Source organism: Leptospira terpstrae serovar Hualin str. LT 11-33 = ATCC 700639, assembly GCF_000332495.1.
In the GTDB taxonomy this organism is placed as follows: domain Bacteria; phylum Spirochaetota; class Leptospiria; order Leptospirales; family Leptospiraceae; genus Leptospira_A; species Leptospira_A terpstrae.
Genome location: NZ_AOGW02000023.1, coordinates 1 through 114,230, shown reverse-complemented (window position 1 = coordinate 114,230; position 114,230 = coordinate 1). Strand labels below are relative to the sequence as shown.

At 39.2% G+C, this 114,230-nt stretch carries 113 protein-coding genes and 2 pseudogenes; 65 read left to right on the top strand and 50 right to left on the bottom strand.

From position 1 onward, the window contains the following. Positions 1-641 precede the first annotated feature (641 nt). From LEP1GSC203_RS19705 to omp85, 7 genes are all read left to right on the top strand, one after another. Positions 642-857, top strand: a complete 216-nt coding sequence (locus tag LEP1GSC203_RS19705; RefSeq protein WP_084765029.1) for a hypothetical protein — start codon at positions 642-644, stop codon at positions 855-857. Between the two features lie 214 nt (positions 858-1,071). Further along, on the top strand, positions 1,072-2,355 hold the full coding sequence (locus LEP1GSC203_RS18795; protein ID WP_002975770.1) for an MBOAT family O-acyltransferase: 1,284 nt from the start codon (positions 1,072-1,074) through the stop codon (positions 2,353-2,355). Positions 2,356-2,363: 8 nt separating this feature from the next. Continuing rightward, positions 2,364-3,884, top strand: coding sequence for a hypothetical protein (locus LEP1GSC203_RS18790; protein WP_002975651.1), 1,521 nt, complete (start codon positions 2,364-2,366; stop codon positions 3,882-3,884). Between the two features lie 36 nt (positions 3,885-3,920). Then, positions 3,921-4,970 carry an aspartate-semialdehyde dehydrogenase gene (gene asd, locus LEP1GSC203_RS18785; protein ID WP_002975677.1) on the top strand — a complete coding sequence of 350 codons (1,050 nt, stop codon included), beginning with the start codon at positions 3,921-3,923 and terminating at the stop codon, positions 4,968-4,970. Between the two features lie 18 nt (positions 4,971-4,988). After that, positions 4,989-6,992: a hypothetical protein gene (locus LEP1GSC203_RS18780; protein ID WP_002975778.1), complete on the top strand. Its 2,004-nt coding sequence runs from the start codon at positions 4,989-4,991 to the stop codon at positions 6,990-6,992. 4 nt (positions 6,993-6,996) lie between these two features. Further along, on the top strand, positions 6,997-8,430 hold the full coding sequence (gene pyk, locus LEP1GSC203_RS18775) for a pyruvate kinase (RefSeq protein ID WP_002975646.1): 1,434 nt from the start codon (positions 6,997-6,999) through the stop codon (positions 8,428-8,430). 5 nt (positions 8,431-8,435) lie between these two features. Then, a complete protein-coding gene (omp85, locus tag LEP1GSC203_RS18770) occupies positions 8,436-9,857 on the top strand; it encodes an Omp85 family outer membrane protein (RefSeq protein WP_002975664.1) in 1,422 nt (473 codons plus the stop codon). A gap of 16 nt (positions 9,858-9,873) precedes the next feature. On the opposite strand, the gene LEP1GSC203_RS18765 is transcribed toward omp85, so the two are convergent. The 4 genes from LEP1GSC203_RS18765 to LEP1GSC203_RS18750 all read right to left on the bottom strand — a co-directional run bounded on the left by LEP1GSC203_RS18765 (position 9,874) and on the right by LEP1GSC203_RS18750 (position 12,787). Continuing rightward, entirely contained in the window at positions 9,874-10,176 is a 303-nt protein-coding gene (locus LEP1GSC203_RS18765; protein WP_002975612.1) for a P-II family nitrogen regulator, read from the bottom strand. Between the two features lies 1 nt (position 10,177). Continuing rightward, positions 10,178-11,155 carry a sodium-dependent bicarbonate transport family permease gene (locus LEP1GSC203_RS18760; RefSeq protein WP_002975637.1) on the bottom strand — a complete coding sequence of 326 codons (978 nt, stop codon included), beginning with the start codon at positions 11,153-11,155 and terminating at the stop codon, positions 10,178-10,180. A gap of 8 nt (positions 11,156-11,163) precedes the next feature. After that, complete coding sequence (locus tag LEP1GSC203_RS18755) at positions 11,164-11,844, bottom strand: carbonic anhydrase (protein ID WP_002975782.1); 681 nt, start codon at positions 11,842-11,844, stop codon at positions 11,164-11,166. Positions 11,845-12,049: 205 nt separating this feature from the next. Then, complete coding sequence (locus tag LEP1GSC203_RS18750) at positions 12,050-12,787, bottom strand: pirin family protein (protein WP_039938479.1); 738 nt, start codon at positions 12,785-12,787, stop codon at positions 12,050-12,052. A gap of 108 nt (positions 12,788-12,895) precedes the next feature. Here LEP1GSC203_RS18750 and LEP1GSC203_RS18745 point away from each other — a divergent pair, with 108 nt between their 5' ends. Genes LEP1GSC203_RS18745 through LEP1GSC203_RS18720 form a run of 6 tightly spaced genes read left to right on the top strand, consistent with a single transcriptional unit; the run spans position 12,896 to position 21,601 of the window. Beyond that, the gene (locus tag LEP1GSC203_RS18745; RefSeq protein ID WP_002975744.1) at positions 12,896-14,479 is read left to right on the top strand and encodes a methyl-accepting chemotaxis protein; all 1,584 of its coding nucleotides are present in this window, start codon (positions 12,896-12,898) and stop codon (positions 14,477-14,479) included. A 5-nt stretch (positions 14,480-14,484) separates the two neighbouring features. Continuing rightward, complete coding sequence (locus LEP1GSC203_RS18740) at positions 14,485-15,786, top strand: caspase family protein (RefSeq protein ID WP_002975808.1); 1,302 nt, start codon at positions 14,485-14,487, stop codon at positions 15,784-15,786. Beyond that, complete coding sequence (locus LEP1GSC203_RS18735) at positions 15,770-17,284, top strand: Kelch repeat-containing protein (RefSeq protein ID WP_002975643.1); 1,515 nt, start codon at positions 15,770-15,772, stop codon at positions 17,282-17,284. Before LEP1GSC203_RS18740 ends, LEP1GSC203_RS18735 begins: the two co-directional genes overlap by 17 nt. Continuing rightward, positions 17,271-19,124: a Kelch repeat-containing protein gene (locus LEP1GSC203_RS18730; RefSeq protein WP_002975699.1), complete on the top strand. Its 1,854-nt coding sequence runs from the start codon at positions 17,271-17,273 to the stop codon at positions 19,122-19,124. Before LEP1GSC203_RS18735 ends, LEP1GSC203_RS18730 begins: the two co-directional genes overlap by 14 nt. A 4-nt stretch (positions 19,125-19,128) precedes the next feature. Then, complete coding sequence (locus tag LEP1GSC203_RS18725) at positions 19,129-20,871, top strand: Kelch repeat-containing protein (RefSeq protein ID WP_002975614.1); 1,743 nt, start codon at positions 19,129-19,131, stop codon at positions 20,869-20,871. A 7-nt stretch (positions 20,872-20,878) separates the two neighbouring features. After that, positions 20,879-21,601: a hypothetical protein gene (locus tag LEP1GSC203_RS18720; protein WP_002975786.1), complete on the top strand. Its 723-nt coding sequence runs from the start codon at positions 20,879-20,881 to the stop codon at positions 21,599-21,601. Here LEP1GSC203_RS18720 and LEP1GSC203_RS18715 read toward each other — a convergent pair. Genes LEP1GSC203_RS18715 through LEP1GSC203_RS18685 form a run of 7 tightly spaced genes read right to left on the bottom strand, consistent with a single transcriptional unit; the run spans position 21,598 to position 28,823 of the window. Further along, positions 21,598-21,936: a nucleotide pyrophosphohydrolase gene (locus LEP1GSC203_RS18715; RefSeq protein WP_002975739.1), complete on the bottom strand. Its 339-nt coding sequence runs from the start codon at positions 21,934-21,936 to the stop codon at positions 21,598-21,600. The genes LEP1GSC203_RS18720 and LEP1GSC203_RS18715 overlap by 4 nt on opposite strands. Next, on the bottom strand, positions 21,923-23,068 hold the full coding sequence (locus LEP1GSC203_RS18710) for a hypothetical protein (protein ID WP_002975798.1): 1,146 nt from the start codon (positions 23,066-23,068) through the stop codon (positions 21,923-21,925). The genes LEP1GSC203_RS18715 and LEP1GSC203_RS18710 overlap by 14 nt, the downstream gene beginning before the upstream one ends. Positions 23,069-23,070: 2 nt before the next feature. After that, entirely contained in the window at positions 23,071-24,567 is a 1,497-nt protein-coding gene (locus tag LEP1GSC203_RS18705) for an MBOAT family O-acyltransferase (RefSeq protein WP_002975740.1), read from the bottom strand. Between the two features lie 11 nt (positions 24,568-24,578). After that, a complete protein-coding gene (locus LEP1GSC203_RS18700) occupies positions 24,579-25,865 on the bottom strand; it encodes a hypothetical protein (protein ID WP_002975603.1) in 1,287 nt (428 codons plus the stop codon). A gap of 15 nt (positions 25,866-25,880) precedes the next feature. Continuing rightward, the gene (locus LEP1GSC203_RS18695; RefSeq protein WP_002975647.1) at positions 25,881-26,468 is read right to left on the bottom strand and encodes an LIMLP_18675 family protein; all 588 of its coding nucleotides are present in this window, start codon (positions 26,466-26,468) and stop codon (positions 25,881-25,883) included. Beyond that, on the bottom strand, positions 26,465-27,508 hold the full coding sequence (locus LEP1GSC203_RS18690; protein WP_051064197.1) for a glycosyltransferase family 4 protein: 1,044 nt from the start codon (positions 27,506-27,508) through the stop codon (positions 26,465-26,467). The genes LEP1GSC203_RS18695 and LEP1GSC203_RS18690 overlap by 4 nt, the downstream gene beginning before the upstream one ends. Positions 27,509-27,530: 22 nt before the next feature. Beyond that, positions 27,531-28,823, bottom strand: coding sequence for a glycosyltransferase family 87 protein (locus LEP1GSC203_RS18685; protein ID WP_002975728.1), 1,293 nt, complete (start codon positions 28,821-28,823; stop codon positions 27,531-27,533). A 63-nt stretch (positions 28,824-28,886) separates the two neighbouring features. Here LEP1GSC203_RS18685 and queA point away from each other — a divergent pair, with 63 nt between their 5' ends. The 7 genes from queA (at position 28,887) to pnuC (ending at position 36,536) form a co-directional block, all read left to right on the top strand. Beyond that, positions 28,887-29,927, top strand: a complete 1,041-nt coding sequence (gene queA / locus LEP1GSC203_RS18680) for a tRNA preQ1(34) S-adenosylmethionine ribosyltransferase-isomerase QueA (RefSeq protein WP_002975672.1) — start codon at positions 28,887-28,889, stop codon at positions 29,925-29,927. Positions 29,928-29,979: 52 nt separating this feature from the next. Then, positions 29,980-30,999 (top strand): hypothetical protein, encoded by a 1,020-nt coding sequence (locus LEP1GSC203_RS18675; protein WP_002975710.1) that lies wholly within the window; start codon positions 29,980-29,982, stop codon positions 30,997-30,999. Continuing rightward, positions 30,959-31,489: a FlgO family outer membrane protein gene (locus LEP1GSC203_RS18670; RefSeq protein WP_039938523.1), complete on the top strand. Its 531-nt coding sequence runs from the start codon at positions 30,959-30,961 to the stop codon at positions 31,487-31,489. Before LEP1GSC203_RS18675 ends, LEP1GSC203_RS18670 begins: the two co-directional genes overlap by 41 nt. Before the next feature lie 109 nt (positions 31,490-31,598). Next, on the top strand, positions 31,599-33,854 hold the full coding sequence (locus LEP1GSC203_RS18665) for an aconitate hydratase (RefSeq protein ID WP_002975738.1): 2,256 nt from the start codon (positions 31,599-31,601) through the stop codon (positions 33,852-33,854). A 70-nt stretch (positions 33,855-33,924) separates the two neighbouring features. Further along, on the top strand, positions 33,925-35,079 hold the full coding sequence (locus LEP1GSC203_RS18660) for a hypothetical protein (RefSeq protein WP_002975583.1): 1,155 nt from the start codon (positions 33,925-33,927) through the stop codon (positions 35,077-35,079). Continuing rightward, entirely contained in the window at positions 35,079-35,756 is a 678-nt protein-coding gene (locus LEP1GSC203_RS18655; RefSeq protein ID WP_002975733.1) for a class I SAM-dependent methyltransferase, read from the top strand. Before LEP1GSC203_RS18660 ends, LEP1GSC203_RS18655 begins: the two co-directional genes overlap by 1 nt. Positions 35,757-35,855: 99 nt before the next feature. Beyond that, positions 35,856-36,536, top strand: a complete 681-nt coding sequence (pnuC, locus tag LEP1GSC203_RS18650; RefSeq protein WP_002975762.1) for a nicotinamide riboside transporter PnuC — start codon at positions 35,856-35,858, stop codon at positions 36,534-36,536. Here pnuC and LEP1GSC203_RS18645 read toward each other — a convergent pair. From LEP1GSC203_RS18645 to LEP1GSC203_RS18610, 8 genes are all read right to left on the bottom strand, one after another. Beyond that, a complete protein-coding gene (locus tag LEP1GSC203_RS18645) occupies positions 36,510-36,881 on the bottom strand; it encodes a DoxX family protein (protein WP_002975775.1) in 372 nt (123 codons plus the stop codon). The genes pnuC and LEP1GSC203_RS18645 overlap by 27 nt on opposite strands. Before the next feature lie 17 nt (positions 36,882-36,898). Then, the gene (locus LEP1GSC203_RS18640) at positions 36,899-37,501 is read right to left on the bottom strand and encodes a YdeI/OmpD-associated family protein (protein WP_002975797.1); all 603 of its coding nucleotides are present in this window, start codon (positions 37,499-37,501) and stop codon (positions 36,899-36,901) included. A gap of 17 nt (positions 37,502-37,518) precedes the next feature. Continuing rightward, entirely contained in the window at positions 37,519-37,995 is a 477-nt protein-coding gene (locus tag LEP1GSC203_RS18635; RefSeq protein WP_002975620.1) for an SRPBCC family protein, read from the bottom strand. 6 nt (positions 37,996-38,001) lie between these two features. After that, the gene (locus tag LEP1GSC203_RS18630; RefSeq protein ID WP_002975638.1) at positions 38,002-38,325 is read right to left on the bottom strand and encodes an ArsR/SmtB family transcription factor; all 324 of its coding nucleotides are present in this window, start codon (positions 38,323-38,325) and stop codon (positions 38,002-38,004) included. A gap of 236 nt (positions 38,326-38,561) precedes the next feature. Continuing rightward, on the bottom strand, positions 38,562-38,807 hold the full coding sequence (locus tag LEP1GSC203_RS18625; protein ID WP_002975725.1) for a hypothetical protein: 246 nt from the start codon (positions 38,805-38,807) through the stop codon (positions 38,562-38,564). A gap of 4 nt (positions 38,808-38,811) precedes the next feature. After that, positions 38,812-39,147, bottom strand: coding sequence for an LBF_4227 family protein (locus tag LEP1GSC203_RS18620; protein WP_002975687.1), 336 nt, complete (start codon positions 39,145-39,147; stop codon positions 38,812-38,814). Continuing rightward, complete coding sequence (locus LEP1GSC203_RS18615; RefSeq protein ID WP_002975607.1) at positions 39,148-39,432, bottom strand: hypothetical protein; 285 nt, start codon at positions 39,430-39,432, stop codon at positions 39,148-39,150. It lies immediately after the preceding gene. A 9-nt stretch (positions 39,433-39,441) separates the two neighbouring features. Further along, positions 39,442-40,167: a response regulator transcription factor gene (locus LEP1GSC203_RS18610; RefSeq protein ID WP_002975764.1), complete on the bottom strand. Its 726-nt coding sequence runs from the start codon at positions 40,165-40,167 to the stop codon at positions 39,442-39,444. A 58-nt stretch (positions 40,168-40,225) separates the two neighbouring features. Between LEP1GSC203_RS18610 and LEP1GSC203_RS18605 the strand changes: the two genes are divergently transcribed. Beyond that, positions 40,226-40,642 carry a DUF4279 domain-containing protein gene (locus LEP1GSC203_RS18605; protein WP_002975700.1) on the top strand — a complete coding sequence of 139 codons (417 nt, stop codon included), beginning with the start codon at positions 40,226-40,228 and terminating at the stop codon, positions 40,640-40,642. On the opposite strand, the gene LEP1GSC203_RS18600 is transcribed toward LEP1GSC203_RS18605, so the two are convergent. Next, positions 40,611-40,970: a hypothetical protein gene (locus LEP1GSC203_RS18600; RefSeq protein ID WP_002975652.1), complete on the bottom strand. Its 360-nt coding sequence runs from the start codon at positions 40,968-40,970 to the stop codon at positions 40,611-40,613. The genes LEP1GSC203_RS18605 and LEP1GSC203_RS18600 overlap by 32 nt on opposite strands. A 12-nt stretch (positions 40,971-40,982) precedes the next feature. Between LEP1GSC203_RS18600 and LEP1GSC203_RS18595 the strand changes: the two genes are divergently transcribed. Beyond that, positions 40,983-41,954 (top strand): amino acid--tRNA ligase-related protein, encoded by a 972-nt coding sequence (locus LEP1GSC203_RS18595; protein WP_002975622.1) that lies wholly within the window; start codon positions 40,983-40,985, stop codon positions 41,952-41,954. Between the two features lie 6 nt (positions 41,955-41,960). On the opposite strand, the gene LEP1GSC203_RS18590 is transcribed toward LEP1GSC203_RS18595, so the two are convergent. Beyond that, complete coding sequence (locus tag LEP1GSC203_RS18590) at positions 41,961-42,350, bottom strand: LA_2478/LA_2722/LA_4182 family protein (protein ID WP_002975790.1); 390 nt, start codon at positions 42,348-42,350, stop codon at positions 41,961-41,963. Here LEP1GSC203_RS18590 and LEP1GSC203_RS18585 point away from each other — a divergent pair. From LEP1GSC203_RS18585 to LEP1GSC203_RS20060, 5 genes are read left to right on the top strand one after another with little or no spacing between them, the layout of a single operon-like run. Continuing rightward, positions 42,331-43,026: a DUF6935 domain-containing protein gene (locus LEP1GSC203_RS18585; protein ID WP_002975719.1), complete on the top strand. Its 696-nt coding sequence runs from the start codon at positions 42,331-42,333 to the stop codon at positions 43,024-43,026. The genes LEP1GSC203_RS18590 and LEP1GSC203_RS18585 overlap by 20 nt on opposite strands. After that, entirely contained in the window at positions 43,027-43,839 is an 813-nt protein-coding gene (locus LEP1GSC203_RS18580) for a ZIP family metal transporter (protein ID WP_002975592.1), read from the top strand. It begins immediately after the preceding gene. Positions 43,840-43,857: 18 nt separating this feature from the next. Further along, complete coding sequence (locus LEP1GSC203_RS18575) at positions 43,858-44,172, top strand: hypothetical protein (protein WP_002975688.1); 315 nt, start codon at positions 43,858-43,860, stop codon at positions 44,170-44,172. Between the two features lie 15 nt (positions 44,173-44,187). Next, on the top strand, positions 44,188-44,322 hold the full coding sequence (locus tag LEP1GSC203_RS20065; RefSeq protein WP_002975781.1) for a BtrH N-terminal domain-containing protein: 135 nt from the start codon (positions 44,188-44,190) through the stop codon (positions 44,320-44,322). 4 nt (positions 44,323-44,326) lie between these two features. Further along, positions 44,327-44,584: a DUF4872 domain-containing protein gene (locus LEP1GSC203_RS20060; protein ID WP_232225953.1), complete on the top strand. Its 258-nt coding sequence runs from the start codon at positions 44,327-44,329 to the stop codon at positions 44,582-44,584. Between the two features lie 107 nt (positions 44,585-44,691). On the opposite strand, the gene LEP1GSC203_RS18565 is transcribed toward LEP1GSC203_RS20060, so the two are convergent. Then, positions 44,692-46,452 carry an alginate export family protein gene (locus LEP1GSC203_RS18565; protein WP_002975610.1) on the bottom strand — a complete coding sequence of 587 codons (1,761 nt, stop codon included), beginning with the start codon at positions 46,450-46,452 and terminating at the stop codon, positions 44,692-44,694. A 434-nt stretch (positions 46,453-46,886) separates the two neighbouring features. Next, positions 46,887-47,909 (bottom strand): zinc-dependent alcohol dehydrogenase family protein, encoded by a 1,023-nt coding sequence (locus tag LEP1GSC203_RS18560; RefSeq protein WP_039938473.1) that lies wholly within the window; start codon positions 47,907-47,909, stop codon positions 46,887-46,889. Between the two features lie 91 nt (positions 47,910-48,000). Here LEP1GSC203_RS18560 and LEP1GSC203_RS18555 point away from each other — a divergent pair, with 91 nt between their 5' ends. The 3 genes from LEP1GSC203_RS18555 to LEP1GSC203_RS18545 are packed head-to-tail and all read left to right on the top strand — an operon-like array spanning position 48,001 to position 50,754. After that, positions 48,001-48,810 (top strand): SDR family NAD(P)-dependent oxidoreductase, encoded by an 810-nt coding sequence (locus tag LEP1GSC203_RS18555; protein ID WP_002975685.1) that lies wholly within the window; start codon positions 48,001-48,003, stop codon positions 48,808-48,810. 39 nt (positions 48,811-48,849) lie between these two features. Beyond that, positions 48,850-49,671 carry a DUF1295 domain-containing protein gene (locus LEP1GSC203_RS18550; protein WP_002975629.1) on the top strand — a complete coding sequence of 274 codons (822 nt, stop codon included), beginning with the start codon at positions 48,850-48,852 and terminating at the stop codon, positions 49,669-49,671. 12 nt (positions 49,672-49,683) lie between these two features. Continuing rightward, positions 49,684-50,754, top strand: coding sequence for an SAM-dependent methyltransferase (locus LEP1GSC203_RS18545; RefSeq protein WP_002975609.1), 1,071 nt, complete (start codon positions 49,684-49,686; stop codon positions 50,752-50,754). Here the strand turns inward: LEP1GSC203_RS18545 and LEP1GSC203_RS18540 are convergent. Further along, positions 50,733-52,313 (bottom strand): DEAD/DEAH box helicase, encoded by a 1,581-nt coding sequence (locus LEP1GSC203_RS18540; protein WP_002975645.1) that lies wholly within the window; start codon positions 52,311-52,313, stop codon positions 50,733-50,735. The genes LEP1GSC203_RS18545 and LEP1GSC203_RS18540 overlap by 22 nt on opposite strands. Positions 52,314-52,372: 59 nt before the next feature. Further along, complete coding sequence (locus LEP1GSC203_RS18535) at positions 52,373-54,034, bottom strand: hybrid sensor histidine kinase/response regulator (RefSeq protein ID WP_002975641.1); 1,662 nt, start codon at positions 54,032-54,034, stop codon at positions 52,373-52,375. Between the two features lie 71 nt (positions 54,035-54,105). On the opposite strand from LEP1GSC203_RS18535, the gene msrB reads away from it, so the two are divergent. Then, a complete protein-coding gene (gene msrB / locus LEP1GSC203_RS18530; protein WP_002975628.1) occupies positions 54,106-54,651 on the top strand; it encodes a peptide-methionine (R)-S-oxide reductase MsrB in 546 nt (181 codons plus the stop codon). 17 nt (positions 54,652-54,668) lie between these two features. Here the strand turns inward: msrB and LEP1GSC203_RS18525 are convergent, their stop codons facing one another. The 4 genes from LEP1GSC203_RS18525 to LEP1GSC203_RS18510 all read right to left on the bottom strand — a co-directional run bounded on the left by LEP1GSC203_RS18525 (position 54,669) and on the right by LEP1GSC203_RS18510 (position 57,353). Continuing rightward, positions 54,669-55,454 (bottom strand): hypothetical protein, encoded by a 786-nt coding sequence (locus LEP1GSC203_RS18525; protein WP_002975684.1) that lies wholly within the window; start codon positions 55,452-55,454, stop codon positions 54,669-54,671. 3 nt (positions 55,455-55,457) lie between these two features. Next, positions 55,458-55,664: a hypothetical protein gene (locus LEP1GSC203_RS18520; RefSeq protein ID WP_002975617.1), complete on the bottom strand. Its 207-nt coding sequence runs from the start codon at positions 55,662-55,664 to the stop codon at positions 55,458-55,460. Positions 55,665-55,750: 86 nt separating this feature from the next. After that, complete coding sequence (locus tag LEP1GSC203_RS18515) at positions 55,751-56,305, bottom strand: hypothetical protein (protein ID WP_002975776.1); 555 nt, start codon at positions 56,303-56,305, stop codon at positions 55,751-55,753. Then, positions 56,289-57,353: a KamA family radical SAM protein gene (locus LEP1GSC203_RS18510; RefSeq protein WP_002975689.1), complete on the bottom strand. Its 1,065-nt coding sequence runs from the start codon at positions 57,351-57,353 to the stop codon at positions 56,289-56,291. The genes LEP1GSC203_RS18515 and LEP1GSC203_RS18510 overlap by 17 nt, the downstream gene beginning before the upstream one ends. A gap of 68 nt (positions 57,354-57,421) precedes the next feature. Here LEP1GSC203_RS18510 and efp point away from each other — a divergent pair, with 68 nt between their 5' ends. Genes efp through LEP1GSC203_RS18485 form a run of 5 tightly spaced genes read left to right on the top strand, consistent with a single transcriptional unit; the run spans position 57,422 to position 61,915 of the window. Continuing rightward, positions 57,422-57,988 (top strand): elongation factor P, encoded by a 567-nt coding sequence (gene efp / locus LEP1GSC203_RS18505; protein ID WP_002975761.1) that lies wholly within the window; start codon positions 57,422-57,424, stop codon positions 57,986-57,988. A 2-nt stretch (positions 57,989-57,990) separates the two neighbouring features. Further along, positions 57,991-58,611, top strand: coding sequence for a methylthioribulose 1-phosphate dehydratase (gene mtnB, locus LEP1GSC203_RS18500; RefSeq protein ID WP_002975723.1), 621 nt, complete (start codon positions 57,991-57,993; stop codon positions 58,609-58,611). Further along, the gene (locus LEP1GSC203_RS18495; protein ID WP_002975615.1) at positions 58,608-59,348 is read left to right on the top strand and encodes an SDR family oxidoreductase; all 741 of its coding nucleotides are present in this window, start codon (positions 58,608-58,610) and stop codon (positions 59,346-59,348) included. Before mtnB ends, LEP1GSC203_RS18495 begins: the two co-directional genes overlap by 4 nt. Before the next feature lie 5 nt (positions 59,349-59,353). Beyond that, positions 59,354-60,091 (top strand): SDR family NAD(P)-dependent oxidoreductase, encoded by a 738-nt coding sequence (locus LEP1GSC203_RS18490; protein WP_002975732.1) that lies wholly within the window; start codon positions 59,354-59,356, stop codon positions 60,089-60,091. A 3-nt stretch (positions 60,092-60,094) separates the two neighbouring features. Continuing rightward, on the top strand, positions 60,095-61,915 hold the full coding sequence (locus LEP1GSC203_RS18485; RefSeq protein WP_039938468.1) for a hypothetical protein: 1,821 nt from the start codon (positions 60,095-60,097) through the stop codon (positions 61,913-61,915). A 2-nt stretch (positions 61,916-61,917) separates the two neighbouring features. On the opposite strand, the gene LEP1GSC203_RS18480 is transcribed toward LEP1GSC203_RS18485, so the two are convergent. The 3 genes from LEP1GSC203_RS18480 to LEP1GSC203_RS18470 all read right to left on the bottom strand — a co-directional run bounded on the left by LEP1GSC203_RS18480 (position 61,918) and on the right by LEP1GSC203_RS18470 (position 65,478). Continuing rightward, positions 61,918-62,877 carry a magnesium transporter CorA family protein gene (locus LEP1GSC203_RS18480; protein ID WP_002975650.1) on the bottom strand — a complete coding sequence of 320 codons (960 nt, stop codon included), beginning with the start codon at positions 62,875-62,877 and terminating at the stop codon, positions 61,918-61,920. Further along, positions 62,878-64,656: a M61 family metallopeptidase gene (locus LEP1GSC203_RS18475; RefSeq protein ID WP_002975713.1), complete on the bottom strand. Its 1,779-nt coding sequence runs from the start codon at positions 64,654-64,656 to the stop codon at positions 62,878-62,880. Positions 64,657-65,121: 465 nt separating this feature from the next. Then, positions 65,122-65,478 carry a VOC family protein gene (locus LEP1GSC203_RS18470; RefSeq protein ID WP_002975613.1) on the bottom strand — a complete coding sequence of 119 codons (357 nt, stop codon included), beginning with the start codon at positions 65,476-65,478 and terminating at the stop codon, positions 65,122-65,124. A gap of 65 nt (positions 65,479-65,543) precedes the next feature. Between LEP1GSC203_RS18470 and LEP1GSC203_RS18465 the strand changes: the two genes are divergently transcribed. Further along, on the top strand, positions 65,544-65,822 hold the full coding sequence (locus tag LEP1GSC203_RS18465; RefSeq protein ID WP_002975661.1) for a TIGR04454 family lipoprotein: 279 nt from the start codon (positions 65,544-65,546) through the stop codon (positions 65,820-65,822). An 11-nt stretch (positions 65,823-65,833) separates the two neighbouring features. Here LEP1GSC203_RS18465 and LEP1GSC203_RS18460 read toward each other — a convergent pair whose 3' ends face one another. Further along, on the bottom strand, positions 65,834-66,136 hold the full coding sequence (locus LEP1GSC203_RS18460; RefSeq protein ID WP_002975590.1) for a hypothetical protein: 303 nt from the start codon (positions 66,134-66,136) through the stop codon (positions 65,834-65,836). A gap of 44 nt (positions 66,137-66,180) precedes the next feature. Here LEP1GSC203_RS18460 and LEP1GSC203_RS18455 point away from each other — a divergent pair, with 44 nt between their 5' ends. From LEP1GSC203_RS18455 to LEP1GSC203_RS18420, 8 genes are all read left to right on the top strand, one after another. After that, entirely contained in the window at positions 66,181-67,101 is a 921-nt protein-coding gene (locus tag LEP1GSC203_RS18455) for a DMT family transporter (protein ID WP_002975702.1), read from the top strand. A gap of 52 nt (positions 67,102-67,153) precedes the next feature. After that, positions 67,154-68,281: an Lsa36 family surface (lipo)protein gene (locus LEP1GSC203_RS18450; protein WP_039938465.1), complete on the top strand. Its 1,128-nt coding sequence runs from the start codon at positions 67,154-67,156 to the stop codon at positions 68,279-68,281. Between the two features lie 76 nt (positions 68,282-68,357). Continuing rightward, positions 68,358-70,898: a methyl-accepting chemotaxis protein gene (locus LEP1GSC203_RS18445; RefSeq protein WP_002975743.1), complete on the top strand. Its 2,541-nt coding sequence runs from the start codon at positions 68,358-68,360 to the stop codon at positions 70,896-70,898. Between the two features lie 67 nt (positions 70,899-70,965). Further along, on the top strand, positions 70,966-71,955 hold the full coding sequence (locus tag LEP1GSC203_RS18440) for an ArsR/SmtB family transcription factor (protein ID WP_002975807.1): 990 nt from the start codon (positions 70,966-70,968) through the stop codon (positions 71,953-71,955). Further along, the gene (ahcY, locus tag LEP1GSC203_RS18435; RefSeq protein WP_002975666.1) at positions 71,939-73,258 is read left to right on the top strand and encodes an adenosylhomocysteinase; all 1,320 of its coding nucleotides are present in this window, start codon (positions 71,939-71,941) and stop codon (positions 73,256-73,258) included. The genes LEP1GSC203_RS18440 and ahcY overlap by 17 nt, the downstream gene beginning before the upstream one ends. Before the next feature lie 48 nt (positions 73,259-73,306). Beyond that, entirely contained in the window at positions 73,307-73,606 is a 300-nt protein-coding gene (locus LEP1GSC203_RS18430) for a ferredoxin family protein (protein WP_002975800.1), read from the top strand. A 61-nt stretch (positions 73,607-73,667) separates the two neighbouring features. Then, complete coding sequence (gene metH / locus LEP1GSC203_RS18425; protein ID WP_002975705.1) at positions 73,668-77,384, top strand: methionine synthase; 3,717 nt, start codon at positions 73,668-73,670, stop codon at positions 77,382-77,384. A gap of 20 nt (positions 77,385-77,404) precedes the next feature. Then, on the top strand, positions 77,405-77,701 hold the full coding sequence (locus LEP1GSC203_RS18420; RefSeq protein WP_002975707.1) for a hypothetical protein: 297 nt from the start codon (positions 77,405-77,407) through the stop codon (positions 77,699-77,701). A gap of 50 nt (positions 77,702-77,751) precedes the next feature. Here the strand turns inward: LEP1GSC203_RS18420 and LEP1GSC203_RS18415 are convergent, their stop codons facing one another. After that, positions 77,752-78,573, bottom strand: coding sequence for a hypothetical protein (locus LEP1GSC203_RS18415; protein ID WP_002975718.1), 822 nt, complete (start codon positions 78,571-78,573; stop codon positions 77,752-77,754). Positions 78,574-78,656: 83 nt separating this feature from the next. Between LEP1GSC203_RS18415 and LEP1GSC203_RS18410 the strand changes: the two genes are divergently transcribed. Continuing rightward, positions 78,657-79,964, top strand: coding sequence for an ATP-dependent 6-phosphofructokinase (locus tag LEP1GSC203_RS18410; protein WP_002975623.1), 1,308 nt, complete (start codon positions 78,657-78,659; stop codon positions 79,962-79,964). 10 nt (positions 79,965-79,974) lie between these two features. On the opposite strand, the gene LEP1GSC203_RS18405 is transcribed toward LEP1GSC203_RS18410, so the two are convergent. From LEP1GSC203_RS18405 to argB, 3 genes are read right to left on the bottom strand one after another with little or no spacing between them, the layout of a single operon-like run. After that, positions 79,975-80,565: a hypothetical protein gene (locus LEP1GSC203_RS18405; protein ID WP_002975693.1), complete on the bottom strand. Its 591-nt coding sequence runs from the start codon at positions 80,563-80,565 to the stop codon at positions 79,975-79,977. Between the two features lie 15 nt (positions 80,566-80,580). Beyond that, the gene (locus tag LEP1GSC203_RS18400) at positions 80,581-82,326 is read right to left on the bottom strand and encodes a SpoIIE family protein phosphatase (RefSeq protein WP_002975757.1); all 1,746 of its coding nucleotides are present in this window, start codon (positions 82,324-82,326) and stop codon (positions 80,581-80,583) included. Between the two features lie 6 nt (positions 82,327-82,332). Further along, positions 82,333-83,211 carry an acetylglutamate kinase gene (gene argB / locus LEP1GSC203_RS18395; protein ID WP_002975633.1) on the bottom strand — a complete coding sequence of 293 codons (879 nt, stop codon included), beginning with the start codon at positions 83,209-83,211 and terminating at the stop codon, positions 82,333-82,335. Positions 83,212-83,231: 20 nt separating this feature from the next. Between argB and LEP1GSC203_RS18390 the strand changes: the two genes are divergently transcribed. Further along, entirely contained in the window at positions 83,232-84,041 is an 810-nt protein-coding gene (locus tag LEP1GSC203_RS18390) for a carbon-nitrogen hydrolase family protein (protein ID WP_039938463.1), read from the top strand. Between the two features lie 47 nt (positions 84,042-84,088). Here LEP1GSC203_RS18390 and LEP1GSC203_RS18385 read toward each other — a convergent pair whose 3' ends face one another. Then, positions 84,089-84,982 (bottom strand): alpha/beta fold hydrolase, encoded by an 894-nt coding sequence (locus tag LEP1GSC203_RS18385; RefSeq protein WP_002975611.1) that lies wholly within the window; start codon positions 84,980-84,982, stop codon positions 84,089-84,091. Positions 84,983-84,990: 8 nt separating this feature from the next. Then, positions 84,991-86,121: an alanine racemase gene (gene alr / locus LEP1GSC203_RS18380; RefSeq protein WP_002975679.1), complete on the bottom strand. Its 1,131-nt coding sequence runs from the start codon at positions 86,119-86,121 to the stop codon at positions 84,991-84,993. Between the two features lie 55 nt (positions 86,122-86,176). Here alr and LEP1GSC203_RS18375 point away from each other — a divergent pair, with 55 nt between their 5' ends. The 5 genes from LEP1GSC203_RS18375 to LEP1GSC203_RS18360 all read left to right on the top strand — a co-directional run bounded on the left by LEP1GSC203_RS18375 (position 86,177) and on the right by LEP1GSC203_RS18360 (position 91,189). After that, positions 86,177-87,379: an aminotransferase class V-fold PLP-dependent enzyme gene (locus LEP1GSC203_RS18375; RefSeq protein ID WP_002975587.1), complete on the top strand. Its 1,203-nt coding sequence runs from the start codon at positions 86,177-86,179 to the stop codon at positions 87,377-87,379. Between the two features lie 22 nt (positions 87,380-87,401). After that, positions 87,402-88,346: a bile acid:sodium symporter family protein gene (locus LEP1GSC203_RS18370; protein ID WP_002975621.1), complete on the top strand. Its 945-nt coding sequence runs from the start codon at positions 87,402-87,404 to the stop codon at positions 88,344-88,346. Between the two features lie 34 nt (positions 88,347-88,380). Beyond that, a complete protein-coding gene (gene rpmG, locus LEP1GSC203_RS19695; protein ID WP_081431684.1) occupies positions 88,381-88,542 on the top strand; it encodes a 50S ribosomal protein L33 in 162 nt (53 codons plus the stop codon). A gap of 8 nt (positions 88,543-88,550) precedes the next feature. Continuing rightward, positions 88,551-89,009 (top strand): TraR/DksA family transcriptional regulator, encoded by a 459-nt coding sequence (locus LEP1GSC203_RS18365; protein WP_002975753.1) that lies wholly within the window; start codon positions 88,551-88,553, stop codon positions 89,007-89,009. 101 nt (positions 89,010-89,110) lie between these two features. Then, the gene (locus LEP1GSC203_RS18360; RefSeq protein ID WP_002975802.1) at positions 89,111-91,189 is read left to right on the top strand and encodes a hypothetical protein; all 2,079 of its coding nucleotides are present in this window, start codon (positions 89,111-89,113) and stop codon (positions 91,187-91,189) included. A 4-nt stretch (positions 91,190-91,193) separates the two neighbouring features. Here LEP1GSC203_RS18360 and LEP1GSC203_RS18355 read toward each other — a convergent pair whose 3' ends face one another. Together LEP1GSC203_RS18355 and LEP1GSC203_RS18350 are read right to left on the bottom strand one after the other, a co-directional pair. Continuing rightward, complete coding sequence (locus LEP1GSC203_RS18355) at positions 91,194-91,688, bottom strand: DUF4442 domain-containing protein (RefSeq protein WP_002975584.1); 495 nt, start codon at positions 91,686-91,688, stop codon at positions 91,194-91,196. 81 nt (positions 91,689-91,769) lie between these two features. Then, entirely contained in the window at positions 91,770-93,011 is a 1,242-nt protein-coding gene (locus LEP1GSC203_RS18350) for a methyl-accepting chemotaxis protein (RefSeq protein WP_002975777.1), read from the bottom strand. Between the two features lie 71 nt (positions 93,012-93,082). Here LEP1GSC203_RS18350 and LEP1GSC203_RS18345 point away from each other — a divergent pair, with 71 nt between their 5' ends. Together LEP1GSC203_RS18345 and LEP1GSC203_RS18340 are read left to right on the top strand one after the other, a co-directional pair. Beyond that, complete coding sequence (locus LEP1GSC203_RS18345) at positions 93,083-93,487, top strand: hypothetical protein (RefSeq protein ID WP_002975691.1); 405 nt, start codon at positions 93,083-93,085, stop codon at positions 93,485-93,487. Positions 93,488-93,517: 30 nt separating this feature from the next. Then, positions 93,518-93,889 carry a PAS domain-containing protein gene (locus LEP1GSC203_RS18340; RefSeq protein WP_002975717.1) on the top strand — a complete coding sequence of 124 codons (372 nt, stop codon included), beginning with the start codon at positions 93,518-93,520 and terminating at the stop codon, positions 93,887-93,889. A gap of 6 nt (positions 93,890-93,895) precedes the next feature. Here the strand turns inward: LEP1GSC203_RS18340 and LEP1GSC203_RS18335 are convergent, their stop codons facing one another. The 3 genes from LEP1GSC203_RS18335 to LEP1GSC203_RS18325 all read right to left on the bottom strand — a co-directional run bounded on the left by LEP1GSC203_RS18335 (position 93,896) and on the right by LEP1GSC203_RS18325 (position 98,066). Continuing rightward, the gene (locus tag LEP1GSC203_RS18335) at positions 93,896-95,305 is read right to left on the bottom strand and encodes a non-ribosomal peptide synthetase (protein WP_002975803.1); all 1,410 of its coding nucleotides are present in this window, start codon (positions 95,303-95,305) and stop codon (positions 93,896-93,898) included. A 63-nt stretch (positions 95,306-95,368) separates the two neighbouring features. Beyond that, positions 95,369-97,162 carry an LruC domain-containing protein gene (locus LEP1GSC203_RS18330; protein WP_002975662.1) on the bottom strand — a complete coding sequence of 598 codons (1,794 nt, stop codon included), beginning with the start codon at positions 97,160-97,162 and terminating at the stop codon, positions 95,369-95,371. Between the two features lie 178 nt (positions 97,163-97,340). Then, entirely contained in the window at positions 97,341-98,066 is a 726-nt protein-coding gene (locus LEP1GSC203_RS18325) for a ubiquinone/menaquinone biosynthesis methyltransferase (RefSeq protein WP_002975766.1), read from the bottom strand. Between the two features lie 16 nt (positions 98,067-98,082). On the opposite strand from LEP1GSC203_RS18325, the gene LEP1GSC203_RS18320 reads away from it, so the two are divergent. Together LEP1GSC203_RS18320 and LEP1GSC203_RS18315 are read left to right on the top strand one after the other, a co-directional pair. Further along, complete coding sequence (locus LEP1GSC203_RS18320; RefSeq protein ID WP_002975639.1) at positions 98,083-98,547, top strand: MotA/TolQ/ExbB proton channel family protein; 465 nt, start codon at positions 98,083-98,085, stop codon at positions 98,545-98,547. Further along, positions 98,544-98,939 (top strand): ExbD/TolR family protein, encoded by a 396-nt coding sequence (locus tag LEP1GSC203_RS18315; protein WP_002975669.1) that lies wholly within the window; start codon positions 98,544-98,546, stop codon positions 98,937-98,939. Before LEP1GSC203_RS18320 ends, LEP1GSC203_RS18315 begins: the two co-directional genes overlap by 4 nt. Here LEP1GSC203_RS18315 and LEP1GSC203_RS18310 read toward each other — a convergent pair. After that, positions 98,923-100,923, bottom strand: coding sequence for a PAS domain-containing sensor histidine kinase (locus LEP1GSC203_RS18310; protein ID WP_002975789.1), 2,001 nt, complete (start codon positions 100,921-100,923; stop codon positions 98,923-98,925). The two genes, LEP1GSC203_RS18315 and LEP1GSC203_RS18310, sit on opposite strands and share 17 nt — an antisense overlap. Next, positions 100,920-102,053 carry a PP2C family protein-serine/threonine phosphatase gene (locus LEP1GSC203_RS18305; RefSeq protein WP_002975597.1) on the bottom strand — a complete coding sequence of 378 codons (1,134 nt, stop codon included), beginning with the start codon at positions 102,051-102,053 and terminating at the stop codon, positions 100,920-100,922. The genes LEP1GSC203_RS18310 and LEP1GSC203_RS18305 overlap by 4 nt, the downstream gene beginning before the upstream one ends. Positions 102,054-102,128: 75 nt before the next feature. Between LEP1GSC203_RS18305 and dinB the strand changes: the two genes are divergently transcribed. From dinB to LEP1GSC203_RS18290, 3 genes are read left to right on the top strand one after another with little or no spacing between them, the layout of a single operon-like run. Further along, positions 102,129-103,205: a DNA polymerase IV gene (gene dinB, locus LEP1GSC203_RS18300; protein ID WP_002975805.1), complete on the top strand. Its 1,077-nt coding sequence runs from the start codon at positions 102,129-102,131 to the stop codon at positions 103,203-103,205. 3 nt (positions 103,206-103,208) lie between these two features. Beyond that, positions 103,209-103,910, top strand: a complete 702-nt coding sequence (locus tag LEP1GSC203_RS18295; protein ID WP_002975711.1) for an alpha/beta hydrolase — start codon at positions 103,209-103,211, stop codon at positions 103,908-103,910. A 52-nt stretch (positions 103,911-103,962) separates the two neighbouring features. Further along, positions 103,963-104,721: a DUF547 domain-containing protein gene (locus LEP1GSC203_RS18290; RefSeq protein ID WP_002975780.1), complete on the top strand. Its 759-nt coding sequence runs from the start codon at positions 103,963-103,965 to the stop codon at positions 104,719-104,721. A 45-nt stretch (positions 104,722-104,766) separates the two neighbouring features. Here LEP1GSC203_RS18290 and LEP1GSC203_RS18285 read toward each other — a convergent pair whose 3' ends face one another. The 3 genes from LEP1GSC203_RS18285 to LEP1GSC203_RS18275 form a co-directional block, all read right to left on the bottom strand. Next, on the bottom strand, positions 104,767-105,186 hold the full coding sequence (locus tag LEP1GSC203_RS18285) for an OsmC family protein (RefSeq protein WP_002975742.1): 420 nt from the start codon (positions 105,184-105,186) through the stop codon (positions 104,767-104,769). A gap of 49 nt (positions 105,187-105,235) precedes the next feature. Then, the gene (locus tag LEP1GSC203_RS18280) at positions 105,236-105,871 is read right to left on the bottom strand and encodes a peroxiredoxin (RefSeq protein ID WP_002975579.1); all 636 of its coding nucleotides are present in this window, start codon (positions 105,869-105,871) and stop codon (positions 105,236-105,238) included. 117 nt (positions 105,872-105,988) lie between these two features. After that, positions 105,989-108,760 (bottom strand): adenylate/guanylate cyclase domain-containing protein, encoded by a 2,772-nt coding sequence (locus tag LEP1GSC203_RS18275; protein WP_002975760.1) that lies wholly within the window; start codon positions 108,758-108,760, stop codon positions 105,989-105,991. Between the two features lie 173 nt (positions 108,761-108,933). Here LEP1GSC203_RS18275 and LEP1GSC203_RS20055 point away from each other — a divergent pair, with 173 nt between their 5' ends. The 6 genes and pseudogenes from LEP1GSC203_RS20055 (at position 108,934) to LEP1GSC203_RS18245 (ending at position 113,333) form a co-directional block, all read left to right on the top strand. After that, positions 108,934-109,317 (top strand): FAD-dependent oxidoreductase, encoded by a 384-nt coding sequence (locus tag LEP1GSC203_RS20055; protein WP_002975649.1) that lies wholly within the window; start codon positions 108,934-108,936, stop codon positions 109,315-109,317. 21 nt (positions 109,318-109,338) lie between these two features. Further along, positions 109,339-110,346 (top strand): annotated as a pseudogene (locus LEP1GSC203_RS18265) (FAD-dependent oxidoreductase); the annotation flags it as partial. Between the two features lie 114 nt (positions 110,347-110,460). Next, entirely contained in the window at positions 110,461-110,958 is a 498-nt protein-coding gene (locus tag LEP1GSC203_RS18260; RefSeq protein ID WP_084765034.1) for an RNA polymerase sigma factor, read from the top strand. A 6-nt stretch (positions 110,959-110,964) separates the two neighbouring features. Further along, positions 110,965-112,005 carry a FecR family protein gene (locus LEP1GSC203_RS18255; RefSeq protein ID WP_002975692.1) on the top strand — a complete coding sequence of 347 codons (1,041 nt, stop codon included), beginning with the start codon at positions 110,965-110,967 and terminating at the stop codon, positions 112,003-112,005. Between the two features lie 80 nt (positions 112,006-112,085). Beyond that, positions 112,086-112,631 carry a hypothetical protein gene (locus tag LEP1GSC203_RS18250; protein ID WP_002975676.1) on the top strand — a complete coding sequence of 182 codons (546 nt, stop codon included), beginning with the start codon at positions 112,086-112,088 and terminating at the stop codon, positions 112,629-112,631. A 309-nt stretch (positions 112,632-112,940) separates the two neighbouring features. Next, the gene (locus LEP1GSC203_RS18245) at positions 112,941-113,333 is read left to right on the top strand and encodes a TIGR04452 family lipoprotein (protein ID WP_039938457.1); all 393 of its coding nucleotides are present in this window, start codon (positions 112,941-112,943) and stop codon (positions 113,331-113,333) included. 289 nt (positions 113,334-113,622) lie between these two features. Here the strand turns inward: LEP1GSC203_RS18245 and LEP1GSC203_RS18240 are convergent. Beyond that, a pseudogene (locus tag LEP1GSC203_RS18240) lies at positions 113,623-114,210 on the bottom strand (integrase core domain-containing protein); the annotation flags it as partial. Positions 114,211-114,230: the final 20 nt, after the last annotated feature.

Below are 114,230 nucleotides of genomic sequence, written 5' to 3'. Positions count from 1 at the left end.
AATTGCCGAAAACAAGTCACCTAACCAAAGTTCACTCTTCTATGGCTGTTCTCGTCAGGGCAGCTAGTGTTCGCTCCAGGGCGACCGGAGGAGGGCATGCCCTGCTTCGGGCTGGCAGCGGGGAGTCATTTGTGAGATATGCCCAATTACGGCCACCGTATCTTCGGGAATCTTTAAGAAAAATGTTGTTACAAGTATCCTTGGAAAAACTGGGAAAGGGGACCAAGGCATTGCCACCCTTTCGGTTCTGTGGCGAAATTTGGTCAGGTCCCTGTGAGAAGTGCGAAACCTAATTTCGCATCGTGTTTCTAGAAATTTCCTTTTTGTAGCCTATTTGATCGAAATTCTCAATGATCCTAAGGAAGCCTCTGTTCGACAGACTGGAAGTTTCCTTAGGGCGGGAAGAAGAAGGAATTTGGCAGGAAGTGCCCAGTTCCCGACATTTAGCCCCTATCAGAAGAAAAAAGCATCGAAAATTTGCCTCCATTGGCAGCTGTAAATCCGCAAAGCAAAAGCCCCGGCAAAAAGGGGATTTACTGCCAAGTTGTCATGTGTAGCGAAATTGCATACCCATGTAAAATTGGCAGTAAATCGAATAGTGGTTGCCACTTGGGGGCACACGACTGAACGTTCTTTCTATTATGGCGGAAACGATACGGCTTAGGGTGAAATGCCATGCCTGCTCCAATTTGATCGAAGGAACGGCAAAATATGGCTCGGGACACTTTGTTCCAGAAGGGATTGTATTTGAATTTGTGGCAGTTGGGAAAGTAGAGGGAGCTCAGGGGCGTAGAGTCAAAGCAGAAGTGACTTGTACCTGCCCCAACTGTGGAGTAAAATGCAAATACAGTGTATAATTGATTAAATATAGTCAAAAATATGCTTTTTAATTCAGCAGTTTTTGCCCTCTTCCTTACCGCTACACTTTCGATATGGCTAGTTTTACGCTTTTTATTGATTAAATATACTCAAAAATTGGTCTTTAATAGATGGCTGATTGGCTTAATTTTAGTCATTTATTTGCTTGTTATAAGCGCGATTTTCTATGGCTTCTGGAATCCAGTTTATTTTTTGCTACTCTTTTGGGTGGCTTTAGTAGATTATTCCTTAGCGAGACTGCTCGGCGCTGTCATTTCTGTCCCATGGCGTAGGTTTATTTTGGCGATTTCCCTTGGGAATAGCTTGGGAATTTTGGCATTTTATAAGTATGGACATTTTATTGCTGAAAATTGGGCAATAATATTGAATTTCCCTCCTCCTTCTCCTGATTTTTGGGCTCATTGGCTTCTCCCTGTAGGCATATCCTTTTATACCTTCCAGTCGATCTCTTATTTAGTGGATGTATATAGAAGGGAATTGCAACCGGAACGGAAGTTTTTCTCCTATCTACTTTTTTTGTCCTTTTTTCCACAGTTGGTGGCGGGTCCCATTGTGTCGGCCAAATCCTTTTTGCCTCAAATTCGTAGACCTTTGTCATTTTTGAGAACCCCTGTTCTCTTTGCGGTTTTTCTCATCCTACTCGGTTTATTTAAAAAAATGGTTTTGGCCGACCATTTATCGGAAACTTCAGACTTTAGTTTTTTGAGGCCAGCAGAGGTAACTACTAAGGCTTTATGGATCGGGATGTTTTCTTATTCACTACAGATCTATTGTGATTTTTCAGGTTATACTGACATTGCCCAGGGGACGGCACTTCTTTTTGGCTTTCGTTTGCCGGAAAATTTTAAAATGCCCTATCTTGCCGATGGATTTTCTGAATTTTGGAATCGTTGGCATATTTCACTCTCCCAGTGGCTAAAAAAATACATCTACATTTCTCTTGGTGGCAATCGCGTCGGCAAACTCCTCACCTATCGAAATCTATTTCTGGTGATGGCCATTGGTGGGCTTTGGCATGGGGCTTCTTGGAATTTTGTCATTTGGGGAAGTTGTCATGGGATTTTACTAATTTTAGAAAGAGGAACAAAAGGGAACCGGTTTGGGAGTTTTTCCTTTCTTAGACCGTTACGAATTCTTGGGACTTTTTTGGTAGTGAGTTTTCTTTGGGTTTTCTTTCGAAGTGTTGATTTTACTAATTCTCTGTGCTACCTACAGGGGCTTTTTGTTAAAAAAGAAGGTATTTCTCTGCCTTACTCAATGGAAATGAACTTTCTTTATTGTTTGCTGGTGATCGTAATTGGCCATATACTAGGTATTCTTTATTTTAAAGACAATAAGCAGTTGTTAGTTGCATTTGAAAAATGGCAGAATTCCTTAGGAAAAACTGCATTTTTTGGGATCTTTGCCTCAATTGTAATGATTTTGATTGTTTTGTTTTCGGCCGATAGTAAACCTTTTGTGTATTTTGTATTTTAGGTGGGTATATGAAACAAAGAATCATTTTTATATGCCTCTTTTTGGTTTCGCTGTTTGGCATCGATTTTTTAGTTTTTAAGAAACTCCAATTTATTTTGCCAAATGAATCTCCTTGGAATACGAACCATTTTTTCAATTTTTTATATGAATATGAAAGGATTCGAAATCTTCCCAAAACCAAAAAAAGAATCATTATCGTCGGAAGTTCTGTCGCCTACTATTCCATTGATGCGGGCAAACTAAAAGAAAGTTTACAGAAAGATTTTTCTCTCGATGTGGATGTGTTTTATTTAGCGTATGCGGGGAATAGCCCCCTTTATGTTTATCTTTTGTTAAATTGGCTGGATCCATTGGAACCAGACCTTGTAGTGTATCCGGTCAATTTTATTGACTACAGGCTTCACCGAACCTACGTTATGTTTCCGGAAGGTAGAAATGATTCTGTTGAGGAATCATTAGTTGTAAAAGATGCACTTACTTTTACAGAGGCTCCGCAATCTTTGTGGGTGTTTCCTTGGGAGACTTTGCGCGAAGTGGGATCTTCCATGGATTGGGATACTTGGTCTCGTTATGTACTTTCGTCTGGATTTTCTTTTTATCGATACAAAGACATTTATCTACAAAACTTGCAGAATTTAATGCAACATCGTTTTGGTCGTAATACTAGTTATCATGCATACGCCGGAGTTCTCATTCCAGAGGGGATCAATGGTCTAGGATGGACCGGCCAACAGTTTAGTTTTTTCCCCACAAACAAAATGAAAAACAAAGGATTTTGGGTGGAAGTCACTTCTTTCCTTTTGGCGGGGAAACCATGCAGGATGGAAATTTCGAACGGGACTAGCAAACAAGAAATTTTACTCAAACAAGAAGGTTGGATTCGCCTACATTTGGATTCAAAATTCTTCGAAGATAAAAAGTTAATCACTGTAAAACTGGAGCGGGTGTGGTTTGCCAACCAGGCTACGGGTGCTTATTTGGATTACCACTTTGATCCCATGGGAGTGCGATTAGAACAGACTTTTGGTTTGGATGAGGCTAGGTCAGGAATCCAATACGAAAGGGATCCAAGAACAGAAGACTTTCGGTATTTAGGAATGAAAGACGAAGATTATCGGAAATACTTCCAATACCGATTGCTTGAGGGATTAGAAAAACGACCAGGGATTGGTTACCTTGTCGCCTTAAAACTGGCAAAAGAAAGGATCCGCGAAGAGTCCTTTCGGCCGTATTTCCACTTCCGGTATTTGAAAAAAATTGCAGATCATTTCAGAGAACGTAAGGTCCCTTTTTTACTCATTAACAATCCTGAAAATCCAATTTCACTAGATTGGTACGAAGATTCCCGCTGGTATCGGGATCACTTGGCCTATTTACAGTCTTTGGCGGGTGGGTCTGTAACTTATTGGGACATCCACCGAAGTTTGCCCATGCAAGGATTTTCCGACTTCCATCACTTTACCTATGTTGGAATGGAACAAATGAATCCGATTTATGCTAAAAGAATTGGAAATCTCTTTCCGAAATAGGATGTTTTTCAATCCTTACAATAGATAAGGAATTTTATGGAAAAAATCAAAGTTGGAGTCCTGGGAGCAACAGGTTCCGTCGGTCAAAGATTCATTCAACTTTTGGAGAATCACCCTTATTTCACGGTGACTCATTTGGCAGCTTCAGAAAAAAGTGCCGGCCAAACTTATGGTGAGGTAATGAAATCTCGTTGGAAGATCTCATCCGATATCCCTGCATACGCGAAAGACATTATCATCTCTTTACCAAATCCTGAAGTGACGAAGGGCGTACAACTCGTGTTTAGCGGTCTGGATGCATCGATCGCTGGAGAAGCGGAAACTGCTTATGCGGAAGCCGGGGTGATGGTTCTTTCCAATTCTAAAAATCATAGGATGGATGCTAATGTTCCCATTCTTTCTGCGGAAGTGAATGCACACCATTTGGATGTTTTACAATTCCAGAAGACAAAAGGAAAAATCATTACCAATTCCAATTGTACGATTATGGGAGTTACTATTTCCTTAAAACCTCTGATGGATGCTTTTGGACTTAAGTCAGTCATGTTATTTTCTATGCAGGCCATTTCTGGTGCGGGATATCCGGGAGTTCCCACTATGGACATTCTTGGAAACGTTGTGCCTTATATTGGTGGCGAAGAAGACAAAGCAGAAATTGAACCACAGAAATGTTTGGGCACAGTGAAAGATGGAATCATCAAGTCGGCAGATTTTAAAATTTCTGCTCATTGCAATCGTGTTCCTGTTTTTGACGGACATACGGTTTGTGTCTCCGTTTCCTTTGACAAAAAACCAAAAAAAGAAGAGATTCTTAAGGTTTGGGCCGATTTTCAAGGGGAACCGCAGAAATTGGGATTGCCGTTTGCACCAAATCCGGCTATTCTCTACCGCGAAGAAAATGATAGGCCTCAACCGCGTCTTGATTTGGAGACAGGAAGGGGAATGACGACCGTTGTTGGAAGGCTTCGGGAAGATCCCATTTTAGATTGGAAATGGGTAGTACTTTCGCATAACACCATTCGAGGTGCAGCGGGTGCTGCAATTTTGAATGCTGAGTTATTGTATAAAAAAGGATTTTTTAACTAAGGACACTCGCCGAATACCATGTTGGATCCAAACCTCCCGGAATTAAAAGTAATGGATTACACAGCCTGCCTGCAAAAAGTGCAGGCTATGGATTCACGGGGGGATTTTTCCTACAAAGGGATCTATAAAGTTCTACTAGTGATCTTTGAATGGACGGATAAGTTTTTGCAAAACAAAGTCCTTCCCAATGTAGAACAAATTGAACGCGATAGTTCCATTGACCGAGATCGTACAGAAAACTATGTGATCGATTTAAGTTATAAACAAAATCCTGCCATTATCAGAAAGATGAATGTCCTTGAATTTCATCCGAATGAACCTGGCGATCCAGAGAACCCAAAGACATTTATCAAACACAACACTGTATTTGCACGACCCACTACCTCTGATGGAGGGACTGCATTCCGTTATGCGCTTGGCTTAAACGAACTTTCCACTGCCGCCATAAAGGGTTGGTTTAATGAAAAAAGAAAGTATGTCGGTAAAGAAAAGATGCGCAAAGTCATCAAAGCGGCGGTCGACTCTAACAGGTTGTTTGATACTTATGCATCCACAGAAATTGGAAATTTGTTCCAATGTCCTTACGACAAAACAAAAGTACAAAAGGATGCAACCATCATCATCCATTTGAAGCCCATCTTGAAACAGTTGGTAGATGATAAAATCTTATTTTTCTTCCGAAATGATTCTGCATCTAGGCCAGCCAACAAAAGTGTATTTCTTTATAATCGCCCTTCGGAAATTGCAGATCGTTATGATGGATATATCGATTATACGAAAAATACAATTTACCCGGCTCTAAAAAATTTGGGAGTCATGGGTGAGATCACCGAAGATTCATGGAGTAACCCACGTAATCTATTAACAGAGATTAAAGGGTATATGAATGATTCCTATGGAGACCAAAAAACTCTCATTGAAGAGTGTTTGGTTTTGAATGAAATTATCGAAAAAGATAAAGAACGAGAAGAAAAACAAAAACGTAAACAACAGGTCGATGACTTGATGGCTTTCCTAGCAGAAGCTGGACGTATTGTTGAGGTGAACTTACTTCGAGTGAGTGGAGAGCCACTGACAGATGAATTTCGTGCTAATTTACTTTCACAACCTGAACTTTTATATACAGAATACGCAGACAACAAAGTCTATAATGAATTTATACTTCATAAATCTTGTATTCCACAAGCCATTGAATCGGCTAAAAGAACTTTTCAAATCAAACATTCGGACTTAGAAATCAGAGTTTTAAATCAAATGAATGTCACTCTTCATTTGAATGATGAAAGTCCGAAACGACTATTAGAAGAGATCGAAGCACAAAGTTTGTTTCAATTTCTACCGCTTTTCACAAGGATCTGGCGAATGATTATGGGGAGTATGGTTGTTCATAAATTTGAAATTCCTCCCATCAAAGCAAGATTGCAACAACAGCTAAACAGAGATTTGGCGAGCCAAAAAGCTAAAAAAATATCCCAGGAAAAAGATCGTCTTGTTAAGGCCCGATTGAAAGAACGAGAAGAAGCTGAAAAAGATGCAGAAAAAAAATCCAAACAGTCGCAACAAACTACTGCATCTACTTCGGGTTTCAATGGTGGTGAAGAAGATTCTCCTGAACCGGTCAAACAAGGGAGTCCTGAAGAAGAGAAAAAATGGAAGGAGTCCATTGAGGCCATTATTCGTATTTTAGATGAGGCTTGGGAGTTTGGGGTATATCCAGACCGTGAGTATGTGCTTTCGAAATTAAATGGAAAGTTTACTGAAGAGAATTTGATATTTTTTTTGAAGAAGTTTGGTGGAAAGGAAATCTACAGTTTTCCCATAAGAAACCAAAGAGAAAAGTTCCCTTGGCCGATTCTTATCTCTACTGGATACCTAAAAAGGTATGGCAAAAAACTTTTAGACAAAGTGAGTGCAGAAAGCGACCGCCAACGAAGCGAAAAATTTCCGAACCAAGAGAAATTTGACATTGCGGAATCGCAATTAGACTTTCTGAATAGAATCTTACCTCGGTTAAAACCTTAAAATTATGCCTGCTATTGAACAACTTAGAGCTCGAAAAACAAAAATCGTTTGTACCATTGGTCCTGCGACCGCCACCAAAGAAATGATCCGAAGTTTGGCTTTGGCTGGAATGAATATCGCAAGGCTCAATATGAGCCATGGTGATCATGAGTTTCATAGAAAGATCATTCGTATTATCAAATCATTAAACAAAGATGAATTACACAAACATCCGATTTCTATCCTTCTTGATACCCAGGGACCAGAAATTAGAACTGGAGATGTCCAAAACGACCTCCACTTAAAAGTCGGAGAGACTTTTACTTTTCATATCATTCCAGGAATGGAAGCGGAAGCACAAAGTGTTTTTGTAAATTACAGAGATATAGTAAAAGATTTGAAAGTAGGCGACAAAGTCACTGTGGATAACGGACTCATCAACTTGGCAGTGCAAGAGATCCGCGAAAACGAACTCGTTTGTACAGTATTAGATGGTGGAAAACTTGGATCCAGAAAACATATCAACCTTCCAGGGATCCGCGTAAATTTACCATCAATCACTCCTAAAGATCTCAAAGACATTATTTTTGGGTTAGAAGAGGATATTGATTTTGTGGCATTGTCTTTTGTCCGCTCGCAAGAAGATGTGATCCAACTTCGTGGTATTATTGATGAAAAAAATCACCATGCGCAAATCATCGCAAAGATTGAAGACCAAGAAGGTTTAAAAAACTTAGATGCCATCATTCGCGAGTCCGATGGAATCATGGTGGCTCGAGGAGATTTGGGAGTTGAGATTGAAATCGAAGAACTTCCTATTGTACAAAGACGAATCATAAAACGTTGCCAAGAAGAAGGGAAACGTGTGATTGTTGCCACTCACTTATTAGAATCTATGATTCAGAATCCTTCTCCTACAAGAGCAGAAGTGACAGACGTTGCCAATGCTGTGTATGAAGAGGCCGATGCCATTATGTTGTCTGGGGAAACAGCGATGGGGAAATTCCCCGTGCGTTGTGTAGAGATGTTAGATAAAATTGCACGTCGTATGGAGTTGTCTATCAACCTAGGACTTGCAGCACAAAGAAAACCAAAAGACCAAAAAGAAGAAATGGCTCGTTCTGCGGCCAATTTAGCTGATTCGATGCAAGCCCATGCCATCATTGCCATCACACGTCGTGGGATCACGGCGAATAACTTGGCATCGTTTCATCCGAAATATCCCATTGTTCATGCGTTTACAAATATGACATCTGTTAGGCGGAAACTTTGGCTGACTCGGGGAGTGATTCCTTATCGAGTTGATTTTTCCTCTGATCCAGAAAAAACGATAAAACTTGCGATCCAAACTCTAGTGAATAATGGTTACCTCCAAATGGGAGAAAAGGTAGTAATCCTTTCTGATATTATCGCAGGGGAAGATCGAGTTGAAACCATCCAAGTTCGCGAAGTAAAATAAACAAAATGTTTTTTCGGAATCTGATTTCTGTGTTGGTCATAGTATCAACATGGGTATCGATTCCTCTTCATGCGGAAGAGAGAAAATCCGATGTGCCTGATTGGATTGGCGAATTTAAAAAGTTAGACGAGAAGGAACTTGCCAACAAAAAAGAAGGATGGTATGCTACAGGTCTACCGCTCTTTGGCAATGATGCAGTGAACGGCTCTGGTCTTGGAGTCCTAGCCAATATTTTTTATAACGGAACCAAATCGGATTCTTCGTTTAAATACACACCTTATGAACATATGTTCAATGTGGGAATTTACAGAACCAATCGCGGAACACAAAACAATTATCTTGCTTGGGATGCCCCATACTTTGCCGATACTGCTTACAGGCTAAGGGCCTATGTAGGACATGATGCAAGTTTCTATAATCAATATTTTGGAGTTGGAACGGAGAGTTTACAGCCACTGTATTTCAAAGATCGAAATATGGATGGTAGCCGTATTTCTCGTAATGCCACATACTCCGATTTCGAAAATGCCAATTCCTATTCGAGAAATCGAGGGCCAGGAAAAGAATTCACATCGAACCAACACTACCATGACTATCAATTTGAGACTACTTATGGACAATTTGCTGCCGATAAAACGATATTTCAAGTGTTTCGCGTTTGGGGTGGTGTAGAGTTTTCGAAAAATTCTGTTAGGCGGTATGATGGAACTTCGACGGAAGCCAGAGAACCTTTGACAGGTATTAAAGTACCTGCAACGGAAGATAGTTCCAAAATTACAGAAGATTCCAATTCCGGTAAAATCATTGGGATCAATGGTGGAAATTTGAATTATCTACGCGCGGGGATTGCCTATGATACGAGAGATTACGAACCCGATCCTGATCGCGGTTGGCTCATTGAATACAACATCAATAAAGCTGAAAGAACCATAGGATCGGATTTTAATTACATAAGACATTTTGCTCAGGCGAAGAATTTTTACCAACCTTTCCCGAAGCTTTTTGAAGAGTTTGTTATCGCGCAGCGAGTCGCTCTTACTAAAATTGAAGGGGATGTCCCTTTTTTTGAATACCGCTATCTTTTTTCCATTGATGGTCCGTTTGGTGCTCTTGGGGGACAAAACACTCTACGTGGGTATAGGCAAGAGCGTTTTTTTGGTCCAGTGATTGGGTTTTATAATCTTGAATTACGATACCGTGTGGGAAGTTTTTCCTTTTGGGATCAGTTCTTTCAGTTGAGTGTAGTTCCCTTTTATGATGTGGGTCGAGTCTGGGACAAATTACGTGAAGTGAATACTTTGAATTATAAACATGCCCGAGGGGTGGGATTACGGTTGATTTGGGATCAGGCAACCGTAATCCTACTCGACTATGCTTACTCGAAAGAAGACCAATTGTTTTATTTAGATATTGGTCATACATTCTAAATAATCAGTGTAGAATCTAATTGAATCTATCTTTACGGATTACTTCAACATCATTCATAAAGATTACCATAGGGTATTTATCAATGTATTTTTCAGCAATGATTTCGAAAATTCGGTGTGCTTTTGTTTCTGAAACCAAAGATTCCAATCGTATATTTTTTCCCTCCCAAGAGGTGAGATGTTTTTGATTTATCCCTTCACCAATTGCATCGCTAATGGTATATCCTTTAACAGCAACTGATTTTAATTCTTGAACCAATCTATCTTGAATAGCTTCATCAGCTATAATCGTAATTAATTTTGCTTTTTCCAATTTCATTTTAAACTCCATAAAGATATTGAGAAACTGAAAGATAAAGTGGTAATCCAATCGAAAGATTGAAAGGGAATGTAATCGCGAGTGACGATGTTAAATACAATGCGGGACTAGCTTCTGGAATTGCAATCCGAATGGCAGCAGGCGCAGCAATATAAGATGCACTTGCGCTAAGAGTTGCAAGGATTGTTGCACCACCCATTGACAATCCTGCATATTTTCCAAGAATCAAACCAAACATTGCATTACAAATAGGGAAGAGAATTCCGAAACCTATTAAGAATACACCTGCTTGTTTAAGGTCAGATAAACGACGACCGGTAACAATTCCAACTTCTAGTAAGAATAGAATTAGCATTCCTCTAAAGGGAACTTCGAATAAGGGGGCAAATTGTTCGTGTCCTTTTTTACCAGACAAGATGCCAATGATAAGCCCACCAATTAAGAGTAAGGTTCCTTTCCCGGTAAAAAGTTCGTGTGTGACTTTTTTCCATGATAAGTTTTCTTTTTCTTGAGATGAGTTTGTTTTTAATAAAAAGAGGGCCACTATAATTGCCGGAATTTCCATTATGGCCAACATACTCGGCATATAACCTTCATATGGAATATGAAGAGATTCCAGAAATGCAAGTGCCTCACTGAAGGTTACCGCAGATACAGATCCATAATGTGCTGCTAAAGCGGCAGAATTTGCTTTATCATATTTCCCAATTTTCGTAAGTAAAAAGTATGCGATTATAGGAATTGATATACAAAGAATTAAAGCTACAATCGCAGGTTTGTAAAATTCTTCAATTGAGGTACTGTTGAGTTTGACTCCCCCTTTTAATCCAATGGCAAAGAGTAAGTAAATTGTAAGCCCTGTATACATTCCATCAGGGAATTTTAAATCACTTTTAATCAGAGTGGCAAAAATACCTAATAAGAAGGCTAGGAACATTGGTGTTTGTAGATTGGCTATCAGAGAATTTAGTATTTCCATGTGATTTCCTACTTTGAAATTGACAGAATATATTCTTCATCGAGAAAACTTACTTTTCCTGTTTCTAAATCATAAACGGCTCCGACGATTTGGATTTGCCCATTGTTGTAAAGTTTAGAGAGGATTGGATCTAGTTTTCTAAGGGATGTAACTTGTAATGCAACGTTAGCTTTTACGGCATGTTCTAACCAATCACCTTCGAGGTGTTTTGTTTTCTCAGCAGCAGGTTTAATTGCATTGGTTAGCGTTATGATATGTCCAGGCACATCATTAGCTTTACAAGCTGCATTTACGGCTCCACAATTGGAATGACCGAGAACTACAACTAAGTTCACACCGAGGACTGCTACAGAGAATTCTATGGATCCCCAAGAGGCAAAAGTGGACACTTGCCCTGCTGTTCTTACGATAAACAAATCTCCTAATCCTTGGTCGAATATGATTTCGTTTGGGACTCTAGAATCAGAACATCCGACAATCGTTGCGAACGGAGTTTGTTTCTTTGATACCTCGCGAATCCTTTCTAAAGACTGGTTAGGTCGTTTTGAATTTCCCCTCGTGAATCTAATGTTTCCATCGATTAACTTTTGTAAGGCTTCCTCGGCCGAAACGCTTGTGTTACTTTCCGCAAAGGCATTGGAAGAAAGTGTAAAAAGAACGAAGCCCAAAATCCACTGGTAACTTTTCATTTTTAGTTCTCCTTCGATTTTTCCATTCGGGTGGAAAATCCTACTTTTAATAAGTTTGACTAATGTGAAGAAGGATTCACGAAAAAAAATTCGCATGATTTAGAAAAAAAATAGGCCCCTGGGAGGGGAAAGATAGGTTCTAAAAAAAGGTTTGGACCAAAGGGAAAAGGAGGAATCGGATTTGTTTGATCCCTCCTTTGAATTTCTACTTCATCGGAACTTCAATTACGAGTAGTTCCGATTTCACATCGGCATGGAACTTATATTCTTCTTTTCCCCAAAGTCCTACGGCATCTCTACGTTCCAAAACGGTATCATCTACTGTTAGTTTCCCTTGGATGAGAAAAGTGAAGATTCCTTGGCCCGGTGCATGGACTTGGTAAGAAAGTTCTTTGCCTGGCTCCAAAGTTGCCAATGAGAAGTAAGCGTCTTGGTTGATCCAAACGGCTTCTTCATCGATGGGAGAAACTACCGTTTGGAATCGGTTCACACGGCCTGCTTCCGAAAAAGTTTTTTGAGCATACCTTGGTTCGATGCCTGCCACCTTAGGAAGGATCCAGATTTGCAAAAAATTCACTTTTTTTTCACTGCTGTGGTTGAACTCCGAATGCATAATCCCTGAACCTGCAGACATAATCTGTACGTCTCCTGTGCGGATGATACCATTCGTACCTGTACTATCTTTATGGGCCAACTCACCAAAGAGGGGGATAGAAATAATTTCCATATTCTGGTGTGGATGGGTTCCGAAACCCATGCTTGGTTCCACAATGTCATCGTTTAGTACGCGAAGTGCTCCGAAGTTTGTTTTTTCGGGATGGTACCAGTGGCCAAAACTAAAGGAATGGTGGCTGTCCAACCATCCGAAATTGACATGCCCACGCTCGGAAGCTGGGTGGAGTTTTTTTCCTACGGAATTGCTGTTGGGTTTTAATGTTTCCATATTGAATAGTTTAATATTAAACTATATTTTGTCAACTGAGTTTCTTCTTTCAGAGGGTAAAAAAAGAAAATCACTTCCCTTTCACTTTCCTTTCTCGATCATCATCCTATGTCGACGAGAACTAGTTTAGAATCAAAAAAAACCAAAAAAAACTGGGTAGAATTGGGCCCTGTATACGTGAATCGAGTCAGGTTTCTTTTGGCGGGATTCTATATCATTGCTACCCTAGGTTCCTATAAAACTTCCACCACATTACAAACTACGAGTTATCTCGTCGGGATTACTTGTATGTTTTTGTATGGTGGGGTTCAGGCCTATTTGTTCAAAAAAGAAAAGTTACATGCGTTTTTTCCGAAGGCACTCATCATTTTGGACATAACGGTTTTATTTGCGGTCACAGCTTCCGGATTAATGGGAGGCAGTACAGTGGCGGCAGATTTAATCAAATCTCCCACTCTCTATGTTTTGTATTATTTTTATGTGGTGTATTCTGCATTTTTGTTTTCCAAACGAACTCTCCTTATGAGTACCTACTATTCCGCTTTTTGTTTGATACTAATTTTAGTGATCGGTTATGGACAAGGGGTTGCATTTAAAGAAGCAGAAGGATTACAAAGTGAAAAAGGAACGGTAGGTATTTCTAATGAAGTATTTAAAATTTTATTTTTAATTTGTTTTGGATATTTAACTTCTGCCGTTTTAAATTTATTAAACGAAATCAAAAACGAGTCAGAAGACCGACAAAAAATTGCAGAAACGGAAAGAACTACAGCAGATAATTTAAATCGTAATTTGGTTCAAGTTGGTTCTGATTTATTTAAAACTTTAAAATCAATCCGTGAAATCACAACGGATTTCAATAATCAAATTGAGTCACAAGATAAATCCATTCATGAATTGACTGAGTTTGTTTCCTCTTTTTCAGAAAGTATCCAATCTTCCGTGGATAATATAGGAAAACAACACAACCAAATCACTTTGTTAAACCACAAGTCAGATACGCTCAAACTTAGCATTTCTGAAATTGGAACTGTTGTGGAAGAATTGAATTCCAATATGAGTGATTTTCAAGATAGAAGTAATGTTCTATCACATACGGTAAAAAATTTAGAAGAAAGGCTTCGGTCTGTTAACGAATCTCAGAAAGAAGTGAGTGAAGTAAATGATATCATGGCAGAGATAGCTGACCGAACAAATTTGCTTGCACTTAATGCTTCCATTGAAGCCGCAAGGGCTGGAGAACATGGGCGAGGATTTGCTGTGGTCGCCCAAGAAGTTGCAAAATTGGCTGAAAATTCCAATGAAAACGCCACTAAAATCAAAAAAATCATCACAACTTCAAATCGATTCATCCAAGAAGGGACTGAGTTAGCTTCCGTTTCACTCCAACAGACAGAATCGCTCCAATCCAAATATGAGCTTCTAAGTGGAGTGATAAAAACGGCAACGAACAAAATCAGTTCTCAGAAAAATATAAATAACGAAGTATTAGAGTCTCTGGACTTAATTGAATCAATTTCAAAAGAACTGGATCAAGAATCCAAAATATTAAATCGAGACAAAGATCAAATGATCGCTGTTGTTCAAAAAATGGATGAAATCAACCGAGAAGTTGTTATTAATGCTAGAAAAGTTGGCGAAAATACTTTAAGTTTGGAAAAACAAGCTGCAGATTTAGCTGCTGAACAGTAGTATTAATGAAGTCTAAAATTCTAATATTCTTATTTATTGCTGCTCCTGCCATGGTGTTTGCTGATACCCAGTCTAAACGATTTGGTTTTGTAGTGGGAGTAAGTGAATACAAAAATTTGACTCTTGGTGATTTAAAAACCGCAAAAAACGATGCCTTGGGAATGACCAAAATTCTATTTAGTTACGGTTCTTACAACAGAATCCAAACTTTGGTGCAGGAGGGCTCGGTAAATTCAACTCCAACAAAGTATAATATTCTAAGTAATTTTGAGGCCTTGTTAGAAGAAACAAATCCTGATGATTTGTTTGTATTTTATTTTTCTGGCCATGGTATTGTTGATTATAACGATAAAGTTTATTTACTTCCTGAGGATGCAAGTCCCACAAAACCATTTGAGTCAGGAATTGCTGTGGAACAACTCCTTGAAATGACAAGGAAATACAAACTAAAGCGAGTGGTTTTCTTTATTGATGCCTGTCGAAATCCAGAAGATGGGAAAGGGGAAGAGGGAAGAAAATTTTTAGAAGGAAGTTCCTTTAGAGATTCTGAAATTGTTTCCGTTTTTTATTCCACAAAAGTAGGTTATTCCAGTTTCGAGGACCCAAAGTCCGGTTACGGAATCTTTACTAAGTTTTTGATTTACGGATTGGAAGGAAGAGCTGATTCCAATTTTAACGGTGAGGTTTCTTACTCAGAATTGTCTAATTATGTCATTACCGCTTTGCGAGACTGGTCAAAGACTAACCAAAAATTACAAAAACCATATACTAAGGAATATGCTGAGAAATCGGAAGACACGATTCTTACTTACGCAGTCAATCCTGAGACTTCACTTGCGGATGCTCCTTTATTCAATCCATACAATCCTACTTATGCCTTTCGTTCTTTTTTATTTCCTGGTTGGGGACAGTATGCTCGCGGACAAGAAGAGAAGGGAAAAGTATATATGTCTATTTTTGCCCTTGGGGTCCTTTATGCAGGATATCAGTACAATACCTATAGACAGGATAAGGCAAGTTATGAATCGGCGGTGGGTCTCCCACCAAACCCACGGATCGCAGAAACTGTGGCATTGAACTATTATTTAATTGAACCGCACAGGCAAAGAATGGAATCTTCGCGCACCAATTTATCTCAGGCACTGACTATGCTTCTGATCCTTTGGTCGGCAAATGTGTTTGATTTTTATCTGTTGGGACCCAATCCTAAGGAAAAGTCGGGTGTTTGGCTCGAGTTCCATTGGGAAAACCAAGGGTATATGGGAATAGATAGAGTTGGGAAGTTAGGATATGCGATGCACTTTTAGTTTATTCTTAGCTCTATTGATTTTTCATTGTAAGATAGAAAACCAATCAAAAAATATATTTGATCCAAGTACGCTAACTGGTGGTTCTGTTGCTGTATTGACATCCTTGGCATTCCAAGATGAAGTTCAAATTACTTCTAGATACCAATCGAGTGATTACCCTTCTTTTGTGAATACTGAAATCTTAGATTTAGATTTGAGTAAACCTGTAGCTTCCCATTTTAATAAAAGCCATTTTCATATTTCAAATCATTATGCCAATGATTTGGTATTAAGAGATGTATTCCCACTTTCAGAATCAAAGATCCGTGTTTTATTTTCTGTTTCTTCAAGGTCAGAGTGGAGAGATCCAATTTCCATATTCATTCAAAAGCCAAACTCACTAGTTGAATATGCATTTAATGGAAAACAATTCGATTTTAAATTTCCTTATCCTCGTTATATAGGAAATATTTCCGAAGCCAAAGGTCAGATCACATCTAAACTTTTAAATGATGGTAGGATTCTATTGGTTGGTGGTGTTTCTATTTCAGGTAACACTGTAGCAACTGTTGAGATTTTTAATCCAGAGACAGGAACCACTTCCTTACTTCCTTCGCTAAGTCAAAGTTTGATGGGAATGGCAATCTGTACAGATCCCGAAGGTGTGGTCTATGTTTCAGGTGGTAAAACAATATCTGGTCCGGCCACATTGATTTCTCAATTCAGTAATAAAATTTTCAGAATAAATGGAATTGATCAAACAGTTGTAGAACTCCCTGTAGTAATGCAGAAAGGGCGATATGGACATACAATGGTATGTTTGAGTAATGGAGATTTGTTAATTTCAGGAGGACAATTTCAAATAGGTACAGACCACACGGCTCTTGCGAACGACCACGAAAATATTTCTGTTCGCAACTTATCAGTAACAACCTTACCTTCTAGTGCAAATCTACCAATGAATACTATGTTTCATTTTGCGGAATATGATGCAACGAACCAGAGAGTTTTGTTCTTTGGGGGAAAGGACCGGACAGATCCATATGCCAACTATATAAATACTATCAGAAGTTTGAATTTAACCTCTCAGTCCTTATATACAATCTCAGTCCTTATGCCAACGTCAAGATCGAATGTCACGGCGATCGTTACAACCAGTGGAGATCGGTTAGTTTTAGGTGGAGTGATGGGAGGAGCTGTTGGTTCTCGTAGTATTGAATCATGGAATGAATCAAATGCTACAACACAAACCAATGGATTTACAAGTAGAATCAAAAATGGAAGTTCGATTGTCCCGTTTTCGGGTTCTCAAGTTTTATATACCGGTGGAGTAGATACATATTATAAGTCTGGGATTTTGGAGTTATACGATCATATAGAAAGGAAAAACTTTGTCGTTGATACGATGATGAATGCTCGTTCGGAACATACAGCTATCCAAACTCGTAGGGGAATTGTAATCTTTGGCGATTCTGTTTTGGCAGACACAAGAGTGGAACTATATGGGAAAGATTAAATTCATTCTTCTATATTCTTGTTTACTCGCTTGTCAATTGACATCGGGGAAAAATATTTTTGATCCAAACTCAACCACAAACATGGGTTTGTTTTTACTTGGTGCAGATTCAGTCGTTAATATGGAGTTCTCTACTAATAAAGTTCAACCTGGCGGTGTGATCTATATATCGACTAATCATGATTTTACTGTTAAGGCTGATGGGTTAAAGTTGCCTGTTTCTGGTGTTGGAGTGAGTCCTATTTCACAAGTGATTCCTAGGAGTCGGTATTTATACGAAGTCCGAATGAAACCTTCGGTTACCGCAGGCAAGTTCAGTATCAATTTAAAAGATTATTATTTGAATGAATCTCTTTTAGTAAATCCTGAGAATTTCGAATTCGAAATTGATTCACAACCACCAATTCTTGAACTTCGAACCGGAAATGGAATTGATATTTCAGAATTACAATCTGGGTTTTTGGATATTGTTTCCAATGAAGACATTGTATGGGATGGAAACTTATCGCAAGTTTCGCTTTCTGGAACAGCAAAAAACAGTCTGGTGGTTTCAGATATAATTGTATCTGCGCGTAACATACGTCTGTTGTTTGCAGGGGATCCAAATGCAAATGGAGGTTTGTTGACAATCTCTATCCAAGGTATACACGATAAAGCATCTAACTCAGAAGGCACTGTGATGGTTCCTATAAACGTTTTTGCATTTAAAAGTGGACCAAATTTAAATGTCGCAAGAAGGTCTTGTGTTGGCGTTGAATTAGATGACGGAAGAAGATTAGTCCTTGGTGGTAGGGCAAAAAAAGATGTATTGATTAATGGAAATGGAACATTGAGCCATGCAGAGTTTTATAATTCAGTAACAAAACAATTTGTTCCAGCTTCTGATATGGTTTACCGTCGACAAGAGTTTGATGTGGTCAAACTGAACGATGGAAGACTTTTTGTTTCTGGTGGATTTGGCGGTAAAGTAGGAAATCCTTCTAATGGAAGTTTGACGTCTACTGAAGTGTATGACCCAACGACAAATATTTGGGTAGAAGGTCCAAATCTTTCTACACCTCGTCAGTTACATAAAATGACAGTTCTTCCTAATGGTGATGTTTTGGTTGTGGGTGGATTAAGTCCGTTCAAACCGTTTCAATCTGTTGCTGCTGTTGAATTGATTCATATTACGAATGATCCTGCAACAATGACAGTAGAACTAATTGGCAACTTAGCAGATTCTCGTGGAAAACATGCCCAGGTTCTTTCGACTTCATCGGGTAAGGTGGTAATATTTGGGGGAGAACGCTCCGATGTGATAGGAGCCGGTCCAAATGATTTTAATGCCTATGCATTGGATTCGATTGCAGTGTATGATATCAATACAAAGACTTTGACAAATTCTTCCGCTAAATTATATAAAAGGTTCAATCATTTTGCGCATGCTTTAAGTAACGGTGAGATTTTAATATTTGGCGGAGTCAATTCTCGATTCGACGTAAGCCAACCAGTATTACGAGCTCAAATTTACAATCCAATGATGGACACAATTCGAGATTACAAAAATCTACTATTTGGCAGAGAGTGGGGATCTTCCTTTGCATTCCCTTATGGTAAGGACCAACTTATTGTTGCTGGTGGTTTGGAATATCGAACTGTGAATGGTTCCACTTATGATTCGATTCAGGATACAGAATCATGGTCTGAATCTAGCAATCGTTTTTATATGACAGGTCGTTCTTTAAATGCACGTTGGGAAGGATGTGAGATCCGTTATTCCTCAACAGGCGGTGGGATGATCCTTGGTGGTAGAATTGGTGATATCCTTGGTAATACGGAGGAATATAGTTTTGAATAAATTAATGATTCTTCCGTTTTTCTTTTCCATTGGTTGTATGTTTCCATCAGAGTATGAAAACTTATATGATCAAAAATCATCTGCAGGATTATTCCTGAGCGCATTTTTCTATTCAACTCCTTTTGCTTGTTCAGCAAATTCGAATACTAAGTCTATTGGAAGTGTTGACCAAGTTCTTCTACAATGTAATAGAGAATTAGCAAATTTAGATACAAATTATCTGGCTGAAGCCAATCAAAATGTCTTTTCGAATATAAGTTTTGCTAAGCTCGAATCCGATCGTCTGTTAGTGAAATTTGATCCACTAACAGACGATGGACGATACGAATTAGTTTTGGCGGGAGTTGTTTCAAACTCTGGTGAAACTCTTGCCAATGATAAACTTCCTATTATCATCGATACTAAACTACCAACAGTTTCTCTAGTTGGATATATCCCGATAACAGATTATACTTTTTTTTCTCCAAGGTATTGGGACTTTACCAGTTCAGAACCATTGGCCAATTTTAGCCCTCCTATTTTGAGTGGTTCCCTCGCACAATCTGTTGTCCTTAGATCAGTTCAGAAAATAAATGAAACTACCTACCGAGTGTATTTTGAAACTAATTTCAATACGAATAGCCCAGGTTCATTAACTTTGCAATTTATGAATTCGAAAGACAACGCATCCAATGTAGTTTCGAATTCAATTACTGTTCGGTTCATAGGTCTTGTGCAAGGCCCTAAATTGAATCACGGTAGATCCGAATTTGATGCATTCCAAAATGCCAATGGGGATGTAGTTGCCATTTATGGTTCTACTTCCAGTGCTGAAATTTTACGGAAAGGGTCCTCTAGTTTTACCCTAACAAATCCTAGTTTACCGGAGAGTCTTCGAGGAGAACGTGGGGTGATGTTGGATGGAAAAAACCTACTCATCACTGGTGGGATCCAATCGGCAACAGCTTATGCACGCACCACAAGTTATATTTTTGATACGGATACAACAACATTCACTCCAACTGGGAATATGAATGGTCCGAGGCATTTACATAATATAGTAAAACTCGCAGATGGAAAAGTTATCATTTTAGGTGGGATTCGTGATTTCGCTCCAACAATACCTGCTTATTTCACCTCCCTAAATACTGCGGAGTTGTATGACCCAGCAACAGGTACTTTCACAGAAGTTACAAATCGAATGATGACAGCAAGATCGTTTTCTTGTTCGGTATTATTGGATGATGGTCGAGTTTTCATCATTGGTGGAACAGATGGAATCTATGCACCAAAAGATTCGACAGAATTTTTTGATCCCACCACTCAAACTTTTTCTTGGGGACCAACATTGCCAGTACCAGTGGCGGCTTTAAAATGTATGAAATTAGCAGATGGGAATGTTCTCATTTATGGAGCACAGTTATCCAATTTGAACAACTCGACAATGTTATATGATAGGACTCGAAATCAAATATTTACAATTGCAAATTCGAAATTTCGCAGAGAGTGGAGTACTGCTTCGGAACTGCCAGACGGTGGGATTCTCTTTTATGGTGGAGCCTATCGTTATAATACCAGCGAACCAAGTCGCACGATAGAAAAACTTGATTATGCTAAAAGTAATAATTTTTTCGATATGGGATTAGCGAAATATAGTGTATCTAAACATAGTGGTGTAAAATTTTCTGATGGAACATTGTTTTTCCTTGGTGGAGAACTGGGGGGGATGTTCCATTTAGAAACGGAATACTACGGACTTTCTAATTAGAATTGATATGCCCCACGAAAATGGCCGAATTTATGGCTCCTTCAAAAAGATCTGTATTCCAGAATTTGAGTTAAGAAAAGAAGCTGATGTCATTGCAACTAACTTAAATTTATTGAAATTAGATTGGGAAGTTGGTCGTATATCTTCAAGCCAACTTGCCTTCCAGATTGTATTATTATATTTAGAACGACGCGTAAAAAGGCACCCTTTCTTAAGAATGGGCCGCGCTTTGCCAAACCGAAGTGAATCCAAAGAGTTTTTAGAAGTAGTTAGGTTTTATGGAATGCCAGATACCGTAAGATATGCACTTTGGAAGTGGCATATCGGCGAGTGGGACATTCGGCTTATAAACTACAACCCTAGCTCTTTAGAGATGTTAGAATCACAAAGTCATGGTTACCGTTACTCAACGATCAGTTGGGATGACGCAATCAATGGGAGTTTGGTGGAAGGGAAAAGAGATGCATTTGAACACTTACTTCACGATTTAGCACATGCTTATATGTTCTTTCGTGAGGATTACGACTTCGAAGGTCAAAAACAGTTTTTTCAGAATATGTGGTCGGACTACCCTAAGTATGAATCAGTTTTAGAAACAGACCCAATTTTTCGCACAAAGTTTGATTATTGTATCTCTGATATGAATTCACATCCTGCCCATCTCAGTGCGTATTGGAATGCTATTCGGCGAGAGGCAGGAATTCCTTTTCAATCGCAGTCTCCTGTTTAAAGTTTTGGATTGTTTTTGTGACGATTGATGTCGCGTTTTGTGTTCTTTTGGATTGTGGTTTGGATAACATCTTGTAAAGAGATACCCATTTGGTTGGCTAAACAAGTAAGAACAAATAGAATGTCACCAATCTCATTTGGAATATTTTCTGCTGATTCACCAGTCTTAAATGATTGGTCTCCATATTTCCTTGCCATAAGTCTAGAGAGTTCACCAACTTCTTCCATTAAAATTGCTAAATTGGTTAACTCAGAGAAATAACGAACTCCAATTGTCTGAATCCAATCATTTACATCGGATTGTAATTGGTTTAAAGTAATCTCATCGTTTTCCAATTTTTTTCTCCAGTTCTTTTGCAAGAATTTTGGTGAACTCTTTCATCCCTGCCTCATTCAAGTGGATTAAATCAAAACAATATTTACCGTTAGTATCCCCAAGAGAATCTTGAAGGTCCATTTCATCTAAGGTTTGGTGGGACGACAAAGCTTCTGTTAGTCCATCATGCCAAACTTTCATTCTTTCCTGGTTGTTTACCTTCCGTATTACATCGGAGTACGGTGCAAATACGTTGATGATATGTATATTTTTACTTCCAATGAAGTTATACATTTTCGTCAGTCTACGGAAATATCTTTTTGTATCTTCAGTCGCATTCGAATCTTTAGGGACAACACTTGCTATCCCACAAGTTTCAAATAACATACGTCTATGGTCAGGATTTGAAGCTTTTGGTATTGGAATGGGAAGATGGAGGGCTAATCGATTTAGGCAATCATCTACACTTTTGAGTTGGTATTCGTCAATGGATTCCGGATGGTCGTTTTCATAGTCCCAAGCATTCAAATTCGGATTTTTGTTTTTCCTTGAGATTGCTTTTAGTCTTTCATTAAAGTTAATTACAAGATCAGACAAATCTTTGCGATAGGCAACTGACTTGAAGACAAGATATAAATAATTGGGAAATTCTAGATTGTATTCAAAATCTAAAACAGTCGGAATTGCCTTAAAATTTCCCAATTCCGATAACATTGCTAAGGTGGGATCTACAATATGTTTTCTATCCACCCAAGGCATCCCTGGTTCCATCACATGGAGGATAATTTTTACATTCGGAAACTTATCTAAATATTCTTCTAAAATACGATGTTGGACCACCAATTCTGAACCTCGAACCGCAATGGATTGTGTTTTCCACCCGGATTTTTGAAGTTCTTGGTTGAGTATTCGGATGCTGATACCTTCAAAAGCTACTGAAGTTCCAACAATTAATATATCAGGATCTAATACATCACGTTTAGAGACCACATGTTCAGTGACTCGGTTGATGTTTGAGGCATAAGAATTTTTCTTTAAGTAAGGTTTGTAAAAACCAAGTTGAAGTAATCCTTCCAAGGTGAGTAAAAAAAGGAAGGCTACTACTAATTTTTTGTCGGTAAGAAATGCGATTGTTTCTTTGAGTAAGTTCATAACTAAAATTGAAAGTAGAGGAAGTTCTGACTTTCTGTGACTCCAAAAAGTAATAATAATAACACGTTCACAATAACAAATGCTGTATACTTCATCCAACTTCCTGTAAGAAGAGTAGGGATTTGTCTTTTAGAAAAAACGTAACTAGCGGTAAAACAAATAACGATCAGAATTCCGAATCGGTAGTTTGACCAACGAGTGAGAGGTGCAACGGAATCGTTCAAAAATACCAGTGCCTTCATCATGGGAATTGCTTTTTCCATTGTTTCTGCTCTGAACATGATAAATCCAAAAGACAAACAAAACATCGTGAAGATACGTGCAAAAAGGTCATAGACTTTACCACCTTTGCCATTTAGGAACTTTGCAAGTTTGGTATCTCCATAGAACTTATGTGAGAGTAACATGGTACCTTGCCAAATCCCCCAGCCAACGTAGTGGTAAGCGGCCCCATGCCAAAGACCTGCAAATAACCAAGTGATCATAATGTTTCGAATGTACATGATCACACTCACCCTAGAGCCACCTAACGGAATATAGATGTAGTCTCTGATCCAAGTGGAGAAGGATATATGCCATCTAGACCAGTGGTCAGCAATGTTTCGGCAGGACATGGGGAAGTTAAAGTTTGGATTGAACTGAAATCCGAATAACCTTGCAACTCCAATGGCAATATCAGTATATCCTGCGAAGTCAAAATAAATTTGCCATCCAAAAGCAAGAGCGCCGGTCCAAATTTCAATCGAGTTTAAGTTTTGGTAATTGGCAAATGTGGAATCAACGACCCTCGCTAAATTGTCTGCGAATACAATTTTTCTTGTGAAACCAATTAAGATCAGTGCAAAAGCAGCATCAAAGTGTTCTTTGTATACGCTCAACCTAAAATCTAAATCACGGAAGAATGTTTCAGCACGAACAATTGGACCGGCAACGAGTTGTGGGAAAAAAGCAACATACAATGCAAAATCCAAAAATGATTTTCTGGCTTCAATTTTGCGATTGTATACGTCGATGGTGTAACTCATCGACTGAAAGGTATAAAATGAAATTCCTACTGGTAGAATGATGTTTTGTTTCGGAAATTGGTAAGCACCTAACAGATGAATATCGTTAATGACTCCCAATAAAAAATCAGTGTATTTAAAAAATCCAAGTGTCCCAATATTAACCACTAAGGACAATACAAGTAACCAACCTCTCGTACTATCACCGTCTTTTTTTTGTTCAATGAGTGTTGCTGCGAAATAGTCAATTATGGTCGAAAAAATTAGAATAAAAACATATGGATTGATTTTGAAATCACAATAGAGTCTGTCGGTATAAAATTTGAACCCATCGGAAGCCATCGCCGTACAAGAAATTGAAGATGGTTGCCAAGCCATGTAGAAATAATAACTGGTCAGTAGGAAAAAAAGTTTTTGCCAGCGATTCTTAAGAATGTTCCCAACGATGATTGTTACTAAAAAGAAAACTAAAAATTCAAAAGAGTTAAATAACATTTGTTTAATTCCTAACGGTAAATTGATTCTTCGGCTAACTTTTCAACTGGACCCTGTATCCCTTCGGTATATCCAAATTTTGGACCAATGGACCGGGGAAGAGTGGAAAATGTAAAATTAGTACTGAAGTAAAAGAGAAATAATACCAAGTAGATAGTATGAAGAATGGCATTAGAGAATTTTGGCAACATCGGAATAGATAAAGATTTTAGAGTATAGGAGTTGAGAATCCATAAGGCAATGGTTGTTCCTACCCAAAATTCGAAAAAGTAACCTTCCCACCATGTATAAAATGCAATGGAAGGAATGATCCAAAACGCTATTACTAACAGTTCTTGTTTGTATCGGGCCCACATAGTACGGAAATTCAAAATTCCCAGACTCAAACTAAAAATCCAGAATAAAAGATTGAGATTGTAGGGAAGGTGTTTGGGGTTTTGGAAGTCAAATAAGTTCACACGGAATTTAGGAATCACGTTCTGAAACACAAGAAACGCATCTCCTATCCCTCGATAGAAGTACAATACATAGTTTTTTTCTTCTCCAAGGCTTGTCCCCCAGCGGTTGATGGCCGCATATAAGAACATCCAAAAAGAAAAATGTTTTTCATCCAATGGACCTAGTCCTCGTTTTAGGATAATGAACCCAACAAATAAATAGGAAAGAATGGTTGCGATGCCTAAGCATGTTAAATAAACAAATATGATCCTCAATTTTTTGCCTAAACTTCTGTTAGGAGATAGAAACACTGCCATCGGCACCATTCCAAAATGAATCACATTGGATTGGTGAAAATAAATACTAAAAAGTTGGATGAACCATAGAATAGCCAAATGCCTCGTATATAACCCTTGCCTTAAGTAGTAAATGGTAAGTAAAAAAAGTAAGGCCATTAAACAAGAGTGGATGAGTGGAGTGTCGTTGTGTAAACTATAGAACCAAAAAGCTTGGCTTACTTGGATGACAAGAGCAAGAACAATACCAAGAATTAAATCTTTGTAGAGTTTGTAGTAGAGCCAAATAAAGAGTCCTAAAAAAAATAGAGAGAAACTAAGGATTCGTAACCTCAGAAAAAACATTATATCCGTTGTTGGATAAATGGAGCGAAGCATTTTCCAATAGAGGAGTCCAGATGATTCAAATCCTAGGTGGTGTGGATTAAAGAAGGCCGACTCTACTCGATCCTTTTGAATATTGAGAGCATAAACACATGAATCCCAATCGAAGGCCCGGGATAGGTATCTAAGATGGAATAAAAAAAGAACGAGAAGTAGAAGTAAGATGAATAACTTTTTCAAGTATAGAATCCCACTCTAACGTTTTAAAATTCGATTCACAATGGCTTTGTTATTTTTGTAAGGGAAAAAATAGGGAGTGGCAATTAGAGTTTTCCCATTTTTATCCCAAACCATGCGATTCCATCCAAAAAAATCGCTGAGACCACCATGTTCATATCCAAGTTGCAAACCTTCATCATCCAAGTTAAATTTAATTAGTTTTTTCCCAAAACCAAATCTTTGGATTTGCCAAATTTCGTTTTTCACAAATACAGTTTTTTTGTTCCATCGATTCAATAAGCGACTAATGTCAATTAGTAGGGAAGCTGCAATGTAAAAATAAACAAAAACAGAAAGGTAATGGTAATACCTCATTTCATCCAAAAATGGAATTTTTAAAACTTTGGTTATTTCCAAAACCCCAACAAACCAATAAAAAAACTTACCTAAATAGAATGCATAAGGTAAACTATAAGCAAAAAAAAGGATTGCGAATGTTATGAGTAGAACTGATGGTAATGGGTTCACTGTTAATTCATCATACAGTGAAGTTCCAAAGTAAGCAGTTGCTTTTTTGCTACGGAATTCTTTCCATTGGGAGATCCATTTGTTGAGTAATTTCATATAAAGAGTACCTCTTCTATTTTTTTAGCTGTTTCTTCCCATGTCCATTGTTTGGTGGGGAATTTCGGGGACCTGGATTTTTTTGGTCCCGACATCAATTCAAAACTATGAGTCCAAGTTTTTGTTTCTTTTGGGGGAACAAAAAGATCACATTTGTCGGATAGGATTTCTTTAAACACGGGGATGTCAGAGGCAACACAACGTTTGTCTTCCAACATCGCTTCGAGTAAGGGCAATCCAAAACCTTCGTGTAAGGATGGGAAAAAGAACGCCTTACACTGTTTAAACGCTTCAGCCAGAGTGGCATCATCCGGTTTTTCTATAAACTGAATCCCTTTGGTTTGGATACTAGAATCACAGAGTTTTTGATATAAAAACTCTCCTTCTTCTCCCCATCCTTTTCTTCCCATGATGAGTAAAGAATGTTTATCCTTAGGGTTTTTTCTTTTGAATTCTAAAAATGCATCTACTAAACAATTGATATTTTTTCTAGGTTCCAAGGTACCTACGGTAAGAAAAAAATCTTTGGGGAATTTGGTTTTGATTTTGGAAGTTGTCTGTTTGCTAACACCTGGGTAGACAACGAGACATTTTTTTTCAAATTCGGGACGAAATGCGGAGATCTCTACTTTTGTATTTTTGGATAAACAAAAGATTTTATCTGCATTTTTCATGGTTATGGGAGAGAGGAATTTATGTTGCCAGTAGTTCCATTTCGCCATGGTTTCGGGAGCCGAGATGAAGTTGAGGTCATGATAGTTGACGTAACTTGGGATGGGGAGTTTTAGAAATGGTAACATTTGTATGGTGCCCCAAAAAACTTCCACTCCATCTTGTTTTAAACGTCTGGGTAAAATGAAATTTAGATAAATAGGACCTGGAATGTTTTTTGGTTCTAGGACTACTTTTGTATTGGATCCTAACAAGTTTTGGAACACTGGATGAATTGGTTTATTCGTATACAGAAAAAATTCTTTGTTTTTATGTTTAGGTAAGATGACTTTCAACACCTCTGCTAAATACCTAGAATTACCAGTCATCCCATAGGCGAGTGGCCTAACATCAATTCCGATTTTCTGTTTCATGGAATGCAAACCTTACAATATAGAAATACAAGAGACTGGTCGTATAAAATAAAACAGAAAACATAGAGAGGGCAGCTTCTATTTTTGATCCAACAAAGGTTCTATGAGCGAGTAGAGGCAAACTCAATATAAAAAGAAGAATATAAAGTTCTTTTTGATTATTTTTGATATTTGTAACTCGATCTAAAATAAAATAGATTGGTATAAGGCAAATGATATAACTATGCACCCAACTAATCCCACTAAATAGGGCGGAAATTAAAAACAATAAAGAAATGATTTCCCACTTTTTGTTTTTCTTTCTCCAAAGCAGTAAAAGTGGAATTCCAAACAAAAGCATAAAGAAGAGTTGAATAATTTTCAATGTAGATAAAGAAAGATTCGTAATCGGCATTCCATACGTTGGTTGGTTCATCATATCTGCACCGGACACAAAGTACTTTGCTAATGTGGAACTTAAAGATTGGTTGTTTTTCCAGGAACGAAGTAGTGGGTTGCTAAAGGCATTTCCTAAAATTTTTGTAATCCATTCTGTTGTCATTTGGATGGTATAGTCCCAATGATAAAGGAGAGGAAGTGCATTCCAAACTAGAATTCCAACGAAAAACCAAAAGATTCGAGTGTATTTTTTTTCATAAACAAAGACAAACAAAAAAACTAAGGGTGTAATTTTAATACTCACTGCTAGAGCTAGGAGTAGTCCACTTTGCCAATGAGATTTTACTGTAATTGAAACTAACACAAGTAAGATTAGCATGAGCCCTACTTGGTTGTTTTGAATATGGCTTTCTAAAAATCGAAAATTAAATACTAAGGCTGCAAATAGTAGCAAATAGGGGAACTTCGAGTTTGTATTGGATAGTTCTTTATTTTGAAAAACGAGGTATAGAATTCCCAATAAAGAGAGCCAACTCAAAAGCTCAAATACAAGGGAAGCATTTGGTTCTGAGAGATAAGTAAAAGGAATGAGTAAAAAGGAAAACAGAGGAGGGTAGATATAGGTTGCTGTTTCGTTTTGGAGAGCAGAAAGTAGGTGGAGGTTTTCTGGTCGAAAGAGGTCTTCCATACTTTTGATTTTGGTTTGGAGTTCAAAGGCCACATCAAAGCGATATAGATTTTCACCCGTTCCCCAACGTTCTGCCGCATGGTAATAGTCCAAAAAATCGGACTTTTGGTTGGACCTAGAAACGGAGATTACAAGAAGGATTAGAAGTAAAACAGTCAAAATCCATTTTCCGCGTTTCTCGAGGTTTTCTAAAAAATTCCACATAGTTCTCCTACCATTCCCAATATTTCTGGTTAATTGACAAGGTTTTCCCAAGGCTATACAAAGATGGATTTTTTACAGGAATACGATTTCCACCTACCAGAAGAACAAATTGCCAAATTTCCCTTAGAAACTAGGGATGAGTCGCGTCTTTTGGTCGTTGACAAAACTAAATCAAAATATTGGGAAGCCCCATTATTTCGGGACATTATCACACTGGTGCGATCCGGAGATGTTTTTGTATACAATGAGACGAAAGTATCTTACCGCCGAGTTTTTTTACAGGTAGAATCGGGACGAATCCACGAATCGATCTTTTTGGAACCAGAAGATTCAAACCATCAGGTTTGGTTATGTATTCTAAAAAATAGGGCCAAATTAAAGTTAGGTGATAAACTTTTCCCTGTGGGTTATAAGAATTTCCAGTTTTCCTACTATGGACCTAAAGAAGAACTTTCGAATTTATTTTCCGAAAGATCCATATCTGATGCAGATTTTGAGATCTTTGGAAACATTCCCATTCCTCCTTACCTCAAAAGAGATGTAACGGAGGAAGACAAAGTACGTTACCAAACGATCTTTGCCGAGCGATCTGGATCTGTGGCGGCACCCACTGCTGGTTTGCATTTTACGGAAGAGTTGAAAGAGAACCTTCGTAAAATTGGTGCAGAGTTTTTGCCAGTAGAGTTACAAATTGGTTATGGGACATTTCGTCCTCTTACCGCCGAACAATGGCAGACTAAGACACTCCACAGGGAGAACTACTTAGTTTCTGAATCCACCGCAACAAAGTTAAACGATGCTAGAAGGGAAGGTAGGCGGATCATTGCAGTAGGTACAACCACACTCAGGGTTTTAGAAACTGTATTTGATTCTCAAATACAGAAATATAAGGTAGGAGCAAGTCAAACTGACATCTTTTTGTCGCCCGGAGACAGAATCCAATCTGTACAAGGACTCATTACAAATTTTCACCTTCCAAAGTCTAGCCTTCTCCTCCTTGTCAGTGCCTTCGCTACGACTCAACTTGTGTTGGATTCTTATCGGTATGCATTGAAGAACGGGTTTCGTTTTTATTCTTATGGAGATTCAATGTTCCTATTTTAAAAATAGATTTACATTCGTAGGAATTTAGGAAATATGTTTCTACAGTTTCTTTATGTACTCCCCGAAATCTTCGGTATTTGTTTCCTTATTCTCAGGTTTAGGTCTTTTAGGTGTCGTTTTTATTGCTCCTATAAAAGATCCAACGATTAGAGAAGTAAACCCTCCCGACTCACGAGAGTTTGGTGGGCATGATTTACATACCATACAAAACAATACTAATTCCAAAAAACGAAATGTCGAACCTTCCGGATCCTCAAACCATTTGAAATCTCTTTCATTGATTCTTTTGACTGATTCTAAAAAAGATGGGACAGGTCCGACAAAGTGGAATCCAAATACAAATTCGGGAACAAAGTTAGATTTTGATATTTCACCACAGTCGGTAAATATTTGGGATGCCAAACAAAGCGGCGAACCTTCGTTAGCACAACCAAATTTAACTACACCAGTCCACCCATCTGTAGCCCTTATCTTTCGTCAGATGGATTCCAATAAAAGATTATTGGTCGATCCAAAACAATTGTATGAATACCAAGGAAGTTTTTCACCAGCCCAATTTCTAAAAGTACAAACGTCTGTATACAATGTGAAAACGGAAAACCCGGTGACAGCCTATGGTGCCGATGGTGGGAAGTTTTCTTTTTTTTTTGGTAGCGACAAAGTCCAATTAAATGTTAAATACAACTTTGTCAATACCCGTCCAGGTTCCATTCCAAATGGACAGATGGGTTTTTCTCCTGCGCAAGACATTGCTTCTTTGGGTTTTATCTTTTTTTTGGGATCTTCTAAGAACTATTCTCTTTATGTGGGGAACCAAATTTTCAATGTTTTTAATGATCCGCTACTACAAGTCAAAGACCAAAATGGTAGATCCCCGGAAACCTTCTCTGCCTCCTTTCGTGGCAAACATCCCGGAAAACTAAAAACTACTTTTTTTTTGAATTTCCAGAACCAATTCTATAAAGACGGTATGCTGATAGGGGTTCCCGGTGGTTTTATGTATGGGAATGGCTTTAATGGAAAATCGTTTTATGAATATGTTACTTCACTTGGGATGGAACTTGCGTTTTAAAAAACTAGTTTTATTGTTTTTTCTATTTAGCATTAGCGCTTGTTATTTGGGAGAGGAAAGAGAATCCAAACCAAAAAAAACAACAGTCCCACCGCTAGAACAATTGGCCTCATCTCTTTCTGAAAAAGGATTTTATTTCCAACCGCAACGCCTAGTGGTTTTGACATTTTTAGACAATGAAGGTAAAAAAAGTCCCTATGGCGATATCCTTGCAGAAAAACTAACTACAGAACTCGTTAAAAAAGATCGGTTCCAAATCTTAGACCGATTGGCAAACCAAAAGGTCTTAAAAGAAGCGGGGCTTGGATTGGATGCACCAACAGATACCGCCACCTTGCGGAAAATAGGTGATGTTTTAAAACTAGACGTGATCATTACAGGAATTGTGACTCCATACCAAGATGGTGTTTTTGTCAATACCCGCCTTATCGAAATCAAATCAGGCCTTATCCTCAAAGCCGACGAAGTTTATGTCCGTATTGACGGCTAAAAAGATACTGGTTCTCACTTTGAGCCAATTTTACTGATTTTAGCACTTGTAGTTTAATTTTCGATTGATTCCCTTTTTTCCTGCGGTCTGATAGGTATAAGAGGTTCAGATGGCATTTGATATAGAAATGATTGCGGCACGTTATTCCAAAATGGAAGCGGCCATCACACAAGCCAGGAAGGTAGTGGGTCGGCCCCTCACACTTACAGAGAAGATTTTATACAACCACCTTTGGGATGGAAATCCAACAAAGAGTTTTGGTCGCGGTGTCGACTATGTAGATTTTGCACCAGACCGGGTGGCAATGCAAGACGCAACAGCGCAAATGGCGCTTCTCCAATTTATGCAAGCAGGTCGTAAAAAAGTAGCGGTACCTTCTACCGTTCACTGTGACCACTTAATCACGGCAAAAGACGAATCTGGTGCGGATCTCGGTGTTGCTGTGAAAGAAAACAAAGAAGTATATGATTTTTTATCCTCAGTCTCTAACAAATATGGAATCGGTTTTTGGAAACCAGGTGCTGGTATCATCCACCAAGTGGTTTTAGAAAACTATGCCTTCCCTGGAGGGATGATGATTGGAACTGACTCCCATACAGTGAATGCTGGTGGTCTTGGGATGGTTGCGATTGGTGTGGGTGGAGCTGACGCTTGTGATGTGATGGCGGGCCTTGCTTGGGAGCTCAAGTGGCCAAAGGCCATTGGTGTCAAACTCACAGGAAAACTGAATGGTTGGACTTCCGCAAAAGACGTTATCTTAAAAGTAGCTGGGATCTTAACTGTAAAAGGGGGAACCGGTGCCATCGTAGAATACTTTGGTCCTGGAGCTGAGGCACTTTCTTGTACTGGAAAAGGTACAATCTGTAACATGGGCGCGGAAATTGGGGCAACCACTTCCACTTTCGGTTATGATGAATCAATGGAAAGATACTTAAGGTCTACTAACAGAAGTGATGTGGCTGATCTTGCCAACAAATACAAAACTCACCTTACCGCTGACCCAGAAGTGTATGCAGATCCTTCCAAATACTTTGACCAAGTCATTGAAATTGATCTCAATACTTTAGAGCCATATGTAAACGGACCTTTCACTCCTGACCTTGCCACTCCTATCTCTAAGATGAAAGAAGAAGCCATTAAGAATGGTTGGCCCCTCAAAGTAGAAGTAGGTCTTATTGGTTCTTGTACCAACTCTTCTTATGAAGATATTTCAAGAGCTGCCTCCCTTGCCAAACAAGTCGCAGCGAAAGGTTTAAAAACCAAAGCTGAGTTTACCATCACACCTGGATCGGAACTGGTTCGTTACACCATCCAAAGAGATGGATTCATTGATTCCTTCCATAAAATTGGCGCCAAAGTATTTTCCAATGCTTGTGGTCCTTGTATTGGAATGTGGTCTCGTGTCGGTGCGGATAAAAAAGAAAAGAACACGATTGTTCACTCCTTTAACCGAAACTTCCAAGCACGCCAAGATGGAAATCCAAACACTTATGCCTTTGTGGCTTCCCCGGAAATCACAACCGCTCTTGCCATTGCGGGAGATTTAGGATTCAATCCACTGACAGACACTCTCACCAATGAAAAAGGGGAACAAGTCAAATTGGATCCTCCTACAGGGGAAGAACTGCCTAGCAAAGGTTTTGCGGTAGAGGATGCAGGTTTTATTGCTCCTGCTGCCGACGGTTCAGGAGTGCAAGTGATTGTGGATCCAGCTTCTACTAGACTGCAACTCTTAGCCCCATTTAAAGCATGGGAAGGAACGGATCTCAAAGGTTTAAAACTTCTCATCAAAGCCAAAGGAAAATGTACAACGGACCATATCTCAATGGCAGGTCCATGGCTTAAATTCCGTGGTCACTTGGACAATATCTCCAATAACTTACTCATCGGTGCGACAAACATCTTCAATAGTAAAACCAATGAGGTGAAAAACCAACTCACTGGAAACTATGAACCTGTTCCACAAACCCAAAGAGCTTACAAAGCCCAAGGGATTGGATCGATTGTTGTTGGTGATGAAAACTATGGAGAAGGTTCGTCTCGTGAACATGCTGCTATGGAACCAAGACATTTAGGTGTAAGAGCCGTACTTGTAAAATCGTTTGCTCGTATCCACGAAACAAACTTAAAAAAACAAGGGATGTTGGCACTTACCTTTGCAAACAAAGAAGATTACGATAAAATCCAAGAAGACGATGTGATTGATATTGTAGGACTAACCAGTTTTGCAGAAGGGAAACCTTTAACACTCGTATTCAATCATAAGGATGGAAAAAAGGATGAAATTCCTGTGAACCATACTTACAATGCGCAACAAATCGAATGGTTCAAAGCAGGTGCTGCTTTGAATTTAATGAAAGCATAAGATTTTAGCGAACAACCTCGAACCATCGCCAGATCCACAAGTGATCTGGCGACTTTCCTCTTTTTCTTAAATGCCAAAACAAAAATCCAAACCAAATCCTGTGATCACAGAGGAAACTCTCATTTGGACGGGAGTGTCTTCCAACCAAACCAAAGCACAAAAAGAATTTAACGACGCATTACGAAAACATAAGGAAACCTTAGAACGTAATAAAGAAATTGAACCTTTGTTTCAACTTGTGAATGAAACGTATTTAAATGATGTTTTACCCGAATTGGAAAAACAAAAACAATTAGAACGGACTCGTTTCGAACTGATGTGTGCCATCCTACTCGAAGAAAAACTTTCCTTCGGCAAAATGCAAAGGGAATTTTTACGCAGGTATTTACTTGATATCTGTACAGATTCTATTTTGGAAGATACAACCTTCTACGGAAAGTATCGCGATGTTTTAGAAACGAAGTTTGAAAGAATGGAAAGGCTTCGCTATAAAAACCAAATGGAATCTAGGATCAAAAATACATTTGGAATCGAAATTGATTTAGATGATATGAATCGAACTGGGTTTGATTCTGAAGAAGAGAGGGAATCTCACGAAGAAAAGTATAGAGAATTTCGTGAAAAATATGAAGAATACCGCTCGGAATATTTTAAAGGTAGAGGTTCAACGTCAGGTGAACGCAAAAAAACAAAATCACAATCCGAAAAAGAAAAAAAAATTCTAGAATCGGAACGCCTGTTAAGCACAGATATCAACACATTATTTAAAAATTTAGCCAAACTCATCCACCCTGACAAAGAACAGGATCCTACGTTACGAGAAAAAAAATCCAAACTCATGACCAAACTTTCTGGTGCAAGAGACAATATGAATATTGCAGAAATTTTAGAAATCAAATTGCAAGTGGATGAACTCATTCCTAACCAACAAACAGATGTTTCGTTTCATGATACATCCATTAAACGGTTTGTCGGAATCATCAAATCAAAAATACGCGAATTAGAAGATTCGATTCGCCAGAGATTTTTTTCCCATCCCCTAATGGCAGATTTTTCAGATAAAAAAATCACAAAAGAAACTTTAAATACATATTTAAAGCGAGTAAAAATCGACAACCAAATGGTAACAAAAACCTTTGAAAAGGAAGTTGATGAGCTAACCAAAGATCCAAAATACATCAAAGAAATGATACGTGAATTACAAAGTTTAGGAGTTCAATTTTAGTGAAGAGTTTTTTGAACAAAAAGAACTTTGGTTTGGGTAAAAATGGCAAAGAGTTCGATGGTTCTTATTGGACGGACATTTATGGCAATGGACTGGATGTAGATGGATCTTACAATGCAAAACAACATGCTGAGTATTTAAGAGCACTTTTCCAACTGATGGAAATCCCCGTTTACAAAATGGCGGACTTTGGATTTGGGAAGGCAATTCTCCTTCGGGAGATGGTAAAAACCTTTTCTCCGGTAAAAGTATATGCAGTCGATGCCTCCAAAGAAGCTTTTGAAGATCTAAAGAAAAAAGATTGGGTGAAACGTTCTGACAAATTCCATTTGTATCATGAATCTTTAGAAACTCTGAAACTTCCTAAGCTTGAAAAAGAACCTGTGGAACTTGGGATTTGTAATTCTGTCATTCAATACCTACCTGATGGAATGATTCCCGGTGTTTTAGAAAAAATGGCAAAGTATTGTAATTATTTATATTTTACCGTTCCAACAAACGAAGACTATGCGGTGATGAAAGAAGAAATGTCTTTTACTGATCCATATGCATTCTCGAGGTCCAAAAAAAAATATAGAAAATGGATTTCTCGTGACTTTGAAATTGTTGGATATAATCTTTTGCAAAGTAAATGGCTTGGTGAAAAAGGGTTTAAGGAAGATTTTTTTAGGATTTAGTTGATCTGAAAAAACAAGACAGATTGAGTTTTGGGGTCACAAAAGAAAAACAATTAGATTCAAAGCAGACTTTTTAGTAACAAATTCAACTTGGATATAATGACAGAAATCATTTCCCTAAAACAATTCTTTGCCTTGGACTTTACTTTCTTAGTTTGTTTCGGGTATCCATTGTCCTTACTTGAATTTTTAGGAACTACATCCGGGCTCATCTGCGTATATCTTGCCTCACGAAATCATATTCTCACTTGGCCCATTGGTATTTTTAATTCGATTTGCTTTTTCTTTTTGTTCTTTCAGGTCCAATTGTATTCGGATATGTTACTACAAATTTACTTTTTTGGATCCAGTGTCTATGGATGGTGGGTTTGGCGCAAAAGAACAGGTGCCTTTATAAAAATTCAATCTCTAGGCAAAAGAAAGAATACCTTACTTCTATTTTCTATTTTTCTTGGAACTTTACTTTTAGGGCAAGTAACCAGTCACTTCCCCATTTGGTTCCCAAATATATTTACAAAACCGCCTGCCTTCCTCTATTGGGACGCCTTTACCACGGTAGCAAGTATCTTTGCTAATTTACTACTCGCGCAAAGAAAATTGGAATCTTGGTTTCTCTGGGTGTTTGTGGATATAGTCTGTATTGTTTTATACGCTTTGAAAGCGATTCCCTTTGTCACCGCAGAATACATTGTGTTTTTACTCATAGCATTCTACGGTTGTTACCATTGGTATCAGGAATATAAATCTAATTTGTTAGATTCTTCGATTAGCGGGACGTAAGTACCAAGAAATCACAGTCAGGGCCAATAGAAGTAGGGATGGAAAAATTTCTCCCAATGCATGTCGAGAAACAATATGCGAAAATGCTGCTCCAGACATCGCAAAGAAAAATCCAGCATATGCCCATTCTTTCAGTAATAGATACTTTGGTGAAAGAACGGCTACCACACCCAGTAGTTTCCAAATCCCAAGAAGTGTTAGAAAATAGGTAGGATAACCCAATTGGTTGATCTTTTCTACTTCTTCGGGAAGTTTCATAAGTTGTACTATCGCTGTCGATACCATACCCAAGGACAACCAAAGGGTAAAGAACCAATAAGCTATTTTTTTTGTTTTCTCTGACATAAATCTCTCCTAATTTTTTAATCATCCAAACCTTTGCCGTTTAAAATTCGGCTCTGGTGTTTATCGATTCTTTCTTCTCTTGTTTGTGGTCTTTTCGCGGAAGCAAAATAGAGTAAGTAGGCTCGTTGCCTACCAGGGGTTAAAGACTCAAATGCTGTTTTTAACTTGGGATTGGTCACTAGTCTTTTTTTAAACTCATCTGGAACTTCAAAAGCAGCCGTTGGTTTTTTTTCTACTTTTTTACCAGATAGTTCTAACTCAATGGCTTCTTTGATATAGGCTTTCAAAGTAGATTTTAATTTTATGATTTCAGATGCACTTTGGAATCGGATTTGTCTTGCCGATTGTACGTTTTGTGTTTGTTGGATAAGAATTTTTTTTGGGTCTTTGAGTAAGGCCCCTTTAAAAAATAGTACAGCGCAATATTCTTTGAAACCATGGATTAAAAATACATTCTGTCCATTGTAAGTATAACAAGGTTGTCCCCATTTGATTTCTTCTTCTAGTTTGAGTTCCGATGTAAGAGAACGCAAAATCTCAAATTCTTTTTTCCAGGCTTTTGTTTCTTTAAAAAATGAATCAGCAGATTTTGGTTTCGATTTTTTTTGTTTCCCATCCATTTGAATTCCCTTGAAGTTTATTTGTTTTTAGTCTTTTCTATTGTTACTTGTTCCAGTTTGTTGTGAGCCATATTGATCCCTTGTGCAAATGGCATCTTTAGAATTTTGTCTCTTTGTTCTACAGATTTATAAATAATATGCATAATGAGTTTTGATTTGTTTTCTGAAATTGTTTGAAATTCAAAAAACTCAAGTTGGGTGGCAAATCCTGTGTTTTCCATCTCAAAGGTTCTTGTAAACCGTTCGTTTGGTACGATATCATGGAGAACCCCATTTGCCCGAAAAAGTACAACACCATCTGGATTTTTGGTTTCAAAGATCCAACCTCCATGATTTTTTGCTTCAAACTTTAATACTTTGTTTCCCATCCATTCTTCGATGAGGTCTGGTTCTGTATGGGCTTTATAAACTAAGGAAGCGGGTAAATCAAACTCGCGCTCAATCGTTAACTCTTGTTTGCCGTCCATTGCGATTATTTTTGTTTTTAATTCCATGATTTTTTATCCTTTGGCCTTATAGTTCTTCATTACTGATTCTAATTTGTTAAACCTGTCATCCCAAAGTTTTTGGAAGGGTTCGATGAAATTAGCGATCTCTTTCATTTTGTTTGGATTCAAGTGGTAATAAATCTCCCGACCATTCGGTTCCTTTGCCAGCAATTCACATTCTGTTAAGATTTGTAAATGTTTGGAAACAGTGGGACGTTTGGTGTCAAAGTGGGAAGCGATGGTTCCCGCAGTCATAGATTGGGTGGCCACTAGGAGGAGGATGGCTCTTCTTGTGGGATCGGCAATAGCTTGGAATACGTCTCTTCTTAAATCCATTGTGTAGTCATTTGACTAATCAAAAATATGTAGTCATTTGGCAACACATTTTTGATTGGTGGGGGACGCATCGCCAGGGCACACGGAGGGCATGGTCTGCCATGGGCAGACGGGAGCGAATGCGGACCCCGGAGTACGCCCGGTCGGTTCTTGTAGAGATTATTGATGGGGAAAAGGATTCGAGGCGCTCACGGCAAATGAAAAAAGCGAATGGGTAACTTTCTTTAGATAGGGTCCTATTCTTTTGGAGATTTATTTTGTAAGTAGGTTTGGATTCCTTCTTTCACTTGGTCTACCATTCCCGACTCGCGAACGGATCTTACCACTCGTTGCCAGAATTTGATTTTGCCTTCAAACTCGTTCCAACCAAGTTGGAGGTCCATCCTTTTGATTTTTAATAACATCCGAAGTTCTGTGAGTGACATGTCCTTCGGATCTTTGTCTAAATACCGTTCATGGTCTGTTAGGGGATTGAATCGCATGGGATTATTTTTTACGAAGAACCAATGATAAAAATAAAATGGCAAAAAGTAAAAATCCAAATCCGGTTGCGAAACTAGCAAGAATGGGGTCACCTGCGGCGAGAAATTTTTGCAAACTTAAATACACCCCATAAGAAATGTAGATGAGTCCTAAAAAGATAAGAAATATAGAAGTGAAAACCCAGACGGAAGAGAGAACCAAATTTTTAATGTAAACTTGGAGGTTCTTTTGGATATAAATCGTCATTACTTCTACGTAAGAAGCAACTTTTACGACTAAGTCTTCGAAGGCGGCTTTGATTCCGCCTTTTTTACGTTGTTTTGATTCTTTATGTTCCAATTATTTTTTCTTAAAGAACCAACCAAGAGCAAGACCGAGTCCAAGTCCTACGCTAAATCCAATGACTGCGGCTTTTTGTGGATTGTCTTTTACATAAGTTCCCACAGTATCAATCACTTCTTTAGCTTTGATGGAAGCCTCTTCACTGGCTTTACCTAACTTTTGTTTGATGTCACTTACTTGTTCCATATACTTCTCCTTGGCTCGTTGTTCAATTTCTTTGGCTTTTTTCTCATACAACTTAATTTCGTCGATGAGGGACTTGTCTTTTTTTACTTCTTCCATAAAGGTTTGTTAGTCAGGAACCACTATGTTTTCAAAGTTATCAGTGAAACGGTATCCGATTCCCCAAATGGTTTCGATCCATTCTGGTTGTGCGGAGTTTTTTTCCAGTTTGGAACGAATTCGTTTGATATGACTGTCGATCATCCTTTCAAAACCATCCCATTCCACACCCCAAACCGATTCCAAAATCATTTCGCGAGAAAAAACTTTGCCCGGAGAACCAGCTAGCAGTTGTAAAATGTCAAATTCCTTTCTAGAAATATTGATAATGTTTTCGTTGAGAGTGACTCTGCGTCTAATGGAATCAATTTTCAGAGCACCACGAATGATTTCTCCGGCTTGGCCCACATTGGGTTTGATCCCAATTTTTTTATCCCAACGACGAAAGAAAACATCCACACGGGTTTTTAATTCGCGCACCGAAAAAGGTTTTGTGATGTAATCATCAGCACCTAACTCAAGTCCCATGATGCGGTCGATTTCTTCTGTCCTTGCGGAAAGGATAAAAATCGGCGTACTTTCGTCGGCCTTTCGGATGCTACGGCAAATTTCCATACCATCAATGTCCGGTAGAGAGAGATCCAGAATCACTAAATCAGGATGATTGGACTTGTAAAATTTCAAACCTTCTTCGCCGTTTTCAAAGACGGAGGTTGTGTAGTGAGCAGAATCGAGAGATTTCCGGATTAGGTTGCCGATATCCGGATCGTCCTCAATTACCAAAATATTTTTCATGTTTTTCCCTTGAGTTCTTTCTCAATTTGGTTCTTGTAGTAGAAAAAAAAAGTAAAAAATGGAATCGGGAACACAAAGAGAAGCAAAATCGTGGGCGATGTTCGCCATCACAGGACCTAGGCTCAGGCCTTTGGAAGTGACGGAAAAACTAGGCATCCAACCGGACTATTATCACGGTGCGGATGTAAAAGACATCGAAAATATGACAATTCCGAGTCATTGGCAGCTCAATTCAAAGCTTGGACCGGAATTCCCGTTACTCGATCATATTTGGGATCTGCTTAAAACCTTAGCACCTGTTCGTAAAGACTTAAAAGAATTTACGGAAAGTTATGAATCTACCATTTATGCTTCGGTGGAGTTTGCATCCGAGTTCACAAAAGGGGTGGTCCTCGACAAAAGAACTATGCTTTTGTTAGGTGAGATGGGTGTGAATTTGGAAATTATCCCCTGGAATCTCGATGAGACTCCCTAAGAATTGCTGGACTTGGGAAAACCAGTCGAATGAGTCCAAATCGTTTTAAATACATATAACTAGAGATAGGTAAACCCAATAGGACAAGGACTCGTTTTTTCAATCTTAGGTCACGTGCCATGTTTAAGAGTTTGGTAAGGAGTGTGATTGGTAGGTAAGGAAGGTTAGAAAGATCCATTTGAATATGGGATCTTGTTTGGAAGAACAACATATGCATCACAGAATCCATTTCTTCTTCCAGTTCGTTATGAACAGTTTTGGACGAAATGACAATTTCATACGCATTCTGAACTTCGCGCACAGTCAGGTATTTAGTTTTTTTTGCCATTGGAGGTAATGTATGGTCTCACTCTCAAAAGATACACTCATTTTTCGTTCCAAAGTCATCCGAAAGGTTCGTGAAATTTTATGGCGGGATGGATTTTTGGAAGTAGATACACCAACCTTAAAACCAATTGTGGGGATGGAACCATATTTGGATCCTTTTGAAGTGCGCTCTCCTAATGGGAAGGAAAAAGGATACCTCATCACTTCGCCTGAATACAGTTTGAAACAGATGATGGCAAAAGGAATGACTCGTATCTTTGAATTAGCTCATACTTTCCGCTCGGGAGAGATGGGTAGTGAGTTCCATTCCAAAGAGTTTTTAATGTTAGAACTTTATGCGAAAGGGATGAATGATAATTCGTTACGTCACTATATAGAAACGTTTTTACGAGAATTGATTCATTCTTTTGGAAAAGAGGAAGTACAAAAAAAGGCAGCCACTCCAGATTGGATTCGCCATCTTTCTGTGGAAGAGGCCTTTGTCAAAAATGTTGGGCATGGATTTTCCCGCGACGATTTGTTTGAGACGATAGAAAAACATAAACTATCTACATCTAGTTTAACAGAACTTACGAATTGGCAATATGAAGACCTTTTCTTTTTAGTCTTTTTGAATTTAGTTGAGCCGAAGTTAGGTGAAGGAATTGTTTTTTTATACGACTATCCCCCGGAATGTGCTGCCTTGGCCCGGGTAGTGGATGGAGTGGCCAAACGATTTGAAATATATTGGGACGGTTTGGAACTTGCCAATGCCTTTTATGAACTAACTGATGCAAAAGAACAAAGGAAACGATTTAAAGAAGAACAGGAATTGCGAGCGAAATTAGGAAAGGAAGTTTTTGCGATGGATGAAAACTTTCTTCAGTGTTTGGAAAATGGATTTCCAGAATGTGCCGGGATTTCGATTGGAATGGATCGGTTACTTTTGAAACTATCTGAGAAACACGGGCTAGGTGAAATTAGCCCGTATTGGATGGAAGTTTAGTTCAGTTTAATCTTCTTCTTGGAATTTTTCACAAGACTCAGGAACTTTACCGTCTTCTAAATCAGCACAAGAGAAGGCCGCCATTTCTTTGGCACATTTTTTCATGTCTTCCAAATCTTGTTTGGTGAGTTTTTTTGTAGGTTTGTCATTTGCCGGTTTTTGGCCTTCTACTAAGTAATTTTTGTAACGGGATTCACAGACATTGCCATTGACAAATTGAGACTCTACCATCTTTCTTTGGTCTGCAGGAAGATCTTTGAGTTTTTCTTTCATACACTCAGAAGTTTTTGCACACATTTTTTTAGAAAGAGCTTGGAATTCTTTTGCGTCCTTTAATGTCTGTGAGGTGATAAGTAAAGGAAGAAAAAAGAGTGAAATGAGAAATATTTTTTTCATACAAAAAGTTTACTTACTCTCTTCATTTGGTAAAGAAAAAAATGAAGAAAAAGGATTGAAACGAATCGGAATGATTCTAGAATTCTCGCCCATGAAAGCAATCAGCTCTTTGTTTTTACTCTGTTTCTCCGTATCACTTGTGGCACAAAACTTGACAGGAAGAAATCCTGTTAGCATTCCTTCCGAGCCCACTACGATAGAAGAATTTAAATCACTACAAACGAACCTTGCCACCACACCGGAAGGTGGAGCGGCTCTACTTGTGCTCGCGATTTCCCTCTATGGAAAAAACCAAGACTTGGGAACCAAGGCGGTGATCCTATCCGTAATTTCCAAAAATAGACAAAAGTCTACTAAACCATCTGCTGTGGAAGGAATGGATTTAGGTGGAAGTGATAAATATCTACTTGGCCAACTAGACAAATACAAAATGTTATCCAATGGTTATTGGAAAGGGGCTGAACCAGCGAACGGGTACAAGGCGAGTTTGCCCTTAACGGTTGAAACTTATACGAATCCTTATTCGGGAGATGAGTCCACTGGCAAACTGAAACTTTTTGTGGCGACTCGCGGGGCTTCCAGTTTTCGACCGGTTTCAGTGGAGAAAGACTCAGATGGACTTTGGCGGGCAAAAGAAATGAGTTCTCTTTTTGTTGGAATGATGCCAGCAAAATAAATGTTAGATTTTCTTATGCATTTGCACCCTGTGGTTTTGGCTCTCCTTGCCACAGGTTTTACTTGGTTTTGTACTGCCTTTGGCGCAGGATTTGTATTTTTCTTTCGCACTGTGCCTAGGCCCGTCTTTAACGCCATGCTTGGGTTTGCATCTGGCATTATGATAGCTGCGAGTTTTTGGTCATTGTTATTACCTTCAATCGAACTTTCTGAACAAGCTGGCAATCCTGCATGGCTTCATTCTAGTGTTGGATTTTTGTCTGGTGGCCTCACTCTCTATGTTTTGCATAAACTCCTTCCTCACCTACATGTAGGTTTGGAAGAAAATCATTTAGAAGGAGGGAAATCTTCCTTCCAAAGAAGTTTGTTACTTGTCCTTGCGATCACTCTTCATAACATTCCCGAAGGTTTGGCAGTGGGCGTCGCCTTTGGTGCGCTTGGTGACGGTTTTACTTATGAGTCACTTATGGCAGCAGCAGTGGTGGCTTTTGGAATTGGTATCCAAAATATTCCCGAAGGTGCTGCTGTTTCCATTCCTTTGTTACGGGAAGGTTTTAGCGCACGGAAGAGTTTTTGGTATGGACAACTTTCTGGATTTGTTGAACCAATTGGCGGTCTCCTCGGTGCGGCTCTTGTTTTTTATGTGGAGAGTTTACTTCCCTTTGCTTTATCGTTTGCCGCAGGTGCCATGATCTTTGTCGTAGTAGAAGAGTTGATCCCAGAATCTCATACTGGCAAAGAAACAGAGATGTCAACTCTTGGTGCCATGTTTGGCTTTGTACTAATGATGGCACTTGATGTAGGGCTTGGCTAAAATTATTTAGGAAGGCAAGTGAATCCAAATTCATTTCTTACCAAAAGTCTATTGTATGATTGGATTCCTGATTTCGAATTTATGTCATATGACCTTTCTGACCTTGTGGTTTTGTCTCCAGAATTAGAGCTAGAATGCAAAATAATGGAAGATCGGTTTCCTGCTTTTTTAGCAATTTACAAAAAAGGAACCATAGCAAAACCAAAAGGATTATGTACAACTTTCAAATATGCAAATTTAGACCCTACAGAATTAGATGTTTGTCAAAAGTTTGAGAAAAAATTAGATGGCGATATTCTTGTCGCATATTCCAAACCGTTACAGCGTTGGTAACTTAATGAATAAAATATGATCATACCTAAACTGACTCCTTTTGTGGGAGTACACTGTGTAACAACCACAACAGGAACTCTATTAAAACATATAGGTATGGACTTGTCGGAACCTATGTTATTTGGTTTAGGTAGCCAATGTTTCTTATAAAGGAATCAAAAAACTTGCTTCCTATTTAGAAAAATGGTTTCACTCCTCCACTGATCCCAAAAGAGATTTTATAACTACAGCCATGATGATGGAAAAAGCTGGAACGGGCGGGGCAATTTTTAGAAATTTATTCAGAGATTTTTTGTTAGAAGCCTATACGATCACAAAGGATCCGATCTTTCAAAATGTTCATAAACAATTCAAAGAAATTGCAGGCCATTGGACGGAAATTGCCTCTTTGTTTGCGCAATCGTATGTTTAAAGCGCGGCTGTTTGGCAGAAGGAAACTCCAATCCACCAAACTATTGCAAGGCATCCGACTTTCAGCACCTCTTTCGAATTTGTTAAATTAGAATTTCCCTTTTTTCCTTAGAATTGGGCAGTTACCATCAAATAGGCAAATTGACCGTTTTTAGAAAATTGATTTGTATAGGCTTGGGAGTTGATGGTGCGATCGTTGACACGATTTTGGATGGCGTCACCAGCAAACAACATACTATATCCACATTCTAAAACTAAATTTTTATAGGGGACATTGTATTTAAAATCAATTTCACGAAACAAACTCCTTCCGAGCATGGATACAGGTCTATTGTCACCGGTACCTTTTTCTGTTAGGACTTGGCTTACATCATAACTATTATTTGAAACTGATTCTGTACTGGCCCCGGTTTTTGCAACTCCTGCTATATCGTACCAACTATCTTGGAGTTTGTGTTTTTCTATGGCAAAATAATCCACACGGAAGGAGCCATAAGTTCCTAAATGATAACTAACATTTACTGATTTTGATTTCATATTCACCCAACTGACTTGGTCAGCCATTCCATAAAATAAATGGTTGGTGTGAAAAAGGTTTTGAAAACTAGCAATGGATCCATCGGTTCTGTTTGGATCTCCACTTCCAATATCATAAGCTACACCTAATCTAAGTTTATCGATTGTGTATCCCACATCGGCACCAAAGGCAAATGTTTTATATCTTTCTTTTTCTGCGTAAAGATTGTGATTGTAATTCCCATTAGTTAAAGGATCAGTTAAAGTCACTTCGGTTCGGTTATTATCCCAACTAGGTCGGATGGATTTTCCTGTAGTTCCTGTTTGTACTGCATATTCGAATGAGTAGTCAATGGCTTGGAGAGCCTTTTTGTTTGGTTGGGTTCTGTTGGTAATTCGGATTCCATAGGTGTGTAAAATGTCCCATCGACCAGCCCTTGAGCCTGGGGTGCCTGTTTCTCCCGTAGTGAGGATTAGTGATTGGTTGGTGCGTAAGTATTCCTTTTGTAAACCTAAGTAATACAAATCAATATGAAAGTAGTCAGATGGTTTCAGTGTATTGTAAAAACCAGTAAAATAGGAATCACCTAACTCCTGTCTTTGGCCATCTAATTTGGGTGTGCATGCCTTAGTTCCATTGTAAGGGCAATCCATATAAGTATTGTATTGCGTTTTGACACCAAATGAAGTTGTATTTCCTGCTATGTCGTTGTGGCGTTCACTCACGGATGTTACAAAGATATGAGATGAGAGGTATTTTTGTTCCCATTTCAGTCTGAGGCCATCAAAACTTCGGCCCACATTAGTCCAGTCTAGTGATCCCACCAAACGTTCGTCACCGTATCGCAGAATTTGACGTCCTGCTTGGATATGAAAAGGAAGATCAAAGTTGTTTTTCACTTCGATATATGCTTCACGTACGTCTGTGCTTTGTCTTGTTCCATCATTGGCAGTGGATAATCCAGTAAGTGACCCTTTTTCCGCTCCCCATAACCTGGAATCTTGGAAAGTGATTTTCGCGATGACATCTTTCGTAAATTCTTTTTGAATCCAAAATTGAATCTTCTGTCCTGTAAAATCTACATTGTCGTTAGTCGTTCGATTGAAATCTAAGTTGTATTTCATTTCAGGACGGACTCGAACGAGTGCTCCTGCAGTAAAACCATCAGACCAAGTCGGTGGTGGGGTTGGTTTTGGTGGTTCTTCTTTCGGAGTCGCAGTAGAATTTAAATTTTGCGATTGGTTTTGATTGGTGGGAGTTTCCGGGGTGGGAGCTGTGGTTTGTCCAAATAGCCCATAACCAAGGAACCAATAAACAGAGAGTAGGGTGATTGATAATCTTCGCTTTTGCATTTTCTAAAAGACCGACCTTGCGGTCTTCTCCTATGAAAGGTCGGAATGCAAGAATCGTACGTTTGAAGCAAAATTACCTAAAATATTTGCGATTTGTCTAAAATACGCTACAAACTGTATCTTTTTAGGGAAATCTGAAATGCGACAAGATACTTTGCTTTCGAACAATTAGTACAAGTCGTACATGTTTTGATTGTGACCTAATGGATTTGCGTAAGAAACGTACGGAATGTCTAGAAGAAGAAAGAAAGCTCTTTGATTTGCTTTTAGAACGGGAAAAGACACTAGCGAAAGGCACGGTTGTTTGGCAGATTGAAACTCCAATCCACCAAACCATTGCGAGGTGCCCAATCAACTTCAGAAATAGGCGATTCGTAAAAAAGATGACACAGTTGTATTCTTTGTTCTACTTTTTCCATTATCCCTTTTCTTACTTATTCCCAACTCACCACCACTTTCCCAAAATGTTTTCCTGTTTGTAAATATTGAAGAGCTTCTGGAACTTCGTTCCATCCGTACACTTTGTCCACAACAGGTTTGATTTTGTTGTATTCGATGGCTCTGTTCATTCTTTCAAAGTCAGCACGGCTTCCCACAATCACCCCTTGGACTTTGACTCCTTGCATGAGGATGGGATAAAGAGAAAGACTCGATTCTCCACCGGCAAGAACTCCAATGAGGGCGATGGTTCCGTAAGGTTTTACACTCATCATGGACTTAGGCATAGTTCCCGCACCACCCACTTCGATGATAAGGTCGGCTCCTGCCATTTTGGTTGCTTTTCGAACATCTCGTTCCCAATTGGTTTTTGTGGAATAGTTGATGGTTTCATCAGCACCCAAGGTTTTGGCCCGGGCCAGTTTTTCATCACTGGAAGAGGTGATGATGACTCGTGCTCCCATCATTTTAGCAAATTGTAAAGCGAAGAGAGAAACCCCCCCTGTTCCTAGGCAAAGTACATCGGCCCCAGGTTCAATCCCGCCAAAACTCACAACGGCATTGTAAGCAGTCAGGCCAGCACAACCTAAGGTGGCGGCTTCTGCATCGGTTAGGTGGGAAGGTGTGGCCACAAGTCCTGATTCCGAAAACTTCCCGTACTGCGCCAAACATCCGTCATTTGGCCCTCCGAGGGTAGATCGGAGGTTGTCCATATTGGGAGCACCATCCATCCATTTTTGGGCAAAGATTGGAAGGACTCGGTCTCCTTTTTTCCAAAGCGTCACTTCGGATCCCACAGCTTCCACAACACCGGCTCCGTCGGAACAGGGGATAAGAGGAAGTTTTTGTCTGGGATTGTAAGTCCCAATCACCATTAAATAATCTCTATAATTTAGTGAAGTCGCTGTTAGGCGAACGAGGACTTCTTTGGGGGCCAGTGATTCAGAAAGTTCCCTTGTTGATTGTTTTAGGTTCTCTAGTCCAAATGATCCTTGGATTTCCCATACTTTGTTTAACATAATTCCTCTAAGTTTTAAAATCAAAATTCACTCGTCAGATCCTCGGGTCTCCTTATCCTTTGTCGAGTGGGAATATAGGATAAAGTAAACAATGAACCAAGATTTTTGGAACGATAGGGTGGTAGTGATCACCGGAGCCACAAGTGGGATTGGAAAAGCGTTGTATGAAGAACTCGCACAGTTTCCATGTGAACTTGTACTTTTAGCAAGACGTGCGGCAGAAATTGCAGAACCCAAAAACAAACACGATAGGGCAATCATTCACCGCGTTGCCTGTGACCTTTCCGATCCCACTTCTGTCCTGGATGCCGTCGAATGGATCCAAAAGAAAGTTTCTAAAATTGATGTTTTATTTAATAACGCAGGCATTACCGCCCATGGTCGGTTTGATTCGCTTTCGATGGATGTGTACAGAAAAACCTTTGCTACTAATTTTTTTGGACCCATCCAACTGGTGCGTGGGCTCCTATCGCTTTTACTGGTGGCAAAAGGAAATATTGTCACTACCTCGACTGTCTCCGCTTTGTATGGAGTGCCAGGCCGGGCTGCCTACTCAGCATCTAAGTCTGCATTACATGCGGCCCTGGAATCTCTTCGGATTGAAACTTTGGAATCGGGCCTTGGCGTATCTCTCGTTTGTGTGCCCTATACGGACACAGCCTTACGGTCATCGGGCCTTGATGCAGAAGGGGGAACCTTAAAAGAAGCACCTGCCAAAGGAAAACGAAAGACGGCAAAGGAAGTCGCCCATGTTTTAATTTCAGTCGCCAGAGACAAAGAGGCAAGGCTTGTGACTTTCAATCTCTCCGGTCGGTTTTTGGAATGGATGCGGTTTTTCTCTCCCAAGTTTTTAGAAAAAATTCTCTATAAAAAACTCTACGAAGACTTCAAACCCCACTAAACCCCGTCTAAACCAAAGCATAGGGAGCGAAACTATCCTTTGGACAATTTATTATTTTCGTATTTAACGGCCGTTATATTTACATTTTTGTTTATGAGTCTGATGTGGTTCTGGGGGAAGTCGAGGGACAACTACGCGGTCATCGATGTGGGTTGGAGTCTTGTCATTGCCGGGATCGCTAGCATCCTAGTGTATTGGGGACGGGGAAATGTTTTTGCCAAATGGGCAGTGCTTGTCCCAGTCTGGATTTGGGCTCTACGTCTTTCCGGTTTTCTTTACTTCACTCGCATCCGTACAAACCATCCGGAAGACAAACGTTATGCAGGATTTCGAAAGGACTACGGGGACAAAGTCCACCAAAAGATGTTTACGAATGTCTTTCTCTTACAAGGATTTTTAGCACTTTTGCTTTCTTTCCCATTTTATTTTGCTTCGCAGTGGGATCTTTTCCCCAATTCAGGAGCTTTGGGACCTAACGGTTATTTGATGGTTCTTCTTGGTTGGCTTTTGTTTACTGTGGGAGTGGTCGGAGAAGGGATCGCTGACCGTGACCTCCACAAGTTTGTTGCCGATCCTGCAAACAAAGGTAAAGTCTGTAACGTAGGCCTTTGGAAGTATTCAAGACATCCCAATTATTTTTTTGAATGGATCATTTGGGTGGGAATCGGAATCATTCCTGTCCTTTCTTCTCCGGAAGCTATTTTTTCATTATTCACACCACTCTTTATGTTTGTGTTGTTACGTTTTGTATCGGGAGTTCCCTTTGCTGAAAAATACTCACTGCTTTCTAAAGGGAATGTTTTCCGGGATTACCAACAAACCACCAATGCATTTTTCCCCTGGTTTTCAAAACAAAAATAAAAAGGATAAAACATGAATTTCACTGATTCTTCTAAAAAAGAAGAGGGCTCTTCTTTTAGTATCACTTCCCTTTTGGAGAAAGATATTTTTCCAGATTGGCTCATCCGGTTTCGCATCCGCCAACTTTTGGATGTAAGGATTAAACAAGAACGAAAAGAAAACGCCACAGCCCAGCTCCAACACAAAATGAATTATGTGAACGAGTTAAAAAAATCACCCATTGCCGTTCATACAGAGGCTGCAAACGAACAACACTACGAAGTCCCAAGTGATTTTTTTACTTATGTGATGGGACCTAGGATGAAGTATTCCTCAGGGTATTGGCCTACACTTGATACAAGTTTTGCCGAATCAGAGGAAGAGATGCTTCGCATCACCGTGGAACGTGCAGAAATCAAAAATGGGATGAAGGTGTTGGATTTGGGATGTGGTTGGGGAAGTATTTCTCTCTACATAGCGGAAAAATTTCCCAAATCAAAAGTAACGGGAGTTTCTAATTCCAGAACTCAAAAAGAATTTATCGACAAACGTGCCAAAGAACGTGGTTTAAAAAACCTCACCATCATCACAAAGGACATGAACGATTTTACGACCAAAGACAAGTTTGATCGGATTGTCTCTGTAGAGATGTTAGAACATATGAAAAACTACGAGAAACTCTTTGAAAAACTATCCAAGTTTCTTGTGGCCGACGGAAAGTTTTTTGTGCATATCTTCACTCATAAAGAATTTGCTTATCCTTTTGAAGTGATCGATGAAACTGATTGGATGGCAAAGTATTTTTTTACCGGTGGGCAGATGCCTTCGGACGATTTGTTTTTATACTTTCAAAAGGATTTTTTAATCGAAAATCATTGGGTTGTGAATGGAACCCATTATGCAAGAACGAGTGAAGCTTGGTATGATAACATGATACTAAACAAGGATAAACTAATGCCTATCCTTGCGAGTACTTACGGCGAAAAAGAAAAAACCAAATGGTTTGTTTATTGGAAAGTTTTCTTTCTCGCCTGTGCAGAGTTATGGGGTTTCAGAAACGGTGAGGAGTGGTTTGTGAGCCACTACTTGTTTCGAAAACGCTGAGTTTTTTTCCCTGCCGCTTTTACAAACACTCCACCTTCTTTTTTGGAAGTTGGAGTGGAGCTTCGACGAGATGATTCACCACCACGTTCACTTCTTTCCCCACGTTCGCCTCGATCACTATTAGACCTTCCACCACGGTAACCACCGCGACTTCCGCCCCCTGATCCGCCACCTTCATCACGACGTCGTCTTCCACCAGATCCACCACTAGGAGGAGTTTCACTCCATTCCCCAGGTGTTTTCCCAATTTTTTCCGGGCCACTGATTTTGGTTTGGTCTAACATATTCGAGAGAAGTTTTAAAGATAACGAACGTTTGTCGTCCAACTTCAAAAGTTTTTCTAATACTTCTTCTGCATCTGCGTGGATTTCTGTTTCTACAACTTTGTTTAGAAAGTCTTCTTCTCTTCTTGCCAATACTTCTTTTTTTGTAGGAAGGGCAGCAATGGTAAGTTGAGTTCCAGATGTTCCTTTGAGTCGAAGTAAAGCACGTGATTCTCTTGTGGTTACAAGAGTTACCGCTTTCCCAGATTTTCCTGCGCGTCCAGTACGACCAATTCTATGTGTATAACTTTCGCTATCAAAAGGAAGGTGGTAGTTGATCACTAGAGACAAATCTTTTACGTCAAGACCACGTGCCGCAACGTCTGTTGCTACAAGGATTTTTACGCGCCCATCATGTAGGCTTCTTAAAACTTGTTCTCTTTGTTTTTGATTTAAATCTCCATGAAGAGCTTCTACAGGATAACCTTTGAAACTGAGTGTTGATTTAAGATCATCTGCTTCTTTTTTTGTTTTTGTGAAGATGATTGCCTTAAACGGGTTTTCATAATCCAAAATACGTACGACAGAAATTTCTCGTTCTGCTTCATCAATCACGTAGTACACTTGTTCGATGTTTTTAGACGATTTTTCAGTTGCTGCAATTTTTACAAGTGCAGGGTGCGTTTGGTACTTACTTGCCAACTTCTTAATGGGCTCCGGCATAGTTGCGGAGAAAAGTAAGGTTTGTCTTTTGGTTGGCAGTAGATTAAAAATGGATTCTATATCATCCATAAAGCCCATATCGAGCATTTCATCTGCTTCATCCAATATCACCATCGAAGGTTTGAAATTTTTAAGTTCCTTTCCTTTCAATAGGTCGAGAAGTCTTCCGGGAGTTGCTACAGCAACTTGGGCACCTTTGGCCACTTGTGTAATTTGTTTAGAATAGGAACTGCCGCCATAGATAGTGGTGGTTTTGATTCCTAAATGTTTTCCCAATTTAAACAGTTCATCAGATACTTGCAGAGCAAGTTCACGAGTTGGTGTGAGGACAAGCACTTGCATGCCATCGTTCACATTGATTCGGTTCAAACAGGGGAGTCCGTAAGCGGCAGTTTTTCCGGTACCGGTCTGCGCTTGTGCGATTAAATCTTTTCCTTCCAATACGAGCGGAATCGCTTGTTTTTGGATAGGGCTTGGTGATTCGAAGCCTGCATCAGTGATTCCTTGTAGTATTTCAGGACGTAATCCGAAGGATTGGAAGTCATTTCCAACTTCGGTGTCATTCTTAGTCATGGAAATAGGATACAATAAAAAAACGGCCTAAAAAAGAAAGGTAAAAATACCTAAATGTCTTAGGCTCGGTTCTTTGCGATTTCTTTCAGGTGTTTGTAGAGTTCTTCTTTTAGGTAGGGTTTGGGCAAAAAATACTGAAAACCAGAGGCAAGGATTTGGTCCTTTTCCTCAGGCATACAAAGTCCCGTACAGGCGAATAGAGCTGGTCTGTGAGGTTTTCCAGCCAATCCTTTTGCAATTTCTGTTCCGTGTTTTCCTGGCATTTCGATATCCAAAAAAGCGATATCGTAGGCAGATTCGCTCAATTCTCTCTCCGCATCGATTCCATTATTGGTTTCTTTTATTTCAAATCTTAGAGGTTTTAAATAACTTCTTAAGACTTTACGGTTGAGATCGTTGTCATCGGCAATGAGAACTTTCTGTGGTTTGGAAAAACTAGGTAGATTGGATTTGGACAAAATCTCCGTTTCTTTAGATGATGTTTTTGGTTCCTCCAATTTCCAAAGGATAGGGATTTTTACTTTGAAGGTAGAACCTTCACCTAACTTTGATTCCACTTCCACATTTCCACCTAATTCTTCCAAGGAGAGTTTGACAATCGACAGTCCAAGGCCAGAACCTGAGATTCCACATCCTTCGGGAACAAATTGGTTGTATTTTTGAAAAAGTTTGTCTTTCACTTCAGGGGAGATCCCGGGTCCAGTGTCTTTTACTTCAATCAACAATGTCCCTTCCTGATTTGGTTTTGTTTCTAAAAACACAGAAAAAGTAACAACACCTGAGTTTGTGAATTTTACTGCATTTGTCGTAAGGTTCCAAAAAACCTTTTCGATTTTTCTTTTATCAGAATGCAGGTGAATATTTTGATTCAGATCATTACTTAGTTTGAAATCTATATGTTTGCGTTTGGTTTCTGTTTTGAAAAAAGAATTTAAAGTATTTAAACATTGGTTAAGATCAAACCATTCATTATGAATGATACTTGCGTTCTCTTCTAATCTAGAAAGTTCAATGGTGTCATTGACTAAATGTAGGATCACTTCTCCGGCGTTTTTGATATGATCCACATAACCGAGAACAGTTGGATTCAAATCAGTTTCTCGAATCATTTCTGACATGCCGAGGAGAGAGTTTAAAGGATTCCGAATGTCGTGACTAATGGCGGCAATAAAATCTCTTTTGGCTGCTGTGGCTCTTTGTGCAGCCAATTTTTCAATTTCCAAACGTTCCGTGGCTTTTCTCATTTGTAACAAACGAATGGTCTGTTTGCCAAGCAATCGAAGCATAAGGATTTGATTTTCATCCAGTTCTCTTGGTTTGTTATCAATCACACAAAGAGTCCCCAGTTTGATTTGGTCATCCAAGGCAAGAGGGATCCCTGCGTAAAAAATCACATTGGGTGCTTCGTTGACCAAGGGATTGTTTTTAAAGCGGCTATCTTCTTTCGCATTGGGAACTACAAAGAGATCGTCCCCTAAAATGGCATGAGAACAAAAGGCAAGCGACCTTGGTGTTTCGCGGGTATTTAGACCATGGTGCGATTTGAACCATTGTCTTGTTTCGTCGATAAGACTCACAAGGGAGATTGGAACATTACAAATCATCGAAGCAAGTTTTGTGACCTCATCGAACATTTCCTCTTCGGGAGTGTCGAGGATCTCTAGCCCTTTTAAGGCCGAAAGACGTGCCGACTCATTTTTCGGTAAAGGAGCTATGATCATACTTGGTTTAGACGAAATCAAATTCGTATAAAGGAAAGCTAAATTTTGATTTTCCCCCTAGTCTAAACTCTATGAAACGAATCACTTTCTTAACTCAGTTTTCCGTTGTTTTTATATTTTGTTTGTTATTGATTGTTTCCTGTTCGGAATCTTCGTCTCACTCTCCGAATAAAACGGAGAATTTGGAATTACGAAAAAAACTCACTGATCTGCAATACCGCGTCACCCAAGAAGACGAAACCGAACCACCATTTCAAAATGAATATTGGGACAACCATGAAGAGGGGATTTATGTGGATATAGTTTCCAAAGAACCACTGTTTAGTTCGAAAGACAAATTTGAATCAGGAACCGGATGGCCTAGTTTTACAAAACCACTTGTGAAAGCCAATGTGATAGAAATTGTAGATCGTACTTATGGAATGATTCGGACAGAAGTTCGTTCCAAAGTTGGTAATTCTCATCTGGGCCATGTTTTTGATGATGGACCAGCTCCAACAAACAAGCGTTACTGTATGAATTCAGCTTCTATGGAATTTATACCCAAATCCAAACTAGTAGAAAGAGGGTATGGAAATTTCCTTTCAGATTTTTCCCTATCAGATAAAAACAAATAACCTTTGTTTAGTTTTGATTAAGCCCAAAGATTCATCATAAACTCTTCGTCATTGCGAAGTGAAATGAGTTTGTATTTGGTTTCGTGAATGTCTTCCCGAGAGACTTCTCGTTTCCAACGAATGTCTACTTTGAGTTTACGCACACGGGTTTGGAGTTCAATCAATTCCCAAACCGAATCTTCCATTTCTTTTCTATAAAGATTTGTGAAAAGAGGAGCCACTTGGTCTGGAGTATCCATTTTCAAAAGTTCTACATGGGTTAAGTCATGGATGTTTTGCAGTGCCCAAATATGCAAAGTGAGAGTGGTGATTCTTTCTAGTTGGGAAATTTCATCTTTCGTATTTCTTGTGACTTGTTGTTTGAAAAAACGAATTCGTTTTTCTAAATATTGGATGAGATCCGACTTGGGAATTTCTTTTTGTTTCCATTTGTCCCAATCAGTTTTTAGATCCTCAAATAGTCCTTCCCCATAAAACACAGAAGAAGCTTCCATCAGTTGGAGGCTCCCTGGTTCTGAAATTTTTAATCTATGGCGAAGAGAATCGGCATCCCCAGCAATCATATTCACAGGTGCCACATCTTCCAACTTTTGTAAGGCGCGAGAAATTGAATCAATGAATTGGGATTTCATTTGGTCCGTGGAATGGGCCACCAAATAAAAGTTAAGATCCGATTCTGGATGGAAATCACCACGTTCCCTTGATCCATAAAAAAGGATTTGGTAGGGTTTGGAGGATGGGATGAGTTCTAATTCATCCAATACTTGTGCATAAAGATTAGGGTTCAGTGCTTCAAATTCCATAATTTATTCAAAGTATAATTTCATTCGGGAAAGGTTCTCTAAAATGGCTTTGAAGGCACGATCACGTTCTTCTTGGCCAGGGAAAGGAAGGGATTTTACATTATTGAGATCTTGGTAAATGATTTCAATGGAAGGTTGGTTAGGATTTTTTTTGATGGAGGCAACGTAATCCAAATTAATAACTTCCGATTCACCGAGTTTTAACCACATAGAATTTCTCCTCAAACCCTAAGGGTTGCATTCTATTTGCCTAATCTTTTTTTCTAAAAAAATCATGCTTTGTAGACATCCAATCCCTAGTACAATTCCAAAGATTGTAAGACCATCTCGTGGAGGTCTTTTGCCAGCTCCTTGGGTCCTGTCGAATGCGAGGTAATGGTCTCAAAAACCAGTAAAAATCCATTATGAATCCCTTCCCAACGAGCATAGAGTTGGGAATCGGACTGTGAAAAAACAAGGACACTGCATTTTTTCGTTCCCCATACAAAATAGGATACATCCGGGTTTTGGACTTCATCTTTATAAAAATAGGGAAATTGGGATTGGTTCTCTCTGTCAGTGGAAGATAACCTAAGCCATTGGATTTTTCCTTCCGCATCCAAACGGATTTCATAACTATTCCCAGTTCCAAAAATAGAACCAGATTTTAGAAGTTCAAAATTTTCTTTAGCCACCCAAACTGCATGGTAGGTGAGTCGTAGTTCCTTGGTTAGGTGGACCTTCTTTGGTTCCAGATTTTGATTTGGTTTTGGGAGCTCTGGTTTTATTGTCGCTTTCTGTTCTTTGGTCGATTGACAATCCAAAATCAAAAATAAAACCAATCCCAGGAGAATTTTAATGACCCACTTCATATTCATCTCCTAAATAGTTTTGGAATAGATAACCGTCTTTTGTTTTCTTTTGTAGATAGTCAGGAGAGAGGAGAACCTTGCCCCCTCCACCTGTTAAGTCTTTTACATAACTAGGGATCGTGATTCCGGAATGAAAACCCCGAAGTTTACGATAAATCTCTATTCCTCTTTCGATGGGTACTACAAAATCAGAGCTTCCAAACACTTCATCACATTGGTGGAGGTAGTAAGGTTTGATTCCAATAGATATCAATTTATAATTCAGTTCTGATAAAACTGTTTCGTCATCATTGATTCCAGAAAGTAAAACCGATTGGTTAAAAATAGAGACATGACCTTGTTTGATGAGTCGCATAACATACATTTTAGTTTCATCAGTGATTTCATTCGGATGGTTAAAGTGAGTGACCATATACAAAGGAAAGTATTTTGCAAAAACAGAGGCAAGGTCCTCGGTAAGTCGCATAGGCATGGTGACTGGGTGGCGGGAGTGAATCCTCACTTGGTTGATGTGAGGAATGGATTTTAATTCCCCTAAAAGATAATCTAAAGAAGAATCGGAAAGAGTGAGTGGGTCTCCCCCAGACAATATGATTTCTCGCAGTTCGGTGTGGTTCCGAAAGTAATCTAAAGCTTTTTCCCATTCGTTACGATTGGGTGTTTCTTCCGGAAAAGAAACTTTTCGTTTCCTTGTGCAAAACCGGCAATACACAGCACAGACATGAGAAATATACCAAATGGCACGATCTGGATAACGATGAGTCACACCTTTCACTGGCATGTATCTTTCTTCAGCCAGAGGATCTTCTACTTCATTGGGTTTTTTCGTCAGTTCTCCGGCTCGTGGAAGGATTTGTTTTCGGATAGGACAGTTTGGATTTTCTTTGTCGATTCGTTCCAAATAGTAAGGAGTGACGGCAAAACTAAATTCTTCGAGTGCCGGTGCAAAACTCTCCCTCTCTTCAGGAGTAAGAATCAGTTTTTCTTCCAATTCCGAAAGAGTAGTGATTCGGTTTTGTAATTGCCATTTCCAATCCGACCAAGTCATCGCTTATGACCATACTTCGGTTGACACAGGGCCAAGTCCCTCGGATTTTGTTTACGAGTAACGAAATTATGAACTTAGGCATTACAGAAGTAAAAAAAGGAATGATTCTCAAGATTGACAATGAGCTTTATTCCGTCGTCAAAACCGAGTTTGTGAACCCAGGAAAGGGTTCTGCATTCATCCGTACCAAACTTAAAAATATTGTTCGCGATTCTTCCATTGAAAGGACATTCAAAGCTGCAGAAAAACTGGAAAGTGTGGATTTAGAACGCCGCAAAATGCAGTACTGTTATGCTGACGGTGACCAGATCATCTTTATGGACGTCAACGATTACGAGCAGATCCCCGTTTCAAAAGATTATGTGGAAGACATCCTTCCTTTTATGAAAGAAGAAACACCAGTGGAAGTTGCATTTTACAATGAGAAACCAATTGGGGTCACACCTCCTAACTTTGCTGTGTTGGAAGTTACCTACGCAGAAGATGGATTGAAAGGGGACACAACTGGTCTTGCACTAAAACGTGTGACTGTTGAAACAGGTGGAGAAATCCAAGTACCCATCTTTATCAAACAAGGGGACACTGTCAAAATTGACCTCCGTGATTTGAGTTACGTGGAGCGAGTGAACAAATAGATTTGGATCCTAACTCCTCACTTCAGGAACTAACCAAACTCTCTCATACCTATTATGAAAGGCAGTGGATGTATGCCACTGCGGGAAATCTTTCTAGTCGCGCGGGAGATGTGTTTTGGATTACGGCTTCTGGAAAACACAAAGGGGAACTCACAGATAAAGACTTTGTTTGTGTTTCTGTTGAGGATGGTTCTTTGGTTTCTGCAGGTGTTGGTTTAAAACCCTCTGCAGAAACTAGCATCCATCAGGTGGTCTATTCCTCTCTACCTGATGCAGGTGCAGCTCTCCATGTACATACTTTGGATTCCAACTTACTTGAGTTTGGAATTGGGAAGGAAGAGGGTTTTCGGGACCTTCCTTTACCTCCGATCGAAATCATCAAAGCCTTTGGAATTTGGGATGAAAAACCTAATCTAAGTTTCCCCGTCTTTTACAACCATACTCATGTTCCCACCATTGCCCAAGAGATCAAACGTTACATAGAAACCAAAGGGAAACCGCAAGTTCCTTTTTTACTCATCGAAGGTCATGGACCAACGGTTTGGGGAAAATCGGTGGCAGAGGCCAATAAACATTTGGAAGCGGTCCACTTTCTTTTACAGGTGATGGCAAGACGAATATGAAAGATGGGACCCATGTGTATATTTTTGGAATTGGTTCCGGAATTGGACAAGGGCTCCACAAACGATTTTTAAGTGATCCTACCGTTTCTCTCTTTGGATTTTCTAGAAAGGGAAAAGAAACTCTCGCTTCATTCCCTGGAAAAGAAAACGGAACTTTTAGCTTCGATGCCAAAAATGAAAAAGACCTGGAAACGTTTTCCACTTCGCTTGATTCTCACTTTGGATTCCAACAAGATTTGCCATCTTCCCTTTCTTCTCTGCAACAAGTAGACCTTCTTGTTTACTTCGCCTTAGGGGATGGGGTGTTTGGCCCCATTGCCGAACTAAAGGAGAAGGAATTAAAATCCCATTTTGATCTAAATGTGCATTCCCTCATTTTACTTTCTAAGGCTTTTGCCCCTCTATTGTCTTCATTTCGCAGTTCCACTTTTGTTTTTTTAGGATCGACTGCGGGAAAACAAGGCTTTCCAGAATCTGTGGCCTATTGTGCCTCCAAACATGCGGTTTTGGGTGTGGCTCGGTCGCTCCGGGAGGAGTGGAAACCCTTCGGAACCAAGGTAATTCATGTAAGCCTCGGGGCCGTCGCCACTGAAATTTGGGACACGAGACCCCAGTTTGACAAGAATGATATGGTTTCTTCCTCGGACATTTCCGAGTATTTGTGGAGTATTTCCCACTTGCCTAAATCTATCTTTATCGATGACTTATCCATTACCCCAAAAAAAGGAATCTTATAGTTCCCATGGAATTCAAGGAATCGATTGTACTCGTGACCGGTGGCAGTGGCGGAATTGGAAGGGAAATTGTTCGTACCCTTGTCCTTTCAGGGTTTTCTGTCTGGAACCTGGACAAAGTGAGGCCCACATCCCCCATCCTCCAAGAAACCTATAGGGAAGTTGATTTGGCAGAAACCCCTTTTGTGGTAGAGAGGTCACTTTCCAAAATCATCCAAGAGAGTTCTGAGGCAGGAGATCTTTATGGGTTTGTCCACAACGCGGGGTTTGGTGGACCTTACCATCCGATTACAGAGGTTTCTGTGGAAGAATGGGAATCTATTTTTCGTATCAATTTAAATACTTTGTTCCTTCTATCCAAATTAGTATTACCTATTTTTAAAACTCAGAGTTTTGGACGCATTGTCGCCATTGCCTCGTCTTTATCCATTGTGGGTTCTGCAAATTCTGTTGCTTATTCTTCCTCCAAACATGGGTTAGTTGGATTTATCAGGTCAATTGCTGATGAATGGGGTAAGTATGGAATCACAGCAAATGCCGTAAGTCCAGGTTTTGTAGACACCAATATGGGAATCCAAGAAGACCAAATTTCTGATCATAAATTAAAAATCATAGAGAGAACACCTGTTAGGCGAATCGCAGAACCTTCCGAAATTGCTCGTGTGGTCAATTTCCTTCTTCAAAAGGAATCTGGATATATTTCCGGATCGAATTGGACTGTTGATGGCGGACTCACTGCCATTTAAACTATGAGAATATCACCTCCGCACGATCATTTTTTGCAACTGACAACCAAAGAAACCTTAGGAAGGTCTTCAGGGATCATTCTACAAAAAGAAGCTTTGTCCATCATGAAGACAGTAGAGGTACAAAGTTCACGCGAAAATATAGAAGCTGGGCATTTGTTTCGTCCAACAGACTCCAATTTTGAAAAACTAAAATTGGATCGTGAAACTGCATTAGATGCTTTGTGGCAGCTCATTGATTATGGTCTTACTACTCAACTTTTTGAAATCAAATTTGATGCTGATGTGGGTGAGTTACGTTTAGTCACGTTTCTTGTGGGGCTTCCTGGGGGAATGCCTTTAGAAGAACCCTATAAATTACTGATCACAAGATCTACGGAACATTTATTTCAATACATTCAAGCCAAACGCATCCTAACAGAAGAAACTTGGCGAACTGTACTGAACAAACTTGCGGACATTGATTATAAAGAAGAAAAAGGAAGTGGTGATGAATTGGACCGGTTGTTAGAACCAAAACAATTCCCCTTACAACCGTCAGCTGATATGTTGAAGAGGTCACGTGGACTAATCATTGATGAATTGGAATCGGACCCAAGGATTGTTGTCCTTCCCCATGTTGGGTTTTATTCAGTACCGGAAAGTGAAGCGGCCAACTTTTTACATATCGCCAATGAGTATTTGGTGACTAAAGTAGAACCTTTGGCAAAGGCTTTTGATACCGAAATTCGACTGGCCTTCGATCGTATCCATTCCACAACACCTGTGAGCGGGAATTCTGAACCTAGCGAAATTGATCTGATTCGTTCGAAAATTGATACCTTGTATGGTTTTAAAGAAATTTTAAAAGAAAATGGATTTTATCCTTTAGTTCATAATTTGCGAAAAGTGGCGGAAATGGCTGTAAAATATGCAGAACTGGAAAAAAAACGAGAAGTAGACCGACTCCTGAAAGTATATATGAAGATGTTGGATAGTCAATTTGACTTCGATTCCAGACTTCTTCGAATCAATTTGGAAAAAGACAACGAACATGATACGATCATCGTTGATCTTTTAAGAAAGAATCCAAAAGTCCTTTCTGCAGAATGGCATGACCAAGATGCAAAGATTGCTGTTTTCGTGAATAATAACCAAAACAATATCAAAGACATCAACCATTTGATCTTTCAAAATTATAGATTTACCACAGAACATATTTTATATTTAAAAGCCATCATTGAACTCAATGAAAAAGAATTAAAACCTATCTTCAAAGATGATGAGTTTGTGAAAACTTACGGCAAAAATCTCCAATCCGTTTATTTCAAATACATTCCTTGGTTTTATAAACTTTTCTACTTTTTGGGTGTGACTCCTATCGTGAACTCTGGTTATGCGAAGGCAAAATCAATACTAACCTATGCACAGATGGACCGCCAATTTTTGTACCAAAAACGTAGAGAAAATTTCTTTAAAAAGAAACTAAGAGAAAGAGAAGAGCGGCTTGAAAAAGAAAGGAAACAACAACTGAAACGAGCTCTTGTCTCAGCTTTAAGTGATGCTTATTTTCAAAAGAATTGTTTGCCTTCTGTGGATTGGCTTGGCTCTAACTATCCCGCATTTTCTGCTGAAACCTTAGAGAAAATGATTCCGGATTTTGCTTTTGTATCCACAACAGGAAAAACAGTGAAACCAAATTCTGTCATTTTATTTCCCAACTCCCCTGAGTTTGATTCACTAAACAAACGTTTGAAGGAACTATTTAATCAGTGGACCAGGGGAGAAGTAGAACCTCCAGAAGAAGATCCGGAATTATTGGTTCAAATTCGAAGTTTGATTTAGAATCAATACCAACGTTTGATTCTAAAATACAGTAACATTAGTATTCCTAAAAATCCCATCGCACCCAATGCAGAGATAAATCCATATTCCCATTCCAGAGTTGGCATATGTCGAAAGTTCATTCCGTAAATTCCTGCCACTAAAGACATGGGTAACATGATGGCAGTCATGATGGTGAGGATCTTCATTATCTCATTGGTTTTACGCGTGGAAATGGCGATATGTGCTTCTAGAGCAGAGGAAATAGATTCAATATTACTATCGACTAGTTCCAAAATTCGAAGGGAATGGTCTCTTACGTCGCGAAAGAAAGCATCTGCCTCATCACTAAAAAAACTATTTTTAATTTTTTCTAAATCTTCCAAAACTTCTTTGTTTTGTAACATCCCTTTTTTGATCGAAAGAAGGCTTGATCGCAAACTATAAACGTTACTGATGTCTAGAGACTTTGCATTCCCAAAAATTTGTTCTTCAAAATGTTCTATCCGTTCCTCTATTTTTTGGGTGATAGCAAGTGTATGGTCTGTTTCAATATCCAAAATTTTATGAACAATGAATTCATACCCGCGTGCCAAAATTTTGTTATTCACCTTCCACTGGTCTATGATGTCGCCAATAGTATCGCGGTAGTCCAAGGTTAGAGAGATAATTTGGTTTGGAGTAAGAATGAAGTTAAAGTTTTTTTGTGTGAGTTGGTTTCTTTCAAAATGGAAACCTCGGAAAATAAAGAAAATATAATTGTGAAAGATTTCCAGTTTTATCCTACTATTGGGATTTAAAATATCTTCAATTGTAAGTTGGTGGATATCATGTTTCTGAAAGAGAAACATCAGTTTTTCCTCATTCTCAGCTGTAATATGGATCCAATGTTTTGGATGCCTGTGTGAAAGGGGAAGAGGTCTATCAAGAAGTACTTCATCTTTACTAGAGGGTGTTAAAATATAATTAAAGAGAGCTGGCATTTATACAATATTCCTTAGGAAAAATTCTCGTAGTTCTTTTCTGTCATCAGAGCAGTCTTCTGCTATCACAAATTTTCTAGTTTTGTAATATCCGGAAGCAGTAATCATAGATTCTTTGATTTTCCCAGCACGGGAAAGGATGAGGTGGAATTTTTCACCCGGCCCTAAATTTTTTTCTAACTTTTGCAATGAGTTTGCAGTGGCCCGTTTCCCATTAATGGCAAGGATTTCATCGTCTAACATCAAATCAAACGAAGCCATATCTGCTTTGTGCAAGAGTTTCTGAATGTATAAATTCCCATTTTTTTCTTTTGTTTTGAACCCAGTGTCACCAACTCTATCGGTTTGGATTCTTTGGATTCCAATGATATCTAAATAGTGGTCCACAGGAATTGGTTTTGGATATTCTAAGTATTGGTTGAATTCAGTTTTAAGATCTACTCCTGTCACTTCTTTCACAGTGTCAAAAAACTCTTGTTTGGTGAATCCTCGGTTTTTTGTTTTAACAAAAATTTCATTTAATTTTTGGAACACATGGCGAATGGTTTTTTTCTCTTTTGATTCTTTGAGTAAAAATAAATTCATACAAAGGGCGATCACCCCACCTTTCGTATAATAAGAGACAGTGATATTGTGGCTATTTCCATTTCGTTTGTAATACTTTGTCCAAGCGGTAAAAGAAGATTCCTCAAGGCTCATCCAATAATCAGCTTCATTGTCTTCCAAAGAAAAAATATCTGATTGGAGTTTGGATAGGTATTCTTCTTTGGAGAGAAAACCAGAGTGGAAGAGAAAATAAGCATCATAAAAACTAGTGAATCCTTCTGCAATCCACAACTCACGAGTTAGGTTTGGTTTTTGGTAGTCAAAGGGACCAAGGGCAATGGGTCGAATCCGTTTGATATTCCAAAGATGAAAGTATTCATGAGATAAAAGTTCGAGTAACTTTTTGTATTCTTCCTCATCATAAATCAGTTCTGGATTGAAGTAATTGATACTAGAGGCTCTATGTTCCAATCCACCGTAAGCAGGTAAACTTAAATTAAGAACAAATAGGTAGTAAGGGTTAGGTGAATCCATCATCCAATCGATTTGGGTTTCGGTAATTCGTTTTAGATCCAGAGCTAACTTGGTTTTAAAATCAAAAGTTACATCGCCCTCCACAAGTAATTCATGTTTAGTGGAGCCTGAAGTAAAAAAGACCGAGTTTTGTTTGCTTAAGTGAAATGGTGAATCAAAGAGTTCGTCAAAATTTTCAGCAAAAAATATATGATTGTCTTCTTCACTTCGAGTTAGACTTGAATACACGTAAGGGAAATGATTGGAAACTTGAAACTGAATTGTAGAAGATTGTTCTAGTTTTCCTTCTGGGTATAAAAACAAAGCAGGAGGATTGATAAACCCAAACTCAGTTTCTAAATAATTAGTCCTCACAGTAAAGTCTTCAAAGGCATAAATGATATAAGAAATTTCAAATTCAGGAGGGAGATTTTTTAATTTCCAACGGTGTAGGTCTACCATCTCCCAATGTACAGATTCTCCTGTATTGGAATTTTTGACCTCGAACTTGTGTAAGTGAGTACCATAATCTCGGATCATGTAGGAACCGGGGGTCCAACTGGGCAAACAAAAGTTCATCTCCAATTGGTCTGTTTTGACACGAACTGTAACCTGAAAGTAATGTTTGAAAAGATCAAAAATAGAGACTTCAAAATCCAGCTGGAGCGAGTTAGACTGGTCGGACTTGCCTAAGGTTTTTTCCTCTTGTTCTTTTGCCATGGTTACACTATCTTCTTTTATTTTTAGTTTTGATCAAATGTTTTCTTGACGTTTTTTCTTTATAGTACTAGAAAAGGCATAGCTAAGGTATGAGCAAAGGAGGTGGTCTAATTGGATAGTAGTTGTTACAACAAAAGATTTTTGACTCGCGAGGTGGCTGGGCAATAACGCCTCTAGCTTTGTTGCAAAACCGACCAGACACAGTCTTTCCAAGTTCCAAACGGGTGGTCTCCTTTGGGCTTATGCAGTCGCTTGGAAAGATTCCTTTCTGCCTTTTCCAAAGGAAAATGTCTCCTCTATAGGTTGAATTTTAATAGTATTTCTGATAACTTGGAATTAATTCCTGTCATACGAAGTGAGTTGGCTGACATAGTTTCTGATTGTTCCGATAACACTTGTTTAATGTTCATTCTCTTGGATTATATTCCTAAGTGAATGTTACCTTACGTAAATTTGGTTGTTTACTCAACTCATTTCTAAATGCGGCTCTAGTTTTTCTGGATACGTGCTTACTCCCAAATGATTTCCATCACTATCCAAAAAGTATATTGTGTAATCAGTTTGGTTTTGGATTTTCACTTGGTTGAGAAATTGAGTCCATGCGGAACTTTCTGTTTTCGAATAAGAAAAAACAAGAGCGCGGGGGGACTGTTTCTCTCCTTCTTCTAACATTAGTATGAACGAACCGAATCCGATCCATAGGGAACGAACCTCTCCTGATTCGTAATAGAATTCTTTAATTTTTTTTGAACCGGGAATTTTGAGGTAAAATTTGGCTAAATGGGAAGGGTGGGGTGTACCTATGGCTATATGGTGAATCATTTTTTTGTTTTCAAATCCCTTTCTAAAAAAGAAGCTATCATGAAATCTATGTATCGGAGTTTTTCATGAAAAAATCCCTCATTTTGGCGCTCGCTCTCGGGCTTTTCTTGGCGAATTGTAAATCCAAAGTGTATACCCAAGAAGAGTGTGAGTCTGCTCTCGCTAGCACGTTCACTCAAATCGAAGAAGAAGCTAAAAAGAATCCAGCAGCGGCACCAGTTCTCGCAGGATTACAACAAGGTAAACAAAAAATGATCGATCAGTGTATGGAAGGAAAATTTGATCCAAACTGTTTGAAAAATGCCCCAGGTTTTGCTGGCATTATGGGTTGTGTAAAAAAATAATTCTACAAATCCTACCGGGGACTTTCGTTCCCGGTTTTTCTTTCTTCCTCTAAACTTTCAAATCCACCAGGTTCTGCATAACATCCGTGAGTCCGGTACGGTCCATCTTCAAAAAAACGAATTTCTTGAGCGTATCGTTTTCCTTCCTTTAAACATTGTTTGCAGATAAAAGGACGAATTGCCCAGTCCTCACATTCTTCTGGCCGAAAACTCGGAAACACTCGTAAAAATGGTTTCGAAATTTCATCTGCAGGGGAACCCCAAAGGACAAATCCAAAAATTACAGATATCCCCAAAGCCAAAGTTAGTTTCATTCAATAAAACTATCGGGATTTATTGCCTTTTTCAGGATGGACTTGTGAGAGAAAAATTAAGTACAGAATGGAAAGGGGTAGTTCTTGTTCTTGTCGGAGCACTTTTATTCAGCGCAAAGGCGGTCGTAGTAAAGTTAACCTACCGGTATGAAATCTCTGCGATTGGATCCCTTTTCTTTCGAATGTTATTTGCCTTTCCTTTTTTGGTTTGGATTGCATGGAAAGCAGAACAGGAAGAAGGAAAAACCATTCTTACCAAAAAAGATATCATCCATGTCCTTCTTATGGGAGTGGTGGGTTATTATTTAGCAAGTTTATTTGATTTTTTGGGACTAAAGTACATCAGTGCTGGGCTTGAACGAATCATTCTTTTTATCTATCCTACTCTTGTAGTCTTACTATCCTTTCTCTTTTTAAATAAGAAAATTTATATCCGAGAAGTGTTTTCTCTACTTTTGACCTATACCGGTGTCTTTTTAGCTTATGGACAAGATGTGCAATTAGGTTCTGCAAAAGATGTGAGTTTGGGTGCGTTTTTTATTTTGTTATCTGCGCTCACTTATGCCATTTACTTGATGGGGAGTGGATCCATCATTCCGAAGTTAGGTGCTAAAAAATATACAGCTTGGGCTTTGATTGTTTCTTCTGTTGCAGTGTTTGTCCATTTTGCAATTTTTGGTACCTTTCAAGAGCTGAAGCAACCTTTCTCTTTTTATGCTCTTGCTTTTGTAATGGGTACAGTCAATACAGTAGTGCCTGCGATTTTTGTTTCCGAAGGGATCAAACGTGTTGGTAGCAAAACAGCCGCTATAGTAGGCTCAGTTGGACCAATGTCGACTCTTTTTTTGGCATATTGGTTACTAGACGAACCGATAACAATACTACACAGCATTGGTACTTTATTCGTACTCACGGGAGTTTTTTGGATTAGTACGGCAAAAAAAGCAAAAGAAGTGTCTGTTTAGGAAAGAATTTATCTTTCCAATTGTTGAAAATAGGTAGAGAATACGGATCAATATGAAATTACGAAACATGCTGCTTTTACTAGTATTTGTCACAGCTTTGTCGCAAAGCGAACTGCAAGCACAATTCACTTGTGAAGGATCAGCCTGTAGTTTTTTACCATCTACACTGACAGAAGCAGGGAATGGTTCCCTGAAAAAATTTGAAACAGGATACTTAAACGAAGTACTCAAAACAAATTTAGAAGCAGGTTTTCTTGCCAACGTAGGTGCTAGTAATATCGGAACAGGTACTGTGCGCCGCATCCAATTTGGAGTGAGTGTATCAGCCGCTGGATACAAAAAAGACGATATCCAAATCAAAGATGATTATATCAAATACCCGAAACTTCCGAACGTAGGTGGAGCTGTCATACCTTCTTTTCATTTGGATATCAACCCTGGTTGGTTACTCGGAACTTCTGAAGGTGGTTATGTTCGAAGGATAGGTATCTTTTTACATGGTATGAATGTCGCCGTCACAGAAGACCAAATCCAGGCTGCTTCTAATAATAAAAATTATGAAGGACGTATCGCCGTACGGTCGTATGGTGGAATGGTCCGTTACCAATTGATAGAAAAAGAAGGTTTTTTAATGAACCTAATCACTTGGAACGGAATCAATGTGGGTGTGGGCCATCATGTGATGGAACAGAATATGAGTCTTAGTTATTTAGAAGGAAAAGCTGCCCAAATTGAATTTCAAGGTGTGAAAGGAAAATGGGGCGGCGATACCAACTTTGCATTTAATACCAAAGTCCAAACTACCAATATCGATTTGCGTACAGGCCTTGGTGTGTTTTGGATTGCCAATGTCATCGTGGGTGGGGGTTACAGCTGGAACTCAGGAAATAACTCTGCCTCTCTCTCAAGACGTGGCCCTTTTGTCGTTACTTTAAACGATTCCCTTCCTCTGGAACTTCCTCGTGAATACCAAGCTGCCTTGGACAAGGAACTCCTTGCCCAAAACCCGAATGCTACACTCGGCTTTCGAGCTAGTGGTGAGTCCCATTCCAAACGGGGGATCGGGTATGGAATTGTTGGTTTGGAACTGGATTTATTCCTAGTTAAGGTGATTGCTGAAGGTTTGTACGGTGGCAAAGATCTCTACTCGGCCAACGTGGGTGTAAAACTCTCTTTTTAGGAAAACTTCGGGGAAATCCATAAAACCTTGCCGTATGGGATACGGAAATTACCTTGCGTCTTAGGTCTAAGTTTCAATGAAGTTATACAAACGCTACGCAAGGGCATTCACTCTCGCCTCCCAAGTTTTTTCTTTGGGAATCGTGGTTCCCATCGGAATCGCTTTAATTCTATTCTATGTCGATTTAAGTCCTACGCAGATCAAAACTTTCATTGGGGCAACAATCGCTGCTGCTCTTGTGAGTTTGCTCCTTCCGTCGTTCATCTTTCCTAAAAAATTAAAAGCGATCAAACAAGGACTCATAGAGCTCGAATCGCAAACAGAGAAAGATCCAAAAACCTATGTTGCTGTTTGGAACCTGATTGCCAAGATGCCTGTGGTGGGTGCACTTGTGGGAAGTGCCCAGTGGGCATTAGCTCTTCCCATTGTCATTGGTCCTCTTTTATACCTTCCCGAAACCAGTAAATCAGATTCATTCTATATCGTTTGTGTTTTGATTCTTACTGCACTTCTCAATGTGGTGTTTTCTTTTATCCTTTTGGAAAAAGCATCTCATTTGGTATTGGAAGATGAGATCTTCCAAGCAGAACTAAAAGAAAGGATTTCTCCTTATTATAGAAACTTAAGAAATACAGTTCCCGTGATATTTTCACTTATGGTTATGGTTCTCTCTATTTTCCTTTTGATTTATGCATTTAATGTCAATGCTAAGTCTTTGGAAAAAGCCTTTTCGAACCAATTGTATAATTTCAATCAAAGTAATGAAGCGGGGATCAATGTTTATTTTGAATCCGTGGAAATCAATTTGAAAGAAGTGGCTTCCTTACCTGCAGTAAGAACAGCCTTGGAAACTAAAAATTACAAACTAGCAGAGCCGATACTTGCAAAAGTACTCGGGGACTCCCAACTGCTTTTGGAAAATGCATTCCTTGCTTCCATTGCAGAAGGTGTACCCATTGTTGCCACTGGTCTACCGAATGGTTCCAGTGTTGGTTATTCATTAGCATCCAATCCAGATTTATTGGAAAATATCAATGCAGCTAAAGAAGGGAAAATCCATGTAGGAACCGCCGTAAAATCTCCATTTAACGGAAATATTGTGATCATGGTGACAAGTCCTGTAAAAAGTGCCAATGGAACCATCATTGGAATGGCTGGAATGCCATTTCTTGTGGGAAAAGCAATGGAATCCTTTCTTAAAAACGTAAAGATTGGAACCACTGGTTATTCTTTCCTTCTCGATAGAAAATCCACTATGGTATACCATCCAAATCCGAAATATCTAATGCATAGTTTTAAGAACTCAGAATTTGAAGCTTTGGCAAAAAATGCGGGAGAAACCGAATCTTTTCGTAACCCTTGGGAAGGGTCTACTTTTTTACTAAGAAGAAAAGTAAGCGAGAAATATGGGCTTCAATTTTTTTCTACTATTGATTTAAAAGAAATTGAGGTAGAGAGTTTATCTTCCCTAAGGGGACTAACAGTGATTAGTATTGTTGGTGCTGCATTTATTGCATTAGCTATTTATTTATTGTTTACCGCAAGATTCAAACCAATGAAAACCATAGGAAAAATTCTGCAAGACATCGAAGTTGGGGACCTTCGCCATAATGCAAAAATGGAATCTTCCGATGAGTTTGCAAGACTTGCCCGTGGACTAAACGCCACTTTAAAACAAATTTCTGAAGTAGTAGGATCCAATCAGGCTTTTTCTGAAGATCTAGCTTCTTCCGCAGAACAAATGTCTGCTTCACTCAATATGCTTTCTTCGAATGCCCAAACGCAGGCTGCGTCAGCAGAAGAAATTTCTGCCTCCATTGAAGAAATCTCGGCTGCAGTACAAAACGTAGATGCACAAGCAGAAGACCAGTTTCGCAAAGTAGATTTTTTGAAATTAAAAATGGCTGAACTTTCCAGTTTGATTGAAGCAACGGGAAGACAAGTAGGTAAAGCATCTAAGGATGTAACTCTCATCTCGGAAGAAGCAAAGTCAGGCCAAGCTTCACTGGATTCAATGAGAAATTCCATTACCAAAATTAGTAACAGTTCCGAAGAAATTGGAAGTGTCATTGAAATCATCAATACTATCTCGGAACAAATCAACTTACTTGCGCTAAATGCTGCTATTGAGGCTGCACGAGCGGGAGTGTATGGAAGAGGATTTGCCGTCGTTGCCGATGAAATCGGGAAGTTGGCTGAAAAAACAGCAAGTTCTATCAATGACATAGGGGAGCTCATCCAAGCGAATGAAAAAGAAATCGAAAGTGGTCGTGAGAATATCGAAACCACTATTTCTCTCATTCAGAGAATCATCCAAGGAGTCAGTTCCTTCAACGAAATGACAGATAGCATTGAAACTAGCACAAGAGAACAACTCATCATCAACCAGAAGGTGGGGGAAGAAGTGGATAAGGTGAACCAGATCAGTCAGGCCATTCGTTTGTCCATGGAAGAACAGAAAAATGCGATCGGGGAAGTGGCACAAGCCATCTTCAGCATCAACGATTTGACCCAAGGCACAGCGGCTGGGCTCGAAGAGATGACTGCTACCTCCAATGGGATCGCAAATTTAGCGGAAACCCTCAAAAGAAAGATCAATTTCTTCAAAATCTCCTGATTTTTTAGCATATTTTGCTTGCCGGAGTCTACATATCAAGATTTCTTGATATGTAGATATCTTGGATATGGCAACCGAAACCCTTTCTCAATCTAGGCCTTCTGGCCACCTGCTTTCTGCAACCAAAGCCATATCCGATGAAACCCGGATTCGGATCCTCCATATCTTAAGTTTTGGGGCTTTTTCTGTGAACGAAGTGGTGGAAATTCTAGGTATGGGCCAGTCTCGGATTTCCCGCCATTTGAAAATTCTCACCGAAGCTGGACTTATTGGGTCTCGTAGGGAAGGAAGCCTTGTTTATAGTTTTCTTCCTGAGGAAGAAGATATTAATCTAAAGTTTCCCTTAGAGCTCACCAAATTATTGTTATCTTATAAAGAAGACCTTCCATCAAGAGAACGGGACCAAAAAATGGTCCATCAAATCCTGGAAACTAGGGAACGAAAATCAAAATCCTTTTTTGATACTGTAGCCGAAAGTTGGGAAAAGTTACAAGAAGAGACTTTACATCCGAAACTCTACCGGTCTTGGATTTTGCAAGAACTCCCCAATTGTGAAAACATTTTGGATCTGGGCTGTGGGCCTGGTGGCCTTATTCCTTTTCTCTTAAATAAAGCCAAACATGTTACAGGTGTAGATAACTCATCTAAAATGATCGAAAGTGCATCGACCAATTATGGAAAAAATCCTAGTGTGAGTCTCATCCAAACTCCTATGGAACATTTGCCACTGGCAACTAATTCTTGTGATGCGGTCGTAGCCTCTATGGTGATGCATCATATCTCTCATCCACCCACAGTGCTCGAAGAAGTGGCTAGGGTTTTGAAGCCAGGTGGAGTTTTATGTATTGTAGATTTGGGGAAACACAATGCGGAATATATGCGTGATAATTTTGCGGATTTGTGGCTTGGATTTGAACCAGAATTATTTGAGTCCTGGTTGTCCAATGCAGGTTTTCGCGTCGGATCTATGAATGAGATCCAAACAGATTCAAGTTTTAAAATTTTAACTATCAAAGCAACAAAGGAAGAAGGAGGACAATATGTCCACAGCAACTGAAACAAAATCGGAAAGATTGCCATTTAAAGTGAAGGATATCTCTCTTGCAGAATGGGGAAGAGAAGAGATCATTTTGGCAGAAAAAGAAATGCCGGGCCTTATGGCTCTTCGTAAAGAATTCGGAACTTCTAAGCCACTGAAAGGTGCTAGAATTTGTGGATCTCTTCATATGACAATCCAAACAGCGGTTCTAATTGAAACCTTGGCTGCATTAGGTGCTGACATTCGTTGGTCCTCGTGTAACATTTTTTCAACGCAAGACCATGCAGCAGCTGCCATTGCTAAAGCAGGAATTCCTGTATTTGCATGGAAAGGTGAAACAGAAGAAGAATACTGGTGGTGTATTGAACAAACACTATTTTTTGATGGTGGTAAAGGACCGAACATGATTCTTGATGATGGTCATGATCTTACTCATTACATCCACGAAAAATACCCACAACTTCTTACAGACATCAAAGGTGTTTCAGAAGAAACAACTACGGGTGTAATCGCTCTTCATAAAAAATTAAAAGCAGGAACTTTAAAAATCCCTGCAATCAACGTAAATGACTCTGTCACAAAATCAAAGTTTGATAACCTTTATGGTTGCCGTGAGTCACTTGCTGACGGGATCAAACGTGCTACAGATGTAATGCTTGCTGGAAAAGTAGCACTTGTTTGTGGATACGGTGACGTAGGAAAAGGTTCTGCTGCATCCCTCCGTAACTTCGGTGCTCGAGTGATTGTAACTGAAATCGATCCTATTTGTGCTCTTCAAGCAGTAATGGAAGGATACCAAGTCCTACGTGTAGAAGATGTAATCGAAAATGCAGACATCATTGTAACGGCAACGGGAAATGATGATATCATTACTCTCGAAAACATGAAAGCAATGAAAGATGGTGCTATTCTTTGTAACATTGGTCACTTTGATACAGAAATTCAAATGTCTCGTTTGAATTCTGAAAAAGGTGTGATCAAAAAAGAAATCAAACCACAAGTTGATAAATATACTTTCCCTAACGGTAGATCCATTATCGTTCTTGCAGAAGGTCGATTGGTTAACCTTGGTTGCGCTACTGGTCACCCATCGTTTGTAATGTCTAGTTCATTCACTAACCAAGTTTTGGCTCAGATCGAACTTTACACTACAAAATATGAGTTAGGTGTTCATCGTCTTCCAAAACACTTGGATGAAAAAGTAGCAGCACTTCATTTGGAACAATTGGGAGTTCGTTTAACAAAACTCTCTCAAAAACAAGCTGATTATATCAGTGTTCCACTCGAAGGTCCATACAAACCGGACCACTACCGATACTAAAAAAATCGCCCTTTTTGGAAGAATCCAGAAGGGGCAATGGAGTTTCTCATGGCTTATGTTGTAACTGAAATTTGCGTTGATTGTAAATACACAAGTTGTGCAGCAGTTTGTCCGGTAGAGGCTTTTCATGAAGCACCGGACACTTTGTACATTGATCCGGACACTTGTATTGACTGTAATGCTTGTCAATATGAATGCCCAATTGATGCTATTTTCCCGGATTATGACGTTCCGGAAAAACACAAACCTTCTATTGAAGTAAACGCAAAAGAAGCAAACAAATACCCGGTGATAGTAACAACCAAACCACCCCTTAAAGGTGCAAAGTGTTCTGATCCGAGTAAATAAAAGATTTATAGGGTGTGTGTCTAAATTCATGCACCCTTTTACTATATACTAATATAATTATATGAAATTTGAATATACCAATCCATCCTCCAAATCCCTTTTAAAACTAATGAATGAGAGAATTCTCATTTTAGATGGTGCTATGGGTACCATGATCCAAAGACATTCTTTGGAAGAAGATGACTTCCGTGGAGATCGTTTTAAGGATTGGCCAGTTTCCATCAAAGGAAATAACGATGTTTTAGCGATCACTAGACCCGATATCATTGAATCTGTCCACTTGGAATACCTTGAAGCTGGTGCTGACATCATTGAAACCAACACATTTAGTTCGAACATCGTCTCCCAAGCGGACTACCAAATGGAATCTGCCGTTCGAGATCTAAACCTTGCTGCCGTTTCTTGTGCTAAAAATGCTGTCGCTAAATACAAAGAAAAAACTGGGAAAACAGAGGTATTCATTGCCGGTTCCATTGGACCTACTGTAAAAACTGCATCTCTTTCTCCAGATGTAAACAACCCGGCTTTTCGGGCTGTCACCTTTGATGAGTTAGTGGATTGTTTTTATGAACAAGTATCTGCACTACTTGATGGTGGTGTGGATTTACTTTTACCAGAAACCAATATTGACACTTTAAATCTGAAAGCATGTATTTTTGCGATCGAGAAAGTTTTTGAAGAACGCAAAATTCGTATCCCCGTAATACTTTCTGTGACCATTACTGATGCCTCTGGTAGAACACTTTCTGGTCAGACAGGAGAAGCGTTTTATATATCAATTAAACATGCCAAAGCTCTTGCTGTTGGAATCAACTGCGCGCTTGGTGCAGGAGAGATGCGTCCTTATATCGAGGAACTTTCTCGTGTAGCAGATTGTTATGTGTCTTGTTATCCGAATGCGGGACTTCCCAATGCTTTCGGTGGGTATGATCAAACACCAGATGAGTTTGGTGGTTGGATGAAAAATTTTGCCGAATCAGGTTTTTTAAATATTGTAGGTGGATGTTGCGGGACAACCCCAGACCACATAAGAGCGGCTAAAGTGGCAGTTACCGGTATTACACCTCGTCCACTCAAAGAACAACCGAAACTGAGTACGTTTGCGGGACTCGAACCATTGAAACTCACCAAAGACCAAGGTTTTATCAATGTGGGCGAACGTAACAACGTAACAGGATCTCCAAAATTCAAAAAACTCATCTTAGATGGGAATTTTGAAGAAGCAGTCCAAGTGGCACTCCAACAAGTACAAGCTGGTGCCAACATCATCGACATCAACTTTGATGAAGCTCTCCTCGACGGGGAAGCATCGATGACTAAGTTTTTAAACTTAATTGCAGGAGAACCAGACATTGCTCGAGTTCCCTTTATGGTGGATTCTTCCAAATGGTCAGTTTTACTTGCAGGTTTAAAATGCATCCAAGGAAAACCCATTGTCAACTCGATCTCATTGAAAGAGGGAGAAGAAGTATTTTTAGACCATGCACGCACCATCCAAAGATTTGGAGCAGCTGCTATTGTAATGGCTTTCGACGAACAAGGGCAGGCGGCAACCAAAGAAGACAAAGTACGAATTTGTAAACGTGCCTATGACCTACTTGTAGAAAAATTAGATTTTGATCCTACCGATATTATCTTTGATCCGAATATCCTTACTGTAGCCACTGGGATAGAAGAACATAACAACTATGCGATGGATTTTATTGAAGCCACTCGTGAGATCAAACAGGTTTGTCCTGGTGCCAAAGTATCCGGGGGCTTAAGTAATATTTCCTTTTCTTTTCGTGGGAATAACCCTGTCCGAGAAGCAATGCACTCCGTATTTTTATACCATGCCATCCAAGCAGGAATGGATATGGCGATTGTCAATGCAGGGATGTTAGAAGTATATGAACAAATTCCTAAAGACTTACTCGAACTCATTGAAGATGTGATTCTTAACCGTCGTCCTGATGCTACAGAACGTTTGATTGATGCCGCTGCTACCTTTCATGGGGAAGCTAAGGTTCAAAAGAAAGACGATGTTTGGCGGAGTGGTACTGTTGAAGAACGTCTCACACATGCCCTTGTGAAAGGAATTGATGAATTTGTAACCCAAGATACAGAAGAAGCTCGAACAAGTTTTGCAAGGCCACTGGAAGTGATTGAAGGGCCACTCATGAACGGGATGAAAGTTGTGGGAGAACTGTTTGGTGCAGGGAAAATGTTTCTTCCACAAGTGGTAAAAAGTGCAAGGGTAATGAAAAAAGCCGTGGCCTACTTACTCCCCTTTATGGAAGAAGAAAAACGAAACCAAAAAGACGAAAGTAAACAAGCAAAATTTCTTATCGCTACTGTAAAGGGAGATGTTCATGATATTGGTAAAAATATTGTGGGTGTTGTACTTGCATGTAACAACTATGAGGTGATTGACCTTGGAGTTATGGTACCTTGTGAAAAGATTTTAGAAACGGCAAAAAGAGAAAATGTAGCAGCCATTGGTCTATCTGGTCTTATCACTCCTTCTTTGGATGAGATGGTATATGTTGCAAAAGAAATGGAACGCCAAGGATTCCAAGTGCCACTTCTCATCGGTGGGGCAACAACTTCCCCTGCACACACTGCCGTAAAAATTGCTGAACAGTATTCGAAGCCAGTCCTTCATGTGATGGACGCTTCTCGTGTTGTAAACGTAATGAACAGTGCTCTCAACCCACAAACCGCAGTGGATTATGCAAAATCTGTGATTGAAGAACAGACTAGAATCCGCGAAGAATTTTATTCTCGTGAGAACGAACGAAACATTCTACCAATCCAAGATGCTATCAAAAACAAATTCCATGCAAAATGGGATGACTATACTCCACCTAAACCAAGTTTTACGGGAGTAAAAAAGATTGATGATGTAAGTTTAAATGACTTACTTCCTTTTATCGATTGGTCTCCATTCTTTTTAGCTTGGGAATTAAAAGGCAGATACCCTCAGATTCTAAAGGATCCAGTGATTGGAAAAGAAGCCACTTCTTTGTTCAATGACGCACAAATCATTCTGAAAGAGATGTTAGAAAACCCTTCACTCAAACCAAGGGCAGTAGTGGGGATGTTCCCTGCGGTTTCTCATGGAGAAATGGTTGAAATTTTTGAAGATGATTCCAAAACCAAATCGTTGGGTCTTTATCCTATGTTACGCCAACAAACGGTAAAAATGACAAACCAACCAAATTATAGTTTGGCGGATTTTATAGCTCCCAAAGATAAAAACAAAAATGACTACATTGGTTTTTTTGCAGTCACGGCTGGACATGGTATTGAAGAGTTAGCAAAAACTTATGAAGCCAAACAGGACGATTATAATTCAATTTTAGTGAAGGCACTTGCGGACCGTTTTGCCGAGGCCTTCGCCGAATACATGCACCATAGAATGCGTGGAGAATGGGGATTTGGAAAAGATGAAAATCTAACTACTGAAGACCTCATTCGTGAGAAATATCGCGGAATTCGTCCAGCCCCTGGGTATCCTGCATGTCCTGATCATACAGAAAAAAAGAAAATTTGGAAACTTTTGGACGTAGAAAAAAATGCAGGCATCCAACTCACAGAATCCTGTGCGATGTGGCCGGCAAGTAGTGTCAGTGGGTATTATTTTTCTCACCCTGAGTCTCGGTATTTTGCCATTGGTAAAATTAACGAAGACCAGGTGGTCGAATATTCCAAAGACAAATCTATGGAAAAATCTGAAGTGGAACGTTGGCTCTCACCAATTCTCAACTATGATCCTTCTCGTAAGTCTAAGACTTAAGAGATAGTGAGGAGGATCGGATGGGTTTGATTCAAAACAATCACAGTCATGGTTGGAAATCTGTCGCCAAAGGAACACTTGGTGGTGGATTTCCATTCCATTCTAAACTTGCTACTTGGTTAGAGGAATATACCACCATTCCGAAAGAAGCGGAGTTAGAAATTTTGGAAGTCAGTTGTGGGGAAGTGAGTTGCCCCACCGAAGAAACAATGATCGTTTGGAACGAAAATGAGTTTCGTATCTCTCGCAAAAAAGAAAATATTTCTAAGATGGATATAGATTTGTCTTGGAAGAGATTTGCGACAAAAACCGTTTAATTCCCTAAAATAACTAAACGTTAAATTTTATATATGAGTAAGAAGTTCAATTAATTAGAGTTAGTTGATGGTGCTACTGGCATATAATACTTGAGACCTAGGTTCCCTTGGATTTCGGGTGCCCAAAGTTCATCTAAAGTGCGGCCAGCTTCCCTTGCGTTGAGTGGAACTCGGACCATACCTTCAAAGGTTAGATTACTATTCGAAATGCTAATCCCTGGAGTGATGTAAACTTGTCTTCCTACAAAGTTTGTGCGAGAAGGTTCTTGGGCACGAATGGAAGAGTTGAGACGGCTATTGATATCGTTATCAAAACGGTGGAGTTCGGATAATTGTAAAAATAGTTCCCAACGAGAGTTCTTGATAAAAGAAAATAAATTTCGGTTGAGTCTGTATTTGATTCGGACTCTTGATTCTGCCACATCCACGTACCCAGAGGCACCTTGGTTCATTGACATTCCCATACTGAGTCCTAAATCAAAAGTAAAACCACTGCGGTAATATACATAAGTGACATTGGGTTGGTAGGAAAGTAAGGCCGAATTCATTCGCTCCGGGCGAACATCAAAATTTCCTTCTGGATTTCGGAATGGGTTTGTTGTGGAGAAAGGAATTACTGGCGAAAAAATTTGAATCCCCGCCATCGGGTCATCCGATTTGGGAAGTTTTCCATCATATCCAAGTTCTAATTCTTTTGGAAATCGGAAAGGGATCAGTATCGCCAAATTTCCGTTATGTGACCCTCCCACTTGAAATAAAGAAGCTCTTGGGTCGGAAAAAGAATAACTAGAAAAGAAAGGCAAACCCTGTGCTAAAAGAGTGAGGCTCGTCATTGAGGCGAGAATGGAAAGTAGTACTATCTTTTTAAGCATCTAAATGCATTTCTGCCTGCTTTTCCTTTGTTTGGCAATGAAATTTGCTTTCCTCTCTCTCTTTTTTTGTTATAAGTTGATCGATGAATGAAAACGATACCAAGGTTGAACAATTTGGTCCTTGCACCATACCAAACCCAGCGGGGTACGACTATTGGACGGAAGACAACTCCGTCGTTCTTTTCCAAACTATATTTTCAGGTCCTGCCGATGCCAAAAAGACGGTAGAGACCAGTCCCGTATTCTTTGAACAAGCTGGCCCCAAAGAAAAAATCTACTTCCGTCCAGAAGAAGTCACGGCAGGCATTGTGACTTGCGGGGGACTTTGCCCTGGAATCAACGATGTCATACGTGCTTTAGTGATGGAGCTTCATTACCGGTACAAAGTGCCCCGAATTTTGGGGTTTCCTTTTGGATATGAAGGCCTTGTCAAAAAGTTTGGCCATCGGCCTGTCGAACTTACTCCAGACAAAGTGGCGCATATTATGAACTTTGGTGGTTCCATTTTAGGATCTTCTCGTGGAAGTCAGAATATTGGAGATATGGTCGATACACTCTTTCTCTACGGAGTGAAGATGTTGTTTTGTATCGGGGGGGACGGAACACTACGCGGGGCCCAGGCCATCCAAGAAGAAGTTCGAAAACGAAAAGAAGACATCGCCATTGTGGGAATTCCCAAAACCATTGACAACGATATCAATTATGTCCAAAAAACATTTGGATTTTCGACTGCGTTTAGTAAGGCGGTAGAAGCTGTGAACTGTGCTCATGAAGAAGCGAAAGGGGCACCGAATGGGATCGGACTTGTGAAGTTGATGGGAAGGCATTCGGGATTTATCGCCGTCAATTCGGCTCTGGCTTCTAAAAATGTAAATTTTGTACTCATCCCAGAACTTGACTTTGATTTAGAAGGAGAGGGTGCCTTTCTTCATGTTCTGAAAGAACGGGTACAAAAAAGAGGACATGCCGTAGTCATTGTGGCAGAAGGAGCAGGTCAAAAGTATTTTGAAGACAAAGGGGAAAAAGACCAATCGGGTAACAAAAAGTTGGCGGATATTGGAATCTTCATTAAGGACAAAATTACTGAGTACTTTAAAAAAGAAGGGGTCACTCTCAACTTAAAGTATATCGACCCAAGTTATATCATTCGTTCTGTTCCTGCCAATGCAGAAGACTCTGTATTCTGCGGTTTTTTGGCTCAAAACGCAGTGCATGCTGCCTTTGCGGGCAGGACAGGTTGTGTGGTGGGGATTTGGAATAACGTATTTACTGTGATGCCTATTTCCCTTGCGATTGCAGAACGGAAGGTTCTTAGGCCAGAGAGAAGTACTTTATGGCGAGCCCTTCTTGCGTCTACGGGCCAACCCAATGAAATGAAAGCAAAAGGCTGATCTAAAAAGATCAGCTGTTTTCTACTTTCTTTTGGAATTTGAGAATATTGTCTCGGATCTCTTCTTCTTTTTGGTGGAGTTCCTTTAAAAATTCTGTATCTAAAATCATTTCTGGTTTTTTAATGAACTTACTTTCATCATAGTTGTCTATTTCGTATAACAGATCTTCAATGTTAGATTCTACTTTGACAAGACTTTGGATAGATTCCACAACCTTTTTGTTTACAAATAGAATTTCTTTGAATCGTAAAATGTAATGTTGGAATCTGTTTTCTCGGATCATCGCTTGGCGTTGCATTTCGCGCACCACTTCGCGTTCTTTGAGAACTTCTTTTTTTTCGACCAGGATTTGGTTTTTAAAAATACGAATTAGATTTTCTGTTTCTAACTTATAATTTTCAAAACTACTGTTGTGATTGTTTTGTAAATCTTCCATTTGTTTGCGAAATTCTTTTTCTCGCAAACGATCCTGTTCTTTACGTAACTTGTCAGATGTTTGTAGCGCGTTTTTGACACGTGTTTCGATGACAGCATCTAACATGGCTTTGTGCAGTTTGTCCAATCTTAAGGCCACTGCAATGGCATATAGAATGCGTTTCATAAAAACTCCTTATTATTAGTTTAGACGAATAATAAAGAGAGAAAGGTCGTCATGAGGTTCTGCTTCTCCCACAAATTCACTTACTTTTTGTAAAATTGCCTGTCGTACTACCTCTGGGGGATCATTGATATGAGATAAGATGACAGATTCCAGTCTCTCTTCTGAAAAAAGTTCTTCTTTCATGTTCATTGCTTCTGTCACACCATCTGTGTATAAAACTAATAAATCGCCGGGAAGGTAACTAACCGTATGTTCTGAAAACTCACAATTTCCAATTCCCATGGGTTGGCCTTTTCCAGAAAGGTGTTGGATTTTATGATGTTTTTTACGATAGATAATTTGCATATTATGACCGGCAGAAGAATAGGTTAATTCTTTTTTAGTCATATTGATCCTTACAAGCATTGCAGTGACAAACATTAAGAAACCTGATTTGTCTTGTAAGATCTGATTTGCATTGAAGAGTGCTTCGCTTGTGGAAGTGGTCTTAGAAACTTCTTGTTGTAATACTGTTTTCGAAAATTCCATAAAGAGTGCCGCAGGAGTTCCTTTTCCAGAAACATCAGCTATGATCACGGATACTTCATCCTTTCCATGTACGACCATATCATAGAAGTCTCCCCCAATTTCCCTTGATGCTTGGTAGTAGGTATCAAACTCTAGGAGTGAGTATTGTTTAGGGATGATGGGAAGTGAGTGTTTTTGAATCATCGCCGCCACTTGCATGTCTCGGTCAATGTTTTTCAAACGTTCACTTTGTATCTTTACTTGTAAGGCGGTATAGGCTTCCCCCACTTGGTTGGTCAGGGTTCTTAAAATCCGAATGTCCATTTCATCAAAACGTGTACGAGATGTTTTGTCGGATACGACAAGGGAACCAAGCCATTCTTTGTTTTTGAGAATGGGGAAAAGAATTAGGCTGTGTTGGAAAAGTCCTTTGTGAGTGAGTTGGATTCCTTGCGGAGAGTTCGCTGTAATGATTTTGAATCCTTTGAACATCCAATCGGCTTTGTCTGCAAAGAGTAAAACTTCTACATCCTCATCATGGATTTGGTCGGAAAAACCTTTTGATTTGGATCTAGGAAGGCCTTTCTTTTCGATTTTTTCAAAGTTGAGACAAACCCGATCCACTTGTAAAACTTCGGAAATGGTTTTGACAGCAAGGTCCATAAATTCATCAGAACTTTGGATATTGGCAAGAGCCTGGGAAATTTGGAAGAGGCAATTGAGTTCATTGGCTCTTAAGTTGAGATTATCAATGAGAAGTCTGTTCTTTACGGCAATGGCTGCTAAGTTAGAAAGGTATTTTAAAATTTTGATATCGTTGTTATTAAAATCACGGTTATCTAATGAGTTTACTGCTTCGAGTACACCTTGTACTTCGCCTTGGGCAATCATGGGAACACAAAGAAGATTCCTTGTGACATATCCCACTTTTTGGTCAATGGCTTTGAATATCCTTGGGTCATTGGCAGCATCGTTGACAATTTCTGGTTTTAGAGTTTCGAGTACCATCCCTGCGATCCCTTTTCCCCTAGGCACCGTTAGGTGAGCGAGGGACTCTTCTTTTAAACCACTGGTTGTGTTAAACACTAACTGATCATTTTCTTTGTCATATAAAAGGAGAGAAGAACCTTCCGTTTGAAGGACATCGCGGGTGATGCCCATGATCTCTCCGAGAAGTGTATCTAAATCTTCTTGTGAATTGATACGGCTTGTAATGTCTGAAATCAGACTTAATGTCAGTAGTTTAGTAGGCATCCGAATCTATCCTTGTTCGATCAAACTTCCAATCCCTTGGTTCGTCAATATTTCAATTAAGACGGAATGGGGAACTCGACCGTCAATGATGTGGGCACGTTTGACTCCAGAGTCAATGGCTCCCAAACAACATTCTACTTTTGGTATCATGCCACCAGAGATCTGTCCAGTTTTTATATATTTATGGATATCTGCCTTTTTGAGACCCGTTACCAATTGGCCATCAATGAGGATACCGGGTGTGTCGGTGAGTAAAATGAGTTTATCCGCATGGAGAGCTTGTGCAATCGCACCTGCCATTGTATCGGCATTGATATTGAGTGTTTGTCCATCCTTCGACATGGCAACAGGAGAAATGATAGGAATAAAACCTTCTCGTTGTAAGGTGAGAATTATATTGGGATCTACTTCAGAAATTTCGCCCACAAGACCTAAGTCGATTTTTTGAAGTTTACCATCGTCGCCTTCAACTTCCATTAGATACTTTTCAGCAATAGCTAGGCCCCCATCTTTACCCGATAGACCAACTGGTTTCCCGCCTTTCTCTTGGATCAGAGAGACAATCTGTTTGTTTACTTTTCCAGTAAGAACCATCTCAACCACTTCCATTGTAGCTTCATCGGTGACCCTATGTCCTCGAATGAACTGGGTATTGAGGTTTAGAGACTTGATGAGAGAGTTGATTTCGGGTCCACCGCCATGGACAACGACGGGATTGATCCCTAAATACTTCAAAAGTACAATATCTTCAGCAAAAGATGCTTTTAATTCTTCTTCCACCATGGCAGCCCCGCCATACTTAATGACAATGGTTTTCCCCGAATAATTGATCAAATAGGGAAGAGCTTCCAAGATATGATTGATTTTTTCAGAATGGTGGTTCATAAAAGACCTCATTTATGATAATGAAATTTAAAGCCGCCGCAGTGCAAGTCACAAGTACAGCTAGAGTCTCAAATAACCTAACTAAGTGTAGGCAACTTGTGGAAGAGGCGGCTAGTGCCGGTGCCAAAGTCATAGGCCTTCCTGAAAACTTTTCGTTTATGGGAACGGAAGCAGAGAAAAAAAATCTTCTTGGCCAAATCGAAGAAGAGACCACTGCCTTTTTGAAAGAGACTGCAAAAGACTTAGGGGTTTATCTTTTGGGGGGAGGATTCCCGACAAAGGCTCCAACAGGAAAGGTATTCAACACCGCTGTCATTACAAACCCAAATGGGGAAGAAGTATTTCGTTATCACAAAGCCCATCTTTTCAATGCGATTGTAGGAGACGGTTTCAATTATAGCGAATCCAATTCTACCGAAAGTGGGGGAAAGGTTCCCGATGTCATCCAAACGGAATATGGAAAGATTTCTTCTGCCATTTGTTATGACATCCGTTTTCCAGAACTATTTCGTGCCTTGTCAGAGAAGGGAGTAGAACTTTGTTTTTTACCTGCAGCCTTTACGGTTCCTACTGGTGAGGCCCATTGGCATGTGTTACTGCGTGCACGTGCGATTGAAAATTTTATGTATGTTTTAGCACCGGGGCAAACAGGAACACATGATCCCCATGGGAAACGTAAAACCTTTGGCCACTCCCTGATCATTTCCCCTTGGGGAGAAATACTGGATGAGATAGACAATGAGGAAGGTTTTGCGATTGCTGATATCGACTTACAAAAGTTAAGCGATATTAGGAGCCAACTTCCTAGTTTAGAACATAGGTTATTTTAAAATCACTCCAATGAAATGCCAATTTTTTGAAGTCCAATTAAAATGGATTAAAAAAAAGATTTTTTGGTCGTGGAAGCTTTTTTCATTAAAATGAAGTCTTTCATTACTTTTTCTGCAGCCTTTTGTTTTTCCATGTGTACAAAATGTCCGCATTCAGAAAATAAAACCGCTTTGACATGAGGTGTGGTTCTTTCTAGTTCCATAACATCCTTTCCGGGGATGATGGGATCTTCTTCTCCACGCATAATGAGAGTAGGAACCCTGTTGCCAAACACGATAGGTCGGATGTCTGTCCGGTCCAACATCTCAAGAATCATAAGGATTTGTCTTGGATTCAAACATTCAAACTGTGGATTGTATTCTTTTAAAAATTGTTTGATGTCTTCTCTTGCATGGAAGGAAGCAGAGTCGTAAACTCCATAGGAAAATCCAATTTGTAAGGCTTTGGGGAGAGATTTCCCAATTTTAAATCCAAAGTCAAAAAAACTACCTAAGTTGGCACGAAGACCCACCACTCCGATTTTTAAAATTCCAGGGACGGGTCCGTGGACATAAGGGGCAATCGAGATCACTTGTTTGATTCTCTGTGGGAATAGGGAAGCAATGGCAAGGACTGCCATTCCTCCAGTGGAATGACCTACGAGAGTGATGTCCTTTTCTCCTGCAGAGGCCCAAATTCCTTGTGCTTGCGTTTCTAAAAAGTCTTGGAGAGTTAGGCCTTTTTTTTGATCAAAGATTTCTGCCGGATAATGACCAACTAAGTCGAGTTCAATGACATCTCCCAGTTGACGAAAAAAAGGAATATTGAGACCCCAATACCCAGCTGCTGAACACCAACCACCAATAAGAACAATCGTTTCTTTGGATTTGGGATTGAGTGATTTATGTTTCACATAAGTGAGTCTATGGTTTTTCCAATTATAAATTTGTCTTTCTGACATAAAATCCTCTAGTCTTCGATGATGCGGGGGAAGGAGCCTAATATTTTGGTGACTACTTCGTAATTGATAGTTCCAGTCCAAGCCGCATGGTCATCCGCAGATATAGTTTCGTTTCCAGATTTTCCAATGATGACTACATCATCCCCAATGGATGCATCTGGGATATGTGTAATATCAAGCATGGTCATATTCATACAAATCCGTCCCAAAATTTTCGCGCGTTCCCCACGAACTAACATATACCCATTATTGGAAAGTTTTCTATCGAGCCCCTCATAGTATCCGACGGGAACAACTGCCAATTTCGTATCATGTGTGGTTTTATATGTGGAACCATAACCAATAAAACTACCTTGGTTTAGGTTTTGGATGTGTTGGATTTGTGTTTTCCAAGTAAGTGCCGGTTTTAACATTCCCACATCTTTTTTCATAAGTGATAAGGATAGTTTTGTTTCAAGACTTGGCCAAAGACCATAAAGAGAAATTCCTACACGAACCAAATCCATCCTTGCTTCCGAAAATAACATAGCAGAAGCGGAAGAAGCACAATGGCAAATAAGATCGATAAACCCGTGTTTGGCGAATGCGTCGATGGTGTCTTGGAACCTACCCAACTGTAACATAGAATAACTATGCTCAGTGAAGTCTTCAGTGCTCGCAAAATGAGTGGCAATTCCAGAAAGTGGAAGTTTTTTTTCAAAAATTTCTTTTGCAAGAACTTCGGCACTATTGGTAGGAATGCCAAGTCTTGACATTCCGGTATCCACTTTCAAATGAATTTTGGGAGTGGGGGAAAGTTTGGCTAAGATTTCCATTTCTTCCACTCGAGAGACCATGACCCAAAAGTTTTCATCCGCTAAGGATTCTTTTCTTTCGTTTAGATTGGGAATGCTGCCCATAATGAGAACTGTTGCTTTGGAAAAAACCTTGCGAATGGATAAGGCTTCTTCTATAGAATTGACTCCCAGATAATCGGCGCCTGCATCGAGGGCAATGGAGGCGGTGGCAAGGAGCCCATGCCCATAGGCGTTGGATTTGATAATTGCTGTAAACTTGGTTTTAGGCCCAATGAGTTTGCGAAAGAGGGCGATATTGTGACTAAACGCCGACCTGGAGAGGTAAATTCGTGAAGAGAGCACGGTTCCATTTTTTTTTACTTTTCTCTTCTGTCGCTTCAGATATTTCTATTTTTGAATGCCTCTGAATCACTCTGAACTTCCTTCGTTTCCTCCCTTTGCCAATTGGAAAGGGATTTCCCAGTATTTTCCCGTACAATCTGATTCCGTTTGGTTGAATTATTGCGGAACCACACCAGTCTCCACTTATGCCATCGAGATGATGAATCTCTATTTTCAGGAATATGCAAGGTATGGAATCTTTGCCCCGAGTTTTGCAGAACCTGTGATCAAAACTGCCATCCGAGGGTATATCGCAGAAATTCTCACTTGCGACCCTTCCGAAATTGGAATTGTACATAACACGAGTGAGGGGATCAATCTCTACTCTCATAGCATCCAGATCCCTAAGGGAAAACGAATATTAGTTTTGGAAAACGAATACCCAAGCAATGTCTATCCTTGGGAACATTGGAAAGAAAAAGGTGTAAGTTTAGAATTTATCCCTGTGGGCAAAACTCCCGAAGACTTTCTTTCCAACTTAAAACAGGAATTAGTGAAAGGAGACGTGTTTATCCTTAGCCTATCGCCTGTTCATTGGTGCACGGGTGTGGTATTTGATATGGAAGCAGTTTCCAAACTTTGCGAAACTTACCACACCAAACTTGTGATAGATGGAAGCCAAGCCGTCGGACATATTGCCCTAAATTTTGGAAAGATCAAAGTGGCTTTTTGTGCCTTTGCCGCCTGGAAGTGGTTACTCGGTCCTTTGGGGCTTGGGGTAGTGTATTTATCCAAAGAAGAATCGAAAGGATTCCAACTCATCTTCAAAGGCCAAGCCAGTGTGGTGAACGATTCTAGTTATTTTCCTTACAGAGATGAATGGAAACCAGCTGCCGACCAATTCGAACAAAGTACTATCAACTTCAATGATTGGATCTATTTTTATGCATCCCTTAAGATGTTGTCCACACTTGGATTTTCCCGGGTGAGAGAACGGATCTATGAAATCGCTGATCTCTTTAAGAAATCACTCCATGAGCTTGGATTTACTTTAGAATCGGATGCATTTCCCGCAGTAAAAACAGGGATTCTTGCGATTACGGGTCATAACGATCCTTCTAAATTCCAACCAGAACGAATCCAAACATTCTTAAAACAAAAAGGAATCACAACGGCTGTCCGACTTGGTCGATTACGAATGGCACCACATATTGCGATTGAAGAAGAACATGTGGCCCGAGTAAAAGAAGCCTTAAAAGAATACTTGAGCCAAAGTTAGGCGAAAAGTTTTTTAATTTTATATGTTCACAAAAATTTCTAAACAGATCGTGAATGCGTTTCCTTTGGTTCTACTCCTTGTCGCAGGTGTCGGTTTTTTATATCCTGATAAAATCGTTTGGTTTCAAGGTCCTTGGATTACTTATAGCTTGGGAGCAATTATGCTTGGGATGGGTTTAACTTTAGAAGCAGAAGATTTTCTTCGAATTCTAAAACAACCAAAACCAATTCTGATTGGAACGATATTGCAATACACTATCATGCCAATTCTCGGATTTTCATTGGGTTATGTTTTTCAATTGCCGCAAGCCTATGCCGTGGGACTCATCCTTGTGTCTTGTTGTCCTGGAGGAACGGCATCAAACGTGATTACCTTTCTGTCCAAAGCAGATGTTCCTTTGAGTGTGACTTTAACTTCTGTTTCTACCATTCTCGGAATTCTTATGACACCATTTCTTGTATCAATACTTATTGGAAGTCGTTTGGAGATTGATCGTTTGGGCCTAGTAATTACTACCTTCCAAGTGATTTTAGTTCCGGTGGCTCTTGGTTTGTTATTAAAGTCACTTTTCCCTAAACTCACAAAAGAAACACAAGAGTTCTTTCCGGTTCTATCAGTTTTACTCATTGCGATGATTGTGGCTTCGATCATTGCCAGTGGAAAAGATACCATCTTACAATCGGACTTTCGAATCTTTTTTGCAGTGATTCTTTTGCACTTGGGAGGTTTTACCTTTGGAGGGATCTTCAGCCTTTACCTTACCAAAAATCAGAAAACAGCAAAAACCATTTCAATAGAGGTAGGGATGCAAAATTCTGGGCTGGGGGCTGTCTTGGCAAGGACCCATTTTTTAGATCCAAACACTGCGATTCCTAGTGCTTTATCGAGTTTGACTCATTCGCTCTTGGGAAGTTTATTTGCGACCTATTTCAGAAAGGAACCGAAAAAACCCGCTATTGTCGATTGACTATATATGGGGTCGGTACGTCATGGCATAAATTATGAGAGAAATCATAAAACTAACCTGTGTCCCATGTGCGATACCTGGGCGGTCAAATTACTTCCAGACTAAAAATAAGAAGACGAAGTCGGAAAAACTTGTGACTAAAAAATATTGCAAATTTTGCAAATCACATACTGATCACAAGGAATCCAAAGTCTAAGGGATAAGATGCCGAAACCAGCTGCAAAATCTTCAGAGAAGGGAGTCGACAAAAAGTTTATCGAAGAGGTGCGTGAGCTCCTTCAAGAGAAAAAAGAGTCGCTTCTCATCAAACTCAACCAGTGGGAAGACACCAGTTCTCCTTCCGGATTGAAGGAGATGGGGGATATTGCGGACATCGCATCCGAACTCAATTCAGAGGCCTTAACTTCTGTTTTGACTGAAAACGAAATTGAAACTCTACGTGAGATCGAACTTGCGTTAGAAAAGATTGAAAACGGAACCTACGGGATCTGCGAAGGAACTAAGAAAAAAATTCCAATCGCAAGACTAAAGGCGATTCCGTGGACAAGATTTACTGTAGAATTTGCAGAACAAATGGCGAAAAGCCGAAATCGTGCTGGTTACCGCATGGATTCTTTGTCTGCCTATCCTGCCACCGGAATGGACGTGGATTCTCTAGACTAAGAGAATCCCTTTATTCTTTTTCTCACCAAACACACCGAATTCTCCCGATTCCTTTAAATTTACAATTGATTCACTGAGCCAGGCTCTAAACTCTTTCTATCGTGAATTTTCTAGGCCGCCTGCGTTCTTTACCTATTTTTGATCTTCTATTCTTTTTTCTTTGTACTTTTTCTGTATGGAGCCTCCATCGTTATGTAGAACCTGTCCCGGCTACTTCCTTCTATCCTTCTTTTCTTTTACAATTTGCTTTTGCATTTTTTCCGCAGCTTTACCAAAGGAAGTGGGGTCGGATCTTCACAGCCCTTGGGGTTTTTACGTTTCTCAGGCTTCCTTATTTGTCAGGACTGCCTATGGTTGGCTCTTACCAACTTGTGGGACTATTTCTAGGTTCCATCCTTGGTATTTGGACGAGAGAAGTTATCCTTGTGCTCCTAGGAAGGAATGAAACGGCCCTTCCGAAACAATCGGAACAAATTTTAACCGATTGGATGATCCGTAATCCCACAGGAAAATCCAGCCAACCGATTTGGTATTCTACATACTTTGGATTTATTTTGTTTCTTTCTATTCTGACTTTACTTTGTCTTTTCCAATACCAAGGACTTGGTTTGATTTCAGGGCTTGGAATCCAAGAGTATATGTACTTTCCCTCTCTATCTTCTAGAGAAGCTATGGGACTTTCTTGTAAGATTTTAGTTCCTATTGTTTTTGTTTTGTTGTATTTGTTTTCCGAAGAAAGGTCTATGCCTACACCGTCTAAGGACAGTTTATCGGAGCAGATACGTTTTGGGCTTTTTTTAGGACTTGGAATTAATTTACTCTTCATGGCGATTCAATCCATCTGGAGTTTGGAATTCTTTTCCGAAGGGACTTTGGAAAGTGTTAAAGTTGGCCGAACCACAGGACTATTACAAGACTCAGGATCTGCTTCTTGGCTCCTACCCACCCTTTCTTTGTTATGGATCTCAAAACTTATCTCCAATTGGCGTAAATCCAAAGAAAGATTTAGTTTGGTTCTTGCGATTTTATCGTTTTTCTTTGTGACTTGGCTTGGTTTAAAACAAGGAAAAGCTTTTTGGGTGATTTGGACCATTTCAATATCGATTGGAATCATTCATCTAACCACCGATATGTGGATTATCTCAATTACAAAAAAAAGAATCACAAGGATTGTATTGTATTTATTCATCCCAGTCCTTGGATTTCTTACTTTGTACGGACTTAGTTTTTTACAAAAAGATTGGGACTTGGTAGAGTTATCCAAACGCTTTATGACTGCTTTACCAGTTTGGAAATCGGATCCATATTTAGCGTTGAAGCGAATGGATTTGATTCGAGCGGAATTACTCACCATTTGTGTAGAAGGCATAAAAAATAACCTTTGGTTAGGAAATGGAATTGGATCTTTTCCTTTAGGTTTACTCGATCCTTCCCGAATGGGAACTAAAACTACAAATGGAATGATTGATTTTCCACCTAACTTTTATTTGTGGTTGGTACATGACTTAGGGATTCTTGGTACAGTTGTCTTTTTGTTTTTGATAGGATTATTTGTATGGGAACGTGGACTTTGGAAACAGACATTATTACTTCTGATCCCACTTTGTTTTGGAGTTCAGATCCAAAATTTCGATGGTGCTTTCCTTTGTTTTTATTTAATCCTACTTGGAGAAAAGGGATCAGGACATTCTCCTTCTTTCGATAAATTCAGAAAAACCATTTGGTTTTCTCCCTTACTCCTCATTCTTTCTGTGGGTCTACCATTGAACTATGCCCTTTTTTATTCGGGGAGGTTTTGGGATTTAGGGATTGGATCTGAGTTTCGTAAAAACCAATTAGGAGAGTACCAATCGGCAGCAACACTCCTCCCAAGGTCACCTAACTATGAATATGAATTTCATGGAAAGGTTTGGGAATGGAAACTTTCAGAATATGCTGCGGCACGTGTTGGCCGGATATTTTTAGAAACAAACGGCAAAAGTTTAGTTGTGGAAATATTGTTTTTGAATTCTGACCGAACTATCATTAAACAAGAGTTATTTTCTGAAGTTAGTCAAGGATACTCATGGTCTGGAGAATGTCCTAAGGGTGCATCCTATATCCGACTAAAATCTAGATCGAAATTAGAATTTCGATTGCCTAGGTCTGGGTTTGACGGAAGCAACCGAATCCAATTTTAAAGTTTTATACCAACCGTCGAATGTATAAATCCTTTGTAACTTTGGCGACAGTTTTGCCATCTTCACCAAGCACTTCAGTTTCATAGGTTCGAATGGTTTTTTTCTCTTTTTTTAAGAGTTCCTTTAAGTCTTCAAATTCACTGTTAGGGATATGGAAGGTGGCAGTCACTGTACCTTCTCCAGGTTTGACAAAATCTATTTTTGCTCCTTTGTCCCAAACCATATAATCTTTTCCCAAATTCATCATTAGTAAAAACATAAAAAAAGGATCACACATAGAATAAAGTGACCCCCCGAAATGTGTCCCCACATAATTCGTATTGGAAAGTATGAGTGGCATTGTAACAACCATCGTGTTTTGATCCAGAAGTTTTGGTAGGATATTGGCACCTTCATAAGGTTTAAACATACGAAAGGCTTGTTCGAACCCGTAGGTTTGTTCTAAAAAATGCCATAAGGGGTTTACTTTGTATTCTAGTAGAATATCTCTGTGTCTCATAAGCCCAGGTTGAAAAGTATAGAATGATCGGTCTATTATTTCTTGGGATTCAAAAAGGGAAATAATTGAATTTAAGATTTTTTAGAGATTTAAAATTTCATCCGTCGGGTTTGTAGTTACACTTAGTTGTTTTCTCAAAGCCTCAGTGAATTGCAGAATGGTCTGTTGTGAGTTTCGAATTTCCTCACATTCCATATGAATGGTCTCCGAAAGTCCCTGGATATCTACTAAGTTTGAATGTAAAGTTACAATTTCTCCATAAACTTCTCCAGAAGTGTCCCTTACACGTTCCGCAATATCATCCAGTGTTTTTGCTTTGGAAAGGATGGCGCCACCTCTTGATTTCAATTCTTGAATGGACTGGATGACTTCCGCTATCGTACCGTGAACTATATGAATTTCATCAGCGATGAATTGAAAGGCGTTACTTGATTCAAAACCTAATTTCTCTGCTTTTCCATAGTCACTTATATTTTCTTTGAGTATCTTTGTGATTTGTTTTGCGTTGTTTGCAGTCATGGTAGATAACTTTCCAATCTCATCAGCGATTACGGTGAATCCCTTTCCCTCGGAACCAGAGTGAGTTGCTTCAATGGCAGCATTGATGGCAAGTAGGTTTGTTTCTTTTGAAACTCCATTGATTAAATCAATCAGTTTCAAAATATTTCCAGAAGATTCGCTAAACTTTTTAATCGTTTTATTTGTATCACCTACCTTAACTCTTCCGTCCTTACTTAAAAAAACTAAGTTCTCCATAGTTTCATTTCGATTTTGGATTTCCCCAATCACAATATTCACAATTTCAAACATTATATCGATTTCTTCCGAAGTTTTTCCTACAGCTTCCATTAGTTTAACTTCTTCCGTAGCTAGCTGTGATACAATTTGATAAACTCGGTCAATGTCTTGGCCTGCCGTATGTATTTTTTCATTTAGGTCTACGATATGAATACTGATTGTGTCCATTCGTTTATTGAGGGAGGAACAGTTTTGTAAAAGTGAATCTGAATATTCTTGGATGTTGATGCCAAGTTCGGAAAGTAAAATGACTGGATCGGTGGTTTTAGTTTTCGTGTTTAGCAACGCTAAAAAAATTTTTCTTTTTTTTGCGAGAAGGAAGAAGTAGAGACAGGTAAATAATAACGTAGCCACAAGGATCGATATCGATATTCCAGGGGGTAAACTTCCAGCGAATGATTGGAATAGGACAGTGAGGGATAAACAAATTAGGATTGTTACTAAGTAGATTTCCAAACGAACGAATTGTCGATAAGTTCCTTGGTTATCATTGATGAATGCCAATCGATTGTTGTTATTTATCATTAGATTTTCGTGTATCTTTTTTATTTTTTTTTATATAAAGTACCACGTTTCACCATCTAATGAATTAGACTATGATATTTACAAAAAGGGAAATCGACGAACATTATCCTTTGTCCGAACGTTTGCGTTTAGAAAAGGCAAAGTCTCAAAATTCTGTAATCTATTGGATCAATGAATTGGTTCGCAGTCAAGTGCGCGGTGCAGAAGATGTCACTAGCCTGATTGAAGTGACAAAAGACCTGGTCACTCAGGTAGAGGCATTGTATGCGGAAAAAGAAAATTCTATTTCCATTCCAGTGTCAGACCAGTCAAACTCTGTAGAAGTTGTATTACTAGAAGAACAACTCTCTGACTTATATGCAGAAAAGGAACAATTGTTTGCAAAAACAAAAACAAATTCTATGGAAGAAGTGATCGCACTCATCCAAGGAATGGAAGAACAATTGAATTCCATGTATTCTGAATACGAAACTTAAAAAAACTTAATTAGATTAGGAACTAAAGTGATGAGCAAATTTATAGACCCAAATATTCTTGGCAAACTGGGAACACTGACCCAAGCCGAGGCCGATGCAGCAGCTTTCGGAGTTGTGAAAGTCGATGGAAATGGAAAAATCTTATTATATAACAAATATGAGTCGGAACTTGCCAATGTCCCCATTCAAACAGCAGTGGGAAAAAACTTTTTCACAGAAGTTGCCATTTGTACAAATAACAGAATTTTTTATGGAAGATTTAAAGAAGGAATGTTGACTGGCGATTTAGACATTGCTTTTAACTATGTGTTCACTTATAAAATGAAGCCCACCAATGTTGTCATCCATTTGTATCATGATAAAACATCCGATACTAATTGGATCTTTGTCAAATTGAGGTAATGGATTTTATTTTAACAAATAAAGTTTTTCTCTAATGTACTCTTCAATCCCAGAAAGACTAGCGAAGTAACTGGTTCGTTTGTCTTCTTCTGGGATTTTATATTCTATTTTTCTCTCCAATTTCAAAATCAAATCCATATATTGGATTGAATCCATTCCATAATTGTACACTAAATGTTTACCTGGTTCTGGTTTTATTCCCAGGATAGATTCTAAAATCTCCATTACACTCGAATGAGAATCAATGGAATTCGTATTCTTTACCTTTGTAATTTGGTTTTGTATCCTTTGGTATTCCTCATTACAAAGTTTGGTGATGGTAGAATAGTCTGGTTTTCCATTCGGAAGTTTGGGCAAAGATAAATTTGTGATCACTACTTTTGGTAGATGACTCTCTGGTAGTTCTTTTCTCAAGATATGTAAAATTTCCGGTGCAGTTAAGGTTCCTGTAGAAAAAAGACCTATGGTTTGCCCATAATCATCGGAAACGGGAACACAGAAAAACTCACCATCTAACGAAAGACCTAAAACTTCCGATTCAATCCGATCCAAAGAAACTCGTTTTCCATTGTGTTTGATGATTCGATCCTTTCGTCCCAAAAGAAACCAACCAAGTTCTGACCAATTCCCTGAATCTCCTGTTGAATAGTATTCGTTAGGTGGAATTTCTTCTTTGGTCCAACCTTGGTTTCCTAGTACGAAAGACTTTCGTGAAAGAAATGGGCTTTGGATTTGCAGTTCATTTTCTTCCATTCCTTCTATGATTTGAAATTTTGTTTCCAACCCAGGTAGGAGTTGAAAACGGTTTTGCCTTAGTGGGTCTCTACGGCCCATCCCACCGGTTTCCGTTGATCCATAGATTTCCAATAGGGAAATGCCGCCGCGGTCTCTCAATATGCGAGACAAAGGTACAGGGAATTTCATTCCGGAAACAACGGCGGATTGGGGAAGTGGTCGCTCTTCTGAGAAGGTTTTTTGTAACTGGGGAGCGGATGTGATCCATAGTTTTTCTTCCTTTTGAGGAAAACCAAATTCGATCGGGATCCCAAGACTTTTGGGTATTAAATAACCCCAGAGTAATCCATACAAATGACAAAGAGGGACCTGCACATAGACCTTGTTTGAATCCAAATAAAGCGATCGAACTTCCGGATCTCTTGTCCAATAGGAAATTTCATTTTCGATCTCTTCCCACTCTTTCCATACCATTTTTGGAATTCCAGAGGATCCAGAGGTAACCAGGCAAAAAGAATTCGGAGAAGTCAATTCAGGGAGAGGGAAACGATCTAAATTTGTCTCGAGTTTAGTTCCTTTCCAGAGTGGATCTACAAGGATTGGATTTTGGTATTTTAGATCGGATTCGAAATTTCCTGAAAGGAAATACTCGTTGTTTGCAAATCGAAGGACTGAGGCCATAAAACAAAAAATCCTCCCCCCAGTGAAGGAAGGAAGGACTTCTTGAAAGGTAGGAAGAGTTATTTAAGCTGCTTGTTGTTTTCCCAATCGTTTTTTCATCAGGAACCCAAGGGCAGCTCCTACGACAATCAAACTAGCCGAAACTTCCAAAGCATTTTTGCGAACTGCTTTGATTAGATAGGCAGAAAAACCATTGTCAGCATAAAAATCACTCACTCGAACTACATACGAAGGACGGTTTGGTGCTGGAATTTGATCGATATGAAGATACCAATCTTTATGAGCCACACCATTAGAGTGCATCCAAGAGTTAAAGAAGATGTAACCCGAAGTAGACGGTTTACGAATGTCGTCACCTTCTGTTGGGTGGTTAAAGATTCCTGGAACGATGATCGCCCAAGGAAAACCATTTTTATCGATAAAGGAATCTTTTCCCTTACTGTCTTTGAAGTAACCTGGACGATAGATTTGTCTGAACACTCCATCTGTCTTTTGGTTGATTGCAAGGAAGTAGTTTAAATGTCCACCAACAAGGTTTTTTGTCTCATTCAAATCTACTGGTTCTTCAAAAGTGATTGTTACTTGTGCAGTCACTCCACGAACAAAGTCATTGATTGTAAAAGTAGATCCTGCATTCGGAGCATTTTTACTACCGAATAGTGTTTTGTCAGAACTTGGAAGGATGAGAACCCCTCTTTTGAGTTGTGCTGTATTCAAAGTTCCACCAGTACAATCTCCTCCAACATTGGCAGTGTATTTAGGAGCAGAAGCACAACCATTCCATGGATTTCCACTTCCGTCTACATAACTGACTTGCACTGTTGCATTTGTGGGAACATTTAAAGAAAGTCTGAGTTCATGATTGTATCCTGCACCTTTTGCTACATGGGTGTAGGTTCCACGGATCGACTTCACTTTGTTAGTTGGAGTTTTGTCCATCTCTGTGCTAAATATAGTCGAGTGGTCGTTTAAGTCAGCATCTCCTGCGGAAGGATACATATCCTCAAAAGCAATTGTATATCTTCCAGAACGAGCTGTAGTTGCAAGACTTGGATCTTCTGGAAACTCATCGTAAATATTGGCAATACCATCGCAATCGGAATCAACAGCTTGAACGCAACCATTAACAGGTTGGAAGTTTGTTGTATCGACATTGACAACGGGAGCAACCACGACAGTTCCTTCGGAACCAGAACCGGTAGACGGTTGTTGTACAGGAGCGGATCCAGTAATTTCTACCACTTCACCCGTGGTTGGATTCACACCAATGATACTCACTTCTACAGTTGTTACAGTAGGCGGAACGCTAATCGGAATGGTTACAGAACCGTTGGAATCTGTAGTTCCCACTCCAACCACATTGGGATCTCCCGTAGTCGTTGTTTCCGTAATGGTAACAGGGGCATTGGCAACTGGGCCTGCTTCGTTTTCTACAACGACAGTTACAGGAACAGTGACATTGGTTTCAAAATTAAAGGTACCATCATTGGTTTGGTCTACCACAACAGTTGTTGTTTCATTGACCACCGTTGTGGGTGCTGGTGTTGGTGCAGAAGCAACCGGTGCGGGAGCAGGAGCCGTAGGTGTTGTCACCTCAGTTTCTGGCGTGGTCGTCGAAGTTTGGTCTCCACTTGTGGAACCATCAGTGGGAGTCGTTTCTACGGGAGCTGTGATTTGGCTTGGATCCGTAGTTTCAAGTCCCACAACTGTGAAAGTTCCATCACCTTTGGCAGTTTCTGTTGCAGTTTGGGTTCCATCGCCAAGACCTAAAAATGGAAGAAGTAATAAACCCTTCTTTTTATTGGAGCAATCCAAAAGTAAAAGGGGAATTGTGAAAAGAATGAACCATCGTTTCATATTGAGATTTCCTACCTGTATAGGGAATTAAACGACAAAATACTTAAAAAATCAACGTTGAATTAAGAGAATTTAGGGAAATCCATTGGATTTTTGGGGGGATGTACGATGAGAGGATAAAAAAAGAACAAAAAAAGAATCAAATCAGACATAAATCGGATTTGATTCCCATTTAACTTTAGTTTGTTGCAACGTGTGCTACTGCATTTCCAAATACAAAGTTTTGAAATCGAACATTTTGGAATCCCAATTCTTTGAGGATATTGGCGAGTGTCTCTTGGTCAGGATAGGCTTTGGAAGAATGGGGGAGATAATCAAACATCTCGTTTTCCTTTCCATAAAGCAAATACCCAAAAAGAGGTACAATTTTGAAAAAATAAAAATCGGCAAAGAATTTAAGAAAGGCTGGTCTTACTCGTCCCACATCCAAATTCACAAAGACTCCATCTTTCTTTAACACTCGTTTGATTTCCAATAGGCACTTCTTTAAATCAGAGACATTTCTTAATCCAAAACCCATTGTCACGATGTCGAAACTCCCATCTTTAAATTGACTGAGATCCATCGCATCCCCAAGGAGAAGTTGGACTCTTGGGTCTTTGGGGATTTTGTGGAAGGCAAAAGACAACATCTTTTCAGAAAAATCAAGGCCTACAATTTGATCCAGCTGTGGTTCCTTCCAGAGACGAAGGGCAATGTCCCCGGTCCCACAACAAAGGTCTAAGGCAGATTTCGCTTTCGGGACGCATTTTTTTGCTTCTCTGACCACCCAATCCTTCCAGACACGATGGAGAAAAAAGCTATTCCAATCGTTAAACCTGTCATAGGCCTTGGCGATTCCGTCAAAATTAGTTCTTACATATTCCGGTTTCTTTTCTTGGGATGGCAGTTGGTATTGGTTCATAGAGGTCGATACATCCATGAATTGGACATTTTCAATTCCCGCAATTTTGATTTTTATTCTTCTTTTTTGTTTTTCCCTGACTTCCTTTTATTTTTTCTTTCGAATCGTGCTCGGGTTAAAGAAATTAGAGGACAGGGATTTTCGTTCAGAGGTTTTTCCAAAGGAACCAACAGAAGCAGAGTTAGAATTGTTCTTTTCTCCTTTGGAAAGAACAATCCATTGGTTGCCAACCATAGCCTCGCTCTCCATGCTTCTTGGTTTACTCGGGACAGTTATTGGAATTAACTCTGCTTTTGGTGCCATGGAAGCCCAAGGGAAAGTCAGCTTAGAGGTATTAGCTGGTGGAATCAAAGATGCATTGAATACAACAATTGCAGGATTATTAGTAGCAATTCCATCTTTGTATTTTCATCGATTTTCAGAAAACAAAATTAAGTATATTTCGGAACTTATGGTAAAGGATTTTTCTAAAGGCCAATGAAACTCCGTAAATCAAAATTGGACTCATCGATTGATATCAGCAGTCTTATCGATGTATTGTTTATTTTATTAATATTTTTAATGTTAGCCGTTCGATTTACTGAATCAACATCCACTTTACAATTAGATCTTCCAAAAACTAAAACAGAATCTATTGGTGAGGAATCTCCAAAATACAAAATTCAAATCAACCACTTAGGTGCGATTTTTTTGGATGGGATAGAAACACCAAAAAATTCACTTACAATCCTCATTCCCAAAAATGAAGATGGGAAATCATCAATTGTTTTAGAAGTAGATAAGAAAGCATTATTTGAATCTTTTATTTTTGTAACAGATTTATTAAAATCGAAAGGATACCAAAAAGTTGATATCATCACTCTAAAGGATTAGAGGATTGAACCAAATCGATCAGAAATTTAAACTTTTTATTTTTCACTTTTTGTTCTAATATTTTTTTACCTTTATCATCAGTTTGGATGGCATCAAGGACACCGACAAGTTGCCCAAAGTTTTGAATGCGAATCAATTGTAAAATTTCTCGTTTCAGGGCAGGAGCCGATGTGTTTAAAAAAGTTTGTACAAACTCCTCTTCTGATTCTTCCAGTTTCATTGTTTCTCCAAGTTCTTTGGTATGAGTAAGACTAATTTTTGATTTTTGAACCAACTCACCTGGAATGATTTCTAATCGAGTTAAAGGAATTTCAAACCAGAATTCGGAACCTTCTCCAATGATACTTTTGACATGGATAGAACCACCTAAAAACTCAACTAACTGGTGACAGATGGAAAGGCCAAGTCCAGTTCCTTCTTTGTAGGAACTTCCTTGTTCTGTTTGTTGGAATGCCTCGAAGATAGAATGTAATTGGTCATTTGGAATTCCTATTCCTGTATCTTTTACTACAAATTGAACCATATCGAAAGAATGTTCTGGAGAACGTTGGATTTTGATTTCTAAACTTACAGCACCTTGGTTTGTAAACTTCAAAGCATTCCCAAGTAAATTAACTAGAATTTGGCGTATTTTTTGTAAATCTGCTTCGTAATAACAAGAATCAATCGCGGATGGATTTAAAAGTTCAAAACTGATCGATTTTTCAGAAAACCGATAGGAAAACATAGAGAATAAAGTATCCCAAAGTTGGACTAATGAAAAACGTTCGCGGGATTCGGTCATCTTCCCTGCTTCAATTTTCGAAAGATCCAAAATGTCATTAATCATTCCGAGTAAATGGACTCCGTTTTCATACAGAGAATTAACATATCCTTTTAAATGGTTCGGAAGGTTAGGATCCTTTTCTAAAATCTGAGAAAATCCAATCACAGCATGAAGGGGAGTCCTTAGTTCATGTGTAATTTTAGAAAAGAAAACAGATTTTGAACGATTTGCTTTGATGGCCGCTTCCACAGCTTTTTGTAATCGTTTGTTTTGTAATTCGATCTTTTGTGAATAATCGTTTAACTTATCTTCTGCTATTTTCCTGTCAGTAATATCGAAAACTGTGGACTTACTGATAACAAAATTTCCTGTTTTATCGTAGGTTGCCGTTGAATTTAGGCTTACGAAAAAAGTAGATTTATCCTTTCTTAAAAATTCTAACTCAACTCCTGTTAAATTTTCGTTTGGAAAAGATTCAGTAATTAATTTATATTTGTCCTGGCTACTTTCTGTGAGTAAGTCACTAAATTTAAAGTTTCCAACAATTTCTTCTCTAGCATAACCTAACCAATCTAACTCAGTGTCGTTGATAGAAACAATTGTATGGTCCTTGTCAAGGGAATGATACCCACAGGGAGCATTGTTGTAGAGATCCAATATCCTTTCATAGGACTTCATTAAATTTTCTTCGGCAATCTTCCTGTTGGTAATGTCGTTCCCAATCGAAAGTACTTCGTATGGATATCCAAATTCATTTTTTAAAATACGATTGGACCAGGTGACCGTTCGTTTGTCATTTTCTCCGATGAATACATCATATTCTTGACGGATGTTTTGTTCTGGCCTATGAAATATATTCCATAATTGAGATTTTACTTCATTGGATTTTTCAAAAGGTATTTGAAACAAATCTAATACTACATCTTTTCCTTCCGCTGCTTCTCTTCCAATTTGAAAAAATTCTTCTGCATACGGATTGATAGAATGGATTTTAAAATCAGGACTCCAACGAATGATGATAGAGTTTGCCGTATCATAAATGTCTTGGTATTGTTTTTCTTTGTCGCGGATTGTGCGTTCGATTTCTTCAGAATTACTTAAATTTTTTCGAAAAAGAATAAGTCTTAATTTTTTTTCTCTCCTATAAGCATTGTGGTAGTAATAGGCCGCAAACAACAATCCAGATGCAATCAGGATCGCAAGAAATTCATCAATCATTTGATTTCCAAAAGTAACATAGTCATATCGTCAGCTACTTTCCCACCGGAATAATCCAAGACTTCCTCCTGGACGGATTCGAGGAACTCTCTTCCAGAAAGATGGATTCGACTTTCAATGAGTTCCGAAAATTTTTGATCACCTAAATATTCTTCCTTATCGTTGGGGACTTCAAACATTCCATCCGAAAAAAGAAATAACCTATCACCTGAATTTAAAAATAAGTCTTCATTTTCTGCATTGAGTTGGTCAGGAAACATCATAAGGCAAAAACCTTTAGTACCTAATTTGATGATCTTTTTGTCTCGAATGAGAAACATATTATGGTGTCCTGCCATTGAGTAGGACAGTAAGTTCTCCTCTGCTTTATACCGGATATAAATGGCACTTATAAAATGTGTGCTGATTAGTGGCGTAAGGGTACTATGAATCCAATACAAACTTTCGCTTGGCGATAAAAAAGATTTGTCCATGGTTTTAAATGTGATGATTGCCATCAGAGAAACCATTGCAGCTGCAATCCCATGTCCTGTTACATCGCCAAATAGTATATCTAAGTCTCCAGAAGGTAGCAGATCATAGGTGATTAGATCTCCACCAACCAAGTCCATTGGTTTGTATGAAGTATAAATTTGGTATAGCGGAGAAGGTGGGAATTGGAAACTGACTAAATTTTCTTGGTTTGATTTTGCAAGTTCCAAATCTTTTTGGATGGCTTGTAAAAGATCGATCCTTTCTTTTTCTAAAGTTTTGATTTTGATATGAGTTCTGATTCTTGCTAAAATTTCTGACTCTTGAAATGGTTTGGTAATGTAATCAACAGCTCCGGTTTCCAATCCTTTGACAATGTCACTGGTTTCATTCAGTGCTGATAAAAAAAGAATTGGGGTGTTTTTTGAACGATCCATAGTAAGCAGACGTTTGGCGACATCAAGCCCACTAATTCCTGGCAACAAAATATCGAGTAAAATTAAATCAAAATCGAGTGCTTCTGCCAGTTCTAATGCATATTCACCATCGTAGGCAACAGCCACTTCATATCCTTGGTTCAGCAAAATATGAGTGATAATTTCTATATTGGTTTCGTTATCATCGACAACCAAAATTTTTGCCGCTGGTTTTGTGTACACAATTCATGAAGGATTCTTTGCAAAAAACATTTGGCAAGAGATTTTTATTCTAGTTTGATTCTATAAGATAGAGAAATGAAAAAGATCATCCACATCGACATGGACGCGTTTTATGCTTCAGTGGAACAAAGAGACTTCCCCGAGATGCGTGGAAAACCTGTTGTTGTGGGTGGATCTCCTCATTCTCGAGGTGTGGTCTGCGCTGCCAGTTATGAAGCAAGAAAATTTGGCGTTCGATCTGCCATTCCCTGTTTTCAGGCATTTAAACTTTGCCCCGAAGCTATTTTTACTCCACCCAGGTTTGAAGTGTATAAAACAGTTTCTAAAGAAATTAGATCCATTTTTTTAGAATACACGGACCTGGTAGAACCTTTGTCTTTAGATGAAGCTTATTTGGATGTCACTTCGAACAAATTAGAAATCCCATTGGCAAGTACCATTGCTAGAGAAATCAGAAAAAAAATCTTTGAACGCACTGGCCTCACTTGTTCTGCAGGTGTGGCTCAAAATAAATTTTTAGCAAAGATGGCATCTGAAAAAAATAAACCTAACGGATTGTATGTGGTTCTTCCTGGCGATGAAGAAAAATTTTTGGATGACCTTCCCTTATATAACTTTCATGGGATTGGAAAAAAAACCTATGAGAGGCTTTCGTTACTCGGATTTACGAAAGGATCAGAATTACGTAAAGCAGAGGAATCTTTTTTAATTCAGGAATTTGGAAAGATGGGAGCAGTATTTTATCGAATGGCAAGGGGGCTTGATGACCGGGAAGTGATTCCTTTTCGAGATCCCAAATCTATCGGAGTGGAAACTACGTTTACCCATGATTCGGAAGACTTTTCCTATTTAATTCTTACATTAGAATCTCTATCCCAAGAACTTGAAGAGAGGATGAACCGGAAAAACAAACAAGGCAAAACACTCACTTTAAAAATAAAATTTGAAGATTTTACAGTGAAACAAAAATCTATTTCATCCGACTCTGTTTTCTACTTGGCAGACAACCTTTTTCAACAATCCTCGAATTTGTTGGCAAATGTTTGGAAGGAAAACACCGATCCATTTAAAAAAATTCGACTTTTAGGAATTTCTGTTACCAACTTTATTTCAGATACTATCAATCAGGACCAACCTTCACTTTTCGGTTAAACTATGTTAGACAACGACAACGATTTAGAATCTCTCGGACCTTTAAAAGTACTTCGAGTCCAAGGTGATCCAGATGCACCTACGGTAGTATTATTCCATGGTTATGGTGCTAGTGCTTTTGATTTATTTCCCATTCATGAAGTATTAGTCACAGATCAAAAATTCAACTGGGTATTTCCGCATGGCCATCTGAGTATCCCTCTGATGCCTGGTTATTCAGGGCGGGCATGGTTTCCGATTGATATGGCAGCATTGGAAGAAGCCATTCGCAATAATGATTTCAGAAATTTTGCTGATAAAGATCCTGAAGGTATGGATGTTGCGCGTCAGGCAGCATACTTAATGTTAGATGCCCTTGGGGTTCCTTGGAACCAATTAATTTTAGGTGGGTTTTCTCAAGGAGCTATGCTTGCCACCGATCTAACTCTAAGAAATGAGGAAATAGCGAAAGGACTCATGATTCTTTCAGGTGCACTCGTCAATGAATCACTATGGAAGGAATTGGCTCCAAAAAAATCGAATCTAAGGTTTTTCCAATCACATGGTGAGTTCGATCCTATTCTTGGTTATGCGAACGCAAAAAAACTAGAAAAGTTACTTCGTAACTCAGGTCTTCTTGGAGAGTTCATCGCATTTAACGGGGGCCATGAAATTCCTGCTCCTGTTGTCCAAGGGATCAGTCGTTATTTGAATAGTTTATCTTAAAATTCTAGTTGGCAAACCAATTGGGATCAGTCTAAGTTTTTGGATGGTCATTATGAAACAGTTTCTCATTACCTTTCTTTGTTTTGGTTTATGGCAAGGCATCTCCGCTGAGGGGTTCGATCACAAACATTTAGTTTGGGACTCACTTTTGAAAAAGTATGTAAAGAATGGTCTTGTTTCCTACAAAGGAATTCAATCGGAAGAAGGTACTTTTCGTCAATACCTAGATAACCTTTCCAAAGTTTCTGAGTCCCAATACCAAGGATTTACAGAAAAAGAAAAACAAAGTTTTCTCATCAACGCCTACAATGCATTTACAGTTAAATTGATACTCGACCACTATCCTGTCGAAAGTATTACAGAAATTGGATCTCCATTTTCGAAAATCAACTTGGCTCGCGGGATCCCTTGGAAAAAAGAATTTTTCACTCTGCTTGGAAAATCAAGGCACTTGGATTGGATTGAACATGAAAAATTGAGAAAGGACTTTAATGAACCAAGGATCCATTTTGCGATTGTTTGTGCTTCCATTGGGTGCCCTCATTTGGTATCCGAAGCCTACACCGCATCTGCTTTAGAAAAACAACTCCAAGCAGCAAAACTTGGTTTCTTAAAAAATCCGAAAAAAAATTCATATGATAAAACAACGAACACTTTGTACTTAAGCAAAATCTTCAGTTGGTTTCAAACAGATTTTACAAAAAAAACAACTCTCATTCAATACGTACAAGAAGGATTTGAAGAACCTATCAAACCAGATGCTAAAATTGTTTATAATGAATACAGTTGGGATTTGAACGAGTTGAAATAGAGGAAGAGTTTTATTGATAAATGATGCCGGTAATTACCACCGGTATCATTGTGACACTAATTCAAATTCATAAGTGATCGTTGCAGTTTTTTCTAGTGTTTTGGCAACAGAACAATATTTTTCTAAACTGAGATCAATCGCACGTTTGACTTGTTCCTCTTTAAAGTCACCTTTTACTTTGAATTTCATATGGATGGATTTAAATAGATTGGCTTCTTCGACTTTTTCGCGGTCAGCATCCACTTCCACAGAGTAGTCTTTGACTTCGATTCTGTGTTTGTTTAGGATCATGAGAACATCAATGCTACTGCAACCAGCAAGTCCCATAATCAAAAGTTCCATAGGCCTTGGTCCAGAATTCTTTCCCCCAATTTCAGGGGAGGCATCGATACGAATGGAGTTTCCGGATTCGTTCCGAGCCTCCAAAACATAAGGGGATTCGATTCGATTCAGTTTGATATTCATAAATTAAAAAATGAAAGAATGAAGCGGGTCTTTGACCCGCTATTCTATACTACTTATTTGGTTGTGGTGTGTAACGTAAATAAGGTTTGATGGTGCGAAATCCTTTTGGGAATTTTTTCTTTGCATCTTCATCAGAAACGGATGGAACTATGATTGTATCTTCTCCGTCTTTCCAGTTAGCAGGAGTTGCCACACTAAACTGAGAAGTGAGTTGTAAAGAGTCAATCACACGTAAAAGTTCGTCAAAGTTTCTTCCAGTAGAGGCAGGGTAGGTGAGAGTTAACTTCACTTTTTTGTCTGGTCCTACTACAAATACCGAACGAACAGTAGTGGTTTCGCTAGCATTGGGGTGGATCATATCGTAAAGATTCGATACTTTACGATCGGCATCAGCAATGATAGGGTAGTTCACTTTGGTTCCTTGAGTTTCGTTGATATCAGAGATCCAACCTTTGTGGCTGTCGACTGGGTCCACGGAAAGTGCGATTACTTTCACATTTCGTTTTTCGAACTCTGGTTTGATTTTTGCTACATACCCAAGTTCAGTTGTACAAACGGGAGTATAATCTTTGGGGTGAGAAAATAAAATCCCCCAACCTTGTCCTAAATATTCATGAAAGTCAATTTTACCTTCAGAGGTTTCCGCTTGGAAATTGGGTGCTTCATCGCCTAAACGTAGTGCCATGATTTGTCTCCTGTAAGATCAGATGTTCCCAATTTAGAAATCTTGTCTAAAAAAGCAAGAATTTGTTATACTTTATTGGAGGAAATTTCCATTTTATTGAAATATTCCGCAGATTTCTTACTTTTTCGTGCGAGTGAATGCCCCGTCCCAATCTGGTTCTGGTGGGGTTTCCAGATAGTATTGGCATCGTTCCCAAAGTAATTTGCAGGCCTCATCTCCATTTGTAGTAAGCAAGGTGTAGAATTTTTTACCGGCTTCGTCGAATTTTCGGTTCAAATAAGAGAATAGGGCACTTTCGTAGGCTTCCACAAATTTATGATCTGCCTCTGTTTCGTCCCCTTTTTTGGTACGGACTTCAAACAGTGTGACAGGTTTTGTTTTGCCTTTCACTCGAACAATATCCAGTTTCCGAGTGAAAAAGTGAGTTTTTACTTCATCATGAACAAACTCAGAAACCAAAATACAAACGCCATAATCTTTACCTGCCGCCTCAAGCCTTGCCGCAAGATTGACTGTATCTCCCATCATCGTATAGGAGGCTAGGGCATCAGTTCCCATAAATCCAACCTTCGCATAACCCATGTTTAGTCCAATTCGAAACTTCATGGCGTGTGCTTCTGGAATGTATTTATTATTTGTTTTCCATTGTTCTTTTAAAATTTCTAACTTATCCCTCATTTCAACGCTGGCAGAAACAGCTTTCAAACAATGGTTTTCCACATCCAGGGGAGCATTAAAAATTCCAACGATAGCATCCCCTATGTATTTATCCAAAACTCCATCATGGTGTTTAAGAATGATAGTCATTGCCGATAAATATTCGTTAAGAAGGTTTGCGAGTTCTTTAGAGTTTAGTTTTTCTGATATAGCACTAAAACCAGCAATATCAGAAAAGAAAGCTGTGATGACTTTTTCACTTCCTTGTTTTAGTTTTTCGAGGTCTTTTAGTGCTTCGCCGACCACAACTGGGTCCACCATACTTCCGAGTACACCACGCATTTTTTCTCGTTCTTTGAGTCCGGAAACCATCTGGTTGAGTGCTACCGTTAGATTTCCAAATTCATCATTCCCGCCATCATCAAAATGGACATGGAGATTCCCTTGGCCTACATCTTCTGCGCTGCGAATGATCTTTCTAATTTTTTGGACTACAACTCCGGAGATAAAGATCGCAAATAGAATTGCCACCAAACAGATCGTAATGGCAGAAAGTACAATTTGATTTCTATTGTCTTTGATGGCTCGGATACCATCGGTCCTATCCACAAGAGTTCGAATGAGTCCTGAAAAATTATCTCGTAGTACAAGGTTTGGAACATTTTCCGATTCCAATAGATGGGTTCCATCTAACTTCCACATGATTTCTTCTGATTCACTTCGGGAGTGGCCAAAACTCCCATCAGGGAATAGTCTTTTTAATTCTTTTGTAGGAGTTTCTTGTTCCGCATTGACTATCCATTTGCGAATGGCCTTCCACCTGTTCCTTTGGATTTCCCTGGACTCCGGTTCCTGATAATACCTTTCGTATTCGGTGGGATCGGTTTTGAATTTCATTAAAATCCAGTCTTCTAAAGTCACATCGCGTAAACTTCTTAAAGTTTCGATTTTTTCCCAATTTTCTTCTGGAATCGGATAGTTTGCAGTTACCGCATCAAAAATTTGGTCTCTCGATTCAATGAGTTCATTGTAGGATTTATAAAAACTAGTAAATAGTTTGTCCTTAGCTGGAGGAATTGGCGGTTTCGCATTTTTTAAGAATTGAATGCGGTCTCTGAGTTTAGGAATGAGTTCCGAAAGTTCATTGGTAATTCGAAAATCTTCTTTGATGACTTCACGATAATCACCTAATTTCGATTGTACGCTCACTAAATGGAAAGCACGTTTTGTTGAGTTTTGGTGACGGAAGAGTGGAGAATGTAATGCCTGGATTTCTCTGTCTTCCCATTCATAAACATATTGTTTTGCATCTTCGTCTAACGCAGAGATGACATCCGACAAACGTTGGAAGGATTCCACCAAACTTTCTTCCATTTGGTCAAACTGATCGATTTTTGCCAGGGGAGAGGTATTGTCGATAATTTGAGTATCGAAAGAAGCGAGTGAAGTCTCACCTGGAATCATTGCAGAAAGAGGGAAGGTTTGGATTCGGAAGAGTTGGGTGTCAAGGCCCAGTTCTTCTAGTTTGCGTTTTTTGGAATCTGCATAAAACTTTGCAATGAAAAGGTCCAATTGCGATTTATGATTTCGAATTTCTTTTTTAAGATTTTTAATATTGGTTTCCCAATTTAATTTTGCTTCTGGATCTTCCGGAGGTGTTTGTTTTTGGGCTTCTATATATTTTTCTTCGTTGCGAACATAAGAAGAAGCAAGGTGCACCAGAGTGTTCCATTCTCTTTCGCTGATATTACGGTTGGCTGCTTCGCGGAGTTGATGGCGGATCTCTCGTTCTAATACATCCACATCATCTTTGGTAAGATACACTGAAAAGAAGGTATCTACCTTCTTTACCACTTTCGATGTACCTAGGGATCCAAAAAGGTTGGTTTTGAATCCAAAAACAGATACCGTCTTTTTTTTGGTCACGACTTTAGCAGTTCGGTATTTTTTTAGTTCCTCTCTTTGTCTTTCTATCCTGGATTTGAATTCTTCAATTCGGATTAAGTTTTGCGAGATATTCTCAATCTCCATTACCAAACTTGCGATAAAATTTTTGGAGACTGCAGCTTGTTTTTCATAACTTTCCGAAAGGATGGCTGTTTGTTGGCGGACAGTAATGATGGAAAGTAAAAGAATTGTTAAGGCGATTAGGGTGCCTGTAAACCAAGCAAGTTTAGCTCTAATTCCTTCGGAAAGGATTTTCCAGACGGAGGTGAGCCCAGATTGGATCATTTTAAAGAATTCCATAGGGATAGTTGAAACATGAGACTCTCAGTTCACAAGGCAAGATATTTTGTATTTCATGTGTTACTTTGTTAGGTGAAAAGTAGGAAGAATCCAATGTAGGTTTGTTCTTTCAATTTTGCTTGCTATTTTTCAATTCGTTCGTATTGTTTTTTTAGCAAATGTCCATCAATCGATTTGATTTACTCGCCATCGGGGGCGGTCCTGCCGCACAAAAAGCTGCTATCCAAGCAAGCAAAATGGGAAAAAAAGCAGCCATCATAGAAAAAGACCCTTACTTGGGTGGTGGTTGTGTCCACTATGGAACCATCCCTTCTAAGTCCTTACAAGAAACCAGTCGTTTCTACAGGAACTTGAAATTGTCCAAACTTCATGGATTACAATCACCACAAACGGCAACACTCACATTGCTCATTGCTTTAGGACAATGTGTGGTGAATCTCAAAGCTCCCATTGAGTACTTCACCGAGCACATTTTTAACTATCCGACCATGATTGGTGCTTATAAAAATGCTGCCAATGACGCCCTTTTAAGAGAAAAATAATCTGGTTCCTTACAAGAACTTATGTTTCGTGCTTCTACGGTAATTGAAAAAGAAGAGGATGTCACCCGTGAACAAATGATCCAAAATCGAGTGACTACACTTACCGGTTGGGGGCAAATTGTGGACGCTAACCATGTAGAGGTCACCGACTCTGCAGGAAGAAAAAAAGTCTATGAAACAGAAAACATATTAATAGCTACTGGGAGTAGTCCTCGTAGGCCAACAAACGAAAACATCCCATTTGAAGATGGATTGATTTACGATAGTGATGGACTTTTTGCCATGAAAAAGATGCCTACTTCTTTGGCAGTTGTTGGCGCAGGAATCATTGGATCGGAATACGCAACGATCTTTGCTCATATTGGTGTTCAAGTACATCTTTTTGATTCACAAAGTAGAATCCTTGGTTTTTTAGATGAAGATATCTCGAATGAAATGACCCGTATCATGCAACAATCGGGGATATCAATTCATGTAGATTCTTCCATTACGAAGTATCACAAACTACCAAACGAGGATGGATTTGAACTGTCAACTAACAAAGGTGAAGTGGTACGAGTCAATCAAGTTTTGATTTCTCGCGGTCGTTTGGGAAATGTAGACAATTTAGGTTTGGAATCTGTCGGAATTGTTCCCAACGACAGAAAACAAATTTTAGTAAACGAAAACTACCAAACAAATGTACCCAATATCTATGCTTGTGGAGATGTCATCGGATTTCCTAGTTTGGCATCAGTATCCATGTACCAAGGAGCTTATGTCGCAAAACATATGTTTGGCCATTCCTCCGTTCCTGTAGATGCAGAAGAATTTCCGATTGGAATTTATACTCTACCGGAAATTGCAACTATTGGACCAACAGAAGAAGCACTAAAGGCACGCGGTGTCAATTATGGTGTGGGAATGGCTCGTTTTGATACCATCACTCGTGCTCAGATCAGTGGTGACCAAGTAGGGCTCTTAAAAATCCTTTTTGATAAACAAACAAGGAGAGTTCTTGGGGTTCATATCATTTCAGATAAAGCAACGGAGAGAATCTGCCCTATCCCGTTTGTTTACTTTTATAGAGAGGAACGGGATTTTACTTGTCAGAGACTCGGTTTTACCAACACATACAAGATTGTGTCAGACAAAGCTGTCTCTATGAGTCAAATTTATGAAAGAAGCCATAAACGTATTTATGACTTCCTTTACAAGTACACTCAAAACGCGGATACGGCAATGGATTTGATGCAAGACAGTTTCTTAAGTTTCCATAAGCACTACGGCGAAGCCGGTCTCTCAGAAGAGAAGTCCGTAATGGTTTTGTATACGATTGCACGCAATTTATCTATCAATTATGCTAAAAAGTTTTCTACAACCCGAGAAATTGCATCCGATGAAATCGAGTTTCATAGCCACAATCCAAGACTAGAAACTAAGGCCGAATACCAAGATTTAGAAGATAGACTTTATTCCTTTTTGGGAGAGCTTTCGGAAGAAGAGCGGTCTGCTTTGTTACTCAAGAATGTGGAAGGATTTCAGCTGGTGCAAATCGCTGAGGTTTTGGGGGTTTCAGTTTCAACCGCTTCTCGTCTGGTCATACGGGCCACGGAGAAGGTGCTTGCGATTGCCAAGAGAGAAAATCTGGTACCGGATTAAAAATCAATGAACGAATTTGATAAGCAACATACAATCGCTAAATGGGAAGAACTTCTACGGAAACCCGCAAAGGTAACGGAGTCCAAGGAATTTCCTTCTTGGGAGACTGTATCGAAACGTAACATCCAATTCGAATACAATCCAAACCAAGCTCCTGTTTCCAATGTTGTTTCATTTTTTCGTAAACCTTTGGGCCTTGCCATTTTCGGTGGGTCAGCTTTGTCTTTAGCTGCGGCTTTGTTTTTTGTTTTCATTCTCAATCCGTCACAACCAAAAAATTCCGAACTTGCTGTCGCTCCTTCCGCTAAAAAAACGACACAAATCGTTTCTCCGCTAAAGGTTTTAGTATCTTCTGTGAAAGGGAAGGTTTCTGTTTTACCACAAGGAAGTTCCCAGCCAGTGCCACTCGTGAAACACTACCAATTGGCATCTGGCGATATTGTCATTACCGATGGTTCCTCTCAAATCGATTTAGATTTTGAAACTGGTTCTTGGATGCGCATCACTCCCAATTCTGAAGTGGTTATGGACGTGATCGAAAAAACAAGTGAGGCTCAATCTCAAAAGTTCTCTGTAAAAAAAGGGAAGTTGTTTGCTTCTGTCTCGAAACTCTCTAAGGACAGTCAGTTTGTTGTCCAAGCAGGTGAACATCTTACACAGGTTAGAGGAACAGTTTTCAGTGTTCAATTTGATGGCAAGTCTGAAGTGGTGGCGGTGCGTGAAGGTTCTGTCGCAGTTGGGGATCTCATCTTAACATCGAAACAACAAACCATTGTAAAATTAGGTGAAGCATTGCCAATAGTTGCGTCTCCTGTAAATCCCAAAGAAGAGAAAGAACTCAAAGCCTTCCAAACTCAAACCATTCTTGCTCGTGAGACTTTGCTATACGAAGAACATGCTAGATTAGAACTTGTACGATTGGATGATGGAACAGAATACCGAGGAGTGATCCTTGGGCAGTCAGAAACTCATCTTCACTTCCAAGGATTGGAAGGTCTTATCGAAATCCCGATACAAAAGATTTTAGAAACAGAAAAAATCCGTTAATCTCTATAAGTTTTTGACAATTTTGTCTTTTTCTGAGAGGCTCATCTCCAACACCCTAGGGGAACACCTTAAAGGAAGCCATGTCGCAAAATCACAAAAAAACCTTCCGTTTTCACTATCTCATCGATAAGGAATTCCAATTAAAGTTTTTAGCTCATTATTCTCTTTTGTTTATATCTGGGGTTCTTGTGACTTTGGGTTTTTTATATTGGCTGAACCAATCCAAGTATGATGGCGGAGCAGTGTTTCGTCTTCGCCAGGATGCACAAACCGTATTTTGGAAGGTAGAAAATGAAGACGCAGCGCCAAGCGAATTGAAAGACAAATTTGTTCCGCGTGAAATATACCTTCCGAACTATGACCACCAATTGAATATGTATACCATTCAATTTGATGCTGTAGTTACTCTCTCAGTCTTGTATTTGCTATTGATCACAGTGTTTTCAGTTTTCAAATCTCATAAGATGGCAGGTCCTGTTTTCAGCATCAAACGTTCTTTGCAGAGAATGGCTTCAGGGGAACCGATTGAAACCATTCGCATTCGTAAGGGAGATGAGTTCCAGGAACTGGTTGAGGTATTGAACGAAGTGATCCAAAAACGAGTGAGCGACGGGTCCAGAAAGTAATCATAACATAACTATGTCGCTTGAGCCCCAAAGAGCCCCCGCCCTGAATTGGGTGGTGGAGGTGGGCTCGTGGGCTTTCCCAAAACCACGCCTAACACAAAACTGCTGATACGACAATCGAGATCTCCATTCTCAAATTTTTTATTCCTAAAAGTTCATATTTAGAATTCACAAATTAAAGATTTTCCTTCGTATTCCAATGAACAGGGTTCAGAACTTTCATCTGAGTTTTAATTTGGTCAGTCTTGGTGCATTTTCTGGATTGTTTCGGTTTGACTTTCCTGTAAGTTCCCTCCAAAATTTCGAATTATGAAAATAAAGAAAAACTACATTCTGTCGAGTTTTATAGTGTTTCTAATGACTGTCGGGACCGGATGCAACCAACCAACGCTTGCTAGGTTAAGTTCCGATAACATTTTGGGTGCTGATGCTAAATCCAAATTACTCGAAGCCTCTCGTCGGATCGATGGCGCAAAATTTGCTCCGTTGGGAGCAGGCTCTGCAGGTGCAGAAGCTTCTTCCTCTCTTTTGAATGGAGTTCTAATTCCAATCCTTGCAGAGATAAATCCAGATAAATATTACAAAAGAGAAACGGTTGATGCTTGTGAAAAAAACATTTATCTCTTAGGTTTAGCTCTTCCTAACTATGCCTCCGTTGAACTGTCTTGTGCTATTGAAGAGGTCACAACCTTCGATTTTTGAAAAAATTCCTGCCACCGATCGTAGCGGAAATCCTTTGCGTAGGCAAAGATTGAAGCGAAGAGCGGGATCGCATAATCAATGAAGTTTTATTATGTGATCCCATCGCGAGGCGCATCATACTTTTGAAATATTACTTGGATTTAGGGATTGTGTTTCTCTGTTGATTCTTACGTGATGCAGTGAGCTTCCCATAATTGATCTTATGTCGCATTGCAATTGGGGACTGTTGTGAGTGTACTCGTACATCCTTTACAGTTTTGTCTCAATACATACTTTACATAAAGATGCATTAAAATCCTGATTCAGACGGTAATGAGGATTGCATTGGATTTTTAAAATGCAACAACTTTCCCGTATACAAATCGATCACACCAAGGCTAACTCCATAAAAATGAATCTTTACATGCCTGTCCGAGATTTCCTCTAAACCAACTTCTTCATCTGCTAACGCGGAAGATAGAAAGATCCGATGGCCTTCAATATGAAGATTCCCTATGTCATTGATTTCTCCAATCATGATGTTTGTTGGATAAGAAGCTTTTACAATCCGTTTTGGGAATTTCCTTTTCGACTTTTGGTAATGGTTAGCAGGAAAAGAATTTTGAATTCCTTCATGTGGTCTTAGGTAATTGAATTCTTTCTGAAAATCTCGAAATGCTTTTTGTTGTGTCTCTAAGCTAGACCTTGGAGGCAAAGCCGTTTCTTCCTTTAAGGTTTTATGCATTCTTTCATGCCTACCATTTTGTTGTGGTTTGCCTGGTTCAATCCGCTCCAACTTGATTCCCAGTTTGATCCACCATACAGAAAGTTTACTAAGCCCTGCCAGCGCATTCGAGGCAAATGGTGGACCGTTGTCAGTTCGAATGGCAAGAGGCATTAGTGTGTGCGTTTAAATAA

What these genes read in the sequence shown, in the direction of transcription:
- LEP1GSC203_RS18535 (WP_002975641.1), bottom strand. Translation starts at nt 54,034, where the DNA reads ATGATCATAGCTCCTTTACCGAAAAATGAGTCGGCACGTCTTTCGGCC.
- LEP1GSC203_RS18245 (WP_039938457.1), top strand. Translation starts at nt 112,941, where the DNA reads ATGAAAATAAAGAAAAACTACATTCTGTCGAGTTTTATAGTGTTTCTA.
- LEP1GSC203_RS18745 (WP_002975744.1), top strand. Translation starts at nt 12,896, where the DNA reads ATGTCGACGAGAACTAGTTTAGAATCAAAAAAAACCAAAAAAAACTGG.
- LEP1GSC203_RS18385 (WP_002975611.1), bottom strand. Translation starts at nt 84,982, where the DNA reads ATGTCAGAAAGACAAATTTATAATTGGAAAAACCATAGACTCACTTAT.
- LEP1GSC203_RS18400 (WP_002975757.1), bottom strand. Translation starts at nt 82,326, where the DNA reads ATGCCTACTAAACTACTGACATTAAGTCTGATTTCAGACATTACAAGC.
- LEP1GSC203_RS18365 (WP_002975753.1), top strand. Translation starts at nt 88,551, where the DNA reads ATGCCGAAACCAGCTGCAAAATCTTCAGAGAAGGGAGTCGACAAAAAG.
- LEP1GSC203_RS19705 (WP_084765029.1), top strand. Translation starts at nt 642, where the DNA reads ATGGCGGAAACGATACGGCTTAGGGTGAAATGCCATGCCTGCTCCAAT.
- LEP1GSC203_RS18415 (WP_002975718.1), bottom strand. Translation starts at nt 78,573, where the DNA reads ATGCTTAAAAAGATAGTACTACTTTCCATTCTCGCCTCAATGACGAGC.
- LEP1GSC203_RS18375 (WP_002975587.1), top strand. Translation starts at nt 86,177, where the DNA reads ATGCCTCTGAATCACTCTGAACTTCCTTCGTTTCCTCCCTTTGCCAAT.
- ahcY (WP_002975666.1), top strand. Translation starts at nt 71,939, where the DNA reads ATGTCCACAGCAACTGAAACAAAATCGGAAAGATTGCCATTTAAAGTG.
- LEP1GSC203_RS18290 (WP_002975780.1), top strand. Translation starts at nt 103,963, where the DNA reads ATGAAACAGTTTCTCATTACCTTTCTTTGTTTTGGTTTATGGCAAGGC.
- LEP1GSC203_RS18755 (WP_002975782.1), bottom strand. Translation starts at nt 11,844, where the DNA reads ATGAAAAGTTACCAGTGGATTTTGGGCTTCGTTCTTTTTACACTTTCT.
- LEP1GSC203_RS18280 (WP_002975579.1), bottom strand. Translation starts at nt 105,871, where the DNA reads ATGGCACTACGTTTAGGCGATGAAGCACCCAATTTCCAAGCGGAAACC.
- LEP1GSC203_RS18370 (WP_002975621.1), top strand. Translation starts at nt 87,402, where the DNA reads ATGTTCACAAAAATTTCTAAACAGATCGTGAATGCGTTTCCTTTGGTT.
- LEP1GSC203_RS18285 (WP_002975742.1), bottom strand. Translation starts at nt 105,186, where the DNA reads ATGAATATCAAACTGAATCGAATCGAATCCCCTTATGTTTTGGAGGCT.
- LEP1GSC203_RS18260 (WP_084765034.1), top strand. Translation starts at nt 110,461, where the DNA reads ATGAGTCAAATTTATGAAAGAAGCCATAAACGTATTTATGACTTCCTT.
- LEP1GSC203_RS18610 (WP_002975764.1), bottom strand. Translation starts at nt 40,167, where the DNA reads ATGAAAAATATTTTGGTAATTGAGGACGATCCGGATATCGGCAACCTA.
- LEP1GSC203_RS18320 (WP_002975639.1), top strand. Translation starts at nt 98,083, where the DNA reads ATGAATTGGACATTTTCAATTCCCGCAATTTTGATTTTTATTCTTCTT.
- LEP1GSC203_RS18670 (WP_039938523.1), top strand. Translation starts at nt 30,959, where the DNA reads ATGAATATGTTACTTCACTTGGGATGGAACTTGCGTTTTAAAAAACTA.
- LEP1GSC203_RS18330 (WP_002975662.1), bottom strand. Translation starts at nt 97,162, where the DNA reads ATGAAACGATGGTTCATTCTTTTCACAATTCCCCTTTTACTTTTGGAT.
- dinB (WP_002975805.1), top strand. Translation starts at nt 102,129, where the DNA reads ATGAAAAAGATCATCCACATCGACATGGACGCGTTTTATGCTTCAGTG.
- LEP1GSC203_RS18740 (WP_002975808.1), top strand. Translation starts at nt 14,485, where the DNA reads ATGAAGTCTAAAATTCTAATATTCTTATTTATTGCTGCTCCTGCCATG.
- LEP1GSC203_RS18255 (WP_002975692.1), top strand. Translation starts at nt 110,965, where the DNA reads ATGAACGAATTTGATAAGCAACATACAATCGCTAAATGGGAAGAACTT.
- LEP1GSC203_RS18465 (WP_002975661.1), top strand. Translation starts at nt 65,544, where the DNA reads ATGAAAAAATCCCTCATTTTGGCGCTCGCTCTCGGGCTTTTCTTGGCG.
- LEP1GSC203_RS18470 (WP_002975613.1), bottom strand. Translation starts at nt 65,478, where the DNA reads ATGATTCACCATATAGCCATAGGTACACCCCACCCTTCCCATTTAGCC.
- LEP1GSC203_RS18310 (WP_002975789.1), bottom strand. Translation starts at nt 100,923, where the DNA reads ATGATTGATGAATTTCTTGCGATCCTGATTGCATCTGGATTGTTGTTT.
- LEP1GSC203_RS18750 (WP_039938479.1), bottom strand. Translation starts at nt 12,787, where the DNA reads ATGGAAACATTAAAACCCAACAGCAATTCCGTAGGAAAAAAACTCCAC.
- LEP1GSC203_RS18520 (WP_002975617.1), bottom strand. Translation starts at nt 55,664, where the DNA reads ATGTGGTTAAAACTCGGTGAATCGGAAGTTATTAATTTGGATTACGTT.
- LEP1GSC203_RS18635 (WP_002975620.1), bottom strand. Translation starts at nt 37,995, where the DNA reads ATGGAATTAAAAACAAAAATAATCGCAATGGACGGCAAACAAGAGTTA.
- LEP1GSC203_RS18430 (WP_002975800.1), top strand. Translation starts at nt 73,307, where the DNA reads ATGGCTTATGTTGTAACTGAAATTTGCGTTGATTGTAAATACACAAGT.
- LEP1GSC203_RS18325 (WP_002975766.1), bottom strand. Translation starts at nt 98,066, where the DNA reads ATGAACCAATACCAACTGCCATCCCAAGAAAAGAAACCGGAATATGTA.
- LEP1GSC203_RS18625 (WP_002975725.1), bottom strand. Translation starts at nt 38,807, where the DNA reads ATGCGATTCAATCCCCTAACAGACCATGAACGGTATTTAGACAAAGAT.
- LEP1GSC203_RS18705 (WP_002975740.1), bottom strand. Translation starts at nt 24,567, where the DNA reads ATGTTATTTAACTCTTTTGAATTTTTAGTTTTCTTTTTAGTAACAATC.
- argB (WP_002975633.1), bottom strand. Translation starts at nt 83,211, where the DNA reads ATGAACCACCATTCTGAAAAAATCAATCATATCTTGGAAGCTCTTCCC.
- LEP1GSC203_RS18605 (WP_002975700.1), top strand. Translation starts at nt 40,226, where the DNA reads ATGGAATCGGGAACACAAAGAGAAGCAAAATCGTGGGCGATGTTCGCC.
- LEP1GSC203_RS18640 (WP_002975797.1), bottom strand. Translation starts at nt 37,501, where the DNA reads ATGGATGGGAAACAAAAAAAATCGAAACCAAAATCTGCTGATTCATTT.
- LEP1GSC203_RS20065 (WP_002975781.1), top strand. Translation starts at nt 44,188, where the DNA reads ATGATCATACCTAAACTGACTCCTTTTGTGGGAGTACACTGTGTAACA.
- LEP1GSC203_RS18460 (WP_002975590.1), bottom strand. Translation starts at nt 66,136, where the DNA reads ATGAAACTAACTTTGGCTTTGGGGATATCTGTAATTTTTGGATTTGTC.
- LEP1GSC203_RS18560 (WP_039938473.1), bottom strand. Translation starts at nt 47,909, where the DNA reads ATGTTAAACAAAGTATGGGAAATCCAAGGATCATTTGGACTAGAGAAC.
- LEP1GSC203_RS18615 (WP_002975607.1), bottom strand. Translation starts at nt 39,432, where the DNA reads ATGGAAGAAGTAAAAAAAGACAAGTCCCTCATCGACGAAATTAAGTTG.
- LEP1GSC203_RS18645 (WP_002975775.1), bottom strand. Translation starts at nt 36,881, where the DNA reads ATGTCAGAGAAAACAAAAAAAATAGCTTATTGGTTCTTTACCCTTTGG.
- LEP1GSC203_RS18410 (WP_002975623.1), top strand. Translation starts at nt 78,657, where the DNA reads ATGAATGAAAACGATACCAAGGTTGAACAATTTGGTCCTTGCACCATA.
- LEP1GSC203_RS18720 (WP_002975786.1), top strand. Translation starts at nt 20,879, where the DNA reads ATGCCCCACGAAAATGGCCGAATTTATGGCTCCTTCAAAAAGATCTGT.
- LEP1GSC203_RS18275 (WP_002975760.1), bottom strand. Translation starts at nt 108,760, where the DNA reads ATGATCCAATCTGGGCTCACCTCCGTCTGGAAAATCCTTTCCGAAGGA.
- metH (WP_002975705.1), top strand. Translation starts at nt 73,668, where the DNA reads ATGAAATTTGAATATACCAATCCATCCTCCAAATCCCTTTTAAAACTA.
- LEP1GSC203_RS18510 (WP_002975689.1), bottom strand. Translation starts at nt 57,353, where the DNA reads ATGACTTGGTCGGATTGGAAATGGCAATTACAAAACCGAATCACTACT.
- LEP1GSC203_RS18345 (WP_002975691.1), top strand. Translation starts at nt 93,083, where the DNA reads ATGATATTTACAAAAAGGGAAATCGACGAACATTATCCTTTGTCCGAA.
- LEP1GSC203_RS18730 (WP_002975699.1), top strand. Translation starts at nt 17,271, where the DNA reads ATGGGAAAGATTAAATTCATTCTTCTATATTCTTGTTTACTCGCTTGT.
- LEP1GSC203_RS18725 (WP_002975614.1), top strand. Translation starts at nt 19,129, where the DNA reads ATGATTCTTCCGTTTTTCTTTTCCATTGGTTGTATGTTTCCATCAGAG.
- queA (WP_002975672.1), top strand. Translation starts at nt 28,887, where the DNA reads ATGGATTTTTTACAGGAATACGATTTCCACCTACCAGAAGAACAAATT.
- LEP1GSC203_RS18585 (WP_002975719.1), top strand. Translation starts at nt 42,331, where the DNA reads ATGAGAAATATTTTTTTCATACAAAAAGTTTACTTACTCTCTTCATTT.
- LEP1GSC203_RS18595 (WP_002975622.1), top strand. Translation starts at nt 40,983, where the DNA reads ATGGTCTCACTCTCAAAAGATACACTCATTTTTCGTTCCAAAGTCATC.
- LEP1GSC203_RS18545 (WP_002975609.1), top strand. Translation starts at nt 49,684, where the DNA reads ATGAATTTCACTGATTCTTCTAAAAAAGAAGAGGGCTCTTCTTTTAGT.
- LEP1GSC203_RS18675 (WP_002975710.1), top strand. Translation starts at nt 29,980, where the DNA reads ATGTACTCCCCGAAATCTTCGGTATTTGTTTCCTTATTCTCAGGTTTA.
- LEP1GSC203_RS18540 (WP_002975645.1), bottom strand. Translation starts at nt 52,313, where the DNA reads ATGACTAAGAATGACACCGAAGTTGGAAATGACTTCCAATCCTTCGGA.
- rpmG (WP_081431684.1), top strand. Translation starts at nt 88,381, where the DNA reads ATGAGAGAAATCATAAAACTAACCTGTGTCCCATGTGCGATACCTGGG.
- LEP1GSC203_RS18685 (WP_002975728.1), bottom strand. Translation starts at nt 28,823, where the DNA reads ATGTGGAATTTTTTAGAAAACCTCGAGAAACGCGGAAAATGGATTTTG.
- LEP1GSC203_RS18420 (WP_002975707.1), top strand. Translation starts at nt 77,405, where the DNA reads ATGGGTTTGATTCAAAACAATCACAGTCATGGTTGGAAATCTGTCGCC.
- LEP1GSC203_RS18525 (WP_002975684.1), bottom strand. Translation starts at nt 55,454, where the DNA reads ATGGAATTTGAAGCACTGAACCCTAATCTTTATGCACAAGTATTGGAT.
- LEP1GSC203_RS18355 (WP_002975584.1), bottom strand. Translation starts at nt 91,688, where the DNA reads ATGAGACACAGAGATATTCTACTAGAATACAAAGTAAACCCCTTATGG.
- LEP1GSC203_RS18600 (WP_002975652.1), bottom strand. Translation starts at nt 40,970, where the DNA reads ATGGCAAAAAAAACTAAATACCTGACTGTGCGCGAAGTTCAGAATGCG.
- LEP1GSC203_RS18440 (WP_002975807.1), top strand. Translation starts at nt 70,966, where the DNA reads ATGGCAACCGAAACCCTTTCTCAATCTAGGCCTTCTGGCCACCTGCTT.
- LEP1GSC203_RS18480 (WP_002975650.1), bottom strand. Translation starts at nt 62,877, where the DNA reads ATGCCAGCTCTCTTTAATTATATTTTAACACCCTCTAGTAAAGATGAA.
- LEP1GSC203_RS20055 (WP_002975649.1), top strand. Translation starts at nt 108,934, where the DNA reads ATGTCCATCAATCGATTTGATTTACTCGCCATCGGGGGCGGTCCTGCC.
- LEP1GSC203_RS18495 (WP_002975615.1), top strand. Translation starts at nt 58,608, where the DNA reads ATGAAAGATGGGACCCATGTGTATATTTTTGGAATTGGTTCCGGAATT.
- LEP1GSC203_RS18335 (WP_002975803.1), bottom strand. Translation starts at nt 95,305, where the DNA reads ATGGCCTCAGTCCTTCGATTTGCAAACAACGAGTATTTCCTTTCAGGA.
- asd (WP_002975677.1), top strand. Translation starts at nt 3,921, where the DNA reads ATGGAAAAAATCAAAGTTGGAGTCCTGGGAGCAACAGGTTCCGTCGGT.
- LEP1GSC203_RS18760 (WP_002975637.1), bottom strand. Translation starts at nt 11,155, where the DNA reads ATGGAAATACTAAATTCTCTGATAGCCAATCTACAAACACCAATGTTC.
- LEP1GSC203_RS18475 (WP_002975713.1), bottom strand. Translation starts at nt 64,656, where the DNA reads ATGGCAAAAGAACAAGAGGAAAAAACCTTAGGCAAGTCCGACCAGTCT.
- LEP1GSC203_RS18405 (WP_002975693.1), bottom strand. Translation starts at nt 80,565, where the DNA reads ATGAAACGCATTCTATATGCCATTGCAGTGGCCTTAAGATTGGACAAA.
- LEP1GSC203_RS18390 (WP_039938463.1), top strand. Translation starts at nt 83,232, where the DNA reads ATGAAATTTAAAGCCGCCGCAGTGCAAGTCACAAGTACAGCTAGAGTC.
- LEP1GSC203_RS18340 (WP_002975717.1), top strand. Translation starts at nt 93,518, where the DNA reads ATGAGCAAATTTATAGACCCAAATATTCTTGGCAAACTGGGAACACTG.
- pyk (WP_002975646.1), top strand. Translation starts at nt 6,997, where the DNA reads ATGCCTGCTATTGAACAACTTAGAGCTCGAAAAACAAAAATCGTTTGT.
- LEP1GSC203_RS18690 (WP_051064197.1), bottom strand. Translation starts at nt 27,508, where the DNA reads ATGACTGGTAATTCTAGGTATTTAGCAGAGGTGTTGAAAGTCATCTTA.
- LEP1GSC203_RS18445 (WP_002975743.1), top strand. Translation starts at nt 68,358, where the DNA reads ATGAAGTTATACAAACGCTACGCAAGGGCATTCACTCTCGCCTCCCAA.
- LEP1GSC203_RS18565 (WP_002975610.1), bottom strand. Translation starts at nt 46,452, where the DNA reads ATGCAAAAGCGAAGATTATCAATCACCCTACTCTCTGTTTATTGGTTC.
- LEP1GSC203_RS18295 (WP_002975711.1), top strand. Translation starts at nt 103,209, where the DNA reads ATGTTAGACAACGACAACGATTTAGAATCTCTCGGACCTTTAAAAGTA.
- omp85 (WP_002975664.1), top strand. Translation starts at nt 8,436, where the DNA reads ATGTTTTTTCGGAATCTGATTTCTGTGTTGGTCATAGTATCAACATGG.
- pnuC (WP_002975762.1), top strand. Translation starts at nt 35,856, where the DNA reads ATGACAGAAATCATTTCCCTAAAACAATTCTTTGCCTTGGACTTTACT.
- LEP1GSC203_RS18315 (WP_002975669.1), top strand. Translation starts at nt 98,544, where the DNA reads ATGAAACTCCGTAAATCAAAATTGGACTCATCGATTGATATCAGCAGT.
- LEP1GSC203_RS18660 (WP_002975583.1), top strand. Translation starts at nt 33,925, where the DNA reads ATGCCAAAACAAAAATCCAAACCAAATCCTGTGATCACAGAGGAAACT.
- LEP1GSC203_RS18555 (WP_002975685.1), top strand. Translation starts at nt 48,001, where the DNA reads ATGAACCAAGATTTTTGGAACGATAGGGTGGTAGTGATCACCGGAGCC.
- LEP1GSC203_RS18710 (WP_002975798.1), bottom strand. Translation starts at nt 23,068, where the DNA reads ATGAACTTACTCAAAGAAACAATCGCATTTCTTACCGACAAAAAATTA.
- efp (WP_002975761.1), top strand. Translation starts at nt 57,422, where the DNA reads ATGAACTTAGGCATTACAGAAGTAAAAAAAGGAATGATTCTCAAGATT.
- LEP1GSC203_RS18780 (WP_002975778.1), top strand. Translation starts at nt 4,989, where the DNA reads ATGTTGGATCCAAACCTCCCGGAATTAAAAGTAATGGATTACACAGCC.
- LEP1GSC203_RS18695 (WP_002975647.1), bottom strand. Translation starts at nt 26,468, where the DNA reads ATGAAATTACTCAACAAATGGATCTCCCAATGGAAAGAATTCCGTAGC.
- LEP1GSC203_RS18485 (WP_039938468.1), top strand. Translation starts at nt 60,095, where the DNA reads ATGAGAATATCACCTCCGCACGATCATTTTTTGCAACTGACAACCAAA.
- LEP1GSC203_RS18490 (WP_002975732.1), top strand. Translation starts at nt 59,354, where the DNA reads ATGGAATTCAAGGAATCGATTGTACTCGTGACCGGTGGCAGTGGCGGA.
- LEP1GSC203_RS18790 (WP_002975651.1), top strand. Translation starts at nt 2,364, where the DNA reads ATGAAACAAAGAATCATTTTTATATGCCTCTTTTTGGTTTCGCTGTTT.
- LEP1GSC203_RS18450 (WP_039938465.1), top strand. Translation starts at nt 67,154, where the DNA reads ATGAAATTACGAAACATGCTGCTTTTACTAGTATTTGTCACAGCTTTG.
- LEP1GSC203_RS18515 (WP_002975776.1), bottom strand. Translation starts at nt 56,305, where the DNA reads ATGAAGTGGGTCATTAAAATTCTCCTGGGATTGGTTTTATTTTTGATT.
- msrB (WP_002975628.1), top strand. Translation starts at nt 54,106, where the DNA reads ATGAAACGAATCACTTTCTTAACTCAGTTTTCCGTTGTTTTTATATTT.
- LEP1GSC203_RS18665 (WP_002975738.1), top strand. Translation starts at nt 31,599, where the DNA reads ATGGCATTTGATATAGAAATGATTGCGGCACGTTATTCCAAAATGGAA.
- LEP1GSC203_RS18735 (WP_002975643.1), top strand. Translation starts at nt 15,770, where the DNA reads ATGCGATGCACTTTTAGTTTATTCTTAGCTCTATTGATTTTTCATTGT.
- LEP1GSC203_RS18350 (WP_002975777.1), bottom strand. Translation starts at nt 93,011, where the DNA reads ATGATAAATAACAACAATCGATTGGCATTCATCAATGATAACCAAGGA.
- LEP1GSC203_RS18765 (WP_002975612.1), bottom strand. Translation starts at nt 10,176, where the DNA reads ATGAAATTGGAAAAAGCAAAATTAATTACGATTATAGCTGATGAAGCT.
- LEP1GSC203_RS18590 (WP_002975790.1), bottom strand. Translation starts at nt 42,350, where the DNA reads ATGAAAAAAATATTTCTCATTTCACTCTTTTTTCTTCCTTTACTTATC.
- LEP1GSC203_RS18250 (WP_002975676.1), top strand. Translation starts at nt 112,086, where the DNA reads ATGTCGCAAAATCACAAAAAAACCTTCCGTTTTCACTATCTCATCGAT.
- LEP1GSC203_RS18630 (WP_002975638.1), bottom strand. Translation starts at nt 38,325, where the DNA reads ATGGATTTAAGAAGAGACGTATTCCAAGCTATTGCCGATCCCACAAGA.
- LEP1GSC203_RS18580 (WP_002975592.1), top strand. Translation starts at nt 43,027, where the DNA reads ATGTTAGATTTTCTTATGCATTTGCACCCTGTGGTTTTGGCTCTCCTT.